This is a genomic window from Streptomyces decoyicus, assembly GCF_019880305.1.
GTDB classification, from domain to species: Bacteria; Actinomycetota; Actinomycetes; order Streptomycetales; family Streptomycetaceae; genus Streptomyces; species Streptomyces decoyicus.
The window spans coordinates 2,795,477-2,910,819 of the sequence record NZ_CP082301.1 but is presented as its reverse complement, the minus strand read 5'-3'; the positions used below and the strand labels follow the sequence as shown (position 1 = coordinate 2,910,819).

Below are 115,343 nucleotides of genomic sequence, written 5' to 3'. Positions count from 1 at the left end.
GTCGCCGAGGTGCTCGGTGACGGTCTTCAGCGACTCCTCGTCCAGCCGGACCTTGGCGTACGACAGATCGTCGTCGTTGAGCAGGATGACGGCCGGCCGGGCCTTGCCCACCAGCTGGGGCACGGCGGTCAGTTCGCCGTCCACGTCCAGCTCGATCCGCTCGGTGCGGACCAGCTTGCCGCCCGCCAGCTCGTAGGCGCCGACCGCGATCCGGTGCGGCCGCAGTACGGGCTCGCCCTTGGCGCCGGCCGGCAGCGCGGGCGCCTCCTGCTTGACCGCGAAGGAGGTGATCACGCCCTGGGCGTCCACCTCGATCTCCGGCCGCAGGATGTTGATCCCCGCCGTCTCCAGCCACTTCTTCGACCAGGTCTTCAGATCCCGCCCGCTGGTCTCCTCCAGCGCGCCGAGCAGGTCCGACAGCCGGGTGTTGCCGTAGGCGTGCGCCTTGAAGTAGGCCTGTACGCCCTGGAAGAACTCGTCCATGCCGACGTAGGCGACCAGCTGCTTGAGGACGCTGGCGCCCTTCGCGTAGGTGATGCCGTCGAAGTTGACGAGCACATCGTCGAGGTCGTTGATCTCGGCCATGATCGGGTGCGTGGACGGCAGCTGGTCCTGCCGGTAGGCCCAGGTCTTCATGGAGTTGGCGAACGTCGTCCACGAGTGCGGCCACTTCGAGCCCGGGGCGTAGGCCTGGCAGGCGATCGAGGTGTAGGTGGCGAACGACTCGTTCAGCCACAGGTCGTTCCACCACTCCATGGTGACCAGGTCGCCGAACCACATGTGCGCCAGCTCGTGCAGGATCGTCTCCGCCCGCACCTCGTACGCCGCGTCCGTCACCTTCGACCGGAAGACGTACTGGTCGCGGATGGTCACCGCGCCCGCGTTCTCCATCGCGCCGGCGTTGAACTCCGGCACGAAGAGCTGGTCGTACTTCGCGAACGGGTAGGCGTAGTCGAACTTCTCCTGGAACCAGTCGAAGCCCTGGCGGGTGACCGCGAAGATCTCGTCGGCATCCAGGTGCTCGGCCAGCGACGGACGGCAGTAGATGCCCAGCGGCACCGTCCGCCCGTCCTTCTCGTAGGTGCTGTGCACGCTGTGGTACGGACCGGCGATCAGCGCCGTGATGTAGGTCGAGATCCGCGGCGTCGGCTCGAAGCGCCAGATGTTGTCGCTCGGCTCCGGCGTCGGCGAGTTGGAGATCACCGTCCAGCCCTCCGGGGCCTTCACGGTGAACTGGAAAGTCGCCTTCAGATCCGGCTGCTCGAAGGACGCGTACACCCGCCGCGCGTCCGGCACCTCGAACTGCGTGTACAGATAGGCCTGCTGGTCCACCGGGTCGACAAAGCGGTGCAGCCCCTCACCGGTGTTGGTGTAGGCGCAGTCCGCGACGACCCGCAGTTCGTTACGGCCGGCCCGCAGCCCCGTCAGCGCGATCCGCGAATCCTTGAAGACCTCGCCCGCATCGAGCGCCTCGCCGTTGAGCTGCACCTCGTGCACGGCCGGCGCGACCAGGTCGATGAAGGTGTCCGCGCCCGCCTCGGCCGAGTCGAACCGCACCGTGGTCACGGACCGGAACGTGCCGTGACCGCTGCCGTCCGCGTCTCCCCCCTCCTGCGCGCCGGAGAGGTCGAGATCGACCTCATACGCATCCACGGTCAGCAGGCGCGCCCGCCGCTGCGCCTCGTCGCGGGTCAGATTCGTGCCAGGCACCCGTCGTCTCCTTCGCATTGGTCATTGCATCGGAACTTTCGGCCATCCTTCCATGTGGCCCGCGGCTCAGGAGGGGGCGTATTTGCGGAGGTGGGCGCAGCCCCGGCACAGCACCGCGCCGGCACCGGGCGCCCCGGGGGACCGCGGCGCGCGACCACGGCGTCCGATTGCCGCCAGCACGCCCCACCGGCAGGGCCCGATGCTGGCCGCATGACGACCTACACCCCTCTTCCCATCCCTCCCACCGCCCTCAAGGGGCTCCGCGCCACCGACGATGCCGGGCGGCCCGCCGAGCCGTTCACCGCGCGTGCGGACGGGGTGCCGCTGGACTGTGTCGGCAGTCTGCTGCGCTGCTGTCTGCGGGAGATCCGGGCCGGCGAGCGGGTGGCGCTCGTCTCGTATGCGCCGCTGCGCCGCTGGGCGGCCACGACAGGGGCGCGGCCCGGGGCGTACGAAGAGACGGGGCCGGTGTTCCTGCACGCCGAGCACTGCGTCGGCCCGGAGGCCACCGCCCCCGCGGAGGGCTACCCGGCCGGCCGGCCCGGCGGGCTGCGCACCGTGCGCCGCTACGACGCCGACGGGCACATCATCGGCGGCCGGCTCCTGGAGATCCCCGAGGACGCGGCAGCCGGGTTCGACGGGGCCTTCGACGAGGCGTTCGCGGACCCGGAGACGGCGCTGGTGCACGTCCGGGCCGTGGAGTACGGCTGCTTCCTGTTCGAGGTCCGGCGGGCCTGAGGCCGCACCGCCCGAAACGGACGGGTGCCCGTACGGAGTCGCCGTACGGGCACCTCGTGTCGTGCGTGCGGCGGTCAGCCGCGCAGCTCGGCCGCGACCAGCTCCGCGATCTGGACGGCGTTCAGCGCCGCGCCCTTGCGGAGGTTGTCGTTGGAGACGAACAGTGACAGGCCGTTCTCGGCGGTCTCGTCCGTACGGATCCGGCCCACGAAGGACGCGTCCTGGCCGGCGGCCTGGAGCGGGGTGGGCACGTCGGAGAGGGTGACGCCGGGGGCGCCGGCCAGCAGCTCCTGGGCGCGTGCGGGGCTGATCGGACGCGCGAAGCGGGCGTTGACCTGGAGCGAGTGGCCGGTGAAGACCGGGACGCGGACACAGGTGCCGGACACCTTCAGGTCCGGGATCTCCAGGATCTTGCGGCTCTCGTTGCGGAGCTTCTGCTCCTCGTCGGTCTCGTTCAGCCCGTCGTCGACGATCGAGCCGGCCATCGGCAGCACGTTGAAGGCGATCGGGGCGACGTACTTGTCCGGCTCGGGGAACTCCACGGCCGAGCCGTCGTGCGTCAGCTTGGTGGCGTCCTGCTCGACGGCCTTGCGGACCTGGCCGTCCAGCTCCTCCACACCGGCCAGACCGCTGCCGGAGACCGCCTGGTAGGTGGAGACGACCAGCGAGACCAGACCGGCCTCGTCGTGCAGCGGCCGCAGCACGGGCATCGCGGCCATGGTGGTGCAGTTCGGGTTGGCGATGATCCCCTTGGGACGCTCGGTGATCGCCGACGGGTTGACCTCGGAGACGACCAGCGGGACCTGGGGGTCACGGCGCCAGGCCGACGAGTTGTCGATCACGACCGGGCCGGCGTCGGCGACCTTCTCCGCCAGCGCCTTGGACGTGGCACCGCCGGCCGAGAAGATCACGATGTCCAGCGCCGAGTAGTCGGCGGTCGCCGCGTCCTCGACGGTGATCTCGGTGTCCTGCCAGGGCAGCGTGCGTCCGGCGGACCGGGCCGAAGCGAACAGCCGCAGCTGCTCGACCGGGAAGTTCCGCTCGGCGAGGATGCCCCGCACCACGCCGCCGACCTGTCCGGTGGCTCCGACGATTCCGATCCTCATGGGACTCCTTCTTTCTGGCCTGACTCGGGTGTCTGCTCGGAACACCTGCTCAGTAGTGCCTCCATCATGTGTGTGACACCCGTCGCCTTGTCCAATCCGTTCCATTCCGTGGCGGCTCGGAGGCCGGACCGCTACGGAGCATGGCGGCCCGCTCGCGGTGCGTAGCGGTCGGCCGCGGGGGAGTCCTGCGGATACCCCGCGGGGTGAACATCCGGTGACCGGATGCCGCACCCCCGGGCAGCGCTCCGTGACCGGCCGGTGGCCGGCGGCTCCCTGTGCGGTGATGGGTTCCCCGCGTTGCGGTGGCGTTCACACCCAGGTCATCCCCGATGCCAACCATCCCAGGTGACAGGGCAGTTGTGCTGCCCGGCCGCCTTCGCGTTCGCACCCGGGGAGCCCGCGTATGTCCCGTATACGGTCCGCCGCCACCTTCGACCGCCGTACGTTCCTCACCGCCACCGGGGCCGTCGGCGCCGCGACGGGGCTCGGTCTGGCCTTCGGCGTCGGCCCGGACCGGCCGGCACAGGCCGCCACCGTCACCTCCGGCCCGGCCCCGGCCGCGCCCGTCCCGGTCGATGCCCCCGCCGTCCCCCGTACGCCGTACACCCGGGGGACCACGCTCGCCGGCGTGTCCGCCCCGCGCGGCAGCGGCGGCTACCGCAGGCTCGCCGACGGCCCCGCCTGGAACCGGGTCATCCGCGCCGAGCTGGCCACCGCACACGGCGGGCGGGCCGAGCGGCGCACCGCGCTGGCGTCATTCGTCCAGTTCACCGACCTGCACCTGGTCGATGTGCAGAGCCCGCTGCGCTACGAGTACCTGCGCGCCGAGACCGCCAGCGCCTGGCGGCCGCAGGAGGCGCTGTCGGTGGCCGGTGTGGTCTCGCTGATCGAGCGGGTCAACGCGCTGCCCGGCGGGCCCGCCACCGGCGCCCCGCTGTCCTTCGTGATGACCACCGGGGACAACACCGACAACAACTCCAAGCTGGAGCTGGAGTGGTTCCTGACCGCGATGAGCGGCGGCCGGATCACGCCGAACTCCGGCGACCCGCGCCGCTACGAAGGCGTCCAGGACAGCGGGCTGAAGCTCTACTGGCAGCCGGACAGCGCGCTGCGCGACGCCGACAAGCAGCAGGGCTTCCCGCGGCTGGACGGGTTCCTGGAGGCCGCGATCCGCACCGTCCACAGCCCGGGGCTGCGGCTGCCCTGGTACTCGACGGTCGGCAACCACGACTCGCTGCCCGGCGGCTGCTACGCCCCCGGCGACCCCTTCTGGACCGACACCGCCACCGGTGGCCGCAAGCTGGAGACGCTGCCCGCCGCCGAGGCCGCGAAGGTCTGGAAGGCGGTCAAGGACGGCCTCGACCCCGAGGGCGCGGACTTCAAGCGGCTGCTGACCTCACACGCCAAGCAGTCCAGGAGGGTCACCCCCGACGAGCGGCGCGCCCCCTTCACGCGGGCCGAGTATCTGCGCGCCCACCTCGACCCGGCGCACACCGGCCCCGGCCCGCACGGCCACGGCTACACCTCCGCGCATCTCGACGGGAACCGCCTCTACTACACCTTCCGGATCTCCGACGACGTCCTCGGGATCAGCCTGGACACCACCGACCCCGGCGGCCACTACACCGGCTCGGTCGGCGACGCCCAACTGCGCTGGCTGGAGCGGACGCTGAAGGAGAACGAGAAGGGGGAGAAGGCGCATGTGCTGGTCTTCAGCCACCACACCAGCAAGACGATGAACAACACCCGCCCCGACCCGGCCCACCCGCACGAGCGGCGGCACAACGGCGCCGAGCTGGTGGAGGTGCTGGCCGCCCACCCCGGCGTCGTCGGCTGGATCAACGGCCACAGCCACAAGAACGACATCACCGCGCACGGCAGCTTCTGGGAGATCTCCACCGCTTCGCACATCGACTTCCCGCAGCTGGCCCGGGTCATCGAGCTGGTGGACAACCACGACGGCACGCTGTCGCTGTTCACCACCTTGGTCGAGTCGGCCGCCCCGCACCGCACGGACTTCACCGACCTCTCGCAGACCGGACTGGCGGCCCTCTACCGCGAGCTGTCCTTCAACGCCCCCGAGGCCCGTACGGACCTGGCGGGCACGGCCGGGGACCGCAACGTCGAACTGCTGCTCAAGCGGAGCTGACGGCCGCGGGCCGGCGCCCGCGCTAGCGCGGCAGGACCACGACATACGCGCTCGGCTCCCGGTCCCCGGCCGCCATCAGGGCCGTACGGATCACCGCGGCCTGCTGCTCGGGTGCCGTGCGCAGGGTGCGCGGCAGACAGCGGACGACGGTGATGCCGAGCCGCTCCAGGTGCTCGCGCTTGTGGAAGAACGGCGACTGGAGCGGGTCCTCCTCGGGGCGCGGTGCCCGGGTGTCGATCTCCAGGGCCACCGCGTGCTCCGGCCAGAAGGCGTCCACCCCGCCCAGGTGGGGCCCGCCCGGCAGCCGCAGCTCGACGTTCCACAGCGGGTCGGGCAGCCCGTGGGCGCGCACCATCGCATAGAGCCGCTGCTCGGCCAGTGCCCGGCCTTCGGCCAGCAGGGTGTCCACCGCGTCCACCACATGCGGCCGGGTCAGCAGCCGGGCCCGGCTCAGCTCCCGTACCACCGACGTCGCCTCGCAGTGGCCGCCGCGCACCGCCTCGGTCAGCAGCCGGCGTACGGTCGGGGCGTCGGTGAGTGAGCCGACCGCGTCCGCCACCGCGCGCGGCACCGGCGCGGCCGGCACCCCGGTGATCTCCTGCGCGACGGGCAGCTCCACCGCCCGCACGATCCGCGCGAAACCGGTCGAGCGCAGCCGCCGGGTGCGGGCCACCAGCACCTCGATGCGGTCCAGGGCGAGCAGCGGGGGCGCCTCGGTGAAGCCGTGCAGGGCGAGCGCCGCCAGACCCGTGATCATCGCCTCGGGGGCGTCGCCGGACGCGGTGGCCTGCCGGGGCACCGTCGGCCCCCGGTGACTGGCGTACAGCAGGACCGCATGCAGCCGGTCCTCACTGGTGGGCGGTCCCGGGTGCAGCAGATAGATGCCGGGGAGCACCTGTTGCCAGGGGCCGCCGGGGCGGCAGCGTTCGGTGACCTCCGCCGCGGGGATGCCGTGCTCGCGCAGCTGACGGGTGGTCATGACCCGGCGGTGCGCGGCGGAGAGGTGCTGGAGGGGGAGGGGGGAGAGCGGGGCGTCGTGGTTCATGACCCCTCGATTCCCGCCTCCGCTCCGCCCCCTAACCGCTGTTACACGCCCGTACCACAAACCGGACAACCCTGTACTAAAGTACGGGCGTTCGACTGCCGAAAAGGGCTGGTCGCCACGGGGGTTACGGCCTCGGTCCGGCCGCCTCGTCACAAGCCTGTGCACGCAGTGCGCGGGCCAGATCGTCCCGCTTCTCCAGGACCAGCCGGCGCAGCGCCGGTGCCGCCTGCGGGTGCCCGTCCAGCCAGCCGTCCGCGGCGTCCAGCGTGGCCTGCTCCACCAGCCAGGACGGGAACAGCCCGCGCACCACCTCCATCGCGATCTCGATGGAGCGCTCCCGCCACACCCCCTCGATGGCGGCGAAGTAGCGCGGCAGGTACGGGGCCAGCAGCTCCCGCTGCCCGAACTGCGCGAACCCGGCGTCCGTCGCCTCCACCAGGGCGTTGGAGAGCGCGTCGGACTCCACCACCTGCGCCCACGCCTGCGCCTTGACCTCGGCCGAGGGGCGGGCGGCCAGGCAGCGCACCTGGTGGCGCCTGCCGGAGGCGGTGTTGTCACGGGCCAGCTCGGCGGCGATCACGGTCTCGTCCGCGACGCCGTGCGCGGCCAGCGGCTCCAGGATCGTCCAGCGCAGCTCCTGGTCCACGTCCAGGCCGTCGATCTTCGCCGTACCCTCCAGCAGGCCCTGGAGCAGCTGGAGATCGGCGGGGGAGGAGGCGAGGGCGATGAAGTGCCGGGCCCAGGCGAGCTGGTGGTCGCTGCCGGGCGGGGCCAGCCGGAGTTCGTGCAGCGTGCCTTCGGCCAGCTCCCGGGCGGCGCGCTCCCGGCCCTGCGGCGCGGAGTACTGCTCCAGCGCCGTCTGGGCCTGCCCGTGCAGGGACTGGAGCACGCCGATGTCGGTCTCCCGGCCGGCGAACCGCCGCACCAGATCGAGGTAGTCGCGGGCCGGCATCAGCCCGTCACGGGTCAGGCCCCACAGCGCGGCCCAGCACAGCGCCCGCGCCAACGGGTCGGCCAGATCGCCGAGCCGGGCCCGCAGCGTCGCCAGCGAACCCTCGTCGAAACGGATCTTCGCGTAGGTCAGGTCCTCGTCGTTGACCAGCACCAGCTCGGGGCGTTCGAGACCGGCCAGCTCGGGCACGGTGGTCCGCGGCCCGGAGACGTCCACCTCGGCGCGGGCGTAGCGCACCAGCGCCGAGTCCCCGCCCTCGGAGAACACGGTCTGCCGCCGGTAGAGACCGACCGCGACCCGGTGCGGCCGCAGCTGCGGGTGCGAGGGCGCCGCCTCCTGGAGGATGCTCAGCTCGGTGATCCGGTCCTGGGCGTCGTACGTGACCTGGGGGGTGAGGGAGTTGACGCCCGCCGTCTCCAGCCAGGCCCGGGACCAGGCGGCCAGGTCCCGGCCGGAGGTCTCCTCCAGCACCGCCAGCAGATCCGTCAGCCGGGTGTTGCCGTAGGCGTGCCGCTTGAAGTAGCGCCGTGCGCCCTCCAGGAAGGCGTCCTGCCCCACGTACGCCACCAGCTGCTTGAGGACCGCGGCGCCCTTGGCGTAGGTGATGCCGTCGAAGTTGAGCTTGGCGTCCTCCAGGTCACGGATGTCGGCGGTGACCGGGTGGGTGGAGGGCAGCTGGTCGGCGCGGTAGGCCCAGGACTTGCGGCGGTTGGCGAAGGTGATCCAGCCGTTCGTGAAGCGGGTCGCCCCCACCAGCGCGAAGGCGCCCATGAAGTCCGCGTAGGACTCCTTGAGCCACAGGTCGTCCCACCACTGCATGGTGACCAGATCGCCGAACCACATGTGCGCCATCTCGTGGAGGATGACGTTGGCCCGTCCTTCGTAGGACGCCTCGGTCACCTTGCCGCGGAAGATGAACTCCTCGCGGAAGGTGACACAGCCCGGGTTCTCCATGGCCCCGAGGTTGTACTCCGGGACGAAGGCGCTGTCGTACTTCCCGAAGGGGTAGGGGAAGTCGAAGTGGTCGTGGAAGAAGTCCAGGCCCTGCTTGGTGACGGTGAAGATGTCGTCCGCGTCGAAGTGCTTGGCCAGGCCCTTGCGGCACAGTGCGCCCAGCGGGATCTCCAGCTCGGTGCCGTCCTCGAAGGTGCGGCGGTAGGTGTCGGAGACGTAGTGGTACGGGCCGGCGACCACGGCCGTGATGTACGTCGAGATCGGCTCGGTCACGGCGAAGCGGTGCCGGCCGCCCTCGGCCTCGCCCTCCTGCGCACCGTTGCTGAGCACCCGCCAGCCCTCGGGGGCGGTCACCTCGAAGGTGAACGGGGCCTTCAGGTCGGGCTGTTCGAAGTTGGCGAAAACCCGCCGGGAGTCGGCCGGCTCGTACTGGGTGTAGAGGTAGACCTCGCCGTCCTCGGGGTCCACGAAGCGGTGCAGGCCCTCACCGGTCCGGCTGTAGGCGCACTGTGCGTCGACGACGAGGGTGTTCTCGGCGGCCAGGGAGTCCAGCGCGATCCGGGTGCCGTCGAAGACCGCCGCGGGATCCAGCTCCCGGCCGTTGAGGGTGACGGAGGTGACCGACGGCGCCAGCAGGTCCGCGAAGGTCGAGGCGCCGGGCTCGGCGCAGCGGAAGCGCAGCGTCGTCCGGGAGCGGAAGGTCTCCGCTGCGGCACCGGAGGCGACCGCTGAGCGGACGTCCAGCGCCACGTCGTAGGCGTCGACGCTCAGCAGCCGACCCCGCTCACGTGCCTCGTCCCGGGACAGATTCTCACCTGGCACGACGTGACTCCCTCGTCCTCGTCCACGAATATCGAACAACGGGAATCATGGCACGCCCGCCGTCGGTTGAACCTTCCACGGAAGCGCACCGCTGACCGACCCCGCACAGCTCTCATAAGGAGACCCCGTGTCCGAGACCGCGAAGACCCCCGCAGACTTCTGGTTCGACCCGCTGTGCCCCTGGGCGTGGATGACGTCCCGCTGGATGCTGGAGGTGGAGAAGGTCCGCCCGGTCGAGGTGCGCTGGCATGTGATGAGCCTGGCGGTGCTGAACGAGGACAAGCTCGACGAGCTGCCGGAGGAGTACCGCGAGAACATGCGCCCCGGCGGCAAGGCCTGGGGCCCGGTCCGGGTGGCGATCGCCGCCCAGCAGCTGCACGGCGACGAGGCCGTGGGCAAGCTCTACACCGCGCTCGGCACCCGCTTCCACAACGAGGGCCTCGGGGTGACCCCCGAGAGCATCGCCGCCGCCCTCGAGGACGCGGGCCTGCCCGCCGACCTGATCGACTACGCCGACAAGGACACCTACGACGCCGAGCTGCGCGCCTCCCACAAGGAAGGCATCGACCTGGTCGGCCAGGAGGTCGGCACTCCCGTCATCGCAGTCCCCGGTCACGACGGCGAGCAGATCGCCTTCTTCGGCCCGGTGGTCACCCCGGCCCCCAAGGGCGAGGAGGCCGCCAAGCTGTGGGACGGCACGCTGATGGTCGCGTCCATCCCCGGCTTCTACGAGATCAAGCGGACCCGGACGCAGGGCCCGGTCTTCGACTGACGCCCGGTCCGTGGTGGCACACGGGCGAGGCCCCACGAGTCACGTCCTCGTGGGGCCTCGCCGTTCTTCCGCCCGCCAAGCGAAGGTGAGAAGACGATCACGAGGCGGGACGACCGGGGGCGGCCGGAGCCGTTACGGCGCCAGCAGCAGGTTGTTCGCGCGCTCCTTGGCGGACGCGTACCGCTTGGCGACGTCCTGCCAGTTCACGACCTGCCACATGGCCTCGATGAAGTCCACCTTCTGGTTCTTGTACTGGAGGTAGAAGGCGTGCTCCCAGGCGTCGAAGACCAGGACCGGGACCGAGCCCTGCCCGACGTTGCCCTGGTGGTCGTAGACCTGCTCGACGATCAGCCGGCCGCTCACCGGCTCGTAGGCCAGCACGCCCCAGCCGGAACCCTGGGTGGTGGCCGCGGCCTTGGTCAGCTGGGCCTTGAGCTTCGCGAACGACCCGAAGGACTCGGCGATCGCGTCGGCCAGCTCGCCCACGCCGTCCTTCTCCAGCGGCTCGCCGCCGCCGTCGCCGGTCATGTTGTGCCAGTAGATGCTGTGCAGGATGTGGCCGGAGAGGTGGAACGCGAGGTTCTTCTCCAGGCCGTTGATGCTGCCCCACGCGTCCTTGTCGCGCGCCTCGGCGAGCTGCTCCAGGGTGTCGTTCGCGCCCTTCACGTAGGCCGCGTGGTGCTTGTCGTGGTGCAGCTCGATGATCTCGGGGCTGATGACCGGGGCCAGCGCCGAGTAGTCGTACGGAAGTTCAGGAAGTGTGTAGGTGGCCATACCGAGCCTCTCCAACTGCTTACGACTTCTTATTGCAATCGATGTGCAAGAGCACGCTACCAGCAGGAGTGATCACCGGCTGGTTCCGTGGCCCGGCCTGGTCCCAAAGACGCAGGCGGGGGAGTGGGGTCGTTACTTCTTGGCCGGGCCCGCGCCCTTGCCCAGCGACTGCTGCCGTACGAGCCCGACCACGGCCAGGACCACCCCGAAGCCGCCGGTGAACAGCAGCTGGATGCGCTGGTTCTCGTCGCGCAGCATCAGCAGCAGCACCGCGACGATGCCCGCCAGCGCCACCCAGGTCAGGACCGGGAAGGCCCACATCTTCACCACGAGCTTCTCGGGCGCCTCGCGCTCCAGCGTCCGGCGCATCCGCAGCTGGGCGGTGGCGATGAAGCCCCAGACCACCAGGACGGCCGCGCCGACCATGTTCAGCAGCCACTGGAAGAGCGTGTCGGGCCACAGGAAGCTCAGCAGCACCGCGAAGAAGCCGAAGGCGGCGCACAGCAGGACGGCGCGGCGCGGGACGCCCCCGCTGACCTTGCCGAGGAAGGCCGGGCCCTGGCCGCGGGAGATGAGCGAGTACGCCATCCGCGAGGAGCCGTAGAGGTTGGCGTTCACCGCGGAGAGCAGCGCGATCAGGATGACGACGTTCATGATCTGGCCGGCCGCCGGGATCTTGAGGTAGTCCAGGACCGCCACGTACGGGCCGCTCTTGGCGATGGAGGGGGCGCTCCAGGGGATGACCGTGACGATGATGGCCATCGAGCCGACGTAGAAGAGGGCGATCCGCCACATCGCGGTGCGCACGGCGCCGGCGACCCCGCGCACCGGGTCCTTGGACTCGGCGGCCGCGATGGTCACCGTCTCCAGACCGCCGTAGGCGAAGACCGAGGCCAGCAGACCGACCATCAGGCCGTCGACGCCCTTGGGCAGGAAGCCGCCGTCACCGGTGAGGTGCGAGGTGCCCGGGGCGTGGGTACCGGGGAGCACGCCGAAGATGGCCAGCAGGCCCAGGACCAGGAAGATGCCGATCGCCGCGACCTTGAGTGCGGCGAACCAGAACTCGAACTCACCGAAGTTGGAGACCGCGGTCAGGTTCGTTCCGGTGAAGATCACCATGAACAGCAGGACCCACATCCACGGCTCGGTGCCCGGGAACCACTGGAGCATCACATCCGCGGCGCCCAGCGCCTCGGCGGCCACCGCCACACACAGCAGCGCGGTGAACATCCAGCCGACCGTGAACCCGGCCCAGGAGCCTATGGAGCGCTCGGCGTGCACGGAGAAGGAGCCGGAGGCCGGATTCGCCGCGGCCATCTCGCCGAGCATCCGCATGATCAGCATGACCAGCGCGCCGGAGACGGCGTAGGCCAGCACGATCGACGGGCCGGCCGCCGCGATGCCCTCGCGGGAGCCGACGAACAGTCCAGCGCCGATCACCCCGCCCAGGGCGATCATCGAGAGATGGCGCTGCTTGAGGCCGTTGGACAGCGTGGAGCCGCTGCCGGGGCCCTGGACCGCGTCGCCATGCTCGCGCGCGGGTGCGGCGGACGAGGGTGTCCGATTCATGTCGTACCTGTCCCAGTAGGTGAGAGCGGAGCAAGGCGATACTGCGTTCTCCCGGGGCCGCGACCGGTGCGACGGCGCTGCCGGGCCCCCTGGATCCCCGCCGGGGCGGCGGATCGCGCAGGGGCCTGCCGACGGTGAACTCCGGGGTCCTCGGCAAAGCGGGCTCAGTTTGAGCGCCGGTGTCCGCTCAGGGCAACAGTCGTGCAGCGAATGTTCGGTATTCAGACGTTTTCGCGACTGTGTGTGTTCGATCCATCGTCAGTTATGACGCGGTGTGACCCTCGCCGCACGGGCCTCAGCGGCGCGCCCGGCGGTCCCGGAGCTCGCGTGCACCCGCGACGAGCAGCACCAGGCCGGTCGCCCCGGCCGACCACAGGAGCTGCGGCCGGGCCGCCTCATCGGTCAGCATCAGCACCAGCACACCGCCCATCGCCAGCAGCGCGGCCCAGGTCAGATAGGGGAACGCCCACATCCGCAGGGTCAGCTTCCCGGGCGTCTCGCGCTCGATCCGCGGCCGCAGCCGCAGCTGGGAGACGGCGATCAGGCCCCAGACGAACAGCAGCACCGCGCCGACCGCGTTGAGCATGTAGAGGAAGACCGAATCCGGCCATTTCAGATTCAGCAGCACGGAGACGAACCCGAAGGCCACCGAGGCGAGCACGGCGCGGCGCGGCACCCCTCCCCCACTCTCGGCTTCGCCCGAGCGGGGGGACCCCGATCCCGACACCTTCAGCAGCGCCCGCGGCGCCTCGCCCCGCTCGGCCAGCGAGAAGACCATCCGCGACGAGCCGTAGAGGTTGGCGTTCAGCGCGGAGAGCAGCGCCACGAACACCACGATGTTCATGATCTGCCCGGCGCCCGGCACCCCGATGCTGTCCAGCACCGCGACGTAGGGGCTCTTGCCCGGCTCCATCGACGACCAGGGCAGCAGGGTCACGATGACCAGCATCGAGCCGACGTAGAAGAGGAGGATGCGCCACACCGCGCTGCGCACCGCCCGGCCCACCGCGCGCGCCGGATCGTCCGACTCGGCCGCGGCGATGGTGACGACCTCCAGGCCGCCGAAGGCGAACACCACGGCCAGGACGCCGGAGATCACCCCGCTCCAGCCGTGGGGCAGAAAACCGCCCTGCCCGGTGAGGTTCGCGAGCCCGACCGGTGCGGTGTCCGGCAGCACCCCGAAGACGGCCAGCAGGCTCAGTGCGAGGAACAGCACGATCGCGGTGACCTTCAGCGTCGCGAACCAGAACTCGAACTCGCCGAAGTTCTTCACCGCGGCCAGGTTGGCGACGGTGAAGACGATCATGAATAGCAGCACCCAGCCCCACTGCGGCACCGCCGGCACCCAGCCGTTCGCGATCTGCGCCGCACCGGTGGCCTCCACGGCGAGCACCACGACCAGCAGGAACCAGTACAGCCAGCCGACGCTGAACCCGGCCCAGCGCCCCAGCGCCCGCTCCGCATGCACCGAGAACGCGCCGGAGGCCGGCATCGCCGCCGACATCTCGCCGAGCATCCGCATGACCAGCATGGCCAGCGCCCCCGCGATCAGATACGACAGCACGATCCCCGGCCCGGCCACCGCGATCCCCGCGCCGGAGCCCACGAACAGGCCCGCGCCGATCACTCCGCCCAGGCCCAGCATCGTCAGATGGCGCTGCTTGAGGCCCGCGGACAGCGGCTCTTTGCCCTCGGAGCCCGCCGCCAGGGAGGGCTCGGCGGCTTGGGTCGGTGCGTCGTGCATGGGCTCGTACTCTCGCAAGGGCCGGGGCGGCGGGGCCGCCGGCGGATTGGGGGAACTCCACAGGTCACCGCGGGGCGGACCCAGTGTCGCCGCACCTCGCGCGCTACCACAAAACCGGCGTTTTGCAGCGGCCCCGGCCGTGATGAGCATCACGTGACCTGCAATGACGTATCGCGCCCCGTCAGGGCCGGGCATTCTGGCGGTTGTTCGGAACTCTCCAAGCGGGCCGGTGAGGCTTTGTCAGCGCCACACGATGATCGCTGACGGTCCGCTGGACTAACGTCATCGCGTCCCGTCCCGTATCCCTCTCACCTCGCGGAGTCCTGATGAGCACTGCCGCTCTCACTCGTCCCGGCGCAGTCCTCGCCGATCTGCTGCCGGCCGCCACCGCCTCCCGCGCCCGCGTCCGTGACGCCGCGCTGGTGCTCGGCGGCGCCGGGCTCACCGGCATCGCGGCCCAGATCGCCGTCCCGGTCCCCGGCTCCCCGGTCCCGGTCACGGGTCAGACCTTCGCCGCGCTCCTGGTCGGCGCCTCGCTCGGCGCGAGCCGCGGGCTGCTCTCGCTCGCGCTGTACGCCCTGGCGGGTATCGCGGGCATGCCGTGGTTCGCCGGCGGTGCCTCCGGCGTCGGCGGTGCCACCTTCGGCTACATCGCGGGCATGCTGCTCGCCGCCACCGTCGTGGGCGCGCTGGCCCGCCGCGGCGGCGACCGCGGGGTGCTGCGCACCGCCGCCACCATGGCCGCGGGCACGGCCCTGATCTACGCCGTCGGCGTCCCCTACCTCGCGCTGAGCACCGGCATGTCCTTCGGCCAGGCCGTCGCCGTCGGACTCGTCCCGTTCCTCATCGGTGACGCCCTCAAGGCGGCGCTGGCGATGGGCGCGCTGCCCACGGCCTGGAAGCTGGCCGGCCGCCGCGGCTGAGCGGGCGCCGTACTCCGCACGCAACGGGCCGGGCCCCGCAGTCACCGTTTCGGTGAGTGCGGGGCCCGGCCCGTTTCCTGTGCCCTGCTAGCTCCGGTCCGCGGGCCGGGCGGCGACGCCGGGGGCGCCCGCCCGGTCCGCCGCCGCGGTCTCCCGCGGCCGCCGCCGGTCCAGGATCAGCCCGACCGCCAGCACCACCACGGCCGCGACCACCGACAGCACCATCTGCTGGCGCCCCTCGGGGTTGTAGAACATGTAGCCGATGACGAAGACGATCAGCGCGATCGTCGCGTAGGTCAGCCACGGGTACAGCCACATCCGCACCGTCAGCCGCTCCGGCGTCTCCCGCTCGATGACCCGGCGCATCCGCAGCTGCGAGAGGCAGATGACCAGCCAGACGAACAGCGCCACCGCACCCGACGAATTGAGCAGGAACTGGAAGATGGTGTCCTTCGAGGTGTAGCTGAAGATCGTCGCAATGAAGCCGAAGGCGACCGACGCCCAGATCGCGACCGCCGGCACCCCGCCCTTGTTGACGGTGGCGAACGACTTCGGCGCGTCCCCGCGCTGGCCCAGCGAGAACGCCATCCGGGAGGCGGTGTAGAGCCCGGAGTTCAGACAGGACAGCACCGCGGTCAGTACCACGACATCCATCACGGTGCCCGCGTACGGAATGTCCAGCGACTCCAGGACGGCCACGTACGGGCTCTTCTCCACTGCCTTGGAGTTCCACGGCAGCAGCGTCACGATCACCGCGATCGAGCCGATGTAGAAGAGCGCGATCCGCCAGATGACGCTGTTGACGGCCTTGCGGACGGCCTGCACCGGGTTCGGCGACTCGCTCGCCGCCAGCGTGACGATCTCGCTGCCCATGAAGGAGAAGACCACCAGCAGCATGCCGGAGAGGATCGCCCCCGGACCGTGCGGCAGGAATCCGCCGTGCCCGGTCAGATTCTCCGTGCCGACCGGGGAGCCGCCCGGCGGCAGCCCGAATATCGCCAGCGCGCCGATCACGATGAAGACGACGATCGCGACGACCTTGATCCCGGCGAACCAGAACTCGAACTCGCCGAACGAGCCGACCGAGACCAGGTTCGTGCCGGTCAGCACGATCATCACCAGCAGCGCCCAGGCCCACTGCGGGACGGCCGGGACCCAGCCGGTGAGGATCGCGGCGGCCGCGGTCGCCTCGACGGCCAGCACGACCGACCAGAAGAACCAGTACAGCCAGCCGATCGTGAAGCCGGCCCAGCGCCCCAGGGCCCGGTCCGCGTACGCGGAGAACGAGCCGGACGTGGGCGAGGCCGCGGCCATCTCGCCCAGCATCCGCATCACCAGCACGACCAGCAGACCGGTCAGAGCGTAGGAGAGCAGGATGCCGGGACCGGCGGCCGCGATACCGGCGCCGGAGCCGACGAACAGGCCGGCACCGATGACACCGCCGATGGCGATCATCGACAGATGGCGGTTCTTGAGCCCTGCCTGGAGCCCGTCCTGCGACTGTCCCCCGGTGGGTCCGCTGCCGGGGTTGCCGGTGGGGACCGGTGTGGTGGTAGGCGGGTGCGCGCCCATGTGCACCGTCCTTCGTGGTTCGCGGATGGATCCCCCGCATTAGATCTTCGTTAACCGTGGATTGGAAGGTCTGAAGCCGGATTGTTGTGTGAAACCCTGGAAGGTTGTGCACCGCGCTTGCGTACGGAAGGCGGGGGGTCGCTTTCTGTGCACAGTGCCCCGGGAAGACCCAGCGGCGCCTACCCGGGGCCGCTCGTGTCACACTCATCGCATGCGCGTGTACCTCGGCTCCGACCATGCCGGTTTCGAACTCAAGAACCACCTCGTCGAGTGGCTCACGGCCCACGGCCACGAGCCCGTCGACTGCGGTCCCCACCTCTACGACGCCCAGGACGACTACCCGCCGTTCTGTCTGCGTGCCGCGGAGAAGACCGCCGCCGACCCGGACAGCCTCGGCATCGTGATCGGCGGCTCCGGCAACGGCGAGCAGATCGCCGCCAACAAGGTCAAGGGCGTCCGGGCCGCACTGGCCTGGAGCGAGGAGACCGCCAAGCTCGGCCGCGAGCACAACGACGCCAACGTCATCTCCGTGGGCGGCCGGATGCACACCCGGGAAGAGGCGACCAAGTTCATCGAGGTCTTCCTCGCCACCCCCTACTCGGGCGAGGAGCGGCACACCCGCCGCATCGACATGCTCTCGGCCTACGAGACCACCGGCGAACTGCCCGCCATCCCCGCCCACCACCCGCAGGGCTGACCCCCGTTCATCCCGTCGCCCGCCCGCCCCGGCCGCCGGGGCGGGCGGGCGCGCCCACTGGAGGACCTCCGTGCCCGAGGGGCATACGATCCACCGCCTCGCCCTGGACCACCGCTCCCGCTTCGAGGGCGAACCGGTCCGGGTGAGCAGTCCGCAGGGCAAGTTCACCGGCGGCGCAGCCCTCGTCGACGGACAGGTCATGACCGGCGCCGAGGCGCACGGCAAACACCTCTTCCTCAGTTTCGGCCGGGACCGCTGGATCCATGTCCACCTCGGGCTGTTCGGCAAGCTCGGCTTCGGCACGGCCCCCGCCCCGCCGCCCACCGACACCGTGCGCCTCCGGCTCGCGAACCCGTCCGCGTACGCGGACCTGCGCGGCCCCACCACCTGCGCGCTGATCACCGAAGCCGAGAAGCACGCGATACACGACCGGCTCGGCCCCGACCCGCTGCGCCCCGGGGACGACGGCACCCGCGCCTGGCAGCGGATCTCCCGCAGCCGTACGACGATCGCCGCGCTGCTGCTCGACCAGAAGATCATCGCCGGAGTCGGCAACGTCTACCGCGCCGAGGTCCTCTTCCGCCACGGCATCGACCCCTACCGCCCCGGCCGCGATCTCACCCGCACCGAATGGGACGCGCTCTGGGCCGACCTGGTGTTCCTGATGGCCGAGGGAGTCCGGGACAACCGGATCGACACCGTCCGCCCGGAGCATCTGCCGGAGGCCATGGGCCGCCCGCCGCGGGTCGACGACCACGGCGGCGAGGTGTACGTCTACCGCCGCGCCCATATGGGCTGCCACATCTGCGGCAGCGAGATCCGCACCGCCGGTCTCGCCGCCCGCAACCTCTTCTGGTGCCCGGTCTGCCAGCCGTCCACCGGCGGCTGACGGCCGGACCGGACCGGCCGTCAGAACCCGTGCGGCAGCCAGGGCGCCACATCCGCCCCGAACGCCACCGAAGCCGCCGCCAGCGCACCGGGCCGCAGCTCCCGCACCCGGCCCGCCGCCGCCAGCGACGACAGCGAGAAGCCGCCCAGATACGCCGACCCCAGCTCCCGTACGGACAGGGCCAGCTCGGCCGGGTTCGCGGTCCGCGTACAGGAAGCCCCCGCCGCGTCACCGGACAGCCGCCAACGCCCCTCGTTCCACGGGCAGAAGGGGTCCGTCACCTCCAGCACCACCTCCACCGGCGTCCGGTACGTCCGCGCCGCCAGCGCCGCGCCCACCTCCACCGGCCGTACGAACAGCGACTCGTCCAGCCGGATACCGCACCGCCGCATGTCCGGGACGAGATGCAGCAGCGCATCGTCCACCGGCCGGGTGGACACCGCCACCGACGACGTCAGATCGATCCCGAACAGAAAGCGCCACAGCGCCGCGTACCCCACCGGGTCCAGCGCCTCGACATCCCGTACCTGCACCGTGCCCGACGGCCCGGCGTCGTCCCGGCCCGGCTTGACCGCGAAGCGCGCATATCCCCGCACTTCGCCGTCCACCTCGGCCAGCACGCACTGAAGCACCCCGGCCCCGTCCCGTTTGCCCGGGTCGTCCAGTACGGGGATCCGCTCCCAGCCGGGCCGCCGGGCAAGCATCCCGGGCCGGTCGGGCACCAGCCGGGCATAGACCCGTTCGCAGTCGGCCACCGCGGCCGCCGGATCCACCAGCCGCAGCCGCAGCCGTACGCCGTCCACACCGGGCAGTTCGGGCGCGGGCAGCCGCACGGTGTCCACGGTCAGCTGCATGTCCTGGGCCGCAGGACCGTAGCCGAACCGGCCGTAGATCGCCGGCTCCGAGGCGGTCAGCACCGCCAGCGGCTCACCGCGCTCCCGGACGTCCGCCAGCTGGTGGCGCATCATCGAACGCAGCAGCCCGCGGCGGCGGTGCGTCGGCTGCACACTGACCATCGAGACGCCCGCAACGGGCACCTCGGCCCCGCCCGGAACCGTGAGCCCGAACGAGAACGATCCCGCCGTGGCGACCCACCCGCCGTCGTCCCACGCGCCGTCGTCCCACACGCCGAAGGAGCGCCCGGTCTCGGTGAGCTCACGCCGCAGGGCGCGCTCCTCAGGAGGCAGCGGCAGCCCCCCGAAGGCCAGGTCGAACGTGTCGGACCAGCTGTCCCATTCGACGTCCCGCAGGTCCCGCAATTCCGTCGCCATACTCCATGCCTAACAGGACACTCTCCGGACGCGCGACCGCATTTCGAACAGGGTTTCCCGGTGAGGGGCCAGGGCGACGTGCGGCGAATCGACGCGCCGCCGAACGGGTGGATAGGGTCCCAGAGAAATGACACGCGGCCAGGGCACGGACACCCTGACGGCCCGGATGCACAAAGGTCTGCACCGGGCCCGCATCGGCGTGCGCAAGGCCGGGGTCGACTACTTCCGCGGAGACGGCTCCGACCGGTTCGCGCTCGCCGTCCTCCTCATCGCCATACCCGCCATCGCCGCGGGCACGCTCCGGTGGCCGGAATGGATCGCCCCGACGGCCCTGGTCCTCCCGGTCATCGCCGGCGGACTGCTGCTGCGGCCGGCCAACCTCCTGGTCCTGTACGGCGCCTCCGCGGCCGCACTGGTCGTCGAGGCCGCGCTGTTCGGCCCGTACGACGAAGGACCGGAGCGGATCACCCCGGGCACGGTCCTGGTCGTCGCCGCGGTCGGGTTCTTCGGACTGCTGATCGCGCAGTTCCGCAGCCGGGTCGGGGTGCCCTGGCGGCGTGGCGGCACGATGCTCTTCGACCTGCGCGAACGCATCCGCGTCCAGAGCAAACTGCCCACGCTGCCCGAGGGCTGGCACCACGAGATGGCGCTGCGCCCGGCCGGCGGGCAGTCCTTCTCCGGCGACTTCGTGGTGGCCTCCCGCACCCACGGCGGCCACATCCTCGAAGTGGTGTTGACCGATGTCTCCGGCAAGGGCATGGACGCGGCCTCCCGCGCCCTGCTGCTGTCCGGCGCCTTCGGCGGCCTGCTCGGCTCGCTGCCGCCGCACGGCTTCCTGCCCGCCGCCAACGGCTATCTGCTGCGCCAGGACTGGGACGAGGGGTTCGCGACCTCCATCCATCTCGTCCTCGACCTCGAATCGGGCGACTACGAGCTGCTCTCCGCGGGACATCTGCCGGCTCTCCAGCTCAGCGCCGGCAGCGGCCGCTGGGAGGAGAAGTCGGGCGAGGGGCCGCTGCTCGGCGTCTACGACGGCGCCCAGTTCGACCCGGTCAAGGGGAGGCTGCGGCCGGGCGATGTGCTGATGCTGTTCACCGACGGCCTGGTCGAGGCCGCCGACCGCGATATCGCCGAGGGCATCGACCGGCTCACCGGCGAGGCCGACCGCTATGTGGCCAGTGGCTTCGCCGGGGCCGCCTGGCATCTGATCGAGGCCGTCGCCAAGGACGTCAACGACGACCGCGCGCTGCTGCTGATCTGCCGGGACGCGTGACGGAAGCGCCCGTGAGGGAAGCGCCCGTGAGGGAAGCGCCCGTGACGGAGAAGCGGCCCGGCCGCTCTCCCCTTCCGGCGGGTCCTGCTTCGCCGGTCCCGGCAGGAAGCGCGCTCAGGCGCTGACGCGGGCCCGTGCCGCGTCGGCCGGGTCCTTCCGGAACGCCCAGGCCATCGTCGGCTCCATCGCGAAGCGGAACGCCCGGCGGACCGGCGGGGTGCACAGGGCCGTCACGATGCCGCCCCCGATCAGCGTGACCGCGATCTCACCGAGCGGCGAGTGCAGCCAGGCGTAGTCGTCGAACCAGCCCCAGAACCGCGAGCCCTTGGCCAGGAAACCGTGCAGCAGATAGCCGTACAGCGTCCCGGCGCCCAGCACCGTGAACCACGTCCGCCGCGTCGGCACCCAGGAGAAGAAGCAGGCCACCATCACGATCGAGCAGCCGAAGAGCGCCAGTGTCATGATCGCGCCGATCCACCAGGTGGTGCCCAGCTCCTGGGCGCTGTCCCGGTGGTAGAACCACGCCGAGGACATCCGGGGCGCGGCCCAGTAGGCCATCAGCAGCGCACCGGCGAAGACCGGCAGCGAAGCGATCCGCACCGCCCGCCGCTGCACCATCTTGAAGTGCTCCGGCCGCAGCGCCAGCCCCAGGACGAAGAACGGGAGGAACTGGAGCACCCGCTGGAGGTCCAGGTCATCGCCGATGTCCGGGGACACCGAGGCCATGACGGCGATGGCCACCGCGAGCGGAATCGGCCAGCGCACCACCTTCCACAGCGGGGTGGTCAGCCGCCAGATGAACAGGGCCACCAGGAACCACGTCAGGAACCACGGGTCGAGCAGGCTGACGGGGTGCCCGGGATCGTCGTCCGCCCAGCGCTTGAAGAACGCATAGGCCGTCTCGAAGAGGATGTAGGGGACCGCGACCCCGGTCACCAGCCGCTGCAACCGGTCCTTGCGCATGTCGAAGCTGCGCGAGAAGTAACCGGAAATGATGATGAAGGCCGGCATGTGGAAGGTGTAGACGGTCATGTAGAGCGCCTCGGCGGCCCGGCTGCCGTCGGTCAGCGGTTCCCAGGCGTGCCCCATCGCCACCAGCACGATGGCCAGGTACTTCGCGTTGTCGAAGAACGCGTTGCGGCCCTCGCTCTTCGGTGCGGGCGCCGCCGTGGCCGGTGCCGTGCCCGACGACTGCTCCGCGGGCTCCGCCCGGTCCGTGCCCTCCGCCGCCCGGGCAGGGGGAAGTTCGCGTCGGGGTGTCGCGGCAGCGGGAAACATTGGAGGCACGATAGCGGCGGTCGGCGAATGCGTAAAACCGCATCGGAGCCATTCCCCTTTTCCTCGGGGTTCCCTCGGGGTTCCCTCGGGTTTTCCTCGGCCTTCCGCCGTGGACGGCCCGCGGATAAAATCCGCAATCGTGGGGGAGAGGCCCTCCTCCAGCCGCCCGATTCGCCCCCGATCATCCCCTCAAATCACCCCGTATCCCCCGCAAACGACTCTAGGGGAATGTCCCATTCCTTAGTCTTATGTACGAATGCTAATAAGCCTTCGTGGCGCACCGTAAGACAGTGACGGATGCCACGGACAGGAAATCCTCCGGGCCCGCAGGAATGAGCGGAATGCGGTCGACGAATGACCGGAGCGAATTACCGACGCGGCATCAGGCGAGGGAAATACGTCACCCGGCCCGGCCTTTCGTGGTCACCCTGCGGCCACCGCCGCGCCACCCGCGCGTCACCCCGCCGCGGCCCCACGGACCACCACCGGCTGGAATCGGGCAAAGCGTTGGCCGATGATTCGTCACCGGCCTGCAGTGGGCATGGAGTTGGTGGCACGATGGGTGCAGGGGGGTGTGCGCGGCATGCCCCCGGGCCGGTGAGGCGTTCCGACCGAGGGTGTGATCAGTGTGGCTCTATCGCTGTCAGTTGTGCTGCTGTTGGGGATCATTCTGATCGTGCTGATCAGAGGGAAGTCGATCAAGGCGGGCCCGGCGTTCGTCGCCATACTGTTCGGCTTCTTCCTCGCCTCCACGGGCATGGCGCCGTCCATCAACCGGTTCCTCAACTCGATTGCGGACACCATCAACCACATCACCTTCTAGGCGGCCCGCCTCAAGGTGTCCGCCGGCCTCCCCGTGCCGTGCGCCGCACGGGGTTCAGCCGTTCGAGGTCTCTTCGCCCCCGGCCCGCGCCACGGCCTCGCGCACGGCATCCTCGCTCCGCCCGACCAGCGCCGAGCCGTCGTCCGCGGTGATGATCGGGCGCTGGATCAGCCGGGGGTGTGCCGCCAGCGCCGCTATCCACCGCTCGCGCGCGGCGTCGGTGCGCTCCCACTCCCCAAGACCCAGTTCCTTCGCCTCGGTCTCCTGGGTCCGGGTGATGTCCCAGGGCTCCAGGCCCAGCCGCGTCAGCACACCGCGCAGATCATCGGCGTCCGGCGGGTCTTCGAGATATCTGCGCACGGTGTAGTGGGCGCCCGCCTCGTCGAGGATCTCCACGGCCGAACGGCACTTGGAGCACGCGGGATTGAGCCAGATCTCCATGCAGACCACCTTATTGACCCGCGACCGCGGTGCGAAGAGGTGTGCAGGCGCGCGTCAGTCCGTTCCGGACAGCAGAAAACCCCAGGCCATCGGTCTGGGGTTTCCTCTTACGAGCGGGCGACGGGAATCGAACCCGCGTAGCCAGTTTGGAAGACTGGGGCTCTACCATTGAGCTACGCCCGCGAGCGCCACAGGTCGCAGGACCTCGGCACGCAGTGCATCCTAGCGGGTCATGGCGGTGTGCCGCACATCCCATCCCGCGGACGGCGTGCGCCGCCGCGTTCCCCGCTGGCCGCGCCCGCCGGGCATCCCGATAACTGGCAGCCGCGCCCCCTGCGGCCATGTACCCTACGTGTCGCACCGACGGGGTGTGGCGCAGCTTGGTAGCGCGTCCGCTTTGGGAGCGGAAGGTCGTCGGTTCGAATCCGGCCACCCCGACCAGTAGCAGGTCAGCCCGGCATGACGCGCTGGGACGGAACCTCGGCCCACCATGGCAATGCCGCAAGATCAGCGGCTGTTCATGATCGCGTTGTGGGCGTCATCCTCCTTGCGGTTACTATGCAAGCTGCGTGCCCGTGTGTCTGTGTACCGGGCGTGATCGGCCGGACCCGGATCAGCCGGGTACGGGCAGATCTCAAGCAGAACCCCAGAAGTCAGCCCCAAGGAGACCGAACCGTGAAGAGCGCCGTGGAGACCCTGAACCCGACTCGGGTTCGGCTCACTGTCGAGGTGCCCTTCGAGGAGCTCAAGCCCAGCCTCGACGCGGCGTACAAAAAGATCAACCAGCAGGTCACGGTGAAGGGCTTCCGTCAGGGCAAGATCCCGGCCCGGGTCATCGACCAGCGGTTCGGTCGTGGCGCCGTGCTGGAGGAGGCCGTCAACGACGCGCTCCCGAAGTTCTACACCGAAGCGGTCAACGAGGGTGAGCTGAACGTCCTCGGCCAGCCCGACGTCGACATCACCGAGCTGAAGGACGGCGAGCTGCTGGCCTTCACCGCCGAGGTCGACATCCGCCCCGCCCTCGAGATCCCGGACTACTCCGGCATCGAGGTCGAGGTCGACGCCGTGGAGGTGTCGGACGAGGACGTCACCAAGTCCGTCGAGCAGCTGCGTGAGCGCTTCGCGACGACCAGCCCGGTCGAGCGTGCGGCCCAGGACGGCGACGTCCTGACGCTGAACCTCGAGGCCAAGGTGGACGGCGAGGTCCTGGAGGACGGTGTCGCCGAGGGCGTCACCTACACCGTGGGCTCCGGCGAGCTCCTCGACGGCATCGACGAGGCCGTCACCGGTGTGGAGGCCGGCGGCAGCGCCACCTTCACCTCCGAGCTCAAGGGCGGTTCCGCCGAGGGCAAGGAGGCCGAGGTCAAGGTCGAGGTCACCGAGGTCAAGTCCCGCGAACTGCCCGAGCTGGACGACGACTTCGCGCAGCTCGCCAGTGAGTTCGACACCTTCGAGGAGCTCCAGGCGGACAGCCGCAAGCGCCTCGAGCAGATGAAGAAGTACGACCAGGCCACCCAGGCTCAGGAGAAGGTCCTGGACGAGCTGCTCAAGCTCGTCGAGGTGCCGATGCCGGAGAAGCTGCTCGCGGACGAGATCGAGACCCGCAAGCACAACCTGGTGAACCACCAGCTCGGCCAGATGGGCCTCGACCTCGCGAAGTACCTGGAGATCCAGGGCAAGAGCGAGGAAGAGTTCGACGCCGAGACCAAGGAGCAGGCCGAGAAGGGCATCAAGACCCAGTTCATCCTGGACGAGCTGGTCAACAAGGAGAAGCTGAACGTCAGCCAGGAGGAGCTCACCGAGCACCTCATGCGCCGCGCGCAGTCCTCCGGCATGTCCCCCGACCAGTTCGCCCAGGCCGTCGTCGAGGGCGGCCAGGTGCCGATGCTCGTCGGTGAGGTCGCCCGCGGCAAGGCCCTCGCGGTCGTCGTCGAGGCCGCCACGGTCAAGGACAGCAACGGCGAGCTCATCGAGCTCGACGACGAGGACGAGACCGCCGAGACCGTCGAGGCCACCGAGGCCACCGAGGTCGAGGCGGAGGGTGCCGAGGAGAAGCCCGAGGCCTGAGCCCCGGACGCCGCCTTGCGCCTGCGCGCAGTTTTCTGACCACGGGCCCGAACACGCACGTCCGCGTGTTCGGGCCCGCGGTCGTACCGCCCCGTGAGCCTGCGCTCACAGCGAACAGTTATCGATGCGGGATGGCGTTGTCCGACCTGCGCGTTAGGGTCCGTAGATACGAGGGCAGGGGAGTCCCTGGAATCGCGCCGGGGCCACACACGGCGCCGCCTCCCCACGCCCCAGCAGACGACGCTGAGACGGCCTGGAGCCGTCCGACAACGAGCAGGTGGACACGTGACGATCCCGATGCCTTCCGCCGCCGCTGAGCCGACCTTCGGTGGCCTCGGCGACCAGGTCTACAACCGGCTGCTCGGCGAGCGGATCATCTTCCTCGGCCAGCCGGTCGACGACGACATCGCCAACAAGATCACCGCGCAGCTGCTTCTTCTCGCCGCGGACCCGGACAAGGACATCTTCCTCTACATCAACTCCCCGGGCGGTTCGATCTCGGCCGGGTTGGCGATCTACGACACCATGCAGTACATCAAGAACGACGTGGTGACGATCGCGATGGGCCTCGCCGCCTCCATGGGCCAGTTCCTGCTGAGCGCCGGCACCCCGGGCAAGCGCTTCGCGCTGCCGAACGCCGAGATCCTCATCCACCAGCCCTCCGCGGGCCTGGCCGGCTCCGCGTCGGACATCAAGATCCACGCCGAGCGGCTGCTGCACACCAAGAAGCGGATGGCGGAGCTGACGGCCTTCCACACCGGTCAGACCGTCGAGCGGATCACCCAGGACTCGGACCGCGACCGCTGGTTCTCCGCCGATGAGGCCAAGACGTACGGCCTGATCGACGATGTGATGACCTCCGCCGCAGGCGTTCCGGGCGGGGGCGGCACCGGGGCCTGAGCCCCGTACCACTCGCCCTACAGCCCCCACCCCACTTGATCGCCACCAGGACGGTGAACACCACGATGAACAACTACCCCGGCAGCGGCCTCTCCCAGGGCGCGGAGTCCGAGTTTTCCGGCCCGCGCGCCGAGTCCCGCTACATCGTCCCGCGCTTCGTCGAGCGCACCTCGCAGGGCGTGCGCGAGTACGACCCGTACGCGAAGCTGTTCGAGGAGCGCGTGATCTTCCTCGGCGTGCAGATCGACGACGCCTCGGCCAACGACGTCATGGCGCAGCTGCTGTGCCTGGAGTCGATGGACCCGGACCGGGACATCTCGATCTACATCAACAGCCCGGGTGGCTCCTTCACGGCGCTCACGGCCATCTACGACACGATGCAGTTCGTGAAGCCGGACATCCAGACGGTCTGCATGGGCCAGGCGGCCTCCGCCGCGGCCGTGCTGCTCGCCGCCGGCACCCCCGGCAAGCGGATGGCGCTGCCGAACGCCCGTGTGCTGATCCACCAGCCGTACAGCGAGACCGGCCGCGGCCAGGTCTCCGACCTGGAGATCGCCGCCAACGAGATCCTGCGGATGCGCTCGCAGCTGGAGGACCTGCTGGCCAAGCACTCCTCCACGCCGATCGAGAAGATCCGTGACGATATCGAGCGTGACAAGATCCTGACCGCCGAGGAGTCCCTGGCGTACGGTCTGGTCGACCAGATCGTTTCGACGCGGAAGTCGTCCGTCTCGATCGGCTAGGCGATCTTCGCGAAGTGAGCCGGAGCGTTGCCCCCTTGGACCGGACCGGGATCGAGTGAACCGAGTCGGTCCAAGGGGGGCCCGTACGGGGGGCCCGGCAAGGTACCGTCGATAGGCAAGCACCCGGGTCCGTGGAGCAATGCGGATCCCAGGCGAAGGGGAAGCACCTCGTGGCACGCATCGGTGACGGCGGCGACCTGCTCAAGTGCTCATTCTGCGGAAAGAGTCAGAAGCAGGTGAAGAAGCTCATCGCGGGACCTGGTGTGTACATCTGCGACGAGTGCATCGACCTCTGCAACGAAATCATCGAGGAGGAACTCGCCGAGACCTCCGAGGTGCGGTGGGAGGAGCTCCCCAAACCGCGGGAGATCTACGAGTTCCTGAACGGCTATGTCGTCGGCCAGGACCCCGCCAAGAAGGCCCTCTCGGTGGCCGTCTACAACCACTACAAGCGGGTGCAGGCGGGCGAGAACGGCCCCGGCCGCGGCGAAGAGGGCATCGAGCTCGCCAAGTCCAACATCCTGCTGCTCGGCCCGACCGGCTCCGGCAAGACGCTGCTCGCGCAGACCCTCGCCCGGATGCTGAACGTCCCCTTCGCGTTCGCCGACGCCACGGCGCTGACGGAGGCCGGCTATGTCGGTGAGGACGTCGAGAACATCCTCCTCAAGCTGATCCAGGCCGCGGACTTCGACATCAAGAAGGCCGAGACCGGCATCATCTACATCGACGAGATCGACAAGGTCGCCCGGAAGAGCGAAAACCCGTCGATCACCCGCGATGTCTCCGGCGAGGGCGTCCAGCAGGCGCTGCTGAAGATCCTGGAAGGCACCACCGCCTCCGTCCCGCCCCAGGGCGGCCGCAAGCACCCCCACCAGGAATTCATCCAGATCGACACCACCAACGTCCTCTTCATCGTCGGCGGTGCCTTCGCCGGCCTGGAGAAGATCATCGAGGCCCGGTCCGGTGCCAAGGGCATCGGCTTCGGCGCCACGATCCGCTCCAAGCGGGAGATCGAGTCCAAGGACCAGCTCCAGGACGTCATGCCGGAGGACATGGTGAAGTTCGGGATGATCCCGGAGTTCATCGGCCGCCTCCCCGTCCTCACCTCGGTCCACAACCTCGACCGCGAGGCCCTGCTGCAGATCCTGGTCGAGCCGCGCAACGCGCTCGTCAAGCAGTACAAGCGCCTCTTCGAACTCGACGGCGTCGAGCTGGACTTCGACCGCCCGGCCCTGGAGGCCATCGCCGACCAGGCGATCCTGCGCGGCACCGGCGCCCGTGGTCTGCGCGCCATCATGGAGGAGGTCCTCCAGGCGGTGATGTACGAGATCCCGTCCCGCAAGGACGTGGCCCGCGTCGTCATCACCGAGGACGTCGTGCACTCGAATGTGAACCCGACCCTGGTGCCGCGCAACCGCGGCGACTCGGGCGAGCCACAGGAGAAGAGCGCGTAGGCGCACGCAGTACGCATCACGAGAGCCGCCCGGCAGCGCGTTCGCTGCCGGGCGGCTCTGTGTTGTGGCCGGTCACCGGCGATGACCGACGGCTCGTGCGTGCGGGAAGCCGGTCAGTTCTTCGCGCGCGTGCAGGCGATGTCGGCGAGATCATTCCTGATGCCCAGCGCCACCATTTGGACCACACACTCCAAATGGCTGGTGTCGTAGTTGCCGCCACTCGCCGAGTCCTTGCACGCGGAATGCACCTTCGGGCCGACCTTGTATCCGGCGCCGGCAAGGAACGATTCGCACTGCTTGGTTGTGGCCTGAGCCGGCGCGGTCGCCACGATCGGCAGCGCGCACGCCGCCAGGAGCACTCCAGTCGCCGCACCCAGACGCCGTACTGTGTTGCACATGACAAATCCCCCTTGTTGTTGATCTTCTGGTCGGGGTGAAGGTTCAGCGCATGAATGCGGTTTCCCTGGCATGCATGAGGTTTTAGCCATGGATCGGCCGGATGTGCCGGCGGCGCGTTCCCGCACGGGAAAGGCGCTCGATGGGGCATCCTCATCGAGCGCCAGGAAGCCACAAGGGCCGGGGCAGTGCCGTTACTTCTCCTTGCGGACCTCATTGCGGATCTTGGCGGTCTTCTCGGAAAGCTGCTCCGCGCCGGGCGTCGTCGCGGTGGCGCCACCCGTGGGGGACGGTGCGGCCAGTGCCTGGACGACGCCGATGGCGCTGCTGTCGCCCCAGATGCAGGTGGAGACGGTGACGGGCACGCTCACGCCGCTCCGCGTGATCGTGATTTTCTGGGTCCTGCACTTCATCACGGAGCCGTCGAAGTCGTTCGGGGAGTACTCGGTCGTCGGAGTGACGTCCTCGATCTTGGCGCCCTTGTCCTCAAAGGTCTTCTTCTGGCCCTCGTCCACCTTGGCGAACATCTGGCCCACGGTTCCGCCCGGGTCGGCGACGTTGCCGTACAGGCCGCCGACCGTCAGCTGGAGCCCGCCGTCCCCCTTGTAGCCGGAGTTGACGCCCTTGGCGTTCGTGATGCCCAGCGCCTTGGCTTCCTTGTCGTTGGCGAAGTCCTCGGTACCCGAGTTGCCGGCTTTCTGAGCCTTCGTGAACTGCCCGCTCAGCAGCGTGTTCGGCAACGAGATCGTGTAAGGCTTCACATCCCCGCCCGACCCGAAGGCGAAGTACGCGCCCACGCCGATCGCCGCGACGACCGCGACCGCGCCGACGATCAGGCCGATCTTCTTGCCGTTGCCGCCGCCGGTCTCCGGGGGGCCCTGCGGGATCACGCCGTAGGGGGTCTGCTGGCCGCCGTACGGAGCCTGCTGGGCGTAGCCGGGCTGGCCGCCCTGCTGGGGGTAGCCGTAGCCCTGCTGAGGGGGCGCCTGGCCGGGCTGGGGGTAGCCGTAGCCCTGCTGAGGGGGAACCTGGCCGCCCTGCTGCGGGTAGCCGTAGCCCGGCTGCGGGGCCTGCGGCTGCTGCGGCTGGCCGTACGGACCGGGCTGCTGGGGCTGCTGGCCGTACGGGCCGGGAGGCGGCTGGTTGAAGCTCATGGAACGGTTCCCCTCGTGACAACTGGAGCCAGTTGAAGTTCTGCGTGATATTTATGCGCTGCCGACATCCTGTACGACGCCGCTGACAGCCGTTGCCCCGGGGGCGAAACCGATTCGAAGCTGCGACATCCGCGCCCGTACACTGTCCGTCGTGACCGAGAACACTCAGCAGAGCAACCACAGCGCCCCCGAACTGCCGACTCAGTACACGCCGGCCGATGTAGAGGGGCCGCTGTACGAGCGCTGGGTAGAGCGGGGTTACTTCGAGGCGGACGAGAAGAGCGACAAGCCGCCGTACACCATCGTCATTCCGCCGCCGAACGTCACCGGCTCCCTGCACCTGGGGCACGCCTTCGAGCACACGCTGATCGACGCGCTCACCCGCCGCAAGCGCATGCAGGGCTACGAGACGCTCTGGCAGCCGGGCATGGACCACGCCGGTATCGCGACCCAGAACGTCGTCGAGCGGGAGCTCGCCAAGGAGGGCGTCTCCCGGCACGACCTGGGCCGTGAGGCGTTCGTCGAGCGCGTCTGGCAGTGGAAGAGCGAGTCCGGCGGGCAGATCTCGGGCCAGATGCGGCGCCTGGGCGACGGTGTCGCCTGGTCGCGTGAGCGCTTCACGATGGACGAGGGCCTGTCCAAGTCCGTCCAGACGATCTTCAAGCGGCTCTACGACGACGAGTTGATCTACCGCGCCGAGCGCATCATCAACTGGTGCCCGCGCTGTCTGACCGCCATCTCGGACATCGAGGTGGAGTACCAGGACGACGAGGGCGAGCTCGTCTCCATCCGGTACGGCGAGGGCGACGCCTCCATCGTCGTGGCGACGACGCGCGCCGAGACGATGCTCGGGGACACCGCGGTCGCGGTCCACCCGGAGGACGAGCGCTACGCCCATCTCGTCGGCACCGAGATCGAGTTGCCGCTCACCGGCCGCCGCATCCCGGTCGTCGCCGACGAGCACGTCGACCCGGAGTTCGGCACGGGTGCGGTCAAGGTCACCCCGGCGCACGACCCCAACGACTTCGAGATCGGGCGCCGGCACGACCTGCCGAACCTCGCCGTCCTCGACGAGCGCGGTGTGATCACGGCCCACGGCCCGTTCCAGGGCCTGGACCGCTTCGAGGCCCGTTCCGCGATCGTCGGTGCGCTGCGCGCCGACGGCCGGATCGTCTCCGAGAAGCGCCCGTACACGCACTCCGTCGGGCACTGCTCGCGCTGCAAGACCACCATCGAGCCGCGGCTGTCGATGCAGTGGTGGGTCAAGGTCGGCCCGCTGGCGAAGGCCGCGGGTGACGCGGTCCGCGACGGGCAGGTCAAGATCCACCCCAAGGAGATGGAGTCCCGCTACTTCGGCTGGGTCGACAACCTCCACGACTGGTGCATCTCGCGGCAGCTGTGGTGGGGCCACCGCATCCCCGTCTGGTACGGGCCGAACGGCGAGGTCGTCTGCGTCGGACCGGACGACGAGGCGCCCACGGGCGAGGGCTGGACGCAGGACACCGACGTCCTGGACACGTGGTTCTCCTCCGGGCTGTGGCCGTTCTCCACGCTCGGCTGGCCCGAGCAGACCCCCGGCGTCGAGAAGTTCTACCCGAACGCTGTCCTGGTCACCGGCTACGACATCCTCTTCTTCTGGGTCGCCCGGATGATGATGTTCGGGCTGTACGCGATGGACGGCACCCCGCCGTTCCACACCATCGCGCTGCACGGCATGGTCCGCGACCAGTTCGGCAAGAAGATGTCCAAGTCCTTCGGCAACGCGGTCAATCCGCTGGACTGGATGGACTCCTACGGCTCGGACGCCGTCCGGTTCACGCTCGCCCGTGGTGCCAACCCCGGCGTCGACGTCCCGATCGGCGAGGACTGGGTCCAGGGGTCCCGTAACTTCGCCAACAAGATCTGGAACGCCACCCGCTTCGCGCTGATGAACGGTGCGACGGTGGAGGGCGAACTCCCGCCCGCCGAGCAGCTGTCGGCGACCGACCGGTGGATCCTGTCCCGGCTGAACTCGGTCGTCGCCGAGGTCGATGCGTACTACGACGACTACCAGTTCGCGAAGCTGTCGGACACCCTCTTCCACTTCGCCTGGGACGAGGTCTTCGACTGGTACGTCGAGCTGTCCAAGACCACGTTCATGGCGGGCGGCCCGGCCGCCGACGCCTCGCGCCGGGTCCTGGGCGAGGTGCTCGACGTCACGCTGCGGCTGCTGCACCCGATCGTCCCGTTCGTCACCGAGACCCTGTGGACGACGCTGACCGGCGGTGAGTCGGTCGTGATCGCCGACTGGCCGAAGGACTCCGGCTTCCGGGACGCGGCCGCCGAGCGGGAGATCGAGACGGTCCAGCAGGTCGTCACCGAAGTCCGCCGCTTCCGCTCCGACCAGGGGCTCCAGCCGGGCCAGAAGGTCCCGGCGCAGCTGGAGCTGTCCGGTACGGCGCTGGCCGCGCACGAGGCCGCGATGCGCTCGCTGCTGCGGCTCCAGCCGGCCGGTGAGGACTTCAGCGCCACCGCCTCGCTGCCGGTCGCGGGTGCGAGGGTCGCGCTGGACCTGTCCGGCACCATCGACGTCGAGGCCGAGCGCAAGCGGCTGACCAAGGACCTGGGCGCCGCCGAGAAGGAGAAGGCGCAGGCCACCGCCAAGCTCGGCAACGAGGCGTTCCTCGCCAAGGCGCCGGAGAAGGTCGTGGACAAGATCCGCGGCCGGCTGGAGGCCGCGGAGGCGGACATCGTCCGGATCACCGCCCAGCTGGCGGCCCTGCCCCAGGCGTAGGCGCGGGACCGGGCCACGGTCCGGTACCCGGGCCGCCCATGGGCCCCTCGTGTGCAGGCCCCTCGTCCGTACGGGCGGGGGGCCTGCGTCGTCTCTGCCCCCGCCGCCCCCGTTCGCGTACCGGCCAGAACAGGACATACGCCGTCGAGACGGCCACGAACGCCAGGCGGATCAGGCCCCGGGCGGCATCGTCGGGGACGGCGAAGACACTGCCGTAGAGGATGAGCAGGGCCAGCCAGCTCCACCAGGGGACCAGCCGGCGCTGGCCGATCACGTCCCACAGCAGGGTGCCGAGCAGCACCGACGCGGTGTAGTACGTGTAGACGCTGGGGTCGAGGACGATGCGGGCGTTGGCGCCCAGCAGGACCACTGCCGCCCAGCGGCCCCGCCAGACGGCGACCGAGCCCAGGGCCAGGCCGAGGGCGGCCTGCGCGGGGCGGTCCCAGCCGGGCGTCTCGGGGTCGCCGACGCCCAGCCGGCGCAGCGCCGACGCCGGATGGTTGGGGATGGCGAACTTCGCCGCGGCGAAGGACTGCGAGTCGCCGAGGAAGAACGGCAGCCAGGCGAGCGCGACCAGCCCCGCGCACCACAGCCCGGCGCGCAGCCACTTCTCCCGCGGCAGGGCGAGCAGCAGGGGGAGGAAGGCCAGTGCGGTGGGCTTGGAGTCCATCGCCAGGGCCAGGCAGACGCCGGTGAGGGCGGGGTTGCCGCGGGTGACGGCCCGTACCGCGAGGGCGGTGAAGAACAGCGCGAGGACGTCGTCGAGATGCCCGAAGCGGACCGCCACCTCGATCCACATGGGGATGAAGGCCAGTCCGGCGATCAGTACGCGCTGCCGCAGCCGCTGGTGGTTGGTGCCGGTGCCCAGGAAGTGGTGGGCGGCGCTGCGGCCCGCCAGCACCACGATGACCAGGCCCAGCAGCGACATCAGGGCCGCGGCCAGTAACTGCCCGGTGGCCTCGGGGAAGGGGTTGAACAGCCCGGCCGTCAGAAAGCTGAGCGGGCCCATCTGGAGCTCGGGGTGGTGCGCGTAGAGGTTGAGCCCGCCGGAGCCGTCGCCGGCGTCGCCCTGGTAGATCAGTGCGCCGCCGGTGCGCAGATAGTGCCAGGAGAATCCGCCGTGCGGCTCGACGACGACGAACCACAGCACCGTCCAGGCGGTGAGCAGTATCAAATGCATCCGCTGACTGATCGCCGGCACCCGTCTTCAGCTCCTGCCTTCCCGCGCTGCCTCGTGATGATCACCGGGGACGTGCACAGCCCGCCGTCGAAGAGGGCGAACGGCGGCGACACGTTGTCCCGGCCGGGCGATCCGGGCGTTCTCATGGCGCTCTCATGTGGCCGAGGCACGGTGGGACGGAATGCCCGAATGCCCGAATGCCGGAGTTCCAGCGGAACCGCACGTCCACCACCGAGGAGCCGCGCCCCCATGAACAAGCCCCTGCGCCGGGCCGCGATCTTCTGCCTGGCCCTCATCGTCGCGCTGATGGGCTGGGTCACCTGGCTTCAGGGCGCAAAGGCCGGTGAGTACAAGGAGGACCCGCACAATCCGCGGGTGGCGATCGGCAAGTACGCGGCGCCGATGGGCAACATCCTCGTCGGCGGGGAACCGGTGACCGGCTCCGCCGCCACCTCCTCCACGCTCAAGTACAAGCGGACCTACAAGGACGGCTCGCTGTACGCCCCGGTCACCGGCTTCACCTCGCAGATCTTCGGCAGCAACCAGCTGGAGAACCTCTACGGCGACCTCCTCGACGGCTCCGACAGCCGGCTCCAGAGCCCCGCCGACGCGCTGACCCGCACCCGGGCCAAGGGCGGCGATGTGGCCACCGCCATCGACCCCGCGGTGCAGAAGGCCGGCCACCGGGCGCTGGGCGGCAAGAAGGGCGCCGCCATCGCCATGGACCCGGCCACCGGGCGGGTCCTGGGCATGGTCAGCACCCCGTCGTTCGACCCGGGGAAGTTCGCGGGCTCCGGCGGCGCCGACCAGAAGGCCTGGAAGAAGATGTCCGACGACTCGGACCACCCCGAGGTCAACCGGGCCCTGCGGCAGCCGCTGCCGCCCGGCTCCACGTTCAAGCTGGTGGTCGCCGCGGCCGCGCTGGAGAACGGGCTGTACTCCTCGGTGGACGAGGCCACCCACAGCCCCGACCCGTACACCCTCCCGCACACCCGCACCAAGCTCACCAACGAGAGCGCCTCCGCGCCCTGCAAGAACGCCGATATCCGCACCGCGCTCCAGTACTCCTGCAACACCGTCTTCGCGAAGATGGCCGTCGACCTGGGCAAGGACAAGGTGAAGGCGCAGGCCGAGAAGTTCGGCTTCAACGACGAGAAGGTGGACACCCCGGTGCGGGCCGGCACGAGCCGCTACCCCTCCGACATGGACGACGCACAGACCGCGCTGTCCGGGATCGGCCAGTTCGACGACCAGGCGACCCCGCTCCAGATGGCGATGATCTCCTCGGCCATCGCGAACGGCGGCGAGCTCCGGACCCCGCAGCTGGTCGACGCGCTGACCGACGGCGGCGGCAACACCGTCCAGGACTTCGGCCCCACGACGTACGGCGACGGCAAGACCATGTCGGCAGGCACGGCTCAGCAGCTGCAATCGGCGATGCAGACGGTCGTGGACAAGGGCACCGGCTCCGGCGCGAAGATCGGCGGACTGACCGTCGGCGGCAAGACGGGCACCGCCCAGCACGGTGTCGACAACAGCGGTACGCCCTACGCCTGGTTCGTCTCGTACGCCAAGGACAGGGAGGGACGCCAGGTGGCGGTGGCCGTGATGGTCGAGGACGGGCATGCCGCCCGCAACGAGATCTCCGGCAACGGGCTGGCGGCCCCGATCGCACGGGCCATGATGAAGGCGGCACTGTCGTAGGCGAGGGGCGGCTCCGGCGTACGGGCGCGTTCCGGGGGCGGGTCACACCGCCCGCCGCCCCGGGACGCGGCGCGGTACCGCCGGGGGCAGCGCAGCGCACCGCTGTCACACGTGCCTCGTAGACTGGTCGGCGTGAGCGAGCGCCCCCAGAACGACGACCCCGACCCGAACGAAGCCTTCGACGAACTGGTCGAGGCGGAGACCGACCGTGACCCGGATCTTGCGGTGATCGAGGCCGGCAGCCGGACCTTGCGCGCCCAGGCCGGGCCGCCGCAAGGGGACGGCATCCCTGCCCGCCCGGCCGATCCCGAGGTCGACCGTGCGCTGCGCGCCGTCGAGGACGAGTTGGCAGGCCGCTGGGGTGAGACCAAGCTCGACCCGTCCGTCCAGCGCATCGCTGCGCTGCTGGACATCCTGGGCGAGCCCCAGCGCGCCTATCCCTCCATCCACATCACGGGCACCAACGGCAAGACCAGCACCGCCCGCATGATCGAGTCCCTGCTGTCCGCCTTCGACCTGCGCACCGGCCGCTACACCAGCCCGCATGTCCAGTCGATCACCGAGCGGATCAGTCTGGACGCCGCCCCGATCTCCGCCGAGCAGTTCATCGAGACGTACCGGGACATCGCCCCGTATGTGGAGATGATCGACGCCCAGCAGGAGTACCGCCTGTCGTTCTTCGAGGTGCTGACGGCGATGGCGTACGCCGCCTTCGCGGACAGCCCCGTGGACGTCGCGGTCGTCGAGGTCGGCATGGGCGGCACCTGGGACGCGACGAACGTCATCGACGGCGATGTCGCCGTGGTCACCCCCATCGCCCTGGACCACACCGACCGGCTGGGGGAGACGCCCGAGCAGATCGCCGGTGAGAAGTCCGGGATCATCAAGAAGGACGCCACGGTCGTGCTGGCCCAGCAGCCGGTGGACGCGGCCTCGGTGATGCTCAAGCGCGCGGTCGAGGTGGATGCCACGGTCGCCCGTGAGGGCATGGAGTTCGGGGTGCTGAGCCGCGAGGTCGCGGTCGGCGGTCAGATGCTGACGCTGCGCGGACTGGGCGGCGAGTATCCCGAGATCTTCCTTCCGCTGTACGGCGCCCATCAGGCGCACAACGCCGCGGTGGCGCTCGCTGCGGTCGAGGCGTTCTTCGGCGTCGGCTCCGACCACGCCCGCACGCTCGACATCGACACCATCCGCTCCGCGTTCGCCGCCGTCAGCTCGCCCGGCCGGATGGAGGTCGTGCGGCGCAGCCCGACGGTCGTGCTGGACGCGGCGCACAACCCTGCGGGCGCGCGGGCGGCGGCCGAGGCGGTCACCGAGGCGTTCGGGTTCAGCCGGCTGGTGGGCGTCGTCGGTGCCAGTGCGGACAAGGACGTACGGGGATTCCTGGAGGCGTTCGAGCCGATCTTCGCCGAGGTCGTGGTGACACGTAATTCGAGCCATCGTGCGATGGATCCCGATGAGCTGGCGGCCGTCGCCGTCGAGGTCTTCGGCGCCGAGCGGGTCCAGGTCGAGCCCCGGCTCGACGACGCCCTGGAAGCGGCGATCACCCTCGCCGAGGAAGAGGGCGAGTTCTCCGGAGCGGGTGTGCTGGTGACCGGCTCGGTGATCACGGTCGGCGAGGCCCGGCTGCTGATGGGGAGGAGCTGACCATGCGCACGCTGTGTGCCGGCACCCTGATAGGCGAATTCTTCGTGATCGGCTTCGCCGGCCTGGTCGCGATGCAGATGACCGAACTGTCGGCGGCCACGATCTGGACGGTCAGCGGGATCGCGATGCTGCTGAGCATCCTGCTGTGCGGGATGCTGACCCGTCCGGGTGGTGTCCAACTCGGCTGGGTGCTGCAGATCGCCCTGATCGGCAGCGGTTTCGTGGTCCCGACGATGTTCTTCCTCGGCGCGGTCTTCGCGGCCCTGTGGTGGGCGTCGGTCCACTTCGGCCGCAAGATCGATGAGGCGAAGGCCCGTTGGGCGGCGCAGGCCGAGGCTCCGGCGGAGCCCGCCTAGGAGGCCTGCCGTCGCCCGGCCCCGGCGAGGCCCTCAGGGGCGCGTCGGAGGCCGGGGGCGGGCCCGCGCAGGGCCTGGTCACCCATGTAGCCTCAATGCACCCGCTGACCGTTGTTCATATCCAGGGAGTTTCTCCGTGAGCCAGCGCACCCTCGTCCTCCTCAAGCCTGACGCCGTCACGCGCGGTCTGATCGGCGAGATCATCGGCCGTATCGAGAAGAAGGCCGGCTGGACGATCAGCGCGCTGGAGCTCCGCAGCCTGGACCGCGAGATCCTCGAGCAGCACTACGCCGAGCATGTCGGCAAGCCGTTCTACGAGCCCCTGGTCGCCTTCATGTCCTCCGGCCCCGTGGTCTCGATGGTCGTCGAGGGCGAGCGGGTGATCGAGGGCGTACGGATGCTCGCCGGTCCGACTGACCCGATTGCCGCGCCGAGTGGGTCCATTCGTGGGGACTTCGGAACGATCACCCGAGAGAATCTGATCCATGCGTCGGATTCCGAAGAGTCCGCCGAGCGCGAGATCAAGATTTTCTTCCCCGGCATTTCCTGACGCCTCATCAGCTTTACACCCCTCGTGACCAGGGGCGACCGACAAAATCATCGGTCGCCCTTTGGTGTATACGACTCGATCGGGGGAACGCATCACCGCGACACGACGTCACCATTAAGGGGGGCGGGTGCGTGTACGGCTGACAATGGCGGAACAGCCTCCCGACGTGTTCGAGTGGGCGCACTACGAACTACGATGGAGGCTTCCGCGCCGCAACGCGCATCACCTCCTGCCGACCTCCAGTAAGCATTCGCTCCAGTTGGGAAGGCCAGACGTATCCTCATGGGGAACAACATGTCGTTCATCGGCCGTGACATGGCTGTCGACCTCGGGACCGCCAACACGCTGGTGTACGTCAGGGGCCGCGGCATCGTCCTCAACGAGCCGTCGGTCGTGGCCATCAACACCAACACCGGCGGCATTCTCGCGGTAGGTGCTGAGGCGAAGAAGATGATCGGGCGCACGCCCGGCAACATCGTCGCCGTACGGCCCCTGAAAGACGGCGTGATCGCCGATTTCGAGATCACCGAGCGGATGCTCCGCTACTTCATCCTCAAGATCCACAAGCGGCGCTATCTGGCCCGCCCGCGGGTCGTCGTGTGTGTCCCCTCCGGCATCACAGGAGTGGAGCGCCGCGCGGTCATCGAGGCGTCGACCCAGGCCGGTGCGCGCCAGGTGCACATCATCGAGGAGCCGATGGCCGCCGCCATCGGGTCCGGCCTGCCGGTCCACGAGGCCACCGGCAACATGGTCGTGGACATCGGCGGCGGGACGACCGAGGTTGCGGTCATCTCGCTCGGCGGCATCGTCACCGCGCAGTCGATCCGGGTGGCCGGCGACGAGCTCGACAACGCGATCATCCAGCACATCAAGAAGGAGTACAGCCTTCTGCTGGGCGAGCGCACCGCCGAGAGCATCAAGATCACCATCGGCTCGGCGTACGACCTCGAACAGGACGAGCACACCGAGATCCGCGGCCGTGACCTGGTCTCCGGCCTGCCGAAGACCGTCGTCATCTCGGCCGCCGAGGTCCGCAAGGCCATCGAGGAGCCGGTGAACTCCATTGTCGACGCGGTCAAGACGACGCTCGACAAGTGCCCGCCGGAGCTGTCCGGTGACGTCATGGACCGCGGCATCGTGCTCACCGGAGGCGGCGCCCTGCTCCGCGGCCTCGACGAGCGGCTGCGCCGCGAGACCGGTATGCCCATCCACATCGCCGAGGACCCGCTCGACTCCGTCGCGCTCGGTTCCGGCAAGTGCGTCGAGGAGTTCGAGGCACTCCAGCAGGTCCTCGACTCCCAGCCGCGCAGGTAGCAGGAACCGGGGTCCCGATCGCGCCGCGGCCGTCGAGCGGCGTCCGCGGCGTTCGGGAACCATGGCGACAGCGGCCGGTCCGTCCGGCGGATCGCTGATATACAGGCACAACCTCCCGACAGACACGGTGCACTGACGCTTCACCATCGGGCACCGTCACACAGGCACAACGCTCAACTCCCGAACGAGACCGGCGGGGCCCGCAGCCGGCCGGTCCTACGAGGAAGGACACGGCCGCCGCACGTGAGGGACACACGAGAGAGCCGGCTGCTGCTGGTGCTGCTGGTCGCGATCGCGTTCGCGCTGATCACGGTCGATATCCGCGGCGGCGAACAGTCCCCGCTCGATGGCGCCCGGCAAGCCGCCGCCTCCGCCTTCGGCCCGGTCGAAAGCGGCGTCGCCCGCGTCGTCAACCCGGTCGGCAACGCCATCGGCGCCGTGCGGGACTCCGGCGCCCGGCACAACCGGATCAGCGGGCTGGAGCACGAGAACGAGGCGCTGAAGGCCAAGCTCGGCTCCTCCGACCGCAACCGTAGCCGCGCCGCCGAGCTCGACAAGATCCTCAAGACCGCGGGCACCGGCCAGTACGGCATCAAGGGCGCCCAGGTCATCGCCATCGGCTCCGCCCAGGGCTTCTCCTGGACCGTCACCATCGACGCCGGCACCCGCGACGGCATCGCCCGCGATATGACCGTGCTCAACGGCGACGGTCTGGTCGGCCGGGTCACCACCGTCGGCGCCGACACCTCCACCGTCCTGCTGGCCGCCGACCCCGACTTCACCGTCGGCACCCGCATGGAGAAGACCAACGAGATCGGCTTCGCCAACGGGCAGGGCGTCCGCTCGCTGCGCGTCCAGCTCCTCAACGGCAAGGCCAACATCAAGCGGGGCGACCGCCTGGTCACCTTCGGCTCCAGCAGGGACAAGCCGTTCGTGCCCGGCGTGCCCGTCGGCAGGGTCGTCAAGGTCGAGCCGTCCAACGGCGATCTGACGCGTAACCTCCAGGTCCGGCCCTTTGTCTCGTTCTCCCAGCTCGACATCGTCGGCGTAGTCGTGGCACCGCCCCGCGAGGACCCGCGCGACACCGTCCTGCCGCCTGCGCCCGCGAAGCCCAAGCCGACACCGACGGTCACCGTCACGGCCACGCCCTCCGCGAGCGCTTCTCCCAGGAGCTGACCGATGCGCATCAACCGGATCCTGCTCTCGGCCCCGCTGGTGGTCGTCGCCCTCGTCATTCAGGTCACCATCCTCGCCAGACTCCAACTGCCCGGCGCCGTACCCGACCTGCTGCTGCTCGTGGTGCTCGGCCTCGCGCTGGTCTACGGCCATGTCGGCGGCGCGCTGGTCGGCTTCTTCGCCGGACTGCTGGCCGACCTCGCCCCGCCCTCCGACCACGCCATCGGCCGCTATGCGCTGGTGCTCTGTGTCATCGGCTACTGCGCGGGCCTGACCAAGCCGGACTCCGGTCAGCACCGCTCGGCGACACTGCCGCTGCTCGTCGTCCTCGGCGCCGCCATCGGCTCGACGCTGATGTACGCCGGCGTCGGTGCGCTGGTCGGTGACACCGCCGCCCGGCACGTCGGCATCGTCGGACTGCTGCTCAGCGCGACCCTCTACGACCTGCTGCTGGCGCCCTTCACCGTCCCGCTGGTGATGGCGCTGGCGCGCAGAACGGAAGGCGAGGCGCTGGCCGGCGACGGCTCCAGTTCGAGCGGCGGGGCCGGCGGCCGGGATTCCGGGTACGGCTGGCTCACCACCGGCACCGGGCTCAAGGCCAGCCGCGGTGCCATGAAGTCCGTACGCACGGGGACGGGCATCGGCAGCCAGCGCGGCAGTCTGCTCGGCAAGTCGGCCCGCGACAAGGTGGGCCGCATCAAGGGGGTCAAGCGACTGTGACGCCCTCGCCCCTTTCGACCACCACCCCTCGTGGAGGCGCTGCGCGCCATGAGTAATCTTCCGGAAACCCGGACCTCCCGGGTCAGCGTCCGGCTCATCGCGATCCAGATCCTGGTCTTCTCCCTGCTGCTCACTCTCGGCGGCCGGCTCTGGTATCTGCAGATCCGCAACGGCCAGGAGTACGCCACCGAGGCGAGAAACAACCACGTCCAGCAGGTCATCGAGCCCGCCACCCGCGGCTCCATCCTCGATGCGCGCGGGGTGCCGCTGGCCGACAACCAGACCCGTCTGGTGGTCTCCGCGAGCCGTACCGAGCTGCTGAAGATGAAGGACGACGGCAAGGCCGTGCTCGGCCGGCTCGCCAAGGTGCTCGGCATGTCCGAGAAGGAGATCCGCAACAAGGTCCGGCTGTGCGACGCCAAGACCCCGCAGCCCTGCTGGAACGGCTCGCCCTACCAGCCGATCCCGATCACCGACGAGGCCACCACCCAGCAGGCCCTCCAGATCCGCGAACGCTCCGAGGCCTTCCCCGGCATCAGCGCCGAGCCCACCGCCGTCCGCCGCTACGCCGCTCCCGGTGACGCCAACACCGCCCAGGTGCTCGGCTACCTCTCGCCGGTCACCGACGAGGAGATCAACAAGGCCAAGGACACCGACTCGCCGTTCCTGCGCTCCGACCAGATCGGCCGGTCCGGTCTGGAGCGTACGTACGACCGCTATCTGCGCGGCAAGGCCGCCGTCACCCGCTATGAGGTGGACAACCTCGGCCGGGTCATCGGCCAGGCCAACAGCGAGAAGGGCCAGGGCGGTGCGAGCGTCGTCACCAGCATCGACGCGCGGGTGCAGGCCATAGCGGAGAAGCAGCTCGACCAGGCCATGAAGGACGCCCGGAAGGTGCACGACAGGAACACGGGCACCAACTACAAGGCCGACTCGGGCGCCGTGGTCGTCATGGAAGCCAAGACCGGCCGGGTGGTGGCGATGGCCTCCAACCCCAGCTACGACCCCAACGCCTGGGTCGGCGGGATCTCCGGCAAGGACTACGCCCACCTCACCGGCAAGGACTCCAACTACCCGCTGCTGAACCGCGCCATCCAGGGACAGGCCGCCCCCGGCTCGATCTTCAAGGTCATCTCGACCACGGCCGCGATCAACGCGGGCTACGACTTCAACGGCCACTACCCCTGCACCAGCTCGTACAGCATCGGCGGCCAGACCTTCAAGAACTTCGAGGGCGAAGGCCACGGCGACATCAGCCTGGGCCGGGCGCTGGAGGTCTCCTGCGACACCGTCTTCTACCGGCTCTCGCACGAGGAGTGGAAGAAGGACGGCGGGGACAAGCCCAAGAAGGACCCCAACGACTGGTTCTACAGGACCGCCCACCAGTTCGGTCTCGGCAAGGAGACCGGCATCGACCTCCCCAACGAGGTCACCGGCCGGGTCCCCGACCGCAAGTGGAAGAACTCCTTCTGGAAGGCCAACAAGTCCGGCTGGTGCAAGCAGGCCAAGGCCTGGCCCAAGAAGAAGGACTTCGCCACCAAGCTCGCCCGTGAGGGCTGCCTCGAAGGCATGAAGCTGCACGCCTACGACTCCATCAACTACGCCATCGGGCAGGGCGACACCCTCGTCACACCCATCCAGATGGCGACCATCTACGGCGCGATCGCCAACGGCGGCACGCTCTACAACCCGACCGTCGGCAAGGCCATCGTCAGCCCCGACGGCAAGAAGGTGCGGCCGGTCAGGCCCACGTCGCACGGCAGGCTGCCCGACAGCCCCAAGACGCTCCGGCAGATGGACTCCGCGCTGGCCGGTGTGGCCACCCGCGGTACCGCCGCATGGCGCTTCCAGGGCTGGCCGCAGGACAAGATTCCGATGCACGCCAAGACGGGTACGGCGGAGGTCTACGGCAAGCAGACCACCTCGTGGTTCGCGACGTACACCAAGGACTACACGATCGTCATGACGATCTCCCAGGGTGGTACCGGATCCGGCGCCTCCGGCCCGGCCGTACGCAACATCTACAACGCCCTGTACGGGGTCGACGAGAAGGGCGGGATCGACCCGAAGGCCGCCCTGCTGCCGAAGCCCCAGAGCTCGCTCCCCAAGATCGAGGGTGACGGGACGATCCAGGCCCAGCCCATCAAGCCGTACGTGCCGCCGTCGCCGTCGCCGTCCGCATCGGAGAGCCCACAGTGACGACCAGCCACACCTCCCGGGCGTTCTCGATCCGGCGCTACACCCCAGAGCTCGGCACCTGGGGCAAGCTGACGGCACGTGATTCGGTGCTGCGCAAGCTGGACTGGATACTGCTGCTGTCCTGCCTGGTGCTGTCGCTGATGGGCTCGGTGCTGGTCTTCTCCGCCACCCGCAACCGCACCGAGCTCAACCACGGCGACGAGTACTACTACTTCCTGCACCATCTGCTCAATCTCGGCATCGGCCTAGCGCTGGCCGCCGGCACGATCTGGCTCGGGCACCGCACGCTGCGCGGTGCGGTCCCGATCCTCTACGCGCTGTCGGTCGTGCTGGCGCTGCTGGTGCTGACGCCGCTGGGCGCCACCATCAACGGCTCGCGGTCCTGGCTGGCGATCCCCGGCGGTTTCTCGCTCCAGCCCGCCGAGTTCGCGAAGATCACCATCACGCTCGGCATGGCGATGATGCTGGCGTCCCGGGTCGACGCGGGCGACCGCCCGCACCCCGGCCACCGCACCGTCGTCCAGGCTCTCGCCCTGGCCGCCGTCCCGGTCGCCGTGATCATGCTGATGCCCGACCTCGGCTCGGTCATGGTGCTCGGCGCCGTCATCCTCGGCGTCCTGCTCTCCTCCGGTGCCTCCAACCGCTGGATCCTCGGTCTGGGCGGCACCGGCGTCGTCGGCTGTGTGGCCGTCTGGCAGCTCGGCATGCTCGACGCCTACCAGATCGCCCGGTTCGCCGCGTTCGCCAACCCGAGCCTCGACCCGGCCGGTGTCGGCTACAACACCAACCAGGCCCGGATCGCGATCGGCGGCGGCGGGCTGACCGGTTCCGGTCTCTTCCACGGCAGCCAGACCACCGGCCAGTTCGTCCCCGAACAGCAGACGGACTTCATCTTCACCGTTGCCGGTGAGGAGCTCGGCTTCCTGGGCGCGGGCCTGATCATCGTCCTGCTCGGTGTCGTCCTGTGGCGGGCCTGCCGGATCGCCCGTGAGTCCACCGAGCTCTACGGCACGGTCGTCGCCGCCGGCATCATCGCGTGGTTCGCCTTCCAAGCCTTCGAGAACATCGGTATGACCCTCGGCATCATGCCCGTCACCGGCCTTCCCCTGCCGTTCGTCTCCTACGGCGGCACGTCGATGTTCGCGGTCTGGATCGCGATCGGGCTGCTCCAGTCGATCCGCGTACAGCGCCCGCTGTCGGCCTCGCGCTGACGCCGCGTCACGGGGCGAGGCGCAGCTCGAACCAGAGCGAGGCGGACCGGGGCAGGCCCTCGAACGGCGTCGTGCCCCAGTCGTCGGCGAGGCTTCCGGTCAGCAGCATCCCGTAGTCGGCGGCCTGCTCACCGGCCGTCGGCGCCGGCCGCGGAATCCGGGCCGGCGCCTCGTCGTGCACGCTGATCCGCAGCCCGTGCCCGGCGGTCAGCATCCGCAGCAGGATGTCCGCTGACCGCGGCGTACGCAGATGGGAGCGGGTCACTGCCTCCGAGGTGAGCAGCACCGCGGTGTCGGTGAGCGGGGCGAGGCCCGTGCGGCGCAGGACGGCACGGACGAAATCGCGGGCGGCCTTCGGGGTGGTGGGGGTGCTCGGTGCGGTCAGGACATAGGGGCGGGCGCCTGCCGAGAGGCGGAGGGGTGCCCGGGTGGCGGGTGCGGTTGGGGGGTGCACGGGTGTCTCCCTCCCCGAAGGGGGTCGAGTGAGCGCCGATCGCACTCTACGTGTCCATCTCGTCACACACCGTAAGTCACGCCGTGGGGCGCGTGCCACCCTCTGCTCCGGATCCCGCCATGCAGCAGCTCCCGTGGGCGGGCGGGTGGTCTGGGCCGGGATGGGTGGCTAGCCTCGATGCATGGCGGACACCGTGCGAGAAATCGAACGCAAGTACGACATCGACGACGATGCGCAGCTGCCCGATCTGGCCGGTATCGACCGGGTCGCCACCGTGGAGGAAGCCGGCGTCGAAGCCCTTGACGCCCTCTACTACGACACCGCCGGCCATCGCCTCGCCGCCGAGGGCATCACGCTGCGGCGCCGCACCGGCGGCAAGGACGCGGGCTGGCATCTGAAGCTGCCGGTCGCGCCGGGGGTGCGGGACGAGGTGCGGGCGCCGTTGTCCGATGCGCCGCCTCCGGAACTGACCGCGCTCGTCCGCTCGCGGGTGCTGGACCGGGATCCGGCCCCCGTGGTACGGCTGCGGACGACGCGCACGGTCCGGGTCCTGAAGGACGCCGCAGGGGTGCCGCTCGCCGAGGTGGCGGTGGACGAGGTGAGGGCGCAGCGGGCGGGCGAGTCCGCGAGGAAGACGGAGGTGCCGGCGGGGCCCGTCGAGGCCCGCTGGCACGAGATCGAGGTGGAGCTGACCGGGGACGGTGACACCGCGCTGCTGGACGAGGTCGGCAGGGCGCTGGTCGCGGCGGGCGCGCGCCCCGCCTCGGCGCCGTCGAAGCTGGCGCGGGCGCTGGCCGAGACGGGGCAGGCGCGCGAGCGGCCCGCGGCGGGTGGCGCCGGGCCGGGCAAGCGCCGCGCCGAAGGTGCCGGAAAGCGCGGGGCGAAGGGTAAAGGCGCCGGGAAGAAGAACGGGAAGAAGAAGGGGTGCACGGCCGGGGACGTGGTGCTCCGCTATGTCCGTGAGCAGGTTCGGGTGATCATCGAGCTGGATCCGGCGGTACGGCGGGACCTGCCCGACTCGGTGCACCGGATGCGGGTCGCCACCCGCCGGCTGCGCAGCGCCTTCCGCTCGTACACCAAGGTGCTCGACCGCGCTGCCACCCACCCCATCGGCCTCGAACTCAAGTGGCTGGCCGCGGAGTTGGGGGTGGACCGGGACCGCGAGGTGCTGACCGCGCGGCTGCGGAAGGCGCTGGACGACGTGCCCCGGACGCTCCGGCTGGGGCCGGTGGACGCCCGGCTGCGCATCTGGTCCGAGCGGCGCCGGGCCGGCTCGCGGAAGGCGGTGCTCGCCGTACTGGACGGGCCTCGCTATCTGTCGCTGCTGAAGACCCTGCACGTCCTCCTGGAGGAGCCGCCGCTGCGCCCGGCAGCCGGCCGGCCGGCGCACCGGGTGGTGTCCAAGGCCGTGCTGAAGGACTACCGGCGGCTGGCCCGTCGTGTGGAGGCCGCGCTGGCCGCACCGGCCGGTCGGGAGCGGGACGAGGCGCTGCACGGCGCCCGCAAGGCCGCCAAGCGGACGCGGTACGCGGCGGAGGCCTCCCGTCCGGCGCTCGGCCGGCCGGCGAAGAAGTTCGCCAAGCGGATCAAGCGGGTGCAGCAGCTGCTGGGCGACCACCAGGACAGCGTGGTGGCGCGCGACGCACTGCGCGAACTGGCGACCCAGGCGCACCACGCCGGTGAGGGGGGCTTCACCTTCGGCCTGCTGTACGGGCGCGAGGAGGCCCTGGCGGCGGACCGGGAACGGGAGCTGCCGGGCCGTTGGGCGAAGGCCTCGCGGCGCAAGCACCGGGCCGCTTTCCGGCGGTGACCTTACCCACGACGTCCGTTCGGCCGGTGCGCGGCAGCGCCGTCGGCCCGGAGGTGATCCCCGCGCGGCGAGCGCGGTGCGCCGGCCCGGTGTTCCCGCCGCTGCGGGGGTGTCTGATCGCTGTGCGAGGGGGTGGTCCCCCGAGCGGTTACGCTTGAGAGTCGCCCCCTGCCAGCTCACAAAGGTTCGAGATGTCTGCCGAGTCGGTCTTCCCGCAGCTCGAGGCCCTGCTCCCGCATGTGCAGAAGCCCATTCAGTACGTCGGCGGTGAGCTGAACTCCACCGTCAAGGACTGGGATTCCTGTGACGTGCGGTGGTCGCTCATGTACCCGGACGCCTACGAGGTCGGTCTGCCCAACCAGGGCGTCATGATCCTCTACGAGGTCCTCAACGAGCGCGAGGGCGTGCTGGCCGAGCGCACGTACAGCGTGTGGCCGGACCTCGAAGCGCTGATGCGTGAGCACCACGTCCCGCAGTTCACGGTCGACGCGCACCGCCCCGTCGGCGCCTTCGACGTCCTCGGTGTCTCCTTCTCGACCGAGCTGGGGTACACCAACCTCCTCACCGCCCTGGACCTCGCCGGTATCCCGATGGAGTCCAAGGACCGTACGGAGGACCACCCGATCGTCCTCGCCGGCGGCCACGCGGCCTTCAACCCCGAGCCGATCGCGGACTTCCTGGACTGCGCGGTCGTGGGCGACGGTGAGCAGGCGGTGCTGGAGATCACCGAGATCATCCGCGCCTGGAAGGCCGAGGACCGGCCCGGCGGGCGCGATGAGCTGCTGTTCCGCCTGGCGAAGACCGGCAGCGTCTACGTCCCCAAGTTCTACGACGTCGAGTACCTGGCCGACGGGCGGATCTCCCGCGTCGTGCCGAACCGCTCCGGCGTCCCGTGGCGGGTCTCCAAGCACACCGTCATGGACCTCGACGAGTGGCCCTACCCCAAGCAGCCGCTCGTCCCCCTGGCCGAGACCGTCCATGAGCGGATGTCGGTCGAGATCTTCCGTGGCTGCACCCGCGGCTGCCGTTTCTGCCAGGCCGGCATGATCACGCGCCCCGTACGGGAGCGAAGCATCACCGGCATCGGCGACATGGTGGACAAGGGGCTGAAGGCCACGGGATTCGAGGAGGTCGGCCTGTTGTCGCTGTCCTCCGCGGACCACACCGAGATCGGTGACCTCGCGAAGGGCCTCGCCGACCGGTACGAGGAAGACAAGATCGGTCTGTCGCTGCCGTCGACCCGTGTCGACGCCTTCAACGTCGATCTCGCCAACGAGCTGACGCGCAACGGCCGTCGCTCCGGTCTGACCTTCGCGCCCGAGGGCGGCTCGGAGCGGATGCGCAAGGTCATCAACAAGATGGTCTCCGAAGAGGACCTGATCAGGACCGTCTCCACGGCCTACGGCAACGGCTGGCGGCAGGTGAAGCTCTACTTCATGTGCGGTCTGCCGACCGAGACCGACGAGGACGTGCTCCAGATCGGCGACATGGCGGTCAAGGTCATCGCCGAGGGCCGCAAGGTCTCCGGGCAGAACGACATCCGCTGCACGGTCTCCATCGGCGGCTTCGTCCCCAAGCCGCACACCCCCTTCCAGTGGGCGCCGCAGCTGTCGGCGGAGGAGACGGACGCCCGTCTCGAAAAGCTCCGGGACAAGATCCGCGGTGACAAGAAGTACGGCCGCTCGATCGGCTTCCGCTACCACGACGGCAAGCCCGGCATCGTCGAGGGCCTGCTCTCGCGCGGCGACCGCCGCATCGGCTCGGTCATCCGCGCGGTCTACGAGGGCGGCGGCCGCTTCGACGGCTGGCGCGAGCACTTCTCCTACGACCGCTGGATGAAGGCCGCCGAGGAGACGCTGCCCGCCTTCGGCGTGGACGTCGCCTGGTACACCACCCGTGAGCGGGAGTACGAAGAGGTCCTGCCCTGGGACCACCTGGACTCCGGTCTCGACAAGGACTGGCTCTGGGAGGACTGGCAGGACTCGCTCGACGAGACCGAGGTCGAGGACTGCCGCTGGACCCCGTGCTTCGACTGCGGCGTCTGCCCGCAGATGGACACCGAGATCCAGATCGGCCCGACCGGCAAGAAGCTGCTCCCACTGACCGTCAAGTAGCGCTTGCACCACGCCTCTTCGGCCCGGCCCCGCATCCTGCGGGGCCGGGCCGCGGCGCGCTCCGGCACAATGAGGCGATGGCACCGCAGCTCATCGCCCCCACCGTCGCCGTCCATGCCTCGTTCCTCGCCGCGATGGACGAATTCCGTGCCGACGGTGCGGAGTCCGCCCCGCACTCCACCCTGGCCCACGAGCTGACGACGTGGCACAGCCGCTGGCCGACCGCCGAAGGCTTCGCCGAGTACGTCGAACTGGTCGGCGGCGTCATGAGCAACACACGTGTCGACGGTGTGGTCCCCATGACCACCCGCTGGTGGGTGGACGGCGACACCTACCTGGGGCGGTGCACCTTCCGCCACCACCTCACCCCCTCCCTCCTCAACTGGGGCGGCCATCTCGGCTACGGCGTACGCCCCGGCGCCCGCCGCCGGGGCCACGCCACCGCGATACTGCGCGCCGCCCTGCCGATCGCCCATCACGAGCTGGGCATCGACCCGGTGTTGGTGACCTGCGACGACACCAACACCGGCTCGCGTAAGGTCATCGAGGCCTGCGGCGGGATCTTCGAGGACCAGCGGGAGGAGAAGCTGCGTTACTGGATCCCCGCGGCAACCGCCGCCGGACAGCAGCCGCACCGGCCCGTCTGAGGCGCCGGGGGACGGGCATTGCCAGGACAAGCAGGACAGCAGTACAGGGGGACGGGCGAATGGAGCCCAACGACAGGGAACGGCAGGTGCCCGCCCGTTACGAGCCGGGCGAGGGCTGTGTGACGACCGTGGTCCGGCTGCCGGTGCGGATCGTGGTGCTGGTGCTCGTGGTGCCGGTGCGCCTGGTGTGGGATGCACTGGCCGTCGCCGGCCGGGCCGTGAACCGGAGCGTGCTGCGCCCCTTCGGCCGCGGTCTCGCCTGGCTGGGGCACACCCTCGTGGTCGTCCCCGTGGCGTGGGCCTGGCGGACCCTCGTGGTCGTCCCCGTGGCGTGGGCCTGGCGGACCCTTGTCGTGATCCCTTTGAACTGGATCTGGCGGATGCTGGTCGTCGCCCCGTTGGTGTGGCTGTGGCGCTCCGTCCTCGCGCCGGCCGGCCGGGGGACCGGCAGGGCGGTGGCGTGGCTGGCCCGGTATCTGATCGTGGTCCCGGCGCGGTGGCTGTACACCTACGTGATGACTCCGGTGGGGCACGGCATCACCTGGGTGCTGTGCGCGCTGGGCGTGGCCCTGGCCTGGCTCGGCCGCGCGTTGTTCGTGTGGCCGTGGGTGACCCTGTGGCGGTATGTGCTGGCACCCGTCGGCCTGGGGATCGGCGCGGCGGTGGCGTGGCTGGTCCGGTATCTGATCGTGGTCCCCGCCCAGTGGCTGTACGCGTACGTCCTGATGCCGGCCGGGCACGGCATCGCCTGGCTGGTCCGCGGCATCGCCGCCGTACTCGCCACGCTCGTGCGGTGGCTCGTGGTCGTGCCGGTGGTCAGCCTGTGGCGGTATGTGCTGGCGCCGGCCGGGCGGCTGCTGGCCGTCGTGGTGACGGTGGTCGTCCGCGAGGCCGGGGCGGCGTTCGGGTTCTGCTGGCGGGCCGCCGGTATCGTCTCCCGGGCCCTCGGCCGGTTCCTCGGCACGCTGCTGTGGTGGGTCTTCGTCGAACCGCTGCGGTGGGTCTACCGCAGCGTGCTCACCCCGCTCGGGCACGTCCTCCGCGACGGCCTCTGGCGGCCCGTCCGGCAGGCGCTGCGCACCGCCCGCGAAACCGTACGGCAGACCCGCAGGGAGATCCGGCGGGCGCTGTTCGGGGCCCCCGCGGAGCCGCCGCGGACCGCGGCTGCCGCGCCCCGCCGGGAACCGGGAGCTCCCGGGGCACGTACTCTAGGTAGCAGTACGACCGCACTCACGAAGGACTGAACGACACTGGGCAAGCGACAGCCCGAAGGCCCGCCGCCCGCACCGGCGGTGCAGCGCATCCGACTGCGCTACACCAAGCGCGGCCGCCTCCGGTTCACCAGCCACCGCGACTTCCAGCGCGCTTTCGAGCGGGCGCTGCGCCGCGCCGAGGTCCCCATGGCCTATTCCGCGGGCTTCACCCCGCACCCCAAGGTGTCGTACGCCAACGCTGCCCCGACCGGTACGGGCAGCGAGGCCGAGTATCTGGAGATCCAGCTCGCCGAGCGCCGCGACCCGGACACCCTCCGCGCCCTCCTCGACGAGTCGCTGCCGGACGGTCTCGATGTGACCGACGCCGTCGAGGCCCACACGAGTGGTCTGGCCGACCGGCTCCAGGCCTCGGTGTGGGAGATCCGGCTCGACGGGGTCGAGGCACAGGCCGCCGAGCGCGCCGTCGCGGCGTTCCTCGCCGCGGAAGAGGTGCAGGTCGAGCGGCGTACGAAAAACGGCATCCGGACCTTTGACGCGCGGGCCGCAGTGGCGCGTCTGGAGGCCGCAGGTCGCGACACCGATAGGCCCGACGGCAATGCCTGTGCGATACTGCGGCTGGTTGTTCGGCATCTGACACCTGCCGTTCGACCCGACGACGTCCTGTCCGGCCTCCGAGCTACGGCCGACCTGGCGCCGCCGGTCCCCGCAGCGGTGACCAGGCTGGCGCAGGGGCTGCTCGATGAGGAGACCGGCGCGGTGACTGACCCGCTAGCGCCCGACCGCGACGCTGCCACGGCCGCCCCATCCACGGCCGCCGGGCTGAGTGCCGCGAAGGCGACGAGTGGGGCCTCCCCGGCAGCCGGGGAAGGTACTGCGTAGGACTGCCGTCGTCGCGTCGCCGATCAGCCAGGGAGCCACCCCGGTCCGGCAGACGCACTGACCAGGAGACTTTCGCCGGTCCCTGCCCTACGGGGACCGGTGAGCGAGACGACAGCTCCCGTGCGGCGCCCACGCCCCGGACAGCGGGACCGCGCTCATCACGCGGACCGCGGCCGGAATCAGGCGCGGCGCCCGGGAGCGTGACGGGAGAACCGCCCGCATGCTCGAGCCCATTGAGCCCACCCGCTCCACGCCGTCCGAGGACCGTGGTGCCGACGACAATCACTCACCCAGCGACACGCTGCCGCCGCGCCGCAGGCGCCGTGCGGCATCCCGGCCGGCCGGCCCGCCGTCGGCCGGTGGCGCGGCCGAAGCAGTGGTGAGCACCGAGACCGCCGCCGCGTCCGTGGCCGATCCGGCCCTCGCCGAGGAGACCACCGCCTCCGCGGTCACCACCGGGGACGAGGCCAAGCCGGCCCGTACCCGCCGCCGTGCGACGCGCAAGGTCACCGCCCCGTCCGGAGCCCCGCAGCCGGCCGCCGACGAGCAGCCCGAGGCAGCCGCCGAACCGGCCGTCGCCGAGACGTCCGCTGCCGCCGAGGCGCCCGCCGAGGCGCCGCAGGCCGAGGACGCCGCGCCGCGCCGCGGCCGCCGCCGGGCGACCCGCAAGGTGTCCGCCCCCGCCGGCCCCCCGCAGGCCGAGGCCGGCCAGGAGCCTGCCGCCGCCGAGGCGCCCGCGCCCGCGGCCCAGCCCGTCGAGGCCGCCGCGGAGGTTGCCCCCGCCGCCGAGGAGACCGAGGACGCCGCTCCGCGCCGTTCCCGCCGCCGTGCCACCCGTAAGGCCACCGCTCCGGCCGGCGCCCCCCAGGGGAGCGACGCCGACGAGGCCGCCGCGACGGACGAGAGCGCCGCACCGGCCGTCCCCGCCGCCGAGGAGGAGGCGCCGGCCCCCGCCGAGGACGCCAAGCCGGCCCGCACGCGCCGCCGTGCCACCCGTAAGGTCACCGCCCCCTCGGGTGCGCCGCAGGCCGCCGAGGAAGCCGAGGAGACCGGGGCAGCGGACGCCGAGGAGGCGCCGGCCGACGAGGCCGCAGAGCCCGTAGAGACCGCCGAGGCCCCCCGCCGTCGGGCGCGCCGCCGTGGCGAGCGGGCCGCGGAGCCGGCCGCCGAGGCGCCCCGTGCCGAGGAGGAGCCCGCGAAGGAGGCGCCGCAGCGCGGCCGTCGCCGCGCGCAGCGGCCGCCGACCGCCGTCTTCCAGGCGCCGGTCTTCACCGAGCCGATGTTCCAGACGCCGGAGACCGCGGCCGCCGCCGCTGCCGCGGCCCGCCAGGAGGAGACCCCGGCCGAGCCGGCCGTGGAGGAGCAGCCCGCCGCCGGTGCGCGCCGCCGTCGCCGTCGTGGCGCCCCGGCCGAGCCCGAGCAGGTCACCGCCGCCCCGGCCGAGGAGCCGGCGGCCGAAGAAGCCGAGGCAGCAGCCGAGCCGGAGACCGAGCCGGAGACCGAGCCGGCCGAGGGCGGTCACGGCGAGGACGAGTCCGGCGACCGCCCCTCGCGCCGCCGCCGCCGTGGTGGCCGTCGCCGCCGCCGCGGGGAGTCCGCCGAGGAGCAGCCCGCCGAGGGCCGTACGGACGACGAGCGCGAGAGCGCTCAGGCGGAGTCCGAGGAGAGCGACGAGCAGGCCGACGAGCAGCCGGAGACGCAGGAGGAAGCCGACGAGCAGTCGGGCGGCGGCTCCAGCAGCAGCCGCCGTCGTCGCCGCCGCCGCCGTCGCACGGGTGACACCGGCGAGGACGGGACCGGCGGCACCGACGACCCGGAGCGCACGGTCGTCAAGGTCCGCGAGCCCCGTAAGAAGGACGAGAGCACCAGCGCCGACGAGGTGCAGTCGATCAAGGGGTCGACGCGCCTGGAGGCCAAGAAGCAGCGCCGCCGTGAGGGCCGCGAGCAGGGCCGCCGCCGGGTGCCGATCATCACCGAGGCGGAGTTCCTCGCCCGCCGCGAGGCCGTCGAGCGCGTGATGGTCGTCCGCCAGAGCGGCGAGCGCACCCAGATCGGCGTCCTTGAGGACAACGTGCTCGTGGAGCACTTCGTCAACAAGGAGCAGGCGACCTCGTACGTCGGCAATGTCTACCTCGGCAAGGTGCAGAACGTCCTGCCGTCGATGGAGGCCGCCTTCGTCGACATCGGCAAGGGCCGCAACGCCGTGCTGTACGCCGGTGAGGTCAACTTCGAGGCGCTCGGCATGTCCAACGGGCCGCGCCGCATCGAGACCGCGCTGAAGTCCGGCCAGTCCGTGCTGGTGCAGGTCACCAAGGATCCGATCGGCCACAAGGGCGCCCGGCTCACCAGCCAGGTCTCGCTCCCCGGCCGCTACCTGGTCTACGTGCCCGAGGGCTCGATGACCGGTATCAGCCGCAAGCTGCCCGACACCGAGCGGGCGCGGCTGAAGCAGATCCTCAAGAAGATCGTCCCCGAGGACGCGGGCGTCATCGTCCGCACCGCCGCGGAGGGCGCGAGCGAGGACGAGCTGGCGCGCGACGTCCAGCGGCTCCAGGCGCAGTGGGAAGAGATCCAGAAGAAGGCCAAGAGCGGCGGCAGTTCCAACGCGCCGAGCCTGCTCTACGGCGAGCCGGACATGACCGTCCGGGTCGTCCGCGACATCTTCAACGAGGACTTCTCCAAGGTCATCGTCAGCGGTGACGAGGCGTGGGAGACCATCCACGGCTATGTCGCGCACGTCGCCCCGGACCTCACCGACCGGCTCCAGAAGTGGACTTCGGACGTCGACGTCTTCGCGACGTACCGCATCGACGAGCAGCTGATGAAGGCGCTGGACCGCAAGGTCTGGCTGCCCAGCGGTGGTTCGCTGGTGATCGACAAGACCGAAGCGATGATCGTGATCGACGTCAACACCGGGAAGTTCACCGGTCAGGGCGGCAATCTCGAGGAGACGGTCACCAGGAACAACCTGGAGGCGGCCGAGGAGATCGTGCGCCAGCTGCGGCTGCGCGACCTCGGCGGCATCGTCGTCATCGACTTCATCGACATGGTGCTGGAGTCCAACCGGGATCTGGTGCTGCGGCGGATGCTGGAGTGCCTGGGCCGGGACCGGACCAAGCACCAGGTCGCCGAGGTCACCTCGCTCGGCCTGGTCCAGATGACCCGTAAGCGGGTCGGCCAGGGCCTGCTGGAGTCCTTCTCCGAGTCCTGTGTGCACTGCAACGGCCGTGGCGTCCTCGTCCACATGGACCAGCCGACGACGGCCGGCGGCGGTGGCAAGCGCAAGAAGAAGGGCAAGGGCGCCCAGGCCGAGCCGCATGTCCACGAGGCCGAGGCGGCCGAGCCGACCCCGGACGGCGGCGCGCCGGAGCTGGAGCCCGCCCCCGTGACGGAGGCCGAGCTCCAGCCCGCGGTGGACGGCACCGACGAATGGTTCAGCAGCCCTGCCGAGGCCGAGGCGGCCGCCGGGCGCGGCCGTGGCCGTCGCCGGGCGAGCCGGAAGGCGTCCGCCCCGGCGGGCGCCCCCAAGGTCTCGGAGGAAGCCGCCGAGATCGTCGTCCCGGCCGAGTCGGCGCCGGCAGCGGAGCCGGAGACGGTCCCGGAGCCGGTCGCCGAGGCGCCCGTCGCGGAGCACGCACCGGCCCGTCCGCGCCGCCGCGCGACCCGTAAGGCGACCGCTCCGGCGGGCGCCCCCAAGGTCGCCGAGGAGGCCGCCGAGATCGTCGTCCCGGCCGAGGCGCCGGCGGCGGAGCCGGTCACCGAGCCCGTGCCGGCCGAGGTCACGGAGCCCGTCGAGGGCGCCGGGGCGGAGGCGGAGCCCGCGGCCAAGAAGACTGCGAAGAAGGCGACGGCGAAGAAGGCCGCCACCAAGAAGACCGCGGCGAAGAAGACCACGGCCAAGAAGGCGGCGGCGAAGAAGACCACCACCGCCACCACCACCAAGAAGGCCGCGGCGAAGAAGACCACCGCGAAGAAGGCGGCTCCGAAGAAGACGACGAAGGCGGCGGCCAAGAAGACCGCTGCCGCCGAGCAGCCCTCGGTGGCGTCGGTGTCCTCTTCCACGGAGGACTGAGCAGCAGGCCGTGCCCCGGGCCGTCAGCGGTCCGGGGCCGGTTTGACCCCCTGGTCAAGGCCCCGTAACCTTGACCGTCGGTGTCTGTGACACCAAACCCCTGAGCAAACACCTCTCGGTCCGCCGAGGGAGGCCGCTCGTCCATTCGGATTTCACGGGCCCCATCCCGAGCCCGTGTGAGCGGCTGGCATCAGAGGATCCGTTCCTAGCGAAAGAGAGTTCCGCGTGTACGCGATCGTGCGCACCGGCGGACGCCAGCAGAAGGTTGCTGTTGGCGACGTCATCGAGGTAGACCGCATTTCCACCAGCAAGGTCGGCGACACCGTCGAGCTCTCCACGCTGCTGGTGGTCGACGGTGACGCAGTCACCAGCGACCCGTGGGTCCTGGCCGGCGTGAAGGTCCAGGGCGAGGTCGTGGACCACCACAAGGGCGACAAGATCCGGATCCAGAAGTACAAGAACAAGACCGGTTACAAGAAGCGGATCGGCCACCGCCAGCTCCACACGGCGCTGAAGATCACCGGCATCGACGCTCCGGCGAAGTAAGGGACTGAGGAGACATGGCACATAAGAAGGGCGCATCGTCCACTCGGAACGGTCGCGATTCCAATGCTCAGCGGCTCGGCGTGAAGCGCTTCGGCGGTCAGGCCGTCCTCGCCGGTGAGATCCTGGTCCGCCAGCGTGGCACCCACTTCCACCCGGGCACGGGCGTCGGCCGCGGCGGCGACGACACCCTGTTCGCCCTTGCTGCCGGTGCGGTGCAGTTCGGCACCCACCGTGGCCGCAAGGTCGTGAACATCGTTCCGGTCGCCGAGTAATTTCGGCCCGGCCGAGCGATAGCTCAGCATCAGCATCACTCAGGGGCGGACCGCCTTTTCCCGCGACAGCGGGAAGGCCGGTCCGCCCTTGCGTGTTAGTACAGAGAACATTCGCGCAGTACAGCGACATACCCGTAGTTATCTGGAGGCACCCCCACCATGACCACCTTCGTGGACCGCGTCGAGCTGCACGTCGCCGCGGGTAACGGAGGCCACGGCGTGGCCTCCGTGATGCGGGAGAAGTTCAAGCCGCTGGGCGGCCCGGACGGCGGCAACGGCGGCCGCGGCGGCGATGTGATCCTGGTCGTCGACCAGGACGTCACCACCCTTCTCGAATACCACCACCACCCGCACCGCAAGGCCACCAACGGCCAGCCGGGCGCGGGCGACAACCGCTCCGGCAAGAACGGCCAGGACCTGGTCCTGCCGGTCCCGGACGGCACCGTCATCCTGGACCGCGAGGGCAATGTGCTCGCCGACCTCGTCGGCCAGGGCACCACCTTCGTCGCCGGCCAGGGCGGCCGCGGCGGCCTCGGCAACGCCGCGCTGGCCTCCGCCCGCCGCAAGGCCCCCGGTTTCGCGCTGCTCGGTGAGCCCGGCGAGGCCCGCGACATCGTGCTGGAGCTCAAGACCGTCGCGGACGTCGCGCTGGTCGGCTACCCGAGCGCGGGCAAGTCCTCGCTGATCTCGGTGCTCTCCGCCGCCAAGCCCAAGATCGCCGACTACCCCTTCACCACCCTGGTGCCCAACCTCGGTGTGGTGACGGCCGGTTCGACCGTCTACACGATCGCGGACGTCCCCGGTCTGATCCCCGGCGCGAGCCAGGGCAAGGGCCTGGGCCTGGAGTTCCTGCGGCATGTCGAGCGCTGCGAGGTGCTCGTCCACGTCCTGGACACCGCGACCCTGGAGGCCGACCGTGACCCGGTCTCCGACCTCGACATGATCGAGGAGGAGCTCAAGCAGTACGGCGGCCTGGAGAACCGGCCCCGGATGGTCGTCCTCAACAAGATCGACGTCCCGGACGGCAAGGACCTCGCCGACATCATCCGCCCCGACCTGGAAGAGCGTGGCTACCACGTCTACGAGGTCTCCGCGGTCGCCCATATGGGCCTGAAGGAGCTGTCCTTCGCGCTCGCCGACGTCGTCTCCAAGGCCCGCGCGGCAAGGCCCGTACAGGAATCCACCCGTATCGTCATCCGGCCCCAGGCCGTGGACGACGCCGGCTTCACGGTCACGGAGGAGGGCGAGAACTTCTACCGCGTGCGCGGCGAGAAGCCCGAGCGCTGGGTCCGGCAGACCGACTTCAACAACGACGAGGCCGTCGGCTACCTCGCCGACCGCCTCAACCGCCTCGGTGTCGAGGACGCGCTGCGCAAGGCGGGCGCGCACGCGGGCGACGGCATCGCCATCGGCCCCGAGGACAACGCCGTCGTCTTCGACTGGGAGCCGATGATGGCGGCCGGCGCGGAGATGCTGGGCCGGCGTGGCGAGGACCACCGCCTGGAGGCGCCCCGTCCGGCTGCGCAGCGCCGCAAGGACCGGGACGTGGCGCGGGACGAGGCCGACCAGGAGTACGAGGGCTTCAAGCCCTTCTGACGGTCCGCCCGGCGGCCCGCAGCACCGAAGAACGGGGAAGGCCCCCGGGAGTTCTCCTCCCGGGGGCCTTCCCTGTTCTTCTGCACCGAGGCCGTGAGCGGCCCGCTGCGGCCTAGACGGCGGCCGTGGTGTCCGAGGCGCCGCTGGCCTCGTGCTCGGCCGTCTCGGAGGCGTCCATGTCCTCCTGCGAGCGCTGGCCGGGGATACCGGACAGCCGGTTCTCCATCCGGATGCGCCGCTCGTCGGCCTTCGCGCACAGATCCAGCGCGGCCTGGTTGAAGCGGACCGACGACGGCGGGTCCGACGGGCCCAGCAGGTGCTCCTTGAGCTCGGCCCGCTCCGCGGCCAGGGTGTCCTGCTCCGGGTCGCGGACCGCGTCGAGGAGACCGGCCACACCGTCCGCCTCGGGCGTGAGGATCGTCGCCGCCCGCACGGTCGGGAAGTTCGCCCGGAAGTCGTCCTCGCTCATCCCCGAGGTGTTGGCGACCGCGTACGGCTTCTCGCTGCTCAGGTAGTCGGAGACGACGCTGGAGACATCGCTGATCAGCACGTCGGCCTGGTTGAAGCAGCTGAAGATGCCGGGGCGGGCGGTGGTGATGATGCGGTGCTCCCACCGGGGGAAGGACTTCCAGTACGCCTCCTCCCAGGCGGTGACGGCCGCGGCGACGGCGGCGGCGCGGCCCTCCTCCGGGGTGCCCTGGATCCGCATCCGCTCCAGCTCGTCCGCGCTCTTGCGGAACGCGGACGTGGTGAGCGCATTGAGCGCCTCGGTACGGCGGGCCAGCTCGGCGGCGGCCTCCGGGCCGGGCCGCTCCCCGCTGCGCCGGGCGTTCGCCTCCGTGATCATCGCCTGGATGCGGGTGTTGGCGGCGCCCGCGCGCGGGTCCACGGAACCGGTCATCGGGTGCGGCTTGTACAGCAGTTGCACGTTCTCGTCGGCGAGCAGCTCGCGGACGATGTTCTCGCCCGCCAGGATCACCGAGGTGTTTCCCGGGTTGCCGTCCCAGCCTTCCCAGGTCGGGGCGTACAGCACGGTCGTCATCCGGTCGGCCGGGGCGCCCGCGTAGGGCTCGATCGGGGCCAGCTGGGGGCGGCCGACCTCGATGACGTCCTTGTCCTCGACGCCGATGTCGGCGAGCTGGTAGCGGTCACGGGCCGCCGGACCCGCCACCCATACCTCGTCGTACGCCTTCGCGTACGGGTTGCAGGAGGACAGCTTGTCGCTCTCGCCGTGGTTGGTGAAGGCGTGCTTGATGGACGGGATGCGCAGGATCTGCGAGGTCTTGCCGGAGTTCGCCGGGTGCAGCAGCACCTTGAGCGTGGAGTGCTCCAGCCGCATCAGGTTGGCGACCTTGGGGATGCAGACGATCGGCACGTCCGTGGCCTCGATCTTCTGCACCATGAAGCGCTCGCGGAGCACGATGATCGGGTTGCCGTCGAGGGACGCCAGCGTGCTCAGCCACATGTTGGCCTGGTAGGCGGAGGAGGAACCGCCGGAGAAGTACATGCCGACCGTCGGCTGGTACTCGGCCAGCCAGTCGTCCAGCCAGGCGAGGGCCTGCTTCTCACTGGCCACCCGCTTCTTGGGCAGCAGCCAGGTGCCCAGGTAGAGGGTGCCGCCGGCGGACAGGGCCAGGGAGACGGCCAGGCCGATGCCGCCCCAGTACGCGTCGGTGGTGATCGAGGTGAGCATCATGCCGACCGTGGTGGGCACGGAGAAGCGCAGCAGCCGCCGGCCCGTCTGGCGGGAGAGGATGCGCGGCGGGGCGTCGCACAGCCGCAGCGCGCTCGCATCGATGTTGCGGGTCACGAACGGCATGCTGCGGGTCCTGCGGACCAGCACCGCGACCGCCTGGCACACGAAGTGGGTGCCGTAGAAGAGGAGCAGCGTGATGGTGAGCGGCGCCTGCTCCTCGAGCGGGTTGATGCCGTCGATGTGCAGCAGGCCGACCAGTATCAGCATGTCGCGCAGCAACTGGCGCACCGTGACATCGAACCGGATCCGGCCGAGCACGGCGAGCAGGCCGGGCTGCTTGTGCTGGAGGACCAGGTCGAGACCCAGGTTGACCACGGATGCGGCGATGAACAGCGGGATGACGGGCAGCAGCGCACCGACCAACTGGGCGGTGAACGCGACCATCATCGCGAAGAGTGCCGCGAGCTGGACGGCTCGGCGGGGGGCGATTCCGGCGGAAGGCACGGGGGAGGGCTCCTGGCAGCACGAATGGTCAGGGGGAGGCCGAGGGGGGCGGCCGGGTCCCGCGCTGCGACGCCGCCGGAGCGGCGAAACGGGACCGATGGACACCCGACCGTATGACCTTGTTGGCCTTGGTGACAATCTGCTGTGGCTCTCATCACCGCGAAAGCGGACCAATCGAACGCAACCTCTTGGCCTCGGCTTCCGTCTTAAGGAAAACCGCGTGGCCATGAAAAATCCCGGAAGTAGGGCCCGGGAATTGCGGCCCCTATTCTGCGCTCTCTTGTCCGCGCCGGGTCCGGCCGGTCCCCCCGAAGGGCGTCCGCCAGGCGATATCACGAAGCGCCGGCAGGCCGCCCTGCCGTAGATTGCGCCCGTAGGGCCGTGGTGCGGGTCGGGCAGGGATCCCCCGTACGGCGGTGGGATCGGCGAGCACAGGGGTATGCAGGTGGCAGGCGCAAGGCAGGACGTGAAGGACGCTCGCCGGATCGTGGTGAAGGTCGGCTCGTCCTCGCTGACCACGGCCGCCGGGGGGCTGGACGCGGACCGTGTGGACGCGCTGGTGGATGTGCTGGCCAAGCACCAGGACAAGGAGATCGTGCTGGTCTCCTCCGGAGCCATCGCGGCCGGTCTGGCGCCCCTGGGGCTTCCCAAGCGGCCCCGCGACCTGGCCCGGCAGCAGGCCGCCGCCAGCGTCGGCCAGGGCCTGCTGGTCGCCCGCTACACCGCCTCCTTCGCCCGCTACGGCCGCCGCGTCGGCCAGGTCCTGCTGACCTCCGACGACACCAGCCGCCGGGCCCACTACCGCAACGCCTACCGGACCCTCGACCAGCTGCTGGCCATGGGCGCCGTACCGATCGTCAACGAGAACGACACCGTCGCGACCGACGAGATCCGCTTTGGCGACAACGACCGGCTGGCGGCCCTGGTCGCCCATCTCGTCCGCGCCGACCTGCTGATCCTGCTCTCCGACGTGGACGGCCTCTACGACGGCGATCCGGCTACCCCCGGCACCTCCCGGATAGCCGAGGTGCGCGGGCCCGAGGACCTGGCGGGCGTCTCCATCGGGAGCGCGGGCAAGGCAGGCGTCGGCACCGGCGGCATGGTCACCAAGGTCGAGGCGGCCCGGATCGCGGCCGCGGCCGGCATCCCGGTCGTCCTGACCTCCGCCGTGCACGCCGCGGACGCGCTCGCCGGCAGCTCGACCGGCACCCACTTCCTGCGCACCGGCCGCCGCTCCGCCGACCGGCTGCTGTGGCTCGCGCACGCCTCCACACCGCGCGGCGCGCTCGTACTGGACGACGGCGCCGTGCAGGCCGTCGTCGAACGGCGTTCCTCCCTCCTGCCGGCCGGCATCGCCTCCGTGGACGGCGAGTTCTCCGCCGGTGACCCGGTCGAGCTGCGGGACGGCGACGGCCACGCGGTCGCCCGTGGGCTCGTCAATTTCGATGCCCGGGAAATCCCCCGATTGATGGGCCGTTCGACCCGCGATCTCGCCCGCGAGCTGGGCCCCGCCTACGAGCGGGAGGTCGTGCACCGCGACGATCTGGTGCTGCTGCACCACTGAGCACGCCCCCTGGGCCGGCAGTCGTCACGCTCCGTGCACACTTTCCCCCGCATGGTGCGGAGACCAGCCTTTCCGTACAGACCTTGGGGAAAACGCCCCACGACGGGCCGCGGACTGGTCAACTTTGTTGCGGAGACGCCGTAGGGGAGCGGCGCCCGCAGCGCATAAGCGCACCCGCCGACGTACGACGGCTCCGCACCCCCGAGGGCGGAGCGATTCGCATCACAGGAGGCCGCCGGTGAGACGAGGGCGCCCAGGGGCCCTGCCCCGAGGGGCGGCGGAACGCACGCTGACCAGCGTCGGGACCGCCGAGGACACCGGCCGGCCGGACGAGCAGGATGCGGAGGGGGACAGGGCGGCGCGGCCCGGACCGGAGGGCGGGCGCCGGGAGGCATCCCGGCTGTGGCACATCACCCTCAGTGTCTCCGGCGCCGAGGCCCCGTTGAAGGAGGTCCGGCGGGCACTGGAACAGCTCGCCCACGACCACCCCTTCCTGCTGACCAGCCGCTACGCCAACGACCACGCCGAGATCCGCTACTGGGAGGAGGCGCGGGACCTGCACGACGCCGCGGCGGTCGCGCTGCGGCTGTGGGGCGAGCACCGCTCGACGGCCAAGCTGCCACCGTGGGAGATCGTCGGCCTGGAAGTCATCGACCGCGAGACCTACCACCAGCGCATCGCGGAGGGGTACGGCCCGCCCCCGGCCTCACCGGTCGGCGTCCATCCCTTCTGACCAGCGGTCGTCCGCGTCCCGCGCTGTGAGATGCGGCGTGGCCGCGGCCTGCCGCCCCGCTAGGCTGCCGCCATGACCAGCAGCGCATCGCACTCCTCGCCCGTCCTCGAGACCGCCCGCCGCGCGCGGGAGGCCGCCGCCGTCCTGGCGCCGCTGCCGCGTACGGCCCGTGACGCAGCGCTGCTCGCCATCGCCGACGCCCTGGTGGCCCAGACCGGCACCATCGTCGCCGCCAACGCGGAGGACACCGCGAAGGCGCGGGCCGCGGGCACCGCCGAGTCGATCGTGGACCGGCTCACCCTGACCCCCGAGCGGATCGCGGCCATCGCCGCCGACGTCCGCCAGGTCGTGGCGCTGCCCGACCCGGTGGGCGAGGTGGTGCGCGGCTCGACCCTGCCCAACGGTCTCGACCTGCGGCAGGTCCGGGTCCCGCTCGGTGTGATCGGAATCATCTACGAGGCCCGGCCCAATGTGACGGTGGACGCCGCGGCCCTGTGCCTGAAGTCCGGCAACGCCGTGCTGCTGCGCGGCTCGTCCTCGGCGTACGCCTCCAACAGCGCCCTGGTGGATGTGCTGCGGGACGCCGTCCAGAGCGCCGGGCTGCCCGCCGACGCGGTGCAGCTGGTGCCCGGCGAGAGCCGCGACTCGGTGCGCGAGCTGATGCGCGCCCGCGGTCTGGTCGATGTGCTGATCCCGCGCGGCGGCGCGTCCCTGATCCGTACGGTCGTCGAGGAGTCCACGGTCCCGGTCATCGAGACCGGCACCGGCAACTGCCACGTCTACGTCGACGAGACCGCCGACCTCGACATGGCCGTCGACATCCTGGTCAATTCCAAGGCCCAGCGGCCCAGCGTCTGCAACGCCGCCGAGACGGTGCTGGTGCACGCCGGGATCGCCGAGAAGTTCCTGCCGCGCGCCCTGGCGGCGCTGACCGAGGCCGGGGTGATCGTGCACGGTGACGCCGCCTGGCAGCAGGCGGGCCCCGGGCTGGTCGCCCCCGCCACCGACGAGGACTGGGCGACGGAGTACCTCTCGTACGACATCGCGGCTGCCGTGGTGCCCGACCTGGACGCGGCGGTGGCGCACATCCGGCGCTGGACCTCCGGCCACACCGAGGCGATCATCACCACCTCGCAGGCCGCCGCCCGCCGTTTCACCCAGTTGGTGGACTCCACCACGGTCGCGGTCAACGCTTCGACCCGTTTCACCGACGGCGGCCAGTTCGGCTTCGGAGCGGAGATCGGGATCTCGACGCAGAAGCTGCACGCCCGTGGCCCCATGGGGCTGCCCGAGCTGACGTCCACCAAGTACATCCTCACGGGCGACGGCCACACCCGCTGAAGCGTCCCCCGGATTCCCCGTTCTCTCTGCCCAAAAGGACCGCCCGGGGCTAACCTGGACGGGTGTCGGACGACGTGGGGGGCAAGCCGTTCCCGGACGGTGAAGAGCCCGACGAGCACCACCACGGGAGCCACGGAAAAGCGGACGAAGAATTCGCCTCCGTGGTCTTCGACGAGGAATTCGTCCGGTCCGCGCAGATTCATGAGCCCTCGGCGGTCGAGCGGATGCTGGCTGCCGCCGAGGCGCGCGCCGAGGCCGAGGCGGCCCGCTCCGGGCCCGGCTTCGGCCCCGAGGGCGACGACCCCGACGATCCCGGCCCCCGCGGCCACCGCCGCGCCCGGGGAGCCGACGACTACGACGGGTACAGCGACTACCCGGAGTACGAGGACGACGGTGAGTACGGCGACTACCCGTACGGCCCCTACGGCCCCTACGGCGGTGCCCTGCGCCCCTACCGCGGCAGCAGCCGCTGGCACCGGCCGGTGGCCTGGGTGCTGGCCGTGGTGATGGGCATCGGGCTGGTCGCGCTGGCCTTCAGCGCCGTCTACCGGGGCTCCTCGGGGCGGACCCAGAACCCGGCACCGGCGCCCACGTCCAGCGGCGTGGACGCCCCCACCACAGCCGGGATGGACAGCGTCCGGACGGCGCGGCCCGGCCTGCCGACGGTGCCGTCGGCGGGGCCCGTGCGCCCGTCGTTCTCGGCCGTGCCCAGGCCGAGCTGACGCCGTGGCGCAGTGCCCGCAAAGCGGGTTCCTGAAACGGAATCGAACCGGTGAACTTGTCCGGCGCCCCGGCGTTTACCTTCGCCCCGGCAGACCTACTCTTGTTGTATGACCGGGCCTGGTGACCCTCCCGAAGGGACGCCCAACGGCGCCCAGGGAGGCGGTGAGGACGAATACCGATCCGTCGTCTTCGACGAATCGTTCGTGCGGGCTGCACGGCTACAGGAATTCTCCGCGGACGAGCGGCTGGGCGAGCATCATTCGCCGGCGGTCAGGACCCGGCATGCGTGGATGCGGCTGGGCGGCTCCCGGCAGGCCGTCTTGCTGGTGCTGCTGATCGTTCTCGCCTTCGGCACCGCCGTCTACATGGGCATACGCCACCCGTACAAAACCCCGGAGACGGCCCGGGCACAGCCGTTGCGCTCCGCGGTGGTGCCGCTCGCGCCGGCCGGGGAGGTGCCGGGCGCCACGCCCGAGGACCTCTTCGCCCACAGCCCCGCGGCCAACTACCGGATCGGCGCCGCGGGCGTGAATCTGCCCGCCGTCACCCGCACCGAGCACTTCTCCGACGGCCAGATCGTCTCGGCCCTGACCGTCGCGAAGGACTACATCGTCCGCTCCTCGCTGGACCCGGACACCCTCACCGGCGGCTCCGTACGGCCGGTGCGCCTGCTGCTCGACACGAGCCAACTCGACCAGTTCGACCGCAGCCTGGCGCACCCCGACGACAACGGCCACGACGCGGCGACCGGTTGGCTGGTCCGCTTCGACCCGAAGCAGACCCGGCTCGCCGACCGGAACGTACGGGTCAACGGCACCCTCTACGCCTCGGAGCTGAGCCCGGACGCGCTCGATGTGACCGCCGACTACACCTTCGTCTATGCCGTACGGCCCGCCCCCGGCGCGCAGGACTCCGCTCGGGCCCAGGACGTCGGCAAGGCCACCCCGGGTGCCGCCTCGCTGGTCACCGTCCGGCGCGAGGTGCACTTCCGGCTGAGCCGCGAGAACCTCACCGACCACCGCCTGGAGGTGCTCCAGAGCAGCCTCCAGGCTGGGCCGCTGGCCTGCTCCTCGAAACCGGCCGACGCGCTGCGCCCGCTGTTCGCGGGACAGCACGCCGGCAAGGACCGGCCTACGGGCACCGACCCCTATGCCAGGGACCGTGCCAACCCCTCACTCTGCGGTGAGCTGGCCCCCTCCGCCCAGCCGAAGCCGCGGCATCCGCTGCGTTAGGAGCCTTCCGGACGGTCGGTTCCGCCGGTTCCGCCGGTGCCGTTGCTGCCGTTGGCGCCGCCCGAGCCGTCGGGACGCGTGCCGCCGCCACGGAAGACCGTGTCGCGCAGCTTGCCGCCCAGGTCGCCCGCGCCGCCGGCGATATCGCGCACCAGACCCATCAGCGGGTCCTTGCTGTTGCGCACCGAGTCGGCGTAGTGCGCCGCGGAGTCCCGGAAGGAGTCGGAGACCGAGGTGTCCTTGTCCTCGTCCCGGCGGGGGTAGTGGCCGTCCATGATCCGCTGGTAGTCGCGGCTCTCCGCCCACTTCTTCAGCTCGGCCGCCCGTACGGTCGTGAACGGGTGGCTGCGCGGCAGCAGGTTGAGGATCTTCAGCACGGAGTCGCGCAGATCGCCGCCCGACTCGTACTCCTCCGCCTGCTTGAGGAAGGCGTCGACATTCATCTCGTGCAGATGATTGCCGCCGGCCAGCTTCATCAGACCGCGCATCGAGGCCTTCAGATCCTGCCCGACCAGCAGCCCGGCGCGGTCCGCGGAGAGTTCCGACTTGCGGAACCACTCGCGCAGTGCCGTCACGATCGCCATGATCGCGACGTTGCCCAGCGGGATCCAGGCGACCTTCATGGCCAGATTCGTCAGGAACAGCAGGATCGTGCGGTAGACGGCGTGCCCGGACAGGGCATGCCCGACCTCATGGCCGATGACCGCCCGCATCTCCTCCTCGTCCAGCAGCTCGACCAGGCCGGTCGTCACCACGATGATCGGCTCGTCCAGGCCGATGCACATGGCATTGGGCTGCGGGTCCTGATTGACGTACATCGGCGGGACCTTCTCCAGGTCCAGGATGTAACAGGCATCGCGCAGCATGTCGTTGAGGTGCGCGAACTGCTGGTCGCCCACCCGCACCGAGTCCGACAGGAACAGCAGCCGAAGGCTGCGCTCCGGCAACAAGCCGCTGAGCGTCTTGAAGACGGTGTCGAACCCGCTCAGCTTGCGCAGCGCCACCAGCGCCGACCGGTCCGCCGGGTGCTCGTACGACCGCGACGAGATACCGGGGAACCGCCGCCGGTCCCGGCTCGGAACGTTCGCGCTGCCGCCTGGGCTCTCCGTCATTGGGGCCTCCCCCTGTTCGACTGCGTGTGTTTCAGACTAGAGGACGCCACCGACAGGCGAATGGATGCTCGGGCGTACGCTGGCGATCGCACCAATGCCCGCACAGGCCCGTACGAATGACCGCACGGGCCCGTACCAGAGGAGCGCACCGTCATGCCGTATCCGAGCGTGCTGCTCGCCGCAGCCCAGGAGACCGCCAGGGACGGCGGACCCGGGTGGATCCTGCGCGCCGTGATCATCGTCGGCGTCGTGGGCGCCGCCCTGCTCGCCTGGTTCCTGCTGCGCGGCTACGGCCAGGACTGACCCCGCGGGCTCCCTCCGGGCGCGTCCGGGGCGGAGTCGCCGTGAGCCCCCGGTGAGACGGCGCTTACGATGTGGTGGAAGTCTCCGCCCGACCCCAGCCCGGATTGGTCCTGCTGACGATGAGCCTGCACTCCACCGCACAGTCCCTGGTTTCCCTCGCCGCCGAACCCGGACACGAGGGCGGTCACGCCAGCCTCAGCCCCTTCGTGACCGGCGGCGGCGCCCTGGTTGTCCTGCTTCTCCTGCTCTGGATCACGACCCGCTTCAACCGGGACCGCTGAGCCCCGGCACCCGGCCCCCGGTATCGCGCGCCGCCCAGTAGGGTCTGCACGCATGGGAGAGCACACAGGGCCCGTGAAGCGGCGACTCGGAGTGATGGGCGGGACGTTCGACCCGATCCATCACGGACACCTGGTCGCCGCCAGCGAGGTGGCCAGCCAGTTCCACCTCGACGAGGTCATCTTCGTGCCCACGGGACAGCCGTGGCAGAAGAGTCACAAGAAGGTGTCCCCGGCCGAGGACCGGTATCTGATGACGGTCATCGCGACCGCGTCGAATCCGCAGTTCTCCGTCAGCCGGATCGATATCGACCGCGGCGGCAAGACGTACACGATAGACACGCTGCGTGATCTGCGTGCGGAGCACCGTGACGCGGATCTGTTCTTCATCACCGGCGCCGATGCGCTCAGCCAGATTCTGACCTGGCACGATGCCGCGGAGCTGGTCTCGCTCGCCCACTTCATCGGGGTGACCAGGCCCGGCCATGTCCTCGCGGACCCCGGGCTGCCCGAGGGGGCGGTGTCCTTGGTCGAGGTGCCGGCGCTGGCCATCTCCTCGAGCGACTGCCGCACGCGTGTCGCCCAGGGGGATCCGGTCTGGTACCTGGTGCCGGACGGTGTGGTGCGCTACATCGACAAAAAAGAGCTGTACCGCAACGACCGCTGACGGGGCTGACGGAAAGGGGCACCGGTGAGCGACCGACAGGACCCGTACGGGCCGCAGGACCCGTATGCCCACGACCCGTATGCCCAGGGGCAGCAGGGGCATACGAGCTACACCTACGACGCCTACGGACAGCCGGTGTACCGCGACGCCGCTCCGTCGTCGTACGAGCAGCACTACGACGCCTACGGGCAGCCCGCCGCCCCGTCCGCCTACGAGGGCTACGACCCCTACGCCGGCCAACAGGGCGGCGGCCAGGCCCCGCAGGCGCAGCAGGGCCACCCGACGTACCAGCAGGGGCAGACGGAGTACGGCTACGACCCGTACGGCGGCGGTCAGGTGCAGGCCCAGCCCGGCTATCCCCAGCAGTACGACCCGTACGCCCAGCCCCAGCAGCAGTCGTCCCAGCAGCAGTCGCAGCAGGAGTGGATCCCGCAGCAGGCCCAGCAGTCCCCGTACGAGCAGGTCTCCTACGCGGAGCAGCCCCGCTACGACGAGCCCGCTCCGCAGCGCCAGGACAGGCAGCCCCGGCCGCCGGCCCAGCGCGCCCCGGCGGACGACGCCGCGCAGCAGGAGGCCGCGAGCGGCTCTCCGGGGCCCTCGGCCGAGGACCCGGAGTACGGCACCGAGCAGTTCTCCTTCATCGAGGAGCCGGACGAGGACTCCGAAGACGTCATCGACTGGCTGAAGTTCACCGAGAGCCGCACCGAGCGGCGCGAGGAGGCCAAGCGGCGCGGCCGCAGCCGGATCGTCGCGCTGTCCGTCGTGCTGGCTCTGCTGGTCGCCGGCGGGATCGGCTACCTGTGGTGGGCGGGCAAGCTGCCCGGTCTGGCGGGCCCCGGCACCGGACCGGCGGCCGCGGCCGGCGGGCAGAAGCGCGACGTCCTCGTCGTCCATCTGCGGGACACCAAGTCCGGGAACAGCTCCACGGCGCTGCTGGTGGACAACGAGACCACCCACAAGGGCACCACCGTCCTCCTGCCCAACAGCCTCATCGTCTCCAAGGACGACGGGACCAGCACCACCCTCGGCAAGTCGGTCAAGGACGACGGCACCGAGCCGACCCGGGACTCCCTCAACAGCCTCCTGGGCGCCGACCTCAAGGCCAGCTGGCGGCTGGACACCCCGTACCTGGAGAACCTCGTCGAGACGGTCGGCGGGGTCACCCTCGACACCGACGCCACCGTCCCCGGCGCCAAGAAGGGCGCCTCCCCGGTCGTCAAGCAGGGCAGCGCCCAGGACCTGAACGGCCAGGCCGCCGTCGCCTACGCCACCTACCAGGCGCCGGGCGAGCCCCAGACCCGGCAGCTCCAGCGGTTCGGCCAGGTCATGCAGGCGACCTTGAAGAAGGTCTCCAGCGACGCCGACGGCGCCACCGCCACCGTGAAGTCGCTGCTCCAGGTGCTCGACCCGCCGCTCACCGAGGGCCAGCTGGGCAGCTCGCTGGCGCAGCGGGCGGAGCTGGCGAAGACCGGCGCGTACGGCACGACCCTGCTGCCCGTGCAGGCGAACGGCACGCTCAGCCCGACCGCCACGGCCGAAGTGGTCAAGAACGTGCTCGGCGGCACGGTCAAGAAGACCGCCCCCGACGCGACCGCCCGGGTAGCGGTCCGCAACGCCACCGGCAACCGGGGCGCCACGAACAAGGCGCAGGTCGCGCTGCTCAACGGCGGCTACAGCTTCGTCGACGACGGCACCGGCAGGGCCGCCGCCGCGTCCCGGATCACCTACGCGGACGCCGCCCAGAAGGCCAAGGCCGCGGAGGTCGCCAAGACGCTGGGCCTGCCCGCGGGCGCGGTCGCGCAGGGCAAGGGCGCGGCGAACGCCGACATCACCGTGGTCCTGGGCCAGGACTACAAGGGCTGACCGGACGCGCCCGGCCCCGCCGACGAGGAACGGCGGGGCCGAGCGGTCCCGAACCCGGCGCTGACCAGCCCGAACGCCGAAACCGACCGGAGTGTTCGAAAACCCAGTCGGGAGTGTCGGTGGTCCGTGAGACCCTTGAGGGGTACTTGACCGCCGATCCGGTCGCCCATGGGGACTGCGGCGCGCGCCGCGGCTCAGCAGTGAGCCAGCTGCCCCGCCGGGCCGGAGAGGCTGCCCTCGACCCGGAAAGCCGCTTGTGACCGCCACGGACCGTTCCATCGAGCTCATCAACGCCGCCGCCCAGGCCGCGGCCGACAAGCTCGCGCACGACATCATCGCGTACGACGTCAGCGACGTCCTCTCGATCACCGACGCCTTCCTGCTGGCCTCGGCGCCCAGCGACCGCCAGGTCAAGTCGATCGTCGACGAGATCGAGGAACGGCTCAACAAGGACCTCGGCGCCAAGCCGGTCCGCCGCGAGGGCGACCGCGAGGCCCGTTGGGTGCTGCTGGACTACGTCGACATCGTGGTGCACGTCCAGCACAGCGAGGAGCGCGTCTTCTACGCGCTCGAGCGCCTGTGGAAGGACTGCCCCGAGATCGACCTCCCCGAGGAGGCCAAGGCCACCCGCGGCAAGGCCGCGGAGCACGCCGACGCCACGGCGGGCGAGCAGGACGGAGAGCTGCTCTGAACGGCACCAAGGGCGGCCGGGGCCGCCGCATCGTCCTCTGGCGCCACGGCCAGACGGCCTGGAATCTGGAGCGCCGCTTCCAGGGGTCGACGGACATCGAGCTGACCGAGGAGGGCCTGGGCCAGGCCCGCCGTGCCGCCCGGCTGCTCGCCGCCCTCGGACCGGACACCATCATCGCCTCCGACCTGCAACGGGCCACGGCGACCGCCGACGAGCTGGCCGCGCTCACCCGGCTCGATGTGACGCACGACGCAGCCCTGCGGGAGACCTACGCGGGCTCGTGGCAGGGCCTGACGCACGACGAGATCCTCGCGCAGTACGGCGAGCAGTACACCGCCTGGAAGCGCGGTGAGCCGGTGCGGCGCGGTGGCGGCGAACTGGAGACCGAGGTCGCCGACCGGGCCGCTCCCGTCGTGCTCAACCACGCCGACAAGCTGCCCGAGAACGGCACCCTGGTCGTCGTCAGCCACGGCGGCACGATCCGTACCACCATCGGCCGGCTGCTCGGCCTGGAGGCCCATCACTGGGAGGGCCTGGGCGGTCTGTCGAACTGCTGCTGGTCCGTGCTGGGCGAGGGCGCGCGCGGCTGGCGCCTGATGGAGCACAACGCCGGCACCCTGCCGGTGCCGGTGCTCGGCGACGACGACTGACCCCGCAGGCGGCCCCGGTCGACCGGATTTCACATCCGGGCAGGTCGCAGGCTAAAGTTCTTCTTGTTCGCGGCGCCGCCGGGGGAAACCCGGAGGAGCGGAACAAGACCCGGGGCTATAGCTCAGTTGGTAGAGCGCCTGCATGGCATGCAGGAGGTCAGGAGTTCAATTCTCCTTAGCTCCACAGCCCGGAAGATCCCGCCTCCAGACGGAGGCGGGATCTCTGCGTTATACGGAATCCCTGACCGGCCGGGGGCGCGATCAGCGCTCCTCGGGCGCGCCGCCGCTGCGCTCCTCTCTCCGCTCCTCTCTCCGCTCCAGCTCCGCGCGGGCCCGGGAGACGGGCCGCAGATGCTCCGGGCAGCCGATCAACGGATCATGGATGCCGCGAACGCCTCCGTCAGCTTCCGGCTCTCCTCGTCGGCAGGGGGGTAGACGACGATCCGGGTCTCCGGGACGCCGCCCACCGCCGGCGACGTCGAGACCAGCCGTATCTCACCGACCGAGGCGCGCTGGATCACCTTCATACGGTTCCCCGGCGGCGAGACACCCCCGGCCTCCGCCAGCCGCGCGAAATCCACGCTGATCCGCGACAGCCGCCCGATCAGCGACTCCCACGCCGGCTCGCCCACATGCCGGCCGTACGAACCGCGCAACTGCGCGACGAGGGCGGGGGGGGGACCGCCGGACCCGCGGCGGACGTTCCTGGCAGGGCTCGCGGTCTTCACCGGGGCTTCGCCGGCCGGTGGACTGGCCGCGGGGGCGGGGCAGTTGATTGCCTTTCGGGCCGTTCAGGGAGCGGGTGCGGCGGTGATGATCCCGCAGGTGCTGGGGATCATCCAGCGCACGTATACGGGGCCGGCGCGGACATGGGCACTCGGTGCGTACACCGCCGTGATGGCCGTCGGGGCACCGGCCGGGCAGATCGCGGGCGGCGCCCTGGTCAGCGCCGATCTCTTCGGTGCGGGCCGGCGGCCGGTGTTCCTGGTGAACGTGCCGATCGGGGCGCTGTTGTGGGCGGCAGGTCCGTGGCTGACCCCCCGGGTCCGGCCGTCCGGTGCGGCGCGTGGGCTGGATCTGCCGGGCCTGGTCCTGCTCGCGGGGCCGCTGGTACTGGTGACGGTGAACGCGCTCCACTACAGCGCACTGCGCACCGGGTTGACGTTCGTCCCCACGGCGCTCGCTTACGGGGTGGTGGGGCTGTGGTGGCGGCGGCTGCCCCGGCGGCTGCATCCCCTCCTGGTCCCGGGCGGGTTCGTGGTGGTGTCCGCGGCGCTGGTGAGGACCGGGCTGGCGTTCAGGGCGGCGGGGCCGGAGACGGCGCCTGGCCGTTCGCCGCGTACGGCGCCGTCGGCGCGGGCCTCGGTTTCGCCCACAGTCCCGATCTTGCCGCCGCGTTGGAGTCCGTAGGTGCGGAGCACGCGGCGGATGCGAGTGGCCTCGTGGTGACCGTCAACCAGGTCGGACTGCTGCTGGGGGCCTCCCTTTTCGGGACACTCTTCCCTAATCGGCTGGAGGAGGCGGGGGTCGGGGCGCCGTCGCGGGCACTATGGGGGAGCATGCTCGCGTCGGCGGGTGCGGCAGCGGTGGACGGGTCGGCCGGGGTGGCGAGAAGGCGGACCTGACCCGGTCCGTGGTCCGTGGCAGAATCGGACGGCGCCGGCAGGGGAGGAGAGATCGCGATGCCCACGAGCATCCTCGAGGAGGTCAATGACCTGCTCGAAGTGGCCGAGGCGCAAGGTTATGACTGGCTGCCGGAATATGCGCTCCGCTTCACCTGCCCGGTTGACGGCCCCCTCCCCTCGGGTAGCGGCAGTGACGGTTCCGCTCCGCAATGCCCCTCCTGCCGCTCCTCCCATGTGGCGCAGGCGCTGGGTGCCAACGGGGGCATTTCCTTCGTTTGTACGGCCTGCGGCCACAGTTGGAGCTGATGGATGGGCGCCCACAGCAGGAAATGTGACTGGTGCGGCAGCGGTACGCCGATCGTCCGTGACATGGAGCCGGTCAACGCCGACTACCAGTACTGGTGCGAGGAATGCGCCCGCGCCCTGGTCATAAAAGGCGACCCCATCGAGACCTACCGTGAGCTCGACGGGGAGCCGATCTACGGGCGGCTGCTGGACGAGCACTGCACGCTGAAGCGTTTCTACTCGTTCGCGACGGCCTGAGCCGGGGCGTGGGCCGGGGGCAGGGTGTGAGCGAGGCCGTGGGGGGTGCCGTGAGTGAGGCTGTCCCCCGCGGACGGGGCGGGGGGAGTCGTCCGCCCGATCCGGCGTCCGTTCTCTCTGCCTGACGCCGACTCAGGCGGCCCTTGGGGCAGTCCGGGACGGTTCCGTCCAGAATCAGGCACTATCGGTCAGGGGCGGGCGGGCTGGAGCGGCTGCGAGCAGTCTCGAGCGATTTCGGTCAGGTGGAACGGTCGTCGAGGTACGCGCCGTTGTGACACATGTGCGAACCTCACCGCTCCACCTCCGCAGCCCCCGGCGGCTCAACCCCGCAGTGCGGGCAGCCGGTTCATGTGGCACTGCCGGTATCGGCAGGCCGGGGCTCGCTGTCCCACTCCGGTCGCCCGCCGGGCCGCCACAGCCGGGCCCCGGCCAGGGCCAGCAGCGCAAGACCGGCGAGCGGATAGGCGTCGGAGAGCAGCATCTGGACGCCGTTCTGGTGCAGTTCCTCGTGGTGGTGCCAGCGATGCGGCACCCACCACAGCGCGAACGAGCAGAACAGCAGGCCCAGTGCGGCCGTGGCAGCCCACCAGCGGCGGGTGGCGGTGCCGCTCCGCCGTAGCGCCTCGGAGCCGAGCAGGATCACCATCGGTACGCACCACACCCAGTGGTGGGACCAGGAGATCGGGCTGACCAGGAGAGCGGTCGCGGCGCAGGCGACGGCCGCCCAGGCGCGCTGCCCGCGCAGCAGCGATCCGGCAGCCAGCGCCAGGCCGAGGGCCGCGACCGGACCGACGACCATGATCCAGACGGTGCCCGGATCGTGGGTGTGCAGCAGCCGGGCGAGGGCGCCGCGCAGCGACTGGTTCGCGGTGATCTCCACCTCACCGACCCGGTCGGCGGCGAAGACGATCTCGGTCCAGAAGCGGTGCGAGTCGCGTGGCAGCGCGAGCGCGGAGAGGAGGGCGGTGGCCAGGAAGGTGGCGGTGGCGACCGCGGCCTGCCGCAGCCAGGGGTTCCAAGCGGCGCGCGCCCCCGCGCGGGAGCGGAGCAGCTGCCCGGCACGGACGGCGCCGGCCACGGCGAGAAATACGGCGAACAGCGCAGGGGTCAGCTTGAGGCCGGCCGCGACACCGATACCGATGCCCGCGAGCCGGTGGGTGTCCTTGCGGGTCAGGTCCCACAGCACGAGCGCGGCGAGCAGAAGGTTGATCTGGCCGTAGCGCAGCGTCGTCCATACCGGCTCGCACCACACCAGCAGCGCCGAGACGGCGAGGGTCGCGGCCGGCCCGGGGAGCCTGTGGGGCCGGCCGGCCAGGCGCAGTGAGAGGTGGACGACGGCGACGAGCAGCACGAGGTTGCCGGCGGTGGCGAGGGTGCGCATCGCGGGGACGCCGAGGAGGGTGAGCGGGGTGAACAGCAGCGCCGCGAAGGGCGGGTAGGTGTTGGGCAGGTGCGCCGAGGTCGCCACCATGTCGTAGAGGGACTCGCCGTTGCGGACGGTGAAGCCCTCGGCGCGGTAGACCATGAGGTCGAGCATCGTCACGTGCGCGAGGCGCTGCACGATCCAGAAGACGGTGAACGAGACCAGGCAGGCGAGGGCCGCCGCGAGGGTCGGATGCCGGTGGACGAGACCCTTGCCGGGGCGGGCGCCGCCGGGCTCGGTGGGCGCTTCCAGCTCCAGCGCGGTCACGGCGTACGGCTCCCCTGGACGAATCGGACACGGATCGCCGACAGTACCGCGCGTCGCGCCGAGGGGCCCCGGGCGGAACGATTTGGCAGAAGCCGGGGAGGTCCGTGTAATGTAGGCGATGCCGCAGCGGGGAACCGGGCGGGAACAGAATACGGGGCTATAGCTCAGTTGGTAGAGCGCCTGCATGGCATGCAGGAGGTCAGGAGTTCAATTCTCCTTAGCTCCACAGTGAACAGAGCGGGTCGTCCGATGCGGACGGCCCGCTCTGTTGTGCATGTGCGGGGCCAGGGGCGCCCTGGCCGTTCGTGCCCGGCGGGGTTCGTCCGGGTTGCGCTGATTTCCGGTCAGTGAGCCGTCCGTTATGACGAGTTGAGTGTTCGCTCCATGCCCATTCCTGGTCAGTGCTTGCCATTCCTTGGTCTCTTCTTGGTGCTCGCATGTCCCTGACATGAACAGTTCACCGAAAGAGTGACGCATCGCGCGAGCGTCACATCCCGCGCATACACCGCTCGTGCGGTGCCGCGCGCCTGCGCACCGGCGCGATGCGGCACCCCGCGGCGCACCGCATCGCCACAGCAGGGGGTTACATGAGAGCAAGCCGCACCAGATCACTGCGCGCCCGTGCCGGGCTGGCCTGGGCAGCGACGCTGCCGCTGGTCGCCGGTGCGCTCGCGCTCGGCGCACCCGCCGCCGACGCCGCGGGCCACGACGGCGGTCGGCACGCGCTGGCGGGCACCAAGCCGCTGTGGGCCACCCGGCAGGCCGACCAGGGCGCCACCTCCGCTTCCGCGGCCGTCACCGCCCGCGTCTACCTGGCCGGCCGTGACGTCAAGGGGCTCGCGGACTACGCCCGGACCGTGTCCGACCCGCACTCCGCCGCGTACGGGAAGTACCTGAGCCCCGCCCAGGTGCGCGCCCGTTACGGTGCCACGCGCGACCAGATAGCCAAGGTGACCGGCTGGCTGAAGGAATCCGGCCTGACGGTCACCGGCACCGCCAACCGGTATGTGACGGTCACGGGCGACGTGGCCGCCGCCGAGCGCGCCTTCGCCACCGACCTGCACAACTACCGCAAGAGCGGCCACACGTACCACGCCCCGTCGACCACCGCCTCCGCGCCCGCCTCGCTGGCCGGTGCGGTGCTGACGGTCACCGGCCTGAACAACGCGCCGCGGCCGGCCAAGCACCACTCCGGCGAACTGCCGCCGCCGGAAGGGGTCTTCCGCAACTCCGGCCCGTTCTCCTCGTACTACGGCTCCAGGACGGACAAGAAGCTGCCGTCCGCCTACGGGGGCAAGGCGCCGTACGCGATCAAGGGCTACACCGGCAAGCAGCTGCGCGCCGCCTACGGGGCGAAGAAGTGGACCGGCAAGAACGTCACCGTCGCGATCACCGACGCCTACGCCTCGCCGACCATCGCCCAGGACGCCGGCAAGTACGCCGCCCGCAACGGTGACCCCCGCTACCGCCGCGGCCAGCTCTCCCAGGTGCTGCCCGCGGACTACACCCACATCGAGGAGTGCGGCGCGGCCGGCTGGTACGGCGAGGAGACCCTGGACGTCGAGGCCGTCCACGCGGTCGCCCCCGACTCCGACATCGTCTACGTCGGCGGCGCCTCCTGCATGGACGACGACCTGCTCGACTCGCTCGGCAAGATCGTCGACGGGCACCTCGCCGACATCGTCTCCAACTCCTGGGGCGACATCGAGGCGAACGAGACCCCGGACGTGGCCGCCGCCTACGACCAGCTCTTCCAGCAGGGCGCGGTGCAGGGCATCGGCTTCTACTTCTCCTCCGGCGACAACGGTGACGAGGTCGCCAACACCGGCACCAAGCAGGTCGACACCCCGGCGAACTCCGCCTGGGTGACCGCGGTCGGCGGTACCTCCCTGGCCGTCGGCAAGCACGACGCCTACCAGTGGGAGACCGGCTGGGGCACCCTGAAGGCGGCGCTTTCCAAGGACGGCAACGACTGGACCGGATTCCCCGGCGCCTTCAACGGCGGCGCAGGCGGCGGCACCAGCAAGACCGTCGGGCAGCCCTTCTACCAGCGCGGCATCGTGCCGGACGGGCTCGCGAAGGCGAACGGCGGCGGCGCGATGCGCACCGTCCCGGACATCGCCGCGGTCGCCGACCCCAACACCGGCTTCCTGGTCGGCCAGACCCAGACCCTCCCGGACGGGAAGCTCGGCTATGACGAGTACCGCATCGGCGGCACCTCGCTGGCCGCGCCGGTGATCGCGGGCGTCCAGGCGCTCGCCCAGCAGGCCCGGCACGGCGTCGCCATCGGCTTCGCCAACCCCGGCATCTACCAGCGCTACGGCACCGCCGCCTACCACGACGTCACCGACCACCCGCTGGGTGCCGGCCGTGACCTGGCGGTCGTCCGCGTCGACTACGTCAACGGCGCCGACGCCGGCGAGGGCACCACGACCTCGCTGCGCAGCCTGGGCAAGGACAGCTCCCTGCATGCGGGCGTCGGCTATGACGACGTCACGGGCGTGGGCTCGCCGGGCGCCGGATATGTCAGCTCCTACCGCCCCTGACACCGGGGCGCGGCACCGCCTCCCCGCACCGCCCGTGGCCCCGTTGGAGCGGCGGTAGGGGCAAGGGGTAACGGGGGCGGGGCCCGTGTTGGGGGAATCCTCAGCGCGGGCCCCGTACGCCCTGCGGTACCCTGACGCCATGCGTGCCGTACGCCTTCTGCTTAGCGGGCCGCGCTGATCAGTACCGACGGATGACAGAACCCGTCGGAATCGGCGCGGCGTCCCCTCCTGTGCGAGGGGTCTTTTTGTTTCCGGCGTGCCGGGGATTTTGGCGCGTTTCCGCAGGCAGAGACGATCGATGGAGCTTTGAGGACGATGAGCGAGACGACTAACGCTGCCGAGACGGCAGCGCCGCACCGCTATACGGCCGCGCTGGCCGCCGACATCGAGGCGCGCTGGCAGGACTTCTGGGAGACCGACGGGACCTACGAGGCCCCGAACCCCAAGGGGGAGCTGGCCGGCGACGCCGAGCTGGTGGCCCGCCCCAAGAAGTTCATCATGGACATGTTCCCCTACCCGTCGGGTGCCGGTCTGCACGTCGGCCACCCGCTGGGCTTCATCGCCACCGACGTGTACGCCCGCCACCAGCGCATGACGGGCCACAACGTCCTGCACACCCTGGGCTTCGACGCCTTCGGCCTGCCCGCCGAGCAGTACGCGGTGCAGACCGGCACCCACCCGCGGGTCTCCACCGAGGCCAACATCGTGAACATGCGGCGCCAGCTGCGCCGCCTGGGCCTGGGCCACGACCAGCGCCGCTCGGTCGAGACGATCGACCCGGCGTACTACAAGTGGACCCAGTGGATCTTCCTGCAGATCTTCAACTCCTGGTACGACCCGGAGGCGGACGCGGCCCGCCCGATCGACACCCTGGTCGCCCAGTTCGAGGCCGGCACCCGCCAGACCCCCGACGGCCGGCCCTGGGCCGGGCTGAGCCCCCTGGAGCGGGCCAACGTCCTGGGCGAGTACCGCCTGGCGTACGCCTCGGACGCGCCGGTCAACTGGTGCCCCGGCCTGGGCACGGTGCTGGCCAACGAGGAGGTCACCGCCGACGGCCGTTCCGAGCGCGGCAACTACCCGGTCTTCAAGGCCAAGCTGCGCCAGTGGAACATGCGCATCACCGCCTACGCCGACCGGCTGCTGAACGACCTGGACGCGCTGGACTGGCCGGAGGCCATCAAGCTCCAGCAGCGCAACTGGATCGGCCGCTCCGAGGGCGCCCGGGTCGACTTCCCGGTGGGTGACGACAAGATCACCGTCTTCACCACCCGCCAGGACACCCTGTTCGGCGCGACGTACATGGTGCTGGCGCCCGAGCACCCGCTGGTCGCCGGCTCCGACAACGGCTCCGGCACCGGCACCGGCTCCATCGTTCCGGACGCCTGGCCCGAGGGCACCCACGACGTCTGGACCGGCGGACACGCCACCCCGGCCGACGCCGTCGCCGCGTACCGCAAGCAGGCCGCGTCCAAGTCGGACGTCGAGCGGCAGGCCGAGGCCAAGGACAAGACCGGCGTCTTCACCGGCGCCTTCGCGACCAACCCGGTCAGCGGCGAGCAGGTCCCGGTCTTCATCGCCGACTACGTCCTGATGGGCTACGGCACCGGCGCGATCATGGCCGTCCCCGCCCACGACAGCCGCGACTTCGCCTTCGCCCGCGCCTTCGAGCTGCCGATGCGCTGTGTCGTCGAGCCGTCGGACGACCGCGGCACCGACCCCTCGACCTGGGACGACGCCTTCGCCTCGTACGACGCCAAGATCGTCAACTCGTCCGGTGCGACGATCTCGCTGGACGGCCTGGGCGTCGAAGAGGCCAAGGCGAAGATCACCGCCTGGCTGGCCGGCCAGGGCATCGGCGAGGGCACCGTCAACTTCCGGCTGCGCGACTGGCTGTTCAGCCGGCAGCGCTACTGGGGCGAGCCGTTCCCGATCGTCTACGACGAGGACGGTGTGGCGCACGCGCTGCCCGAGTCGATGCTGCCGCTGGAGCTGCCCGAGGTCGAGGACTACTCCCCGCGCACCTTCGACCCGGACGACGCCGACACCCAGCCGGAGACCCCGCTGTCCCGCAACGAGGACTGGGTCCATGTCGACCTGGACCTGGGCGACGGCAACGGCATCAAGCGCTACCGGCGCGAGACCAACACCATGCCCAACTGGGCGGGTTCGTGCTGGTACGAGATGCGCTATCTGGACCCCGGCAACGCCGACGCGCTGGTCGCCCCGGAGATCGAGCAGTACTGGATGGGGCCGCGCGACGGCCGGCCGGCCGGCGGCGTCGACCTGTACGTGGGCGGCGCGGAGCACGCCGTACTGCACCTGCTGTACGCCCGCTTCTGGTCCAAGGTGCTGCACGACCTGGGGCATGTCTCGTCCTCCGAGCCGTTCCACAAGCTGTACAACCAGGGCATGATCCAGGCCTTCGTCTACCGGGACAGCCGCGGCATCGCCGTGCCGGCCGCCGAGGTCGAGGAGCGCGACGGCGGCTACTACTACCAGGGCGAGAAGGTCAGCCGTGTCCTGGGCAAGATGGGCAAGTCCCTGAAGAACGCCGTCACCCCCGACGAGATCTGCGCCGAGTACGGCGCGGACACCCTGCGCCTGTACGAGATGGCGATGGGCCCGCTGGACGTGTCGCGGCCGTGGGACACCCGGGCCGTCGTCGGCCAGTACCGCCTGCTGCAGCGCCTGTGGCGCAATGTCGTCGACGAGGCGACCGGCGAGGTCACCGTCGTCGACACCGAGCCGGACGAGGACACCCTGCGGGCCCTGCACAAGGCGATCGACGGCGTCACCCAGGACATGGCGAACCTGCGGTTCAACACCGCCATCGCCAAGGTCACCGAGCTGAACAACCACCTGACCAAGGCGGGCGGCCGGGTCCCGCGCACCGTCGCGGAGCAGCTGGTACTGCTGGTCGCCCCGCTGGCTCCGCACATCGCCGAGGAGCTGTGGCGCAAGCTGGGCCACACCGGCACCGTGGTGCACGCGGACTTCCCGGCCGCCGACCCGGCGTATGTCGTCGACGAGACCGTGACCTGCGTCGTGCAGATCAAGGGCAAGGTCAAGGCACGCCTGGAGGTCGCCCCGTCGATCTCCGAGGCGGACCTGGAGGCGGCGGCACTGGCCGAGCCCGCCGTGGTCGCGGCGCTGAACGGCGCGGGCATCCGGAAGGTCATCGTCCGAGCGCCGAAGCTGGTGAACATCGTCCCGGCGTAGGCCGCCGTCGGGCGCCCGGGGACGGTCCCGGGCGCCCGAGGACGAGGTTCGGGCGCCCGGGGTCGAGGTTTCGGGCACCGCGGCGCTCCGCGTGGCCGGTGACCGCGCGCCGGTGGAATTGCAGCGCCGCGGCCGCTTTGCGGGCCGCCGCATTTCCGGACGTGCGGCCTCGGGAGCGTGGCCTCGGGCGCGCGGATGGGTGCTTCACGGGTGCCATGGGTGTTTTCCCCTACGGGCAGGTTGGGGGTTCGTCCGGAACCCGTGACCGGCCCTGGCCGTTTACCGTGGAGGTACAGGGGCGCGGGCGAGGAACCGGCGCCGCCGAGACGTCTGGGGAGAGCCCATGGAAGCTGCTGTTGCCGTCTTCGGGCTGCTCTTTGTGCTGTTCGTCCTGGCAGGGGTGTTCGTCACGGTCAAGGCCGTGAAGGCGGCCAAGGCCGGTGTGGACCGGACGGTCGCCCAGGCCCGCAGAACCGTCGAGGACACCACCCTCCGGGCCCGGCAGTTCGCCCAGCCCGGTGTGGTCGGCGAGCTGGCACAGCTGCGCCTCTCGCTGCGCACGTCCATGCGCGCCACCCAGGAGGCGCTCCACAGCGGTTCCTCGGAGGATGCCTCCCTCAGCGAGGCGATCGGGCTCTTCGAGCGTCTGAGCGTCCATGGCCATGAGCTCGACGATGAACTCAAGCGGCTCGAACGTGAGCCTGACCGGGCCACGATCGCCGCCCGGCTCCCGGAGTTCCGCGAGCGTCTGGAGCGGATCACGCACTCCGCGGAGTCGCTGCGCTGGGCCGCGCGCGACCGCGCCCGCAAGTTCGCGGACGACGATCTTGCCTCGCTGAGCGACCAGATCGATGTGGAGTCCGGGGCGCTGCGTCACTGGACCCGGGCCGAGGGTTCCGCGGACCCGCTGCGGGAGCCCGTACAGGAGCGCCGCCCGGGGCAGGGCCAGAGGGCGGGCCAGGCTTCGGCCGGCAGCGACCACTCCTGGGGCCCGCACGCCGAGGACCCGCCGGCGATCACCGCCCAGGACCCGCGCACCCAGCCGTCCTACCCGTGGCAGAAGGCACCGCGGACGGAGGAAACGACGACGTGAGGCTGTGAGCCCGCAAGACACCGGCGGGTGCGAGGGGTGGGGTGGGGGCGGGGCGGGGCCCGGGGGAGAAGGCGGTGAAGCCGGGAGCGGCGGGCATCGGCGAACCTGCGAGGATCTGAGGGCCGCGACAGCCGCATCTTCCGGGGCTCTTGGCAGAGCCTTGGTGAAACCTGGAAGATCTTGGGGAGGGGCCCGCACTGTGCGGCGTCGGGATCCCCGGATAACCTCCCAGTCATGTCCCGCCATGTCGCGATCGTCACCGATTCCACGGCCTACTTGCCGCGGACGGCTGTCGAGCGTCACCGCATCACGGCCGTTCCGCTGACCGTCGTCCTGGGGGACCGGGCCCTGGAAGAGGGCACCGAGATCTCCGCGAGATCCGTCGCCCAGGCGCTCCAGAAGCGACGGCCCGTGACGACCTCCCGTCCCAGCCCCACGGTGTTCGCGGACACGTACCGCAAGGTCGCGGCGGCCGGCGCGGGCGGCATCGTCTCGCTCCATCTCTCCTCGGAGATCTCCGGCACCTACGACGCGGCGGTGCTGGCGGCCAGGGAAGCGCCGGTACCCGTACACGTCGTGGACACCGGGATGGTCGCAATGGCTCTCGGCTTCTGCGCCCTCGCCGCCGCGGAGACGGCTGAGGCGGGCGGGGACATCGACGAGGCGGTCGCCGCCGCGGAGAAGCGCGCCGCGGGCACCTCCGCCTACTTCTACGTCGACACCCTCGACTATCTGCGCCGGGGCGGCCGTATCGGCACGGCGCAGGCGCTGCTCGGCTCCGCGCTCGCCGTCAAACCGCTCCTTCAACTGGCCGACGGGCGGATCGAGCTGCTGGAGAAGGTCCGTACGGCGTCCAAGGCCATCGCACGGCTCGAGGAGATCGCCGTGGAGCGGGCGGGCGGGGGCCAGGTGGACATCGCGGTCCACCACCTCGACGCGGCGGAGCGTGCGGAGGCCCTGGCCCAGCGGCTCCGGGAGCGGGTACCGGGGCTCAACGAGCTCCATGTGAGCGAGGTCGGCGCGGTGATCGGCGCGCACACGGGCCCGGGGCTGCTGGGGGCTGTGGTGTCGCCGCGGTGAGAGCGGCGGTGGGATTGCCCTGTGGGTGACGGAGTTATCCACAACTGGGGCGCTATCCACCGGATTTGTGGCATCTCGGCGAGATCTGCGCGAGGTGCTTAGCGTCGATCGGTATGAACTCCTCTCGATCCGCGTGGGTGGCCTCGCCGGCCTGGTCGACGGTTTCCGGTCCGTCAGGTGCGTCGGCCTTGTCCGCCCCGCCGCCTTCGTCGTTCTCCTCCAACTGGTCGGCTGCGTCGGCTTCTTCGGCTACCGCGGCTTCTTCGGCTTCTTGGGCTTCGCCCGCTGCGTCGGTGCTCTCCGCTCCCGTTGGTCCCTTGGCTCCTGCCCGTGCGTCGGAGCGGCGGGAGGGGGAGCGTGAACGGGTGCGGGCCCGGGTTGCGGCGATCTTCGGCGATCCGTGCGCGGTGGCCGGGGCGGGGCCGCCGGGTCCCGGGCACGATCCGCCGGGCCCCGGGCACGATCCGCCGGGACCGGGACCGGGCCGGCGGGAGCGGGCATGGCTTGCGGTGCGCGAACGTCTCCCGCTCTGGGTGCAGTTACGCTGCGGCACCGACCCGAAGACGCTCGTCGCCCTGCTCCTGGTGCTCGTGGTGGCTGTGGGATTCGCCGTGCAGCACTTCTGGACCGGTCGCCCCGAGCCGGTACGGGCCCCGGCGGCCGAACGGTCCGCAGTGGCAGGCGGCCCCGGGCCACGCTCACCGTCGCCGCCGTCCTCGTCCTCGTCCGCCGCTGCGATGGCGCATGGTCCGCCGGGCGGTGCGGGACGCCAGCTGGTCGTCGATGTCACGGGCAAGGTCCGGCACCCCGGAATTCACCGGATGCCCCCGGGGTCGAGGGTGATCGACGCACTACAGGCCGCGGGCGGGGTGCTGCGCGGAGCGAGCACCCGCGGGCTGAACAGGGCGCGCTTGCTGACCGACGGCGAACAGATCGTGGTGGGCGCGGCCGGTGCGGCCGGAGGCGGCGCCGGTCCCGTCGGCGCGGGGGGCGGCGGGCCGGGGAGCGGGCTGCCCAGTGCCGGAGGCGGTCAGGCAGGCCCGGCCGGGCCGGTCAGCCTCAGCACGGCGACTGAGCAGCAGCTCGACTCCCTGCCCGGAGTGGGGCCTGTCCTGGCCCGGCACATCGTCGAATTCCGAACCCAGCACGGCGGGTTCACCTCGGTGGACCAGCTCCGCCAGGTGACCGGCATCGGTGACCGCCGCTTCGCCGATCTACGTCCCCTGGTGCAGCCATGACCGGTGCCCGCGCCACCGTGCATGCCGCGGCGACGTCCCCGCGCGGCGCCTCGGACCCGCATCAGGAGGGCCCGGCCGATCTGCGGCTGGTCGCGCCCGCACTGGCGGCCTGGACGGGCGCGGTGATCAGCCTGGGTGCTCCCGGCGGGGGTGTGACGGTGGCCTGTTGCGGGGCCGTAGGGCTCGCAGTGTTCGCGTTGCGGGTGGCCGTCGTGCGACGCAGGGCGGAGCGTGCCCAGGAGGCGGAGGCGGAGGCGGAGGCGGAGGCGGAGGCGGAGGGGGCGGAGGCGGAGGGGGCGGAGGGGGAGGGGCCCGTCGTCGGGCCTCGGGCCGATACCGCCCTGCGACGGGCGGGGCCACCTCGTCCCCGCCCTCCCCGCCCTCCCCGCCGCTGGTCCGCAGGGGCGTTCGTGGCCCTGGCCGCGGTGCTGCTGTGTGCCGCGGCGGGGGCTGCGTCGGCGGCGCTGCATGCGTCGGATGTGCGGCGCGGGCCGCTGCCGGCCTTGGCGGAGGGCTACACGGGGGTCACGGCGGAGCTGGAGGTGACCGGCGATCCCCATCTGACCCGCCCCAAGGTGCGAGGCTCCCAACGGACGCCCCCGGTACTGGTGTTCACTGCCGAGGCCGTCCGCGTCACGGCGCCGGACGGCGCGGTCACGGCCGTACGCACGCCGACGCTGGTAGTCGTACGGCCACGCGGGGGAGGCGGCGAAGAGCGCGGCCCCGAAGCTCGCGGGAGCCTCGCGTCGGCATGGCGCGGGCTGCTGCCGTCGACGCGTATCCGGGTGGTGGCGCGCGCCGCACCGCCGCTGTCCCCGACCGACGAGGTTGCCGCCGTGCTGCGGGTCACCGCCGATGCGCCGCCGGTCAAGGCCGGTGCGCCGTCTGCCCTTCAGCGGCTGGCGGGCCATCTGCGTGCCGGGCTGCGGGAGGCCACCGACGGGCTGCGTCCCGATGCCCGTGCGCTGTTGCCGGGGCTCGTGGTGGGGGACACCTCGCGCGTGCCGCCGGATCTCGACGATGCCTTTCGTGCCACTGACCTGACGCATCTGCTGGCCGTCTCCGGCAGCAATCTGACGATTGTGCTCGCCCTGCTGATCGGGCCGCCGCACCTCGCGACGCGCGCCGAGCGCCGTGGGCTGGCACCGCGTCTGGGACTGTCGCTGCGCGGCACGGCCGTCATCGGCGGCGCGCTTGCCCTCGCCTTCGTGGTGGTGTGCCGTCCGGACCCCAGCGTGCTGCGGGCCGCCGCCTGCGGCCTGATCACACTGCTGGCGATCGGCACCGGCCGCCGCCGCTCGCTGCTCCCGGCCCTCGCCGCCGCGGTGCTGCTCCTGGTGCTGTACGACCCTTGGCTGGCCCGTAGCTATGGCTTTCTGCTGTCCGTGCTGGCCACCGGCGCACTGTTACTGCTCGCGCCGCGCTGGAGTGCCGCGCTCCAGCGCCGTCGGGTGCCGCCCCGGATCGCCGAGGTGATCGCCGCCGCGGCCGCTGCCCAGGCGGTCTGTGCACCGGTCATCGCCGTATTGGCGGCCCGGGTGGGCCTGGTCGCCGTGCCCTGCAATCTGCTGGCCGAACTGGCCGTCGCTCCCGCAACGGTGCTGGGCTTCGCGGCCCTCGCCACCGCCCCGGTCGCCCTGCCGGTCGCCCAGGCGCTGACGTGGTGCGCGGGCTGGCCTGCCGAGTGGATCGCCGGCGTCGCCCGTACAGGTGCGGCACTGCCGGGGGCGGAGTTCGACTGGCCGGGCGGCTGGACCGGTGGACTGGTGCTGGCGGCTGCCACCGTGGTCCTGGTGCTGGTCGCCCGCAGGGTGCTGCGCCGCCCCTGGCTGTGCGCGCTCTGTGCACTGGCGCTGATTCTGGCGGTGTGCCGCCCCGCTCCGATCACCCGTGTCCTCACCGGCTGGCCACCGCCGGGGTGGCGAGCCGTGGTCTGCGACGTGGGGCAGGGCGACGGCTTGGTGCTGGCGGCCGGGGACGGTACGGCGCTGGTGGTGGACACCGGGCCGGAGCCCCACGCCATCGACCGCTGCCTCGACGACCTGGGGATCCGCCGCGTCCCCCTCCTCGTCCTGACACACTTCCACGCCGACCATGTGGACGGGCTCCCTGGAGTGCTCCGCGGCCGCTCGGTCGGTGCGATCGAGACCACGACGCTGCAGGACCCGCCGGGGCAGGCGCAGTTCGTGCGCACCACGGCTGCCGCGGCCCGGGTTCCGGTCATCCGCGCCGAACCGGGGGAGCGGCGTCAGCTGGGCCCCCTCAGCTGGGAGGTCCTCTGGCCACCCGCCCCGCCCGAGCTCCCCGGCCCCGGCAGCGCCATCGCCCCCAACAGCCAACCGGCCGGCCTCGACGCCGTAGACGGCCCCAACGACGCCAGTGTCACCCTGCTGGTCCGTACGGGCGGGCTGACTCTCCTGCTGCTGGGTGACCTCGAACCACCCGCCCAGCGGGCACTGTTGGCGGCCCATCCCGAGCTGGGCGGCGTCGACGTCCTGAAGGTGGCACACCACGGCTCCGCCAGCCAGGACCCGCCGTTGCTGCATCGGCTTGCGCCGCGCCTGGCCCTGATCTCCTGCGGCATCGACAACCCGTACGGCCATCCGGCACCCCGCACCATCGCGGCGCTGCGTGCCCAGGGCGCCCGGGTGCTGCGGACGGACACCGACGGAGCCATCGCGATCCTGGGCACGACGGCCAGGCTGTCGGCGACGGTCAGCGGCCACCGAATCAAGGCCCGCCTGGCCGGCGCCCGGAGAACCCGGACTCGTCCGGACGGCGGTCGTCGAGCCGGCGGCGGTACAGGCGGCGGCGGTAAGTCCGGCGGCCGTCGACCCCAGGCGCGGACAGTCGGCAGCCGTCGCTCACGTACCCGTTGCCCGTGCCAAAAGCAGCGCCGCAGGGGGGAGGAGGCTGGCGGCGCGGTGCAGAGGACCCGATGGATCAAGCAGGTGACGCCGGAAGGGCGGATAGCGGAGGGGGCGGATTGCGGAAGGGCGCATCGCGTCAAGGTGCTGAACCAGGATCTGTAGACTCCAGATTATGAGGATGAGTGAAGGCGTCGAGTGGGGCCTGCACTGCTGTGTGACGCTGGCCTGGCTCGAAGGGGAAGGGCCCGTGTCCACCGCTCGGCTGGCGGCTTCGTTCGAGTTGCCTGCGGCATACCTGAACAAGCGGCTGCAGGCGCTGGTTCGGGCCGGGATCCTGAGCTCCACGCCAGGCGCGCGGGGCGGCTTCCAGTTGGCGCGGCCGCCGGAGCGGATCACCCTCATGGATGTCGTCGCCGCGATCGAGGGCACCGAAGACGCCTTTCGCTGTACCGAGATCCGTCAGCGGGGGGCCGGTGCCGAGGCCTCCGGCAGGGAGTCCGGCCGGCCCTGCGGAATCTCCACGGCGATGCGCAAGGCCGAGCTGGCCTGGCGGCGTGAGCTGGCCGCACAGACCATCGCCGACGTCATTGCCGCTACGCCCGCCTCGGCGGTCGAACGAACCCGCCGCTGGTTCGCTACGGAGAGGACGCACACCTGATGGACATCGCTGCCGCTGAGGCCTACCTCGCCCGGATCGGCGTCGCCCGCCCCGGGGCCCCCGATGCCGACGCGCTGCATGCGCTGCACCTCAGCCATCTGCGTAGCGTCCCCTTCGAGAACCTCTCCATCCACCTCGGCGAAGAGATCGTGCTCGCGGAGCAGCCACTGCTGGACAAGATCGTCGGCGCCCGGCGGGGCGGCTTCTGTTACGAGCTCAACGGTGCTTTCGCCATGCTCCTGGGCGCGCTCGGTTACGAGGTCGACCTGCTCTCCGCCCGCGTGTTCGGCCCCGACGGGACCGGGATCCCGTACGACCACCTTGTACTGCGCGTCCGGACGCCTAGCGGGCCATGGCTCGCGGACGTCGGCTTCGGCAGGCACAGCCACTTTCCGCTGCGCTGGGACAGCCGGGCCGACCAGCCCGATCCCGGCGGTGTGTTCCGGATCGAGGAGACAGGTGAGGGCGATCTCGATGTGCTGAGGGACGGTGAGCCGCAGTACCGCCTCGAGCAACGTCCGCGTGCCTACCCGGACTTCGAGGCCGGTTGCTGGTGGCACCGGACCTCGCCCAAGTCGCACTTCACCCGGTCCCTGGTGTGCTCCCGGCTGACGGAGACCGGCCGGATCACGCTCTCCGGCCGTACGCTCGTGACCACCGGGGCGGACGGTGCACGGGATGAGCGCCAGGTGGGCGAGGACGAGGTCCTCGCCGTCTACCGGGAGCAGTTCGGCATTGTTCTGGGACAGGAGCCCGTGGTCGGCGGGGTACGGACGTCCGGGAGCGGCGCTTAGGCCCGTGGCCCGTGGCCCGTGGCTTGCTGTGATGCGGCCCGCATTCCCGCGGCCCGCATTCCTGCGGCCCAGAGTCACTCGACCCGTCGCCATTCGGCTCGTCAGTATGCGCCCCCCACCAGGCGTCCCCCCGCCACGCGGCCCCCACCAGGCGTCCCCCACCAGGCGTCCCCCCCCCGCCACGCGGCCCCCTACCAGGCGTCCCCCCGCCACGCGGCTCACCACCACGCGGCCCGTCGCCACGCGGCCGTCGTTACTCGGCCTCGCGCCAGCCCTCGTACTCCGCCGCGAGGTCGTGCAGCCGTGCCGGGTCGTGGGCGGCGGCCGGGTCTTCGACCACGACCAGCCACTGCGCGTCCTCGGCGTCGTCCTCGCCGGCCAGGGCGTCCCGTACGAGCTGGGGCTCCTCGGCGACACCGAAGCGTTCGGTCAGCGCCTCGGCCACCTCCTCCGCTGCGTCGCGGTCGGGAAGGACCAGTACATGCCGTACGTGTGGTGGGTGTGGGGCAGCATCATTCACCCGGCCATTGTCCGACAGGGGGACGGTGCCCCTGCCCGGCAGGGGCCTGAAAGCGGCCCGGGACGGTTCGTCAAAGTGGTCCGGAACGGTTCGTCAAAGCGGTCCGGGACGGGTGGCCGAAGCGGTCGGGGAAAGGTCGTCAACCCGGCCCGGGGCGGGTTGTCAGTGGGGCGTGGGATGCTGGACGCGATGGCCAGGAAGACAGCTCAAGACGACCCGCTCGCCCCCGTCACGATCGCGGTGGGCCAGGAAGACCTGCTGCTGGATCGCGCCGTGCAGCAGGTGGTGGCGGCTGCCCGGGCGGCGGATGCGGACACCGATGTGCGCGACCTCACCCCCGACCAGCTCCAGCCCGGCACCTTGGCCGAGCTGACCAGCCCCTCGCTCTTCGCCGAGCGCAAGGTCGTTGTCGTGCGCGCCGCCCAGGATCTGTCCGCGGACACCATCAAGGACGTCAAGGCATACCTCGGCTCGCCCGCCGAGGAGATCACGCTGGTGCTGCTGCATGCCGGCGCTGCCAAGGGGAAGGGCCTGCTGGACGCTGCCCGCAAGGCCGGGGCGCGGGAAGTGGCCTGCCCCAAGATGACCAAGCCGGCCGACCGGCTGGCCTTTGTGCGGGGCGAGTTCCGGGCGGTCGGGCGTTCGGCGACGCCGGAGGCCTGCCAGTCGCTGGTCGATGCGATCGGCAGCGATCTGCGTGAGCTGGCCTCGGCCTGTTCGCAGCTGACCGCCGATGTCGAGGGCACGATCGATGAGGCCATCGTCGCGCGCTATTACACGGGGCGGGCCGAGGCATCGAGCTTCACCGTCGCGGACCGTGCGGTCGAGGGCCGTGCCGCCGAGGCGCTGGAGGCACTGCGCTGGGCGATCGCCACCGGAGTCGCCCCCGTCATGATCACCAGCGCGCTCGCCCAGGGCGTCCGCGCCATCGGCAAGCTGGCCTCCGCCCCGCGCGGCGCCCGCCCCGGCGACCTCGCCCGCGAACTCGGCATGCCGCCCTGGAAGATCGACCGCGTACGGCAGCAGATACGCGGCTGGTCGGCGGACGGCGTGGCCACGGCACTGCGCGCGGTGGCGGCGGCCGACGCCGGGGTGAAGGGCGGCGGGGACGATCCGGAGTACGCCCTGGAGAAGGCCGTCGTGGCGATCGCCCGGGCGGCCCGGTCGCGGTGAAGTAGCAGCCGCGGGCTCGTCGGGAGGCAGTGAGCTGGGCTGGCCGGCAGCGGGCGGGCCGGCCGTCAGATCTGCCCTCGCCGCATCCTGGCCGTGCGGCGCTTCGTCCTCACTGCCCCTGGCCGTGCGGCGCTTCGTCCTCACCGCCCTGGCCGTGCGGCGCTTCGTCCTCACCGCGCCCTGTTGTACGGCGCTTCGTCCTCACCGCCCCCGGCCGTATGGCGCTCCGTCCTCATCGCAGGGCCGCAACGCGATCAACCGTCAGGCGGTGCGCTGCTCCTGGGGCCCGCTGCTCCTGCGGTGCGCTGTCCCTGCCGTCTGCTGCCCCGCGGCCCGCTGGCCTGCGGTCCACTGCCCTGAGGCCCGTTCCATTGCCCCCTGAGGCCGTTCCCTTGCCCCTTGCGGTTTCGGCCTCACCGAGACCGCGAGTTCTGGAGTCGCTTGAGCGTCTCCGTCGCGCTGGTCTTCAGCATCGTGGCCACTTCGGTGGCCGTCGGCTGCTTGCCGCTGTCGCTACCGCTGCTGCTGCTCGACGCATAGCTCGACCACGTCGACTGGTACGTCATCCAGCCGTCCCGGACGCCGAGGATCACATATGAGCTGTTGCTCGTGCCGCCCTCGTCCTTCCGGGTCACCAGGTAGGCCTCGTCGCCGAGTCCCGCCACGGCCTCGACCCGGTAGCCGACCGAGGCGTCCTGCTTCTCGTACGAGCGGTAGCCGTCGGCGAACTCCGGCGCCGGGTCGGACCCCCGGTGCAGCGTGGCGGTGTTGTAGAGCCAGGTCGAGGAGTAGGCGGAGCTGCCTGCGTTCTCCTGCTCGAACGAGACGTTGCACGTCATCGTGTCCAGGGTTTCGAGCTGGGTGCCGCTGTGCTGCGGGTTGGCGTCCTTCGAGGCCGTTCCGGTGTTCGCCTTGGTCTTGAAGTGGGCGTCCTGGAAGGGGGTCAGCGAGGTGTCCGCACACAGATCACCGGTGTAGGCGTAGCCCGCGAGATCGGGCGTGGGCTCGGAGGAGAAGCCCTCGGTGGCGAACAGCACGGACCCCCAGATCGCGGACGCGGCGACCGCCCCGCCGATCGCCCAGAGCCAGCCGGACATTCCACGGCCCGCGCCACCGGGGGACGCTCCGGGTGCGCCGACGGGTGCCCCTACGGGCGGAGCGGGTACGCCGGGTGTCGGATAGCCGTATCCGGCGCCCGGCCCCTGTGGCATGGCCTGTTGTGCGTACGGATTCTGCTGTGCGGGCACCGGATTCTGGGCTGCGGGCACCTGGCCGTACGGATTGGGCTGCGGCGGGCCGTACGGATTGTTCTGATCCCCCGAAATAGACATGGCGGCAGCGTAGCGGAACCCGCCGAAAGCGAACCCGGATCTGCGGCCCGGAATTTCCCCCACGGCCTGGCTTCCCAAGCCGCGCCCGCACCGCCCCACCCGTACGCAAACCGAGTCCGTCACGCCCCATTACGAGCCCCCGATATCACGTGCCCCAAAACAACGGCCCGACAGCCGGGTCCCTGCAACTAACAACGGCCCGACAGCCGGGTCCCTGCAACTAACAACGGCCCGACAGCGGGGTCCCTACAACAGAGCTCCGCAACAAGACCCCGCCAACCTCCCTGCCAACAATCCCCACCAACATCTCTCCACCAACATCCAACCGCCAGATGCCCCCACAGGGCTCACAACAAAGGCCCCATGCAAAAGCCCTCGCAACACCCCGCGACAAAAGCCCCACGCAACAATGCCGCCCCCGGCGAAGAACCCAACAAAAGCCCCGGCGGTAAAAGGCCGTAACGCCGAAAAACCAAACAAAAGACCCCGCCTTGCCCCTGGGGAAGGGGCGAGGCGGGGTCTTCGTATCAAGCTGTTGCGGCTTGGTCGGCGGTGTACGCCGAGTGAGCCGGTTGCGCCGCACCCGCGTGGCGAACGCAGGCCGTGTGCGGCGCGGTGGTGCATCGGTCAAGGAGCGGAGAGAGGGGCCGCTGAGTCCCTGCCGACAGGAGTGCTACAGGTGTTGCGATGGACGAAGATCAGGCCTGAACCGGCCGACGATCTTCTCCGGAAGGAAGGTCAGCCCTTGAGGGACGCGACCTTCTTCGCCAGCGCCGACTTCTTGTTGGCGGCGGCGTTCTTGTGGATGACACCCTTGCTGACGGCCTTGTCGAGCGTCTTGGCAGCGGCGGCCTGGGCGGTGGTGGCCTTCTGAAGGTCACCGGCCTCCACGGCCTCGCGGGTGCGACGGATCGCGGTCTTGAGAGTGGACTTGACAGCCTTGTTGCGCTGACGAGCCTTCTCGTTGGTCTTGATCCGCTTCATCTGGGACTTGATGTTCGCCACGAAAGAGCCTTTTCAGGTTCGTTGGAGTTTCGAGTGGCGCCTCGTACGTGAGAGGGCACGAAGCGCAGTGGACCAGGCTACCAGCAGGGTCTACGGCCCCCCAAACCGGACCGGACCCACCGCCCGGCAGCCCGCCCCGGGCCCGAGCCATGCCCCCACGGTCGTACGACCTCCCCACCGCCCGGCAGCCCGCCCCGGCCCCGGGCGCCCCACCCACGGCCGCCGACATGCCCACCGACCCCCCGACCCGTCCCCGCCGAGTCCCCGCGCTCCCCACGCCAGCCCCGCCACACTCCCCGAGCCGTCCGCCCGCCGGAACCGCCCACGCGCCCCCGCCCCGAAACACCCCGCCCGCACCCCGCCCGCACCCCGTCCGAAGCCCCCGGACCCCACCTCGCCCCGCCCAAACCGGACCGAGCCCCTCGCTCATGGGACGATGGGGGAGACGTCACATACCCGAGTCCCGCCTACCCGCGTTCACTGAATGGACCCTGCGTGCCCGCGACCCCTACGAACGTGCCGGAGCCGAGCCGTACCGATCCGGCCCTCCTCCGTAACTTCTGCATCATCGCGCACATCGACCACGGCAAGTCGACGCTCGCCGACCGGATGCTCCAGCTCACCGGTGTCGTCGACTCGCGGCAGATGCGCGCGCAGTACCTCGACCGCATGGACATCGAGCGCGAGCGCGGCATCACGATCAAGTCCCAGGCGGTCCGTCTGCCCTGGGACCCCACCGAGGGTGAAGAGGGGAGTGGCACGACCCACATCCTCAACATGATCGACACCCCGGGCCACGTCGACTTCACCTACGAGGTCTCCCGCTCGCTCGCCGCGTGCGAGGGCTGCATCCTCCTCGTCGACGCCGCTCAGGGGATCGAGGCCCAGACCCTCGCCAACCTCTACCTGGCGATGGAGCACGAGCTCACGATCATCCCCGTCCTCAACAAGATCGATCTGCCGGCCGCCCAGCCCGAGAAGTTCGCCGCAGAGCTGGCCAATCTGGTCGGCTGCGAGCCGGAGGACGTCCTGCGGGTCTCCGCCAAGACCGGTGTCGGCGTGCCCGAGCTGCTGGACAAGGTCGTCCGCGAGGTGCCGGCCCCGGTCGGCGTCAAGGACGCCCCCGCCCGCGCGATGATCTTCGACTCGGTCTACGACGCCTACCGCGGTGTCGTGACCTACGTGAAGGTCGTCGACGGCACGCTCCGCAAGCGCGAGCGCATCAGGATGATGTCGACCGGCGCCGCGCACGAGCTCCTGGAGATCGGCACGAACTCTCCGGAGATGAAGGCGTCCGACGGCCTGTCCGTCGGTGAGGTGGGCTACCTGATCACCGGTGTGAAGGATGTCCGGCAGTCCAAGGTGGGTGACACGATCACCCAGCTCAACAAGGGTGCCGAGGAGGCGCTCGGCGGCTACAAGGACCCCAAGCCGATGGTGTTCTCGGGCCTGTATCCCCTGGACGGCTCGGACTACCCGGAGCTCCGCGACGCGCTGGACAAGCTTCAGCTCAACGACGCCGCGCTGGTCTACGAACCGGAGACCTCCGCGGCCCTGGGCTTCGGCTTCCGCGTCGGCTTCCTGGGCCTGTTGCACCTGGAGGTCATCCGCGAGCGCCTGGAGCGCGAGTTCGGCCTCGAACTGATCGCGACCGCGCCGAACGTGGTCTACCGCGTCGACATGGAGGACGGGACCGAGCACGAGGTCACCAACCCGAGCGAGTTCCCGACGGGCAAGATCGACAAGGTGCACGAGCCGGTCGTACGGGCCACGATCCTGGCGCCCAGCGAGTTCATCGGCGCGATCATGGAGCTGTGCCAGAACCGCCGCGGCAACCTCCTCGGCATGGACTACCTCTCCGAGGACCGCGTCGAGATCCGCTACACCCTCCCGCTCGCCGAGGTCGTCTTCGACTTCTTCGACCAGCTCAAGTCCAAGACCCGTGGCTACGCCTCGCTGGACTACGAGCCCACCGGTGAGCAGGCCGCCGACCTGGTGAAGGTCGACATCCTGCTGCACGGCGACAAGGTCGACGCGTTCTCCGCGATCTGCCACAAGGACAAGGCGTACGCCTACGGTGTCCGGCTGGTCGCCAAGCTGCGGGAGCTGATTCCGCGGCAGAGCTTCGAGGTGCCGATCCAGGCCGCCATCGGCGCCCGGGTCATCGCCCGTGAGACGGTCCGCGCCATCCGCAAGGACGTCCTCGCCAAGTGCTACGGCGGTGACATCTCCCGTAAGCGGAAGCTGCTGGAGAAGCAGAAGGAAGGCAAGAAGCGGATGAAGATGGTCGGCAGCGTGGAGGTCCCGCAGGAGGCCTTCATCGCGGTGCTGTCCTCGGACTCCGACGGCGACGCGAAGTCGAAGAAGTAGCGCGCCGCCCGCGTCAGCCGCACGTACGGCCCACGAGATGACGAAGCCGCGAGATGACGAAGCCGTGAGGCGGCGACGTCGTGAGGCGACGAAGTGGAGTGGTGGTCGCCGGATGGAGCGGTTGTAAAGCAGTGAAACAGGGCGCCGGTCCCCGTGGAGGGGGCCGGCGCCCTGTCGGCTTTTCCCTGTTCGCCGGCGCGAATGCGGGGCGCGGCGCCCGGGTGGTGGCGGGTGGTGTGATCCGCCCCACCTGGAAACGGCCCGGTGCGGGTGACGGGCGAGGCGCACTATCGGGCGTTGCGGGTGCTACGTACACCTATCGCACTGGTCACATCGTGAACCAGTGGGTCGTAGCCCCTTACGCGTCGGCGCCGCGCGCTCTAGTCTGATCACTGCTCAAAGGTTACTCGCGAGTCACCAGCAACGAAGCGGGCCCCGGAGGACGCCGTGACGGACACCCACACGCTGATCGAAAACCGGCCGCCTTCGGTGGCACACCTCTTCCTGGAGCGGGTCGCGGCCACGCCCGATATCGAGGCCTATCGCTATCCGGTCCCTGCGTCCAAGGCCTCGGCCTCGCACGGGCAGCAAGGCGCCCCCGCCGGCCAAGGGGCGGACGACTGGAAGGTGCTCAGCTGGGCCCAGGCCGCGGAACGGGTCTACGCCGTGGCCGCCGGGCTCATCGCGCTCGGCATACTGCCCGAGGAGCGGGTGGCGCTGGCCGCCAACACCCGCGTCGAGTGGATCCTCGCCGACCTCGGTGTGCTCTGCTCCGGCGCCGCCACCACCACGGTCTACCCCAGCACCAACACCGAGGAGACCGCCTACATCCTGGCCGACTCCGGCAGCCGGGTACTGATCGCGGAGGACGCCGGACAGCTCGCCAAGGCGCGTGAGCGGCGCGCGGAGCTGCCCGAGCTGGCGCATGTCGTCGTCATCGACGAGGCGGGCGCGGAGCCCGTCGAGGGCGACCCGGAGGGCTGGGTGCTCACCCTGGCCGAGCTGGAGAAGCGCGGCACCGCCTATCTGGAGGACCACCCGGAGTGCGTCAAGGAGCGGGTCGCCGCGCTGCGCGCCGACCAGCTGGCGACGCTCATCTACACCTCCGGGACCACCGGCCGCCCCAAGGGCGTCCGGCTGCCGCACGACTGCTGGTCGTACATGGCCCGCGCGATCCAGGCGACCGGGCTGGTCCATGAGGACGATGTGCAGTACCTCTGGCTGCCGCTGGCGCACGTCTTCGGCAAGGTGCTCACCGCCGGGCAGATCGCTACCGGCCAGGTGATCGCCGTCGACGGCCGGGTCGACAAGATCATCGAGAATCTGCCGGTCGTCCGGCCCACGTACATGGCGGCCGTACCGCGGATCTTCGAGAAGGTCTACAACGGGGTCGTGGCCAAGGCCCGCGCGGGCGGCGGCGCCAAGTACAAGATCTTCCAGTGGGCCGCCGAGGTGGCCCGCGAGTACGCCAAGGTCTCGCAGGACAACTTCCGCCGCACCGGCAACGCCTCCGTGCCGTTCGCGCTGGGTGCCAAGCACAAGATCGCCGATGCGCTCGTCTACAGCAAGCTGCGGGAGGCCTTCGGCGGCCGGCTGCGCGCCGCGGTCTCCGGCTCGGCCGCGCTCTCGCCGGAGATCGGCTACTTCTTCTCCGGCGCCGGCATCCACATCCTGGAGGGCTACGGCCTGACGGAGTCCAGCGCCGCCAGCTTCGTCAACCCCGGCGAGGCCTACCGCACCGGAACGGTCGGCAAGCCGCTGCCCGGCACCGAGGTGCGGATCGCCGAGGACGGCGAGATCCTGCTGCGCGGCCCCGGCATCATGCAGGGCTACCACGGCCTGCCGGACAAGACCGCCGAGGTCCTGGAGGAGGACGGCTGGTTCCACACCGGTGACATCGGTGAGCTCTCCCCGGACGGCTATCTGCGGATCACCGACCGCAAGAAGGACCTGATCAAGACCTCGGGCGGGAAGTACATCGCGCCGGCGGAGGTCGAGGGCCAGTTCAAGGCGGTCTGCCCGTTCGTCTCCAATGTGCTGGTGCACGGCGCCAACCGGAACTTCTGCACCGCGCTGATCGCCCTCGACGAGCCCACGATCCTGGCCTGGGGCAAGGAGCACGGTCTGGCCGGCAAGGAGTACGCCGATCTCGTCGCCACCGACCAGGTCCGTGAGCTGATCGACGGCTATGTCGAGCGGGTCAACGAGGGGCTTCAGCGCTGGCAGCAGATCCGCAAGTTCCGGCTGCTGCCGCGTGACCTGGACATCGAGCACGGCGAGGTGACCCCCAGCCTCAAGATCAAGCGGCCGGTGGTGGAGCGGGCGTTCAAGGACCTGCTCGACGAGATGTATGCGGGGTCGCGCGAGGCGTAGTCGCGGGGGCGCGGCGAGGCAGGGGCGGGCCGGGTCGGCGCGCCCCGTGGCGCCGCGCCCGTACGGGTGAAGTCGGCGGCCGGCGGGAACCACGGCCGCCGCTGAAGTTGTCCGTACAGGTTCCCCGGGCGCCCCTGCGTACGCGCCGGCCAACTCCCGCGGCGCGTCAGCCGAATTGGCCGCTGTGACCACCGACTTCTGTGACTCAGTGCTTATGTCTGCGCTCGTTCTGTCACTCTGTCGTTGGCGCATCCGGCGCTGTAGCGGAGCTGCTCGGGAGTTGCTCAATGCGGACGACAACTTCGTCTCCACGGGACGACGACGTCACGGCGACGCGCGGGACGAGGGCGGTAGGGGCCCGTGGCGGACCCTCGGCCGGGCCTGCCGACGGGGCCGCGGCCCGTTCCCGGTGGGCCAGCCTGCCCGGTGATCCGCAGGCCGCTGCCGCCGCCCGCCGGTTCGTCCGCGGCGCGTTCGCCGACTGGGCGGACCAGCGGCTGCCCGGCGCGGAGCGGCTGGCCGGCCGGCTCGCGGACGAAGCGGTGCTGCTGGTCAGCGAGTTGGTGACGAACGCGGTGGTGCATGCGGGCACCACCGTCGAGCTGCGCTGCCGGCTGGAGCCGGAACGGGAACCGGGCGCGGAGGCCTACGGAAGCCGGAGCGGCGAGCCCTGCCCGGCGCCGTACGGGGACGCCCCCGCCGTCCCCGGCGCCGGCCTCGACGCCGTACCCGGCCCCGGCCTGCTCGTCGAGGTGTCCGACCATCACCCCACCCAGCCGGTCCGCGCCCACGAGGACAGCGCCGCATCCGAGAACGGCGGCCACGGGCTCCAGCTGATCAGCGCGGTCGCCGAGTCCTGGGGCGTCACCTACCGCCGGGCCATGAAGACCGTCTGGTTCCGGCTGCCCGTGGGAGCCCGGGACGGCGCCGGGCCCGAGCCGGAGCTCGCCTTCGACGACCAGCTGCTCCAGCGCGGACTGCGGGCCGCCGAACTCCTCGCCCCGGCGCCGCGCCGGTCCGCCCGGCCGGAACACGAGGCCGACCGGGCCGCCAACGGCGCCCTCTCCTTCCTCGCCGAAGCCTCCGACCTGCTCTCCGGCCAGCTCGACGCCGATCAGGTGGCCGCGCTCGCCGCCCAGTTGATCGTGCCGCGGCTCGCCGAATGGTGCGCGGTGTGGCTCTACGACGGCGACGCCGGCGCGCCCGGCCGGGGCATCGCGGCGGACGGCGAGGAACAGCGGCTCGCCCGCGTCTGGCACACCTGCGAGAGCCGGATCGACGCGCTGCGCACGGCGCTGGAGAAGCAGCCCCCGGAGCTCCCGGGCAGCGGCTCGCCCAACGGGGCGCCCGGCGCGGTCCCCTGGCCCTGGCCGTACGAACCGAGCGGCTACGGGCCGGGCGGCGCCGCACTGGCCTGCCCCCTGGTCGCCGGCGGCCGCCGCTTCGGCACCCTCCTGCTCGGCCGGGGCGGCCTGCCGCGCTTCCCCGACGAGGTGGTCGGTCTGATCGAGGACCTGGGCCGCCGGGTCGCCCGCGCGGTGGCCACCGCCCGCGCCTACAGCCGCCAGGAGCGCATCAGCCAGGTCCTCCAGCGCCGTCTGCTGCCGCGGGGGCGGGCGCAGGTGCCCGGCGTGGAGTCGGCGGTGGTCTACGAACCGCGGGAGGGTGCCTGGGCGGGCGGCGACTTCTGGGACCTCTTCGACGCCGGGGACGGCCGCTGGTGCTTCGCCCTCGGCGATGTCTGCGGCAGCGGCCCCGAGGCGGCCGCGGTGACCGGGCTGGCCCGTCCGGTGCTGCGGCTGCTGGCCCGCGACGGCTTCGGGGTGGCCGCGGTGCTCGACCGGCTCAACAAGACCATGGCGCGGGAGGCTGCGGACTCGGTGGCGGCGGTCGCGGCGGCGGTGGCGGCGGCCGGCGCCGGGGCGGAGGCGCCGGTCGAGATCCGCGAGGAGGGCGAACAGGCCCGTTTCCTGTCCCTGCTCTACGGCGAGATCGTCCCGTACCCCGGCGGCTCCGGGGGCGCACGCTGCACCCTCGCCAGCGCCGGCCATCCGCTGCCGCTGGTGCTGGGCGCGGACGGCACGGTCCGGGTCGTCGCGGCGCCGCAGATGCTGCTGGGGGTGGTCGAGGACGCGGCGTACGTCAGCGAATCGTTCGACCTCTGCCCGGGGGAAACGCTTCTGTGCGTCACCGACGGGGTGACCGAGCGGCGCTCGGGGCGGCGGCTCTTCGACGACGAGGACGGTCTGGCCACCGCCCTGGCCTCGGGCGTCGGCCTGGGCGCCACCGCCCTCGCCGACCACATCCGCAACACCGTCCACGCCTTCGGCCCGATCCCGCCCGACGACGACCTCGCCCTGCTGGTCCTCCAGGCGGCGGGGCACGGGGTGCCCTAGGGCACACCGGCGCCGGACCGGCACCGCCCCGCCATGACGGACAATGGTTCCCATGCCTTCCGCACTGCCTGATGGTGAGCCGATGCCCGAGGACGGGGCGCTGCCCGGTCATACCCCGGCGGGTGCCGCCGGCCGGCCCCTCGGCTTCTATCTGCATGTGCCGTACTGCGCGACCCGCTGCGGCTACTGCGACTTCAACACGTACACCGCGAGCGAGCTGCGCGGCTCCGGGGGCGCCCTGGCCTCCCGCGACAACTACGCGGACACCGTCGTCGACGAGATCCGGCTGGCCCGCAAGGTGCTGGGCGACGACCCGCGCCCGGTGGAGACGGTCTTCGTCGGCGGCGGCACCCCGACCCTGCTGCCCGCCGCCGATCTCGGCCGGATGCTCGCGGCCATCCGCGAGGAGTTCGGTCTCGCGCCCGGTGCCGAGATCACCACCGAGGCCAACCCGGAGTCCGTCGACCCCCGCTACCTCGACGAGCTGCGCGCGGGCGGCTTCAACCGGGTCTCCTTCGGTATGCAGAGCGCCCGGCAGCACGTCCTGAAGATCCTCGACCGTACGCACACCCCGGGCCGCCCCGAGGCCTGTGTCGCCGAGGCCCGCGCGGCCGGTTTCGAGCACGTCAACCTCGATCTGATCTACGGCACCCCGGGCGAGACCGACGACGACTGGCGCGCCTCCCTCGACGCTGCGCTCGGCGCCGGCCCCGACCACGTCTCGGCCTACGCCCTGATCGTCGAGGAGGGCACCCAGCTGGCCCGACGGATCCGCCGCGGCGAGGTCCCGATGACCGACGACGACACCCACGCCGACCGCTACCTCATCGCCGACGAACGCCTCGCCGCGGCCGGTTTCACCTGGTACGAGGTCTCGAACTGGGCCACCACCGACGCCGCCCGCTGCCGCCACAACGAGCTCTACTGGACCGGCGCCGACTGGTGGGGCGCGGGCCCCGGTGCCCACAGCCACGTCGGCGGCGTCCGCTGGTGGAACGTCAAACACCCCGGCGCCTACGCCCAGGCCCTCACTGAAGGCCGCTCCCCGGGCGCCGGCCGCGAGATCCTCTCGGACGAGGACCGCCGCGTCGAACGCATCCTCCTGGAGCTGCGGCTCTCGGACGGCTGCCCGCTGGACATCCTCGCGCCGGCGGGGGCGCGGGCGGCGGCCCGTGCGCTGGCCGACGGCCTGCTGGAGGCCGGTCCGTACGAGGCGGGGCGGGCCGTGCTGACGCTCCGGGGACGGCTGCTGGCGGACGCGGTGGTGCGGGATCTGGTGGACTGAGAACGTACTGTCCTCGAACGAGTGAACCGATGCGACGGGCCTGCGGCCCCGCCTAGGCTGTTCCTAGCCTGTGCCGTATACACGGCGACGGGAAACGGAGGCCACGGAGATGACCGCTGTGGATGAACGCCGGATGACGGAGCTCTTCGAGAACCTTGAGGTTCCTGAGGGCGTCAAGATCGAGCTCCTCCGGGCGAACATCGTGATGATGGCGGGGCCGGACGTGGTCCAGAACGACATCGTGGAAGCTGTCCTCGACCAGTTTCCGCGGAAGAAGTGGCGGCGCCTGCAAACGCAGGATGTCGCGCTTCATCAAGAGTCCAGTGAGCCCCAGCCGGATCTCGTGCTGGTGGAGCGCGGAACCGGACCGGACTCCGGGCGCATGATGCCGCCTGAGGTGATCAAGATGGTGGTCGAGGTGGTCTCCAAGACCAGCGTTGATCATGACTATGTCATCAAGCGTTCGATTTACGCGGCGAGCAGGCTTCCGCTCTACCTGATCATCGATCCCCTCGTGGCCCACTGCGTCCTGCTCACCGGGCCCACCGGCACTGGGGAGAACGCCGACTACCGGTCGCAGTCGATCTATAAATTTGGCGATCCCGTGCCGGTGGACCAGCTCGATGTCGTACTCGACACCAGCGAATTCGGGACCCTGCCCAACGTCAGGCCGCACCGTCGGCCGTAACGAAGTCGATCAGCTCCTCCACCCGCCCCAGCAGCGCCGGCTCCAGGTCCTTGTAGGAGCGCACGCAGGACAGGATCCGCTGCCAGGCGGCGCCGGTGTTTTCCGGCCAGCCCAGTGCCCGGCACACGCCCGTCTTCCAGTCCTGCCCGTGCGGGACGGACGGCCAGGCCGCGATCCCGACCGAGGACGGCTTCACCGCCTCCCAGACGTCGATGTACGGGTGGCCCACCACCAGCGCGTGGTCACCGGTCACCTCGGCCGCGATACGGGACTCCTTCGAGCCGGGCACGAGATGGTCGACGAGGACGCCGAGACGGGCGTCAGGACCGGGGGAGAAGCCGCGGACGATCGCGGGCAGGTCGTCGATGCCCTCCAGGTACTCCACGACCACGCCCTCGATGCGCAGGTCGTCGCCCCACACCCGCTCCACCAGCTCGGCGTCGTGCCGGCCCTCCACATAGATGCGCCCGGCGCGGGCGATCCGTGCGCGGGCGCCGGGCACGGCGAGCGATCCCGATGCCGTACGCGTCCGGGCGGTGGCCGCCGGCCGGCCCTGGGGGCGTACGAGAGTGACCACCCGCCCCTCCAGCAGGAAGCCGCGCGGCTCCATGGGGAAGGCCCGGTGCTTGCCGAAGCGGTCCTCCAGGGTGACCGTCGGGCCCTGCGCCGTCTTCTCGCAGCGGATCACGGCGCCGCAGAAGCCCGAGGTGACCTCCTCGACGACCAGATCGGGCTCGGCCGGCACCTCGGGCGCAGGCTGCTGCTTCTTCCAGGGCGGGGTGAGGTCGGGGCTGTAGCGCCTGTTCTGCATCGCGTGGGACCTGTTCTCTGTCGCTCTTTGTTTGTTCTCTGCGGGGCGGTCGGTGTTCGGGCGGCCGGGGGCCCGGGGCGTCCCCAGGGGAAGCAGTCGTGGGGAGGGCGGGCGGTGGTCAGGACGGGGCGACGCCGAAGCGGGTGGCCAGGGCGTCGCGTTGGGCACGGACGAAGCGGGCGTCCACCACGGCGCCATGGCCGGGAACGTACCGCGCGTCCTCGCCGCCGAGGGCCAGCAGCCGGTCCAGCGCGGCGGGCCACTGCTGCGGCAGTGCGTCGTGGCCTGCCTGGGGCTCTCCTGACTCCTCGACCAGATCGCCGCAGAAGACGATCTCCGGGTCCCCGCGCCGGCCCGGTACCAGCACGGCCAGGTCGTGGGCGGTGTGCCCGGGACCGACGTTGGCGAGCAGCACCTGCCGGTCGCCGAGCTCGACGGTCAGCTGGTCGTGGACGTGGTGGTGCGGGGCGACCAGCAGATCGGCGGCCTCGGCGGCGGCGTCCCGGTCGACGCCCTGCCGCATCGCGTCGTGCCGCAGCTCGTCCTTGCCGCGGCGCAGCAGCTCGCTCAGTCCGGCCGCGCCGAAGACCTCGACGCCCGCGAAGGCGGCCGTGCCCAGCACATGATCGAAGTGGGGGTGGGTGAGCGCGACATGCGTCACTTCCCGGCCCAGTACGCCACGGATCGCACGCCGAAGGTCCGCGCCGTCGCGCAGGGTCGCGCCGGTGTCGACGATCATGACGCCGGTGGTCCCGGCGATCACCCCGATCGTCTCGTCCCAGCCCGGCATACGGCGCCTGGCGACACCGTCACCGAGTCGTTCCCAACCGGCCTCTTCCCAAGCAGTACGCATACCGAGACGCTAGCGCCATCGCGATAGCGTTGCCCGACAGATCGGCCGAACACGGTCATCGGGCGGGTGCTGTGCGCGGCTGCCCTTGCCGTGTTCGTGCTACCCGGCCGTACACTGGCTCAGGGTCTGGCACTCGGCCCGTGTGAGTGCCAGGAGAGACGAGGCGGCGGACGGCCGGACTGGAGGTGCGCGGGATGCTCAGTGAACGCAGGCTGGAGGTGCTGCGTGCCATCGTCCAGGACTATGTGGGGACGGAGGAGCCGGTCGGCTCCAAGGCGCTCACCGAACGCCATCAGCTCGGCGTCTCCCCGGCCACCATCCGCAACGACATGGCGGCCCTGGAGGACGAGGGATTCATCGCCCAGCCGCACACCAGCGCCGGGCGCATCCCGACCGACAAGGGCTACCGCCTGTTCGTCGACAAGCTGGCCGGCGTCAAGCCGCTGTCCAGCCCGGAGCGGCGGGCGATCCAGAACTTCCTGGACGGCGCCGTCGACCTCGACGACGTGGTGGGCCGCACGGTCCGGCTGCTGGCGCAGCTGACCCGGCAGGTCGCGGTCGTGCAGTATCCGTCCCTGACCCGGTCCACGGTCCGGCATGTCGAACTGCTGGCGCTGGCCCCCGCCCGGCTGATGCTCGTACTGATCACGGACACCGGACGGGTCGAGCAGCGGCTCATCGACTGCCAGGCGCCGTTCGGCGAGGCCTCGCTGGCGGACCTGCGGGCCCGGCTCAACAGCAGGGTCGTCGGCCGCCGGTTCGCGGATGTGCCGCAGTTGGTGCAGGATCTCCCGGAGTCCTTCGAGCAGGACGACCGCGGCACGGTCTCGACAGTGCTGTCGGTGTTGCTGGAAACTTTGGTGGAAGAGACCGAAGAGCGGCTGATGATCGGCGGTACCGCCAATCTCACGCGCTTCGGGCACGATTTCCCACTGACGATCCGGCCGGTGCTGGAGGCCCTTGAGGAGCATGTGGTGATGCTCAAGCTGCTCGGGGAGGCCAAGGACTCGGGCATGACCGTACGTATCGGGCATGAGAATGCCCACGAAGGCCTGGCGTCCACATCGGTCGTCACGGTCGGCTACGGTTCGGGCGACGAGGCAGTCGCCAAACTCGGCGTGGTCGGACCGACCCGCATGGACTACCCCGGAACGATGGGAGCGGTACGCGCAGTGGCACGTTACGTCGGACAAATCCTCGCGGAGTCGTAAGTGGCCACGGATTACTACTCGGTCCTCGGCATCAGCCGTGACGCCTCGCAGGACCAGATCAAGAAAGCCTTCCGCCGGCTGGCGCGTGAGCTGCACCCGGACGTGAATCCGGATCCCAAGACCCAGGAGCGGTTCAAGGAGATCAACGCCGCTTACGAGGTTCTGTCGGACCCGCAGAAGAAGCAGGTCTACGACCTCGGCGGCGACCCCCTCTCGCAGGCGGGCGGCGGCCAGGGCGCGGGCGGCTTCGGCGCGGGCTTCGGCAACTTCTCCGACATCATGGACGCGTTCTTCGGCACCGCGTCGCAGCGCGGGCCGCGCTCGCGCACCCGCCGCGGCCAGGACGCCATGATCCGGCTCGACATCGAGCTGAACGAAGCGGCCTTCGGCACGGCCAAGGACATCCAGGTCGACACCGCCGTCGTCTGTACGACGTGCACCGGTGAGGGAGCCGCGCCGGGTACCTCGGCGCAGACCTGTGACATGTGCCGCGGCCGCGGTGAGGTCTCGCAGGTCACCCGGTCCTTCCTCGGCCAGGTCATGACGTCCAGGCCCTGCCCGCAGTGCCAGGGCTTCGGCACGGTCGTGCCGACCCCGTGCCCCGAGTGCGCAGGCGACGGCCGGATCCGCTCCCGCCGCACGCTGACCGTCAAGATCCCGGCCGGTGTCGACAACGGCACCCGCATCCAGCTCGCGGGCGAGGGCGAGGTCGGCCCCGGCGGCGGCCCCGCCGGCGATCTCTATGTGGAGATCCACGAGCTGGCGCACTCGGTCTTCCAGCGGCGCGGCGACGATCTGCACTGCACGGTCACCATCCCGATGACAGCGGCGGCGCTGGGCACGAAGTGCCCGCTGGAGACGCTGGACGGGGTGGAGGAGATCGATGTCCGGCCCGGCACCCAGTCCGGCCAGTCGATCCCGCTGCACCAGCGCGGGGTGACCCATCTGCGTGGCGGCGGCCGGGGCGACCTCATCGTCCACGTCGAGGTGCAGACCCCGTCCAAGCTCGACCCCGACCAGGAAGACCTGCTGCGGCGGCTGGCCAAGCTCCGCGGGGAGGAACGGCCCACGGGGCAGTTCCAGCCGGGGCAGCAGGGTCTGTTCTCGCGCCTGAAGGATGCGTTCAACGGGCGATAGCCCCAGGTGGGCCCGGGGGCGGAGCCGTTCCCCGGGCCGGCGCAGCGGTCGCCGCCCCGGTTCGGAGCGGGGCGGTGGGCGTGACACGATGTGCTCATGCCCACCGCACTGACCGAGCTCTGCCGCTACCCGATCGTGCAGGCCCCGATGGCGGGAGGCGGCTCAGGACCCGAGCTGGCCGCCGCCGTCTGCGGCGCCGGCGGTCTCGGCTTCCTCGCCGCCGGCTACAAGACCGCCGACGGCATGTACCAGGAGATCAAGCAGCTGCGGTCGCTGACCGACCGGCCCTTCGGCGTCAATCTCTTCATGCCGCAGCCCTCGCTGGCCGACGGCTCCGTCGTCGAGGTCTACCGCGAGCAACTCGCGGGCGAGGCCACTTGGTACGAGACGGAACTCGGCGACACCGACGGGCCCATCGACGACGGCTACGAGGCCAAGCTCGCGATCCTGCGGGACGACCCGGTGCCGGTGGTCTCCTTCACCTTCGGCTGCCCCTCGCGCGCGGTCCTCGACGCCTTCGCCAAGGTCGGCACGTACACCATCGTCACGGTCACCACCGCCGCCGAGGCGCAGGCCGCACAGTGGTCGGGCGCCGACGCGGTGTGCGTGCAGGGCGTGGAGGCCGGCGGCCACCAGGGCACCCACCGCGACGATCCGCACGCCGACGGGACCGGCTCGGGGCTGGGCCTGCTGGCGCTGCTCGGCCAGGTCCGCGAGGCCGTGCAGATCCCGGCGATCGCCGCGGGCGGGCTGATGCGCGGGGCACAGATCGCGTCGGTGCTGGTCGCCGGGGCGAGCATGGCGCAGCTGGGCACCGCCTTCCTCGCCACCCCCGAATCGGGCGCCAACCCGCTGCACAAGCAGGCACTGACCAACCCGCTCTTCACGCATACGGAGTTGACCCGGGCGTTCTCCGGGCGGCCGGCCCGTGGGCTGGTCAACCGCTTCATGCGTGAGCACGGCCCGTACGCCCCGGCGGCCTACCCCGCCGTCCACTACCTCACCTCCACCGTGCGCAAGGCCGCGGCCAAGGCGGGCGACGCACAGGGCATGAACCTGTGGGCGGGGCAGGGGCACCGGCTGGCCCGGGAGCTGCCCGCCGGGCAGCTCGTGGAAGTACTGGCGGCCGAACTGGACGCGGCGCGCGCCGCGTTGAGCCGCCCGGGCGCCGGCAGCGCCTCATGACCGCGCCGGTTTTCCTCGTCGATTCCCTCGCGGATGTACGGGCCGGCGGCACGCTGACCCTGGACGGCCCCGAGGGACGGCACGCGGTGTCGGTGCGCCGGCTGCGGGCCGGCGAGGAGGTCGTCCTGACGGACGGGCATGGCGCCGGCGCGCACGGCACGGTCGCCGCCGTCGAGGGCAAGGACCGGCTGACCGTCGCGGTCACCGAGCTGCGCAGTGAGGCCCCGCCGAACCCCACGATCACCGTCGTCCAGGCGCTTCCCAAGGGCGACCGCGGCGAGCTGGCCGTCGAGACGATGACCGAGACCGGTGTGGACGCCATCGTGCCCTGGGCGGCGGCGCGTTGCGTGACCCAGTGGAAGGGCGAGCGGGCCGCGAAATCGCTCGGCAAATGGCGCGCCACGGCCCGCGAGGCGGGCAAGCAGTCGCGCCGGCTGACCTTCCCCGAGGTCGCGGACCCGCTGACGACCAAGCAGGTGGCCGCCCTGCTCGCCGACGCCGATTTCGCGGCCGTCCTCCACGAGGAGGGCAGCTCCCCGCTCGCCACCGCCGAACTCCCCACCGAGGGCCGGATCGTGCTCGTCGTCGGGCCGGAAGGCGGTGTCTCCCCGGAGGAGCTCACCCTCTTCGCCGAGGCCGGCGCCAAGCCGTACCGCCTGGGGACGACCGTGCTGCGCACCTCCACGGCGGGTACGGCGGCGACGGCGCTGCTGCTGGGGCGCACGGGGCGCTGGAGCTAGGGGGAGACCCTCTGGAACCGGGCGGGCGTCCCCGGGGCGCACGGCCCCGGGGACGCCCTGCGGAGCGACCGGCCCCGGCCGCTCGTCCCGTCAGAGCAGCTCCGCCGCCAGCGTGATGTTCTTGACGCCCGCCAGCGCCTGGCTCACCGGGCAGTTGGCCTTGGCGTCCTGGGCCGCCGCCTGGAAGTCCTCCTCGGACAGGCCGGGGACACGGGCCTTGACGGTCAGCGCGATGGCGGTGATGCCCTCACCGGGCTGGAAGGTGACATCGGCCCGGGTGTCCAGGGCCTCGACGGTGTACCCCTTGCCGGCCAGGCCGTGCGAGAAGGCCATGGAGTAGCAGGAGGAGTGGGCCGCCGCGATCAGCTCCTCGGGGCTGGTGACGCCGTTGGGCTGCTCCGCGCGGGCGGGCCAGTTCACGTCGTACGTACCGAGCTTGGAGGACTCCAGGGCTACGGTGCCCTTGCCCTCCAGCAGGTTGCCTTCCCAGTGGGTCTCGGCGGTGCGCGTGGTGGCCATGGTGCATCACTCCCGGTGATGGGTGGGCGACAGCGGTTCTGCGGCCAGCTTAGTGATCCCGCGGCGCGATGCCGGGAGGCACGTGCCCGTCGGGAGTCCCGAGCCCCTCGGCGGCCCCAGCCCGGTACGAAGCCCGCGCTCCCACCCCCGGTCACTGCAACCCCCCGACGGCGCCGCCCGATAGCATCCGAAGGTCGTACGCACCGTGTGTACGGCGGATGACTCGGGAGGAGCCACCGGTGGCGGGAGAACCGCAGGCCGATTGCCTGTTCTGCAAGATCGTGGCGGGGGAGGTGCCGGCGACCATCGTCCGGGAGACCGAGACCACCGTCGCGTTCCGCGACATCAATCCCCAGGCCCCGACGCACATCCTGGTGATCCCCAAGGTCCACTACGCGAACGCCAGGGAGTTGGCCACGGCCGAACCGGCGATCGCGGGCGATGTGCTGCGCGAGGCCGGCGTGATCGCCGCGGAGGAGAAGGTCGACACGACCGGCTACCGCATCGTGTTCAACACCGGCCCCGGCGCCGGCCAGACCATCTTCCACGCCCATGCGCATCTGCTGGGCGGCTGCGACCTTCAGCGTCTGGTCTGACGGGGCCGACTTGTCCGTACGTGAACTGGTGGTCCTCGGCACCGCGAGCCAGGTACCCACCCGGCACCGCAACCACAACGGCTATCTGCTGCGGTGGGACGGTGAGGGGCTGCTCTTCGACCCCGGCGAGGGAACGCAGCGGCAGATGCTGCGCGCCGGGGTCGCCGCCCATGACCTGAACCGGATCTGTGTCACCCACTTCCACGGTGACCACTCGCTGGGCCTGGCCGGGGTGATCCAGCGGATCAACCTGGACCGGGTGCCGCATCCGGTCACCGCCCACTATCCCGCCGGCGGACAGCACTTCTTCGACCGGCTGCGGTATGCCACCGCCTACCGGGAGACGGTCCAGCTGATCGAGCGGCCGGTCGCCGCCGACGGGGAGCTGGACCGCTCGAAGTCGTACGTCCTGGAGGCACGGCGGCTCTCGCACCCCGTCGAGTCGTACGGCTACCGCCTCGTGGAGCCGGACGCCCGCCGGATGCTGCCGGAGCGGCTGGCGGCGCACGGTATCGCCGGGCCGGACGTCGGGCGGATCCAGCGGCTCGGCGAGCTCAACGGCGTCACCCTCGACGAGGTGAGCGAGCGGCGCCGCGGCCAGCGGTTCGCCTTCGTCATGGACACCCGGCTGTGCGATGGCGTCCATGCCCTCGCGGAGGGGGTGGACATGCTGGTCATCGAGTCGACGTTCCTGGACGAGGATGTCCAGCTGGCGCTCGATCATGGGCACTTGACGGCCGGGCAGGCCGCGAAGGTCGCCCTGCGGGCCGGGGTGCGGCATCTCGTGCTGACGCACTTCTCGCAGCGCTACGCCGACCCCACGGAGTTCGAGCGGCAGGCCCGCTCGGCGGGCTACACCGGCGAACTGACCATCGCCCAGGACCTGTCGCGGGTGCCCCTGCCCAAGCGGCGCTGACAGCAACGGCGGCGCTGACGGCGCTGGTGGCGCCCGCAACGGCGCGGCCCGTCCGCCCGGCAGGCGGACGGGCCGGAAGGCGGACGGGCCGGAAGGCCGTCCTACGGCAGGTAGTACATCGGGTTCGGCAGCTTGAACGTCCGGTCGCCGGCGCCGCCGCTCAGGTCGCTGTACTGGTCCCCGAAGTTGGCGACGACGTGGTAGCCGAGGGACTCGATGTGCTTGCGGGTGCCCGACTTGTACTCGACCGTCGTGCAGGTGGCGCCGCAGGGCAGGTAGGCCGGCGGGTTCTCCTTGTTCTTCAGGTAGACGTGCCGGCGGTCCAGGGGGACCCCGTAGCCGACGTTCTTGAGGTTGCGGACGCTCCAGTCGCGCTGCGCCTCCTTGCGGCCGGTCAGGAAGAACACCTCGGCACCCTTGGCGTGCGCCCAGTTGACGAGCCGGTTCATGCCGAAAACCGGGTCCATGTCGGTGTGCGCCAGGTACTTGTCCTGGCTCTCCTCGGTGTAGTGGAAGCCCACCTGGAGTTCGTAGTTGTACGTGAGCAGGGTGGTGTCGTCCATGTCGAGGACGATGGCCGGCTTGGCCTGCTTGGACTGCTTGGACTGCTTGCCCGCCCGGTCGTGCCGGGCGAGGGCCTTGGACAGGTAGGTGCGGGCCTTGGCCTCGATGCCGCGGACCTGCCGTGCGTAGTTGCTGTGCGGGGAGGCGTAGTGCTCGCCGTCCGCCGTCACCGTGTCGCCGTAGTACGCCTTGATCTTGTCCTGCACCTGCGTGAGGTTGGGTATCTCCTTGTCGGTGCGCGGCACGGAGTGTTCGGCGGTGGCCTGGCCGACGCCGAAGACCGCGGAGCCGGCGACGAGGGCGGCGATCGTGGTGGCGCCGAGGCGAGCCCTTCTGGAGAGGGCGGGGCGGAAACGGGCGGGGCGGGGCATGCGCGGCTCCTCCGGGAAACGTCAGTGGACTCCGTAGGTCTAACAGAGCCTCAATTCGGTATCTACGCGCGAAGATTCAACCCTTGGTAAAGGCTCGTGCGGTGCGGGCTCTTGACGGTCGTGAGACGAGATCCCTAACCTCCAACTCCATCTGTAGACGCCATCTACATATGAAAACAGCCTTCGATCGCGTAGGAGCCTGCCGGATGACGGATGCCCAGCACAGCCTCACGATCACCGAAGTCCGGATCACCCCGATCCTGGTGGCCGATCCGCCGCTGCTGAACACACAGGGCGTACACCAGCCGTACACCCCCCGGCTGATCATCGAGCTGATCACCGAGGGCGGCGCAACCGGCCTCGGCGAGACCTACGGGGACACCAAGTACCTGGAGCTGGCCCAGCCGTTGGCCAGTGCACTGATCGGCCGGTCGGTCACGGACCTGAACGCGCTGCCTGCGCTCGCCGCCGAAGTGTGCGGTGATTCACCGGCCGCGACCGGCGCCGAGGCCGTGGACGTCGGCGGGCTGCGCGGCGTCCAGACCGCCGACAAGCTGCGGCTGTCCGTCCTCTCCGGCTTCGAGGTCGCCTGCCTCGACGCCTGGGGCCGGTCCGCCGGACTGCCCGTGCACGCCCTGCTCGGCGGCAAGGTCCGCGACCGCGTGGAGTTCAGCGCCTACCTCTTCTACCGCTGGGAGGAGCACCCGGGCGGCCGCGGGGAGCGCGACGACTGGGGCGCGGCGCTCGACCCGGCCGGTGTCGTCGCCCAGGCCCGCCGGTTCGCCGACACCTACGGCTTCACGTCCTTCAAGCTCAAGGGCGGGGTCTTCGCACCCGCGCAGGAGGTCGCCGCCATCCGGGCGCTGGCCGCCGCCTTCCCCGGGCAGCCACTGCGGATCGACCCCAACGGCGCCTGGAGCGTGCGCACGTCGCTGGAGGTGGCGGACGAGCTGGGGGACGTCCTGGAGTACCTGGAGGACCCGACGAGCGGCACCGCACGGATGGCAGAGGTCGCGGCCGGCACACCGCTCCCGCTCGCCACGAACATGTGCGTGACGACCTTCGACGAGATCGCCGGGGCGTTCACCCGCGGCGCCGTCCAGGTCGTGCTCAGCGACCACCACTACTGGGGCGGACTGCGCGCCACCCGTGAACTCGCCGCGGTCTGCCGCACCTTCGGCGTCGGCCTGTCCATGCACTCCAACACCCACCTGGGCATCAGCCTCGCCGCGATGACCCAGGTCGCGGCCACCGTGCCGCACCTCGACCACGCCTGCGACAGCCACTACCCCTGGCAGACCGAGGACGTCCTCACCGAGCGGCTCACCTTCCGTGACGGCCGGCTGGACGTCGGCGACGCCCCCGGCCTCGGCGTCACGCTCGACCGCGACCGGCTCGCCGTACTGCACCGCCGCTGGCTGGCCGACGACGGCGGCCTGCGCGACCGCGACGACGCCGCGGCGATGCGGCACGCCGACCCGGCCTGGGTCACCCCCGCCCTGCCCCGCTGGTGACCCCCGCTTCTGGAAGATTCCGCAGAGCTACTTGCACGCCCGGACCGCGGCGCCCGCCATCGCGCTCGCCAACTCCCTGGGAAACCTCGGAGGGTTCGTCTCGCCGACGGCCTTCGGGATCCTCCAGGACGCCACCGGCTCGACCCGCGGCGGGCTGATCGGACTGTCGGTGGTGGGCGTCCTGGCGGCCGCCGGCGTCGCGCTGGTCCGCGGCGGCGGGCACCACGAGCGGGCGCGCGGCCTGCGGCCATGGGGCAAAGATCACGGACCCGGCCGTGGTCCTGTGCGTGGTGGCCCGGCACGCGTACGGTGAGGCACGGCTCAGTGGCGGTGCGCCACAGTGGTCCCGTAGGTGATCTGTGAGAGGGGCTGTCCCGATGGCACAGGAAGTGCGCGGCGTGATTGCGCCGGGGAAGAACGAACCGGTCCGGCTGGAGACCATCCTGGTGCCGGATCCGGGTCCCGGCGAGGCCGTGGTGAAGATCCAGGCGTGCGGGGTGTGCCACACCGATCTGCACTACAAGCAGGGCGGCATCAACGACGACTTCCCGTTCCTGCTCGGGCACGAGGCGGCCGGTGTCGTGGAGTCGGTCGGCGACGGGGTCACCGACGTGGCGCCGGGCGACTTCGTCGTCCTCAACTGGCGTGCGGTGTGCGGCCAGTGCCGTGCGTGTCTGCGCGGCCGTCCCCAGTACTGCTTCGACACCCACAATGCCCGCCAGAAGATGACGCTGAAGGACGGCACGGAGCTGAGCCCGGCGCTGGGCATCGGCGCCTTCGCCGACAAGACGCTGGTCGCCGCAGGACAGTGCACCAAGGTCGACCCCCGGATGGCGCCCGAGGCGGCCGGGCTGCTGGGCTGCGGAGTGATGGCGGGCATCGGCGCCGCGATCAACACCGGCGGCGTCGGCCGGGGCGACTCGGTCGCGGTCATCGGCTGTGGCGGCGTCGGCAACGCGGCCGTGGTGGGCGCGCGGCTGGCCGGTGCGGTCACGATCATCGCGGTGGACATCGACGACCGGAAACTGGAGACCGCGCGCTCCATGGGCGCCACCCATACGGTCAACTCGCGCTCCACCGACCCGGTCGAAGCGGTCCGCGAGCTGACCGGCGGCTTCGGCGCGGATGTCGTCATCGACGCGGTCGGCCGCCCCGAGACCTATCGGCAGGCGTTCTACGCCCGCGACCTGGCCGGGACCGTCGTCCTGGTGGGCGTGCCGACCCCGGACATGACCCTGGAACTCCCCCTCCTGGACGTCTTCGGCCGCGGCGGCGCCCTCAAATCCTCCTGGTACGGCGACTGCCTGCCCTCCCGCGACTTCCCGATGCTGGTCGATCTGCATCTTCAGGGCCGGATCGACCTGGGGGCGTTCGTCACCGAGACCATCGGCATCGACGACGTCGAGCAGGCCTTCGCGCGGATGGAGTCGGGCGATGTCCTGCGTTCGGTGGTGACGCTCTGATGGCGGCCCGTATCGACCACCTGGTCACCTCCGGAACCTTCTCCCTCGACGGCGGCACCTGGGACGTCGACAACAACGTCTGGATCGTCGGCGACGACGACGAGGCGATCGTCATCGACGCCGCCCATGACGCCGACGCCATCCTCGAAGCCCTCGGCGGCCGGACGCTGCGCGCGATCGTGTGCACCCATGGGCACAACGACCACATCGACGCGGCCCCGGCGCTGGCCTCCCGCACCGGCGCCCGGATCCATCTGCACCCCGCCGACCTGCCGTTGTGGAAGATGACCCACCCGGACACCGCGCCGGACGCGGAGCTGGCGGACGGCCAGGTGCTGACCATCGCCGGTACGGACCTGACCGTGCTGCACACCCCGGGCCATGCGCCCGGTGCGGTCTGCCTCCACGCGCCCGAGCTGGGCACCGTCTTCACCGGCGACACCCTCTTCCAGGGCGGCCCCGGCGCCACCGGGCGGTCCTTCTCGGACTTCCCGACGATCGTGGCCTCGATCCGGGACCGGCTGCTGACTCTGCCGCCCACGACGCAGGTGCGTACCGGACACGGCGACGCGACGACGATCGGCGCGGAGGCCCCGCATCTGGAGGAGTGGCTCAAGCGGGGCCACTAAGGGGGACCACGAAGGGGAGGGGGCCACTAAGGGCAGGGGCGCACAGATCCCGTAGGGGTTCCGGGCGCCCCTTGCGGGCCAGAACGCGGCGGGGGCGGAGGGTATTCCGTGGGCTCACGCCTCCGCCCTCACGCCTCCGCCCTCACGCCTCCGCCCTCACGCCTCCGTGGCCGCCCGCTCCAGGATGCGGGCGGCCACCGCGGGGGAGTCCACCAGCGGATGCAGCGCCAGCGCCCGTAGCGCGGCGCCGCGGTCCTTGAACGTCGCGGCCTCCACGGTCGCCCGCTCCACCGCCTTGACCTGGAGCATCAGCCCCAACTGGTCCTCCCG

At 71.0% G+C, this 115,343-nt stretch carries 96 protein-coding genes and 4 tRNA genes (2 of these 100 running past the window's edge); 72 read left to right on the top strand and 28 right to left on the bottom strand.

Annotation, left to right across the window (positions count from 1 at the left end; all coding sequences use genetic code 11):
• On the bottom strand, positions 1–1,710 hold the 5' portion of the coding sequence (gene pepN, locus K7C20_RS12825; RefSeq protein WP_030082142.1) for an aminopeptidase N. It extends 879 nt beyond the left edge of the window; the window shows 1,710 of its 2,589 coding nt (coding positions 1–1,710); it begins with the start codon at positions 1,708–1,710; the stop codon falls past the left edge of the window.
• 210 nt (positions 1,711–1,920) lie between these two features.
• On the opposite strand from pepN (K7C20_RS12825), the gene K7C20_RS12820 reads away from it, so the two are divergent.
• Positions 1,921–2,448: a DUF1203 domain-containing protein gene (locus K7C20_RS12820; protein ID WP_030082140.1), complete on the top strand. Its 528-nt coding sequence runs from the start codon at positions 1,921–1,923 to the stop codon at positions 2,446–2,448.
• A gap of 74 nt (positions 2,449–2,522) precedes the next feature.
• Here K7C20_RS12820 and K7C20_RS12815 read toward each other — a convergent pair whose 3' ends face one another.
• Positions 2,523–3,554, bottom strand: coding sequence for an aspartate-semialdehyde dehydrogenase (locus K7C20_RS12815; protein WP_030082138.1), 1,032 nt, complete (start codon positions 3,552–3,554; stop codon positions 2,523–2,525).
• Between the two features lie 403 nt (positions 3,555–3,957).
• Here K7C20_RS12815 and K7C20_RS12810 point away from each other — a divergent pair, with 403 nt between their 5' ends.
• On the top strand, positions 3,958–5,703 hold the full coding sequence (locus K7C20_RS12810; RefSeq protein ID WP_053208785.1) for a TIGR03767 family metallophosphoesterase: 1,746 nt from the start codon (positions 3,958–3,960) through the stop codon (positions 5,701–5,703).
• Between the two features lie 22 nt (positions 5,704–5,725).
• Here K7C20_RS12810 and K7C20_RS12805 read toward each other — a convergent pair whose 3' ends face one another.
• Both K7C20_RS12805 and pepN (K7C20_RS12800) read right to left on the bottom strand, forming a co-directional pair.
• Complete coding sequence (locus K7C20_RS12805; protein WP_030082134.1) at positions 5,726–6,748, bottom strand: hypothetical protein; 1,023 nt, start codon at positions 6,746–6,748, stop codon at positions 5,726–5,728.
• Between the two features lie 124 nt (positions 6,749–6,872).
• Entirely contained in the window at positions 6,873–9,476 is a 2,604-nt protein-coding gene (gene pepN, locus K7C20_RS12800) for an aminopeptidase N (RefSeq protein ID WP_030082132.1), read from the bottom strand.
• Positions 9,477–9,603: 127 nt separating this feature from the next.
• Here pepN (K7C20_RS12800) and K7C20_RS12795 point away from each other — a divergent pair, with 127 nt between their 5' ends.
• Positions 9,604–10,248 carry a mycothiol-dependent nitroreductase Rv2466c family protein gene (locus K7C20_RS12795; protein WP_030082130.1) on the top strand — a complete coding sequence of 215 codons (645 nt, stop codon included), beginning with the start codon at positions 9,604–9,606 and terminating at the stop codon, positions 10,246–10,248.
• 132 nt (positions 10,249–10,380) lie between these two features.
• On the opposite strand, the gene K7C20_RS12790 is transcribed toward K7C20_RS12795, so the two are convergent.
• The 3 genes from K7C20_RS12790 to K7C20_RS12780 form a co-directional block, all read right to left on the bottom strand.
• Positions 10,381–11,022 carry a superoxide dismutase gene (locus tag K7C20_RS12790; RefSeq protein WP_030082128.1) on the bottom strand — a complete coding sequence of 214 codons (642 nt, stop codon included), beginning with the start codon at positions 11,020–11,022 and terminating at the stop codon, positions 10,381–10,383.
• 132 nt (positions 11,023–11,154) lie between these two features.
• Positions 11,155–12,591: an amino acid permease gene (locus tag K7C20_RS12785; protein WP_030082126.1), complete on the bottom strand. Its 1,437-nt coding sequence runs from the start codon at positions 12,589–12,591 to the stop codon at positions 11,155–11,157.
• A 295-nt stretch (positions 12,592–12,886) separates the two neighbouring features.
• Positions 12,887–14,335 (bottom strand): amino acid permease, encoded by a 1,449-nt coding sequence (locus K7C20_RS12780; RefSeq protein ID WP_030082124.1) that lies wholly within the window; start codon positions 14,333–14,335, stop codon positions 12,887–12,889.
• A gap of 326 nt (positions 14,336–14,661) precedes the next feature.
• Here K7C20_RS12780 and K7C20_RS12775 point away from each other — a divergent pair, with 326 nt between their 5' ends.
• On the top strand, positions 14,662–15,258 hold the full coding sequence (locus K7C20_RS12775) for a biotin transporter BioY (RefSeq protein WP_053208784.1): 597 nt from the start codon (positions 14,662–14,664) through the stop codon (positions 15,256–15,258).
• Positions 15,259–15,345: 87 nt separating this feature from the next.
• Here the strand turns inward: K7C20_RS12775 and K7C20_RS12770 are convergent, their stop codons facing one another.
• Positions 15,346–16,830, bottom strand: a complete 1,485-nt coding sequence (locus tag K7C20_RS12770) for an amino acid permease (protein ID WP_048829514.1) — start codon at positions 16,828–16,830, stop codon at positions 15,346–15,348.
• A 211-nt stretch (positions 16,831–17,041) separates the two neighbouring features.
• On the opposite strand from K7C20_RS12770, the gene K7C20_RS12765 reads away from it, so the two are divergent.
• Both K7C20_RS12765 and K7C20_RS12760 read left to right on the top strand, forming a co-directional pair.
• Complete coding sequence (locus K7C20_RS12765) at positions 17,042–17,527, top strand: ribose-5-phosphate isomerase (protein WP_030082121.1); 486 nt, start codon at positions 17,042–17,044, stop codon at positions 17,525–17,527.
• A 70-nt stretch (positions 17,528–17,597) separates the two neighbouring features.
• Complete coding sequence (locus K7C20_RS12760) at positions 17,598–18,416, top strand: Fpg/Nei family DNA glycosylase (RefSeq protein ID WP_053208783.1); 819 nt, start codon at positions 17,598–17,600, stop codon at positions 18,414–18,416.
• Between the two features lie 20 nt (positions 18,417–18,436).
• On the opposite strand, the gene K7C20_RS12755 is transcribed toward K7C20_RS12760, so the two are convergent.
• The gene (locus K7C20_RS12755) at positions 18,437–19,687 is read right to left on the bottom strand and encodes a GNAT family N-acetyltransferase (protein WP_053208782.1); all 1,251 of its coding nucleotides are present in this window, start codon (positions 19,685–19,687) and stop codon (positions 18,437–18,439) included.
• A 127-nt stretch (positions 19,688–19,814) separates the two neighbouring features.
• Here K7C20_RS12755 and K7C20_RS12750 point away from each other — a divergent pair, with 127 nt between their 5' ends.
• Positions 19,815–20,960, top strand: coding sequence for a PP2C family protein-serine/threonine phosphatase (locus K7C20_RS12750; protein WP_053208781.1), 1,146 nt, complete (start codon positions 19,815–19,817; stop codon positions 20,958–20,960).
• Between the two features lie 114 nt (positions 20,961–21,074).
• Here K7C20_RS12750 and K7C20_RS12745 read toward each other — a convergent pair whose 3' ends face one another.
• A complete protein-coding gene (locus K7C20_RS12745) occupies positions 21,075–22,238 on the bottom strand; it encodes an acyltransferase family protein (protein ID WP_030082109.1) in 1,164 nt (387 codons plus the stop codon).
• 628 nt (positions 22,239–22,866) lie between these two features.
• Between K7C20_RS12745 and K7C20_RS12740 the strand changes: the two genes are divergently transcribed.
• On the top strand, positions 22,867–23,061 hold the full coding sequence (locus tag K7C20_RS12740; protein ID WP_030082107.1) for a hypothetical protein: 195 nt from the start codon (positions 22,867–22,869) through the stop codon (positions 23,059–23,061).
• A 54-nt stretch (positions 23,062–23,115) separates the two neighbouring features.
• On the opposite strand, the gene K7C20_RS12735 is transcribed toward K7C20_RS12740, so the two are convergent.
• Both K7C20_RS12735 and K7C20_RS12730 read right to left on the bottom strand, forming a co-directional pair.
• Positions 23,116–23,502: an arsenate reductase family protein gene (locus K7C20_RS12735; protein ID WP_030082105.1), complete on the bottom strand. Its 387-nt coding sequence runs from the start codon at positions 23,500–23,502 to the stop codon at positions 23,116–23,118.
• A gap of 112 nt (positions 23,503–23,614) precedes the next feature.
• A tRNA-Gly gene (locus K7C20_RS12730) sits at positions 23,615–23,685 on the bottom strand.
• Between the two features lie 181 nt (positions 23,686–23,866).
• Here K7C20_RS12730 and K7C20_RS12725 point away from each other — a divergent pair.
• The 5 genes from K7C20_RS12725 (at position 23,867) to clpX (ending at position 28,666) form a co-directional block, all read left to right on the top strand.
• Positions 23,867–23,943: transfer RNA gene (locus K7C20_RS12725), tRNA-Pro, on the top strand.
• A 234-nt stretch (positions 23,944–24,177) separates the two neighbouring features.
• Entirely contained in the window at positions 24,178–25,569 is a 1,392-nt protein-coding gene (tig, locus tag K7C20_RS12720) for a trigger factor (protein WP_030082103.1), read from the top strand.
• Positions 25,570–25,866: 297 nt separating this feature from the next.
• Complete coding sequence (locus K7C20_RS12715; RefSeq protein ID WP_030082101.1) at positions 25,867–26,469, top strand: ATP-dependent Clp protease proteolytic subunit; 603 nt, start codon at positions 25,867–25,869, stop codon at positions 26,467–26,469.
• 65 nt (positions 26,470–26,534) lie between these two features.
• Positions 26,535–27,212, top strand: coding sequence for an ATP-dependent Clp protease proteolytic subunit (locus tag K7C20_RS12710; protein ID WP_030082099.1), 678 nt, complete (start codon positions 26,535–26,537; stop codon positions 27,210–27,212).
• A 170-nt stretch (positions 27,213–27,382) separates the two neighbouring features.
• Positions 27,383–28,666, top strand: a complete 1,284-nt coding sequence (clpX, locus tag K7C20_RS12705) for an ATP-dependent Clp protease ATP-binding subunit ClpX (RefSeq protein WP_020397704.1) — start codon at positions 27,383–27,385, stop codon at positions 28,664–28,666.
• A gap of 113 nt (positions 28,667–28,779) precedes the next feature.
• Here the strand turns inward: clpX and K7C20_RS12700 are convergent, their stop codons facing one another.
• Positions 28,780–29,064: a hypothetical protein gene (locus K7C20_RS12700; RefSeq protein WP_150127172.1), complete on the bottom strand. Its 285-nt coding sequence runs from the start codon at positions 29,062–29,064 to the stop codon at positions 28,780–28,782.
• Positions 29,065–29,256: 192 nt separating this feature from the next.
• Entirely contained in the window at positions 29,257–30,216 is a 960-nt protein-coding gene (locus K7C20_RS12695) for a hypothetical protein (protein WP_053208780.1), read from the bottom strand.
• Between the two features lie 151 nt (positions 30,217–30,367).
• Here K7C20_RS12695 and K7C20_RS12690 point away from each other — a divergent pair, with 151 nt between their 5' ends.
• On the top strand, positions 30,368–32,989 hold the full coding sequence (locus tag K7C20_RS12690) for a valine--tRNA ligase (RefSeq protein WP_053208779.1): 2,622 nt from the start codon (positions 30,368–30,370) through the stop codon (positions 32,987–32,989).
• On the opposite strand, the gene K7C20_RS12685 is transcribed toward K7C20_RS12690, so the two are convergent.
• Positions 32,955–34,169: a hypothetical protein gene (locus K7C20_RS12685; RefSeq protein WP_048829525.1), complete on the bottom strand. Its 1,215-nt coding sequence runs from the start codon at positions 34,167–34,169 to the stop codon at positions 32,955–32,957. The two genes, K7C20_RS12690 and K7C20_RS12685, sit on opposite strands and share 35 nt — an antisense overlap.
• Positions 34,170–34,418: 249 nt before the next feature.
• On the opposite strand from K7C20_RS12685, the gene K7C20_RS12680 reads away from it, so the two are divergent.
• The 9 genes from K7C20_RS12680 to rodA all read left to right on the top strand — a co-directional run bounded on the left by K7C20_RS12680 (position 34,419) and on the right by rodA (position 45,046).
• Positions 34,419–35,873: a peptidoglycan D,D-transpeptidase FtsI family protein gene (locus K7C20_RS12680; RefSeq protein ID WP_053208778.1), complete on the top strand. Its 1,455-nt coding sequence runs from the start codon at positions 34,419–34,421 to the stop codon at positions 35,871–35,873.
• 132 nt (positions 35,874–36,005) lie between these two features.
• Positions 36,006–37,520 carry a bifunctional tetrahydrofolate synthase/dihydrofolate synthase gene (folC, locus tag K7C20_RS12675; protein WP_030082084.1) on the top strand — a complete coding sequence of 505 codons (1,515 nt, stop codon included), beginning with the start codon at positions 36,006–36,008 and terminating at the stop codon, positions 37,518–37,520.
• A 2-nt stretch (positions 37,521–37,522) separates the two neighbouring features.
• On the top strand, positions 37,523–37,876 hold the full coding sequence (locus tag K7C20_RS12670; protein ID WP_030082082.1) for a DUF4233 domain-containing protein: 354 nt from the start codon (positions 37,523–37,525) through the stop codon (positions 37,874–37,876).
• 136 nt (positions 37,877–38,012) lie between these two features.
• A complete protein-coding gene (gene ndk / locus K7C20_RS12665) occupies positions 38,013–38,426 on the top strand; it encodes a nucleoside-diphosphate kinase (protein WP_030082080.1) in 414 nt (137 codons plus the stop codon).
• A 294-nt stretch (positions 38,427–38,720) separates the two neighbouring features.
• A complete protein-coding gene (locus tag K7C20_RS12660) occupies positions 38,721–39,740 on the top strand; it encodes a rod shape-determining protein (RefSeq protein WP_003985182.1) in 1,020 nt (339 codons plus the stop codon).
• Positions 39,741–39,983: 243 nt separating this feature from the next.
• On the top strand, positions 39,984–40,916 hold the full coding sequence (gene mreC / locus K7C20_RS12655) for a rod shape-determining protein MreC (RefSeq protein ID WP_030082078.1): 933 nt from the start codon (positions 39,984–39,986) through the stop codon (positions 40,914–40,916).
• A 3-nt stretch (positions 40,917–40,919) separates the two neighbouring features.
• The gene (gene mreD, locus K7C20_RS12650; RefSeq protein WP_030082076.1) at positions 40,920–41,636 is read left to right on the top strand and encodes a rod shape-determining protein MreD; all 717 of its coding nucleotides are present in this window, start codon (positions 40,920–40,922) and stop codon (positions 41,634–41,636) included.
• Positions 41,637–41,684: 48 nt separating this feature from the next.
• Positions 41,685–43,835, top strand: coding sequence for a penicillin-binding protein 2 (mrdA, locus tag K7C20_RS12645; RefSeq protein WP_053208777.1), 2,151 nt, complete (start codon positions 41,685–41,687; stop codon positions 43,833–43,835).
• On the top strand, positions 43,832–45,046 hold the full coding sequence (rodA, locus tag K7C20_RS12640; RefSeq protein ID WP_030082070.1) for a rod shape-determining protein RodA: 1,215 nt from the start codon (positions 43,832–43,834) through the stop codon (positions 45,044–45,046). Before mrdA ends, rodA begins: the two co-directional genes overlap by 4 nt.
• Positions 45,047–45,053: 7 nt before the next feature.
• Here the strand turns inward: rodA and K7C20_RS12635 are convergent, their stop codons facing one another.
• A complete protein-coding gene (locus tag K7C20_RS12635) occupies positions 45,054–45,500 on the bottom strand; it encodes an ATP-binding protein (protein ID WP_053208776.1) in 447 nt (148 codons plus the stop codon).
• A 181-nt stretch (positions 45,501–45,681) separates the two neighbouring features.
• Between K7C20_RS12635 and K7C20_RS12630 the strand changes: the two genes are divergently transcribed.
• The 9 genes from K7C20_RS12630 (at position 45,682) to obgE (ending at position 58,650) form a co-directional block, all read left to right on the top strand.
• On the top strand, positions 45,682–47,310 hold the full coding sequence (locus K7C20_RS12630; RefSeq protein WP_053208775.1) for a CYTH and CHAD domain-containing protein: 1,629 nt from the start codon (positions 45,682–45,684) through the stop codon (positions 47,308–47,310).
• A 191-nt stretch (positions 47,311–47,501) separates the two neighbouring features.
• Positions 47,502–49,424, top strand: coding sequence for a TIGR03960 family B12-binding radical SAM protein (locus K7C20_RS12625; RefSeq protein WP_053208774.1), 1,923 nt, complete (start codon positions 47,502–47,504; stop codon positions 49,422–49,424).
• Between the two features lie 77 nt (positions 49,425–49,501).
• A complete protein-coding gene (locus K7C20_RS12620; RefSeq protein WP_030082055.1) occupies positions 49,502–50,071 on the top strand; it encodes a GNAT family N-acetyltransferase in 570 nt (189 codons plus the stop codon).
• Between the two features lie 59 nt (positions 50,072–50,130).
• The gene (locus K7C20_RS12615; protein WP_053208773.1) at positions 50,131–51,315 is read left to right on the top strand and encodes a hypothetical protein; all 1,185 of its coding nucleotides are present in this window, start codon (positions 50,131–50,133) and stop codon (positions 51,313–51,315) included.
• A 48-nt stretch (positions 51,316–51,363) separates the two neighbouring features.
• On the top strand, positions 51,364–52,164 hold the full coding sequence (locus K7C20_RS12610; RefSeq protein WP_030082051.1) for a TIGR03936 family radical SAM-associated protein: 801 nt from the start codon (positions 51,364–51,366) through the stop codon (positions 52,162–52,164).
• A gap of 220 nt (positions 52,165–52,384) precedes the next feature.
• Complete coding sequence (locus K7C20_RS12605; protein WP_053208772.1) at positions 52,385–56,236, top strand: Rne/Rng family ribonuclease; 3,852 nt, start codon at positions 52,385–52,387, stop codon at positions 56,234–56,236.
• Between the two features lie 225 nt (positions 56,237–56,461).
• A complete protein-coding gene (gene rplU / locus K7C20_RS12600; protein ID WP_030082047.1) occupies positions 56,462–56,782 on the top strand; it encodes a 50S ribosomal protein L21 in 321 nt (106 codons plus the stop codon).
• A 14-nt stretch (positions 56,783–56,796) separates the two neighbouring features.
• Complete coding sequence (gene rpmA, locus K7C20_RS12595) at positions 56,797–57,054, top strand: 50S ribosomal protein L27 (protein WP_018088248.1); 258 nt, start codon at positions 56,797–56,799, stop codon at positions 57,052–57,054.
• 159 nt (positions 57,055–57,213) lie between these two features.
• Positions 57,214–58,650 (top strand): GTPase ObgE, encoded by a 1,437-nt coding sequence (obgE, locus tag K7C20_RS12590; RefSeq protein WP_053208771.1) that lies wholly within the window; start codon positions 57,214–57,216, stop codon positions 58,648–58,650.
• 112 nt (positions 58,651–58,762) lie between these two features.
• Here the strand turns inward: obgE and K7C20_RS12585 are convergent, their stop codons facing one another.
• Complete coding sequence (locus tag K7C20_RS12585; RefSeq protein ID WP_030082040.1) at positions 58,763–60,850, bottom strand: membrane protein; 2,088 nt, start codon at positions 60,848–60,850, stop codon at positions 58,763–58,765.
• Positions 60,851–61,316: 466 nt separating this feature from the next.
• Between K7C20_RS12585 and proB the strand changes: the two genes are divergently transcribed.
• The 5 genes from proB to K7C20_RS12560 all read left to right on the top strand — a co-directional run bounded on the left by proB (position 61,317) and on the right by K7C20_RS12560 (position 66,443).
• Positions 61,317–62,414 carry a glutamate 5-kinase gene (gene proB, locus K7C20_RS12580; protein ID WP_053208770.1) on the top strand — a complete coding sequence of 366 codons (1,098 nt, stop codon included), beginning with the start codon at positions 61,317–61,319 and terminating at the stop codon, positions 62,412–62,414.
• Positions 62,415–62,652: 238 nt separating this feature from the next.
• Positions 62,653–63,147 carry a hypothetical protein gene (locus K7C20_RS12575; protein ID WP_030082033.1) on the top strand — a complete coding sequence of 165 codons (495 nt, stop codon included), beginning with the start codon at positions 62,653–62,655 and terminating at the stop codon, positions 63,145–63,147.
• A gap of 72 nt (positions 63,148–63,219) precedes the next feature.
• Entirely contained in the window at positions 63,220–64,488 is a 1,269-nt protein-coding gene (locus K7C20_RS12570; protein WP_030082032.1) for a glutamate-5-semialdehyde dehydrogenase, read from the top strand.
• A 62-nt stretch (positions 64,489–64,550) separates the two neighbouring features.
• Positions 64,551–65,210 (top strand): SCO2584 family spore wall biosynthesis protein, encoded by a 660-nt coding sequence (locus K7C20_RS12565; RefSeq protein WP_053208769.1) that lies wholly within the window; start codon positions 64,551–64,553, stop codon positions 65,208–65,210.
• A gap of 108 nt (positions 65,211–65,318) precedes the next feature.
• Positions 65,319–66,443: an SCO2583 family membrane protein gene (locus K7C20_RS12560; protein ID WP_030082027.1), complete on the top strand. Its 1,125-nt coding sequence runs from the start codon at positions 65,319–65,321 to the stop codon at positions 66,441–66,443.
• Here the strand turns inward: K7C20_RS12560 and K7C20_RS12555 are convergent.
• A complete protein-coding gene (locus tag K7C20_RS12555) occupies positions 66,440–67,555 on the bottom strand; it encodes a M48 family metallopeptidase (RefSeq protein WP_030082026.1) in 1,116 nt (371 codons plus the stop codon). The genes K7C20_RS12560 and K7C20_RS12555 overlap by 4 nt on opposite strands.
• A 153-nt stretch (positions 67,556–67,708) precedes the next feature.
• Here K7C20_RS12555 and K7C20_RS12550 point away from each other — a divergent pair, with 153 nt between their 5' ends.
• From K7C20_RS12550 to K7C20_RS12520, 7 genes are all read left to right on the top strand, one after another.
• Positions 67,709–67,858: a hypothetical protein gene (locus K7C20_RS12550; protein ID WP_167352495.1), complete on the top strand. Its 150-nt coding sequence runs from the start codon at positions 67,709–67,711 to the stop codon at positions 67,856–67,858.
• Positions 67,859–67,977: 119 nt separating this feature from the next.
• Positions 67,978–68,139 (top strand): hypothetical protein, encoded by a 162-nt coding sequence (locus tag K7C20_RS12545; protein ID WP_030082024.1) that lies wholly within the window; start codon positions 67,978–67,980, stop codon positions 68,137–68,139.
• A 52-nt stretch (positions 68,140–68,191) separates the two neighbouring features.
• Positions 68,192–68,803, top strand: a complete 612-nt coding sequence (gene nadD / locus K7C20_RS12540; RefSeq protein WP_048829510.1) for a nicotinate-nucleotide adenylyltransferase — start codon at positions 68,192–68,194, stop codon at positions 68,801–68,803.
• Positions 68,804–68,827: 24 nt separating this feature from the next.
• Complete coding sequence (locus K7C20_RS12535) at positions 68,828–70,666, top strand: LCP family protein (protein ID WP_030082020.1); 1,839 nt, start codon at positions 68,828–68,830, stop codon at positions 70,664–70,666.
• A 256-nt stretch (positions 70,667–70,922) separates the two neighbouring features.
• Entirely contained in the window at positions 70,923–71,357 is a 435-nt protein-coding gene (gene rsfS, locus K7C20_RS12530; protein WP_030082018.1) for a ribosome silencing factor, read from the top strand.
• Positions 71,354–72,007: a histidine phosphatase family protein gene (locus tag K7C20_RS12525; RefSeq protein ID WP_030082016.1), complete on the top strand. Its 654-nt coding sequence runs from the start codon at positions 71,354–71,356 to the stop codon at positions 72,005–72,007. The genes rsfS and K7C20_RS12525 overlap by 4 nt, the downstream gene beginning before the upstream one ends.
• A 111-nt stretch (positions 72,008–72,118) precedes the next feature.
• Positions 72,119–72,191: transfer RNA gene (locus K7C20_RS12520), tRNA-Ala, on the top strand.
• A 184-nt stretch (positions 72,192–72,375) separates the two neighbouring features.
• Here the strand turns inward: K7C20_RS12520 and K7C20_RS38180 are convergent.
• A complete protein-coding gene (locus K7C20_RS38180; protein WP_150127171.1) occupies positions 72,376–72,639 on the bottom strand; it encodes an MmyB family transcriptional regulator in 264 nt (87 codons plus the stop codon).
• A 178-nt stretch (positions 72,640–72,817) separates the two neighbouring features.
• On the opposite strand from K7C20_RS38180, the gene K7C20_RS12510 reads away from it, so the two are divergent.
• The 3 genes from K7C20_RS12510 to K7C20_RS12500 all read left to right on the top strand — a co-directional run bounded on the left by K7C20_RS12510 (position 72,818) and on the right by K7C20_RS12500 (position 74,175).
• Complete coding sequence (locus K7C20_RS12510) at positions 72,818–73,417, top strand: MFS transporter (RefSeq protein ID WP_048829509.1); 600 nt, start codon at positions 72,818–72,820, stop codon at positions 73,415–73,417.
• 272 nt (positions 73,418–73,689) lie between these two features.
• A complete protein-coding gene (locus K7C20_RS12505) occupies positions 73,690–73,938 on the top strand; it encodes a hypothetical protein (protein WP_030082011.1) in 249 nt (82 codons plus the stop codon).
• Positions 73,939–73,941: 3 nt separating this feature from the next.
• Positions 73,942–74,175 (top strand): hypothetical protein, encoded by a 234-nt coding sequence (locus K7C20_RS12500; protein WP_004571982.1) that lies wholly within the window; start codon positions 73,942–73,944, stop codon positions 74,173–74,175.
• A 346-nt stretch (positions 74,176–74,521) separates the two neighbouring features.
• Here the strand turns inward: K7C20_RS12500 and K7C20_RS12495 are convergent, their stop codons facing one another.
• A complete protein-coding gene (locus K7C20_RS12495) occupies positions 74,522–75,865 on the bottom strand; it encodes a glycosyltransferase 87 family protein (RefSeq protein WP_053208767.1) in 1,344 nt (447 codons plus the stop codon).
• A gap of 153 nt (positions 75,866–76,018) precedes the next feature.
• Between K7C20_RS12495 and K7C20_RS12490 the strand changes: the two genes are divergently transcribed.
• From K7C20_RS12490 to K7C20_RS12450, 9 genes are all read left to right on the top strand, one after another.
• Positions 76,019–76,091: transfer RNA gene (locus K7C20_RS12490), tRNA-Ala, on the top strand.
• A 361-nt stretch (positions 76,092–76,452) separates the two neighbouring features.
• The gene (locus tag K7C20_RS12485) at positions 76,453–78,411 is read left to right on the top strand and encodes a S53 family peptidase (RefSeq protein WP_053208766.1); all 1,959 of its coding nucleotides are present in this window, start codon (positions 76,453–76,455) and stop codon (positions 78,409–78,411) included.
• 315 nt (positions 78,412–78,726) lie between these two features.
• The gene (locus K7C20_RS12480) at positions 78,727–81,630 is read left to right on the top strand and encodes a leucine--tRNA ligase (RefSeq protein WP_030082003.1); all 2,904 of its coding nucleotides are present in this window, start codon (positions 78,727–78,729) and stop codon (positions 81,628–81,630) included.
• A gap of 343 nt (positions 81,631–81,973) precedes the next feature.
• On the top strand, positions 81,974–82,723 hold the full coding sequence (locus K7C20_RS12475; protein WP_030082001.1) for a hypothetical protein: 750 nt from the start codon (positions 81,974–81,976) through the stop codon (positions 82,721–82,723).
• 234 nt (positions 82,724–82,957) lie between these two features.
• A complete protein-coding gene (locus tag K7C20_RS12470) occupies positions 82,958–83,803 on the top strand; it encodes a DegV family protein (RefSeq protein ID WP_030082000.1) in 846 nt (281 codons plus the stop codon).
• Between the two features lie 509 nt (positions 83,804–84,312).
• Positions 84,313–85,041 (top strand): ComEA family DNA-binding protein, encoded by a 729-nt coding sequence (locus tag K7C20_RS12465; protein ID WP_053208765.1) that lies wholly within the window; start codon positions 84,313–84,315, stop codon positions 85,039–85,041.
• Positions 85,038–88,073: a ComEC/Rec2 family competence protein gene (locus tag K7C20_RS12460; RefSeq protein WP_246655296.1), complete on the top strand. Its 3,036-nt coding sequence runs from the start codon at positions 85,038–85,040 to the stop codon at positions 88,071–88,073. Before K7C20_RS12465 ends, K7C20_RS12460 begins: the two co-directional genes overlap by 4 nt.
• A 10-nt stretch (positions 88,074–88,083) precedes the next feature.
• A complete protein-coding gene (locus tag K7C20_RS12455) occupies positions 88,084–88,569 on the top strand; it encodes an RrF2 family transcriptional regulator (protein WP_053208858.1) in 486 nt (161 codons plus the stop codon).
• Positions 88,569–89,363 (top strand): arylamine N-acetyltransferase family protein, encoded by a 795-nt coding sequence (locus K7C20_RS12450; RefSeq protein WP_053208857.1) that lies wholly within the window; start codon positions 88,569–88,571, stop codon positions 89,361–89,363. The genes K7C20_RS12455 and K7C20_RS12450 overlap by 1 nt, the downstream gene beginning before the upstream one ends.
• Positions 89,364–89,616: 253 nt before the next feature.
• Here the strand turns inward: K7C20_RS12450 and K7C20_RS12445 are convergent, their stop codons facing one another.
• Complete coding sequence (locus K7C20_RS12445; RefSeq protein WP_374210904.1) at positions 89,617–89,901, bottom strand: hypothetical protein; 285 nt, start codon at positions 89,899–89,901, stop codon at positions 89,617–89,619.
• Between the two features lie 171 nt (positions 89,902–90,072).
• On the opposite strand from K7C20_RS12445, the gene holA reads away from it, so the two are divergent.
• The gene (gene holA / locus K7C20_RS12440) at positions 90,073–91,056 is read left to right on the top strand and encodes a DNA polymerase III subunit delta (protein WP_053208859.1); all 984 of its coding nucleotides are present in this window, start codon (positions 90,073–90,075) and stop codon (positions 91,054–91,056) included.
• 413 nt (positions 91,057–91,469) lie between these two features.
• On the opposite strand, the gene K7C20_RS12435 is transcribed toward holA, so the two are convergent.
• Together K7C20_RS12435 and rpsT are read right to left on the bottom strand one after the other, a co-directional pair.
• Complete coding sequence (locus K7C20_RS12435; RefSeq protein ID WP_245171011.1) at positions 91,470–92,387, bottom strand: hypothetical protein; 918 nt, start codon at positions 92,385–92,387, stop codon at positions 91,470–91,472.
• Positions 92,388–93,125: 738 nt separating this feature from the next.
• Positions 93,126–93,392: a 30S ribosomal protein S20 gene (rpsT, locus tag K7C20_RS12430; RefSeq protein ID WP_018088219.1), complete on the bottom strand. Its 267-nt coding sequence runs from the start codon at positions 93,390–93,392 to the stop codon at positions 93,126–93,128.
• A gap of 495 nt (positions 93,393–93,887) precedes the next feature.
• On the opposite strand from rpsT, the gene lepA reads away from it, so the two are divergent.
• From lepA to K7C20_RS12405, 5 genes are all read left to right on the top strand, one after another.
• Entirely contained in the window at positions 93,888–95,762 is a 1,875-nt protein-coding gene (gene lepA / locus K7C20_RS12425; protein ID WP_030085102.1) for a translation elongation factor 4, read from the top strand.
• A gap of 447 nt (positions 95,763–96,209) precedes the next feature.
• Entirely contained in the window at positions 96,210–98,135 is a 1,926-nt protein-coding gene (locus K7C20_RS12420) for an AMP-dependent synthetase/ligase (RefSeq protein ID WP_030085104.1), read from the top strand.
• 287 nt (positions 98,136–98,422) lie between these two features.
• Positions 98,423–100,531, top strand: coding sequence for an ATP-binding SpoIIE family protein phosphatase (locus tag K7C20_RS12415; protein WP_078953462.1), 2,109 nt, complete (start codon positions 98,423–98,425; stop codon positions 100,529–100,531).
• A 52-nt stretch (positions 100,532–100,583) separates the two neighbouring features.
• Positions 100,584–101,816 carry a radical SAM family heme chaperone HemW gene (gene hemW / locus K7C20_RS12410; RefSeq protein WP_053209990.1) on the top strand — a complete coding sequence of 411 codons (1,233 nt, stop codon included), beginning with the start codon at positions 100,584–100,586 and terminating at the stop codon, positions 101,814–101,816.
• 109 nt (positions 101,817–101,925) lie between these two features.
• On the top strand, positions 101,926–102,504 hold the full coding sequence (locus K7C20_RS12405) for a Uma2 family endonuclease (RefSeq protein WP_030085112.1): 579 nt from the start codon (positions 101,926–101,928) through the stop codon (positions 102,502–102,504).
• Here K7C20_RS12405 and K7C20_RS12400 read toward each other — a convergent pair.
• Together K7C20_RS12400 and K7C20_RS12395 are read right to left on the bottom strand one after the other, a co-directional pair.
• A complete protein-coding gene (locus K7C20_RS12400; RefSeq protein WP_030085114.1) occupies positions 102,482–103,315 on the bottom strand; it encodes a DUF3097 domain-containing protein in 834 nt (277 codons plus the stop codon). The genes K7C20_RS12405 and K7C20_RS12400 overlap by 23 nt on opposite strands.
• Positions 103,316–103,433: 118 nt before the next feature.
• Entirely contained in the window at positions 103,434–104,168 is a 735-nt protein-coding gene (locus tag K7C20_RS12395; RefSeq protein ID WP_053209989.1) for an MBL fold metallo-hydrolase, read from the bottom strand.
• Between the two features lie 194 nt (positions 104,169–104,362).
• On the opposite strand from K7C20_RS12395, the gene hrcA reads away from it, so the two are divergent.
• The 4 genes from hrcA to K7C20_RS12375 all read left to right on the top strand — a co-directional run bounded on the left by hrcA (position 104,363) and on the right by K7C20_RS12375 (position 108,441).
• On the top strand, positions 104,363–105,379 hold the full coding sequence (hrcA, locus tag K7C20_RS12390) for a heat-inducible transcriptional repressor HrcA (RefSeq protein ID WP_030085117.1): 1,017 nt from the start codon (positions 104,363–104,365) through the stop codon (positions 105,377–105,379).
• Complete coding sequence (gene dnaJ, locus K7C20_RS12385) at positions 105,380–106,516, top strand: molecular chaperone DnaJ (protein WP_030085119.1); 1,137 nt, start codon at positions 105,380–105,382, stop codon at positions 106,514–106,516. It abuts the gene before it with no gap.
• Between the two features lie 96 nt (positions 106,517–106,612).
• On the top strand, positions 106,613–107,701 hold the full coding sequence (locus tag K7C20_RS12380) for a nitronate monooxygenase (protein ID WP_030085121.1): 1,089 nt from the start codon (positions 106,613–106,615) through the stop codon (positions 107,699–107,701).
• A complete protein-coding gene (locus K7C20_RS12375; RefSeq protein WP_030085123.1) occupies positions 107,698–108,441 on the top strand; it encodes a 16S rRNA (uracil(1498)-N(3))-methyltransferase in 744 nt (247 codons plus the stop codon). The genes K7C20_RS12380 and K7C20_RS12375 overlap by 4 nt, the downstream gene beginning before the upstream one ends.
• A gap of 90 nt (positions 108,442–108,531) precedes the next feature.
• On the opposite strand, the gene K7C20_RS12370 is transcribed toward K7C20_RS12375, so the two are convergent.
• Positions 108,532–108,960, bottom strand: a complete 429-nt coding sequence (locus tag K7C20_RS12370; protein ID WP_030085125.1) for an OsmC family protein — start codon at positions 108,958–108,960, stop codon at positions 108,532–108,534.
• A 239-nt stretch (positions 108,961–109,199) separates the two neighbouring features.
• On the opposite strand from K7C20_RS12370, the gene K7C20_RS12365 reads away from it, so the two are divergent.
• On the top strand, positions 109,200–109,556 hold the full coding sequence (locus tag K7C20_RS12365) for a histidine triad nucleotide-binding protein (RefSeq protein WP_030085127.1): 357 nt from the start codon (positions 109,200–109,202) through the stop codon (positions 109,554–109,556).
• A gap of 10 nt (positions 109,557–109,566) precedes the next feature.
• Positions 109,567–110,472, top strand: a complete 906-nt coding sequence (locus tag K7C20_RS12360; protein ID WP_053209988.1) for a ribonuclease Z — start codon at positions 109,567–109,569, stop codon at positions 110,470–110,472.
• A gap of 101 nt (positions 110,473–110,573) precedes the next feature.
• On the opposite strand, the gene K7C20_RS12355 is transcribed toward K7C20_RS12360, so the two are convergent.
• Positions 110,574–111,407, bottom strand: a complete 834-nt coding sequence (locus K7C20_RS12355; RefSeq protein WP_030085131.1) for an HAD family acid phosphatase — start codon at positions 111,405–111,407, stop codon at positions 110,574–110,576.
• 206 nt (positions 111,408–111,613) lie between these two features.
• On the opposite strand from K7C20_RS12355, the gene K7C20_RS12350 reads away from it, so the two are divergent.
• The 4 genes from K7C20_RS12350 to K7C20_RS12335 all read left to right on the top strand — a co-directional run bounded on the left by K7C20_RS12350 (position 111,614) and on the right by K7C20_RS12335 (position 115,013).
• Positions 111,614–112,921: a glucarate dehydratase family protein gene (locus tag K7C20_RS12350; RefSeq protein WP_053209987.1), complete on the top strand. Its 1,308-nt coding sequence runs from the start codon at positions 111,614–111,616 to the stop codon at positions 112,919–112,921.
• Between the two features lie 31 nt (positions 112,922–112,952).
• Positions 112,953–113,234, top strand: a complete 282-nt coding sequence (locus K7C20_RS12345) for a hypothetical protein (protein WP_030085137.1) — start codon at positions 112,953–112,955, stop codon at positions 113,232–113,234.
• A 64-nt stretch (positions 113,235–113,298) separates the two neighbouring features.
• On the top strand, positions 113,299–114,384 hold the full coding sequence (locus K7C20_RS12340; RefSeq protein WP_030085139.1) for an S-(hydroxymethyl)mycothiol dehydrogenase: 1,086 nt from the start codon (positions 113,299–113,301) through the stop codon (positions 114,382–114,384).
• Entirely contained in the window at positions 114,384–115,013 is a 630-nt protein-coding gene (locus tag K7C20_RS12335; protein WP_030085141.1) for an MBL fold metallo-hydrolase, read from the top strand. Before K7C20_RS12340 ends, K7C20_RS12335 begins: the two co-directional genes overlap by 1 nt.
• 156 nt (positions 115,014–115,169) lie before the next feature.
• Here K7C20_RS12335 and K7C20_RS12330 read toward each other — a convergent pair whose 3' ends face one another.
• Positions 115,170–115,343, bottom strand: partial view of a 6-phospho-beta-glucosidase gene (locus K7C20_RS12330; protein ID WP_030085143.1) — the final stretch only. The gene runs 1,167 nt beyond the window's last position; only the last 174 of its 1,341 coding nucleotides appear in the window; its start codon lies beyond the right edge, outside the window — the gene reads right to left on this strand; the stop codon is at positions 115,170–115,172.

Bases quoted from the DNA above. Each gene is read 5' to 3' on its own strand.
- K7C20_RS12820 (WP_030082140.1), top strand. From the start codon at position 1,921: ATGACGACCTACACCCCTCTTCCCATCCCTCCCACCGCCCTCAAGGGG.
- K7C20_RS12815 (WP_030082138.1), bottom strand. From the start codon at position 3,554: ATGAGGATCGGAATCGTCGGAGCCACCGGACAGGTCGGCGGCGTGGTG.
- K7C20_RS12810 (WP_053208785.1), top strand. From the start codon at position 3,958: ATGTCCCGTATACGGTCCGCCGCCACCTTCGACCGCCGTACGTTCCTC.
- K7C20_RS12805 (WP_030082134.1), bottom strand. From the start codon at position 6,748: ATGAACCACGACGCCCCGCTCTCCCCCCTCCCCCTCCAGCACCTCTCC.
- K7C20_RS12790 (WP_030082128.1), bottom strand. From the start codon at position 11,022: ATGGCCACCTACACACTTCCTGAACTTCCGTACGACTACTCGGCGCTG.
- K7C20_RS12785 (WP_030082126.1), bottom strand. From the start codon at position 12,591: ATGAATCGGACACCCTCGTCCGCCGCACCCGCGCGCGAGCATGGCGAC.
- K7C20_RS12780 (WP_030082124.1), bottom strand. From the start codon at position 14,335: ATGCACGACGCACCGACCCAAGCCGCCGAGCCCTCCCTGGCGGCGGGC.
- K7C20_RS12775 (WP_053208784.1), top strand. From the start codon at position 14,662: ATGAGCACTGCCGCTCTCACTCGTCCCGGCGCAGTCCTCGCCGATCTG.
- K7C20_RS12770 (WP_048829514.1), bottom strand. From the start codon at position 16,830: ATGGGCGCGCACCCGCCTACCACCACACCGGTCCCCACCGGCAACCCC.
- K7C20_RS12765 (WP_030082121.1), top strand. From the start codon at position 17,042: ATGCGCGTGTACCTCGGCTCCGACCATGCCGGTTTCGAACTCAAGAAC.
- K7C20_RS12755 (WP_053208782.1), bottom strand. From the start codon at position 19,687: ATGGCGACGGAATTGCGGGACCTGCGGGACGTCGAATGGGACAGCTGG.
- K7C20_RS12750 (WP_053208781.1), top strand. From the start codon at position 19,815: ATGACACGCGGCCAGGGCACGGACACCCTGACGGCCCGGATGCACAAA.
- K7C20_RS12745 (WP_030082109.1), bottom strand. From the start codon at position 22,238: ATGTTTCCCGCTGCCGCGACACCCCGACGCGAACTTCCCCCTGCCCGG.
- K7C20_RS12735 (WP_030082105.1), bottom strand. From the start codon at position 23,502: ATGGAGATCTGGCTCAATCCCGCGTGCTCCAAGTGCCGTTCGGCCGTG.
- K7C20_RS12715 (WP_030082101.1), top strand. From the start codon at position 25,867: ATGCCTTCCGCCGCCGCTGAGCCGACCTTCGGTGGCCTCGGCGACCAG.
- K7C20_RS12710 (WP_030082099.1), top strand. From the start codon at position 26,535: ATGAACAACTACCCCGGCAGCGGCCTCTCCCAGGGCGCGGAGTCCGAG.
- K7C20_RS12700 (WP_150127172.1), bottom strand. From the start codon at position 29,064: ATGTGCAACACAGTACGGCGTCTGGGTGCGGCGACTGGAGTGCTCCTG.
- K7C20_RS12695 (WP_053208780.1), bottom strand. From the start codon at position 30,216: ATGAGCTTCAACCAGCCGCCTCCCGGCCCGTACGGCCAGCAGCCCCAG.
- K7C20_RS12685 (WP_048829525.1), bottom strand. From the start codon at position 34,169: ATGCATTTGATACTGCTCACCGCCTGGACGGTGCTGTGGTTCGTCGTC.
- K7C20_RS12680 (WP_053208778.1), top strand. From the start codon at position 34,419: ATGAACAAGCCCCTGCGCCGGGCCGCGATCTTCTGCCTGGCCCTCATC.
- K7C20_RS12670 (WP_030082082.1), top strand. From the start codon at position 37,523: ATGCGCACGCTGTGTGCCGGCACCCTGATAGGCGAATTCTTCGTGATC.
- K7C20_RS12660 (WP_003985182.1), top strand. From the start codon at position 38,721: ATGTCGTTCATCGGCCGTGACATGGCTGTCGACCTCGGGACCGCCAAC.
- mreD (WP_030082076.1), top strand. From the start codon at position 40,920: ATGCGCATCAACCGGATCCTGCTCTCGGCCCCGCTGGTGGTCGTCGCC.
- mrdA (WP_053208777.1), top strand. From the start codon at position 41,685: ATGAGTAATCTTCCGGAAACCCGGACCTCCCGGGTCAGCGTCCGGCTC.
- K7C20_RS12630 (WP_053208775.1), top strand. From the start codon at position 45,682: ATGGCGGACACCGTGCGAGAAATCGAACGCAAGTACGACATCGACGAC.
- K7C20_RS12625 (WP_053208774.1), top strand. From the start codon at position 47,502: ATGTCTGCCGAGTCGGTCTTCCCGCAGCTCGAGGCCCTGCTCCCGCAT.
- K7C20_RS12620 (WP_030082055.1), top strand. From the start codon at position 49,502: ATGGCACCGCAGCTCATCGCCCCCACCGTCGCCGTCCATGCCTCGTTC.
- K7C20_RS12615 (WP_053208773.1), top strand. From the start codon at position 50,131: ATGGAGCCCAACGACAGGGAACGGCAGGTGCCCGCCCGTTACGAGCCG.
- K7C20_RS12605 (WP_053208772.1), top strand. From the start codon at position 52,385: ATGCTCGAGCCCATTGAGCCCACCCGCTCCACGCCGTCCGAGGACCGT.
- rpmA (WP_018088248.1), top strand. From the start codon at position 56,797: ATGGCACATAAGAAGGGCGCATCGTCCACTCGGAACGGTCGCGATTCC.
- obgE (WP_053208771.1), top strand. From the start codon at position 57,214: ATGACCACCTTCGTGGACCGCGTCGAGCTGCACGTCGCCGCGGGTAAC.
- K7C20_RS12570 (WP_030082032.1), top strand. From the start codon at position 63,220: ATGACCAGCAGCGCATCGCACTCCTCGCCCGTCCTCGAGACCGCCCGC.
- K7C20_RS12560 (WP_030082027.1), top strand. From the start codon at position 65,319: ATGACCGGGCCTGGTGACCCTCCCGAAGGGACGCCCAACGGCGCCCAG.
- K7C20_RS12555 (WP_030082026.1), bottom strand. From the start codon at position 67,555: ATGACGGAGAGCCCAGGCGGCAGCGCGAACGTTCCGAGCCGGGACCGG.
- K7C20_RS12550 (WP_167352495.1), top strand. From the start codon at position 67,709: ATGCCGTATCCGAGCGTGCTGCTCGCCGCAGCCCAGGAGACCGCCAGG.
- K7C20_RS12545 (WP_030082024.1), top strand. From the start codon at position 67,978: ATGAGCCTGCACTCCACCGCACAGTCCCTGGTTTCCCTCGCCGCCGAA.
- nadD (WP_048829510.1), top strand. From the start codon at position 68,192: ATGGGAGAGCACACAGGGCCCGTGAAGCGGCGACTCGGAGTGATGGGC.
- K7C20_RS12505 (WP_030082011.1), top strand. From the start codon at position 73,690: ATGCCCACGAGCATCCTCGAGGAGGTCAATGACCTGCTCGAAGTGGCC.
- K7C20_RS12500 (WP_004571982.1), top strand. From the start codon at position 73,942: ATGGGCGCCCACAGCAGGAAATGTGACTGGTGCGGCAGCGGTACGCCG.
- K7C20_RS12485 (WP_053208766.1), top strand. From the start codon at position 76,453: ATGAGAGCAAGCCGCACCAGATCACTGCGCGCCCGTGCCGGGCTGGCC.
- K7C20_RS12480 (WP_030082003.1), top strand. From the start codon at position 78,727: ATGAGCGAGACGACTAACGCTGCCGAGACGGCAGCGCCGCACCGCTAT.
- K7C20_RS12475 (WP_030082001.1), top strand. From the start codon at position 81,974: ATGGAAGCTGCTGTTGCCGTCTTCGGGCTGCTCTTTGTGCTGTTCGTC.
- K7C20_RS12470 (WP_030082000.1), top strand. From the start codon at position 82,958: ATGTCCCGCCATGTCGCGATCGTCACCGATTCCACGGCCTACTTGCCG.
- K7C20_RS12460 (WP_246655296.1), top strand. From the start codon at position 85,038: ATGACCGGTGCCCGCGCCACCGTGCATGCCGCGGCGACGTCCCCGCGC.
- K7C20_RS12455 (WP_053208858.1), top strand. From the start codon at position 88,084: ATGAGGATGAGTGAAGGCGTCGAGTGGGGCCTGCACTGCTGTGTGACG.
- K7C20_RS12450 (WP_053208857.1), top strand. From the start codon at position 88,569: ATGGACATCGCTGCCGCTGAGGCCTACCTCGCCCGGATCGGCGTCGCC.
- holA (WP_053208859.1), top strand. From the start codon at position 90,073: ATGGCCAGGAAGACAGCTCAAGACGACCCGCTCGCCCCCGTCACGATC.
- K7C20_RS12435 (WP_245171011.1), bottom strand. From the start codon at position 92,387: ATGTCTATTTCGGGGGATCAGAACAATCCGTACGGCCCGCCGCAGCCC.
- K7C20_RS12415 (WP_078953462.1), top strand. From the start codon at position 98,423: ATGCGGACGACAACTTCGTCTCCACGGGACGACGACGTCACGGCGACG.
- hemW (WP_053209990.1), top strand. From the start codon at position 100,584: ATGCCTTCCGCACTGCCTGATGGTGAGCCGATGCCCGAGGACGGGGCG.
- K7C20_RS12405 (WP_030085112.1), top strand. From the start codon at position 101,926: ATGACCGCTGTGGATGAACGCCGGATGACGGAGCTCTTCGAGAACCTT.
- K7C20_RS12400 (WP_030085114.1), bottom strand. From the start codon at position 103,315: ATGCAGAACAGGCGCTACAGCCCCGACCTCACCCCGCCCTGGAAGAAG.
- K7C20_RS12395 (WP_053209989.1), bottom strand. From the start codon at position 104,168: ATGCGTACTGCTTGGGAAGAGGCCGGTTGGGAACGACTCGGTGACGGT.
- hrcA (WP_030085117.1), top strand. From the start codon at position 104,363: ATGCTCAGTGAACGCAGGCTGGAGGTGCTGCGTGCCATCGTCCAGGAC.
- K7C20_RS12380 (WP_030085121.1), top strand. From the start codon at position 106,613: ATGCCCACCGCACTGACCGAGCTCTGCCGCTACCCGATCGTGCAGGCC.
- K7C20_RS12375 (WP_030085123.1), top strand. From the start codon at position 107,698: ATGACCGCGCCGGTTTTCCTCGTCGATTCCCTCGCGGATGTACGGGCC.
- K7C20_RS12370 (WP_030085125.1), bottom strand. From the start codon at position 108,960: ATGGCCACCACGCGCACCGCCGAGACCCACTGGGAAGGCAACCTGCTG.
- K7C20_RS12355 (WP_030085131.1), bottom strand. From the start codon at position 111,407: ATGCCCCGCCCCGCCCGTTTCCGCCCCGCCCTCTCCAGAAGGGCTCGC.
- K7C20_RS12350 (WP_053209987.1), top strand. From the start codon at position 111,614: ATGACGGATGCCCAGCACAGCCTCACGATCACCGAAGTCCGGATCACC.
- K7C20_RS12340 (WP_030085139.1), top strand. From the start codon at position 113,299: ATGGCACAGGAAGTGCGCGGCGTGATTGCGCCGGGGAAGAACGAACCG.
- K7C20_RS12335 (WP_030085141.1), top strand. From the start codon at position 114,384: ATGGCGGCCCGTATCGACCACCTGGTCACCTCCGGAACCTTCTCCCTC.